The 115,343-nt window shown below is 50.8% G+C and carries 117 protein-coding genes and 2 pseudogenes (2 of these 119 cut by a window edge); 92 read left to right on the top strand and 27 right to left on the bottom strand.

Going from position 1 to position 115,343, the window contains the following annotated elements; translation table 11 throughout:
- The 17 genes from NYE69_RS30225 to NYE69_RS30145 form a co-directional block, all read left to right on the top strand.
- Positions 1-103: the 3' portion of a serine/threonine protein phosphatase gene (locus tag NYE69_RS30225; protein WP_340929719.1), read on the top strand. 2,237 nt of this gene lie to the left of the window's left edge; only the last 103 of its 2,340 coding nucleotides appear in the window; the start codon falls outside the window, past its left edge; the stop codon is at positions 101-103.
- Positions 100-1,386, top strand: coding sequence for a normocyte-binding protein (locus NYE69_RS30220; RefSeq protein WP_340929718.1), 1,287 nt, complete (start codon positions 100-102; stop codon positions 1,384-1,386). The genes NYE69_RS30225 and NYE69_RS30220 overlap by 4 nt, the downstream gene beginning before the upstream one ends.
- Complete coding sequence (locus NYE69_RS30215) at positions 1,377-2,078, top strand: iron-dependent peroxidase (protein ID WP_340929714.1); 702 nt, start codon at positions 1,377-1,379, stop codon at positions 2,076-2,078. Before NYE69_RS30220 ends, NYE69_RS30215 begins: the two co-directional genes overlap by 10 nt.
- A gap of 340 nt (positions 2,079-2,418) precedes the next feature.
- Positions 2,419-5,109, top strand: a complete 2,691-nt coding sequence (locus NYE69_RS30210) for a molecular chaperone (protein ID WP_340929712.1) — start codon at positions 2,419-2,421, stop codon at positions 5,107-5,109.
- 14 nt (positions 5,110-5,123) lie between these two features.
- The gene (locus NYE69_RS30205; RefSeq protein ID WP_124333203.1) at positions 5,124-5,675 is read left to right on the top strand and encodes a hypothetical protein; all 552 of its coding nucleotides are present in this window, start codon (positions 5,124-5,126) and stop codon (positions 5,673-5,675) included.
- A 2-nt stretch (positions 5,676-5,677) separates the two neighbouring features.
- Entirely contained in the window at positions 5,678-6,181 is a 504-nt protein-coding gene (locus NYE69_RS30200) for an RDD family protein (RefSeq protein WP_051985267.1), read from the top strand.
- Between the two features lie 102 nt (positions 6,182-6,283).
- Positions 6,284-6,802 carry an RDD family protein gene (locus tag NYE69_RS30195; protein ID WP_227877141.1) on the top strand — a complete coding sequence of 173 codons (519 nt, stop codon included), beginning with the start codon at positions 6,284-6,286 and terminating at the stop codon, positions 6,800-6,802.
- A gap of 41 nt (positions 6,803-6,843) precedes the next feature.
- Positions 6,844-7,383: an RDD family protein gene (locus NYE69_RS30190; RefSeq protein WP_328273192.1), complete on the top strand. Its 540-nt coding sequence runs from the start codon at positions 6,844-6,846 to the stop codon at positions 7,381-7,383.
- 36 nt (positions 7,384-7,419) lie between these two features.
- Positions 7,420-7,995: an RDD family protein gene (locus NYE69_RS30185; RefSeq protein ID WP_328273193.1), complete on the top strand. Its 576-nt coding sequence runs from the start codon at positions 7,420-7,422 to the stop codon at positions 7,993-7,995.
- A gap of 23 nt (positions 7,996-8,018) precedes the next feature.
- Complete coding sequence (locus NYE69_RS30180) at positions 8,019-8,792, top strand: DNA and RNA helicase (RefSeq protein WP_316560586.1); 774 nt, start codon at positions 8,019-8,021, stop codon at positions 8,790-8,792.
- 51 nt (positions 8,793-8,843) lie between these two features.
- Positions 8,844-10,385, top strand: coding sequence for a contractile injection system protein, VgrG/Pvc8 family (locus NYE69_RS30175; RefSeq protein WP_340929706.1), 1,542 nt, complete (start codon positions 8,844-8,846; stop codon positions 10,383-10,385).
- 22 nt (positions 10,386-10,407) lie between these two features.
- Positions 10,408-11,547 carry a pentapeptide repeat-containing protein gene (locus tag NYE69_RS30170; protein WP_328270891.1) on the top strand — a complete coding sequence of 380 codons (1,140 nt, stop codon included), beginning with the start codon at positions 10,408-10,410 and terminating at the stop codon, positions 11,545-11,547.
- Between the two features lie 25 nt (positions 11,548-11,572).
- Positions 11,573-12,088 carry a hypothetical protein gene (locus NYE69_RS30165; RefSeq protein ID WP_328270892.1) on the top strand — a complete coding sequence of 172 codons (516 nt, stop codon included), beginning with the start codon at positions 11,573-11,575 and terminating at the stop codon, positions 12,086-12,088.
- Entirely contained in the window at positions 12,088-12,732 is a 645-nt protein-coding gene (locus NYE69_RS30160; protein ID WP_036619887.1) for a DUF4280 domain-containing protein, read from the top strand. The genes NYE69_RS30165 and NYE69_RS30160 overlap by 1 nt, the downstream gene beginning before the upstream one ends.
- An 18-nt stretch (positions 12,733-12,750) precedes the next feature.
- On the top strand, positions 12,751-15,939 hold the full coding sequence (locus NYE69_RS30155; RefSeq protein ID WP_340929701.1) for an RNase A-like domain-containing protein: 3,189 nt from the start codon (positions 12,751-12,753) through the stop codon (positions 15,937-15,939).
- Between the two features lie 209 nt (positions 15,940-16,148).
- Positions 16,149-16,439: a hypothetical protein gene (locus NYE69_RS30150; protein WP_340929699.1), complete on the top strand. Its 291-nt coding sequence runs from the start codon at positions 16,149-16,151 to the stop codon at positions 16,437-16,439.
- Positions 16,440-16,582: 143 nt separating this feature from the next.
- Complete coding sequence (locus NYE69_RS30145) at positions 16,583-16,738, top strand: hypothetical protein (protein WP_340929696.1); 156 nt, start codon at positions 16,583-16,585, stop codon at positions 16,736-16,738.
- A 385-nt stretch (positions 16,739-17,123) separates the two neighbouring features.
- Here NYE69_RS30145 and NYE69_RS30140 read toward each other — a convergent pair.
- Positions 17,124-17,654 (bottom strand): annotated as a pseudogene (locus NYE69_RS30140) (transposase); the annotation flags it as partial.
- 52 nt (positions 17,655-17,706) lie between these two features.
- Here NYE69_RS30140 and NYE69_RS30135 point away from each other — a divergent pair.
- The 6 genes from NYE69_RS30135 to NYE69_RS30110 all read left to right on the top strand — a co-directional run bounded on the left by NYE69_RS30135 (position 17,707) and on the right by NYE69_RS30110 (position 20,707).
- Positions 17,707-18,861 (top strand): restriction endonuclease fold toxin, encoded by a 1,155-nt coding sequence (locus tag NYE69_RS30135; RefSeq protein WP_340929694.1) that lies wholly within the window; start codon positions 17,707-17,709, stop codon positions 18,859-18,861.
- Between the two features lie 14 nt (positions 18,862-18,875).
- Entirely contained in the window at positions 18,876-19,280 is a 405-nt protein-coding gene (locus tag NYE69_RS30130) for an Imm7 family immunity protein (protein WP_340929692.1), read from the top strand.
- A gap of 185 nt (positions 19,281-19,465) precedes the next feature.
- Positions 19,466-19,609 (top strand): hypothetical protein, encoded by a 144-nt coding sequence (locus NYE69_RS30125; protein ID WP_340929690.1) that lies wholly within the window; start codon positions 19,466-19,468, stop codon positions 19,607-19,609.
- Between the two features lie 21 nt (positions 19,610-19,630).
- Positions 19,631-19,804: a hypothetical protein gene (locus NYE69_RS30120; protein ID WP_340929686.1), complete on the top strand. Its 174-nt coding sequence runs from the start codon at positions 19,631-19,633 to the stop codon at positions 19,802-19,804.
- 48 nt (positions 19,805-19,852) lie between these two features.
- Positions 19,853-20,083, top strand: coding sequence for a hypothetical protein (locus NYE69_RS30115; RefSeq protein WP_340929683.1), 231 nt, complete (start codon positions 19,853-19,855; stop codon positions 20,081-20,083).
- Positions 20,084-20,224: 141 nt separating this feature from the next.
- Positions 20,225-20,707, top strand: coding sequence for a hypothetical protein (locus tag NYE69_RS30110; RefSeq protein WP_340929682.1), 483 nt, complete (start codon positions 20,225-20,227; stop codon positions 20,705-20,707).
- 300 nt (positions 20,708-21,007) lie between these two features.
- Here the strand turns inward: NYE69_RS30110 and NYE69_RS30105 are convergent, their stop codons facing one another.
- Positions 21,008-21,214: a helix-turn-helix domain-containing protein gene (locus tag NYE69_RS30105; RefSeq protein WP_340930583.1), complete on the bottom strand. Its 207-nt coding sequence runs from the start codon at positions 21,212-21,214 to the stop codon at positions 21,008-21,010.
- 206 nt (positions 21,215-21,420) lie between these two features.
- On the opposite strand from NYE69_RS30105, the gene NYE69_RS30100 reads away from it, so the two are divergent.
- Both NYE69_RS30100 and NYE69_RS30095 read left to right on the top strand, forming a co-directional pair.
- On the top strand, positions 21,421-21,714 hold the full coding sequence (locus NYE69_RS30100; RefSeq protein WP_340929680.1) for a DUF6809 family protein: 294 nt from the start codon (positions 21,421-21,423) through the stop codon (positions 21,712-21,714).
- Positions 21,715-21,921: 207 nt separating this feature from the next.
- A complete protein-coding gene (locus tag NYE69_RS30095; protein WP_340929679.1) occupies positions 21,922-22,629 on the top strand; it encodes a GntR family transcriptional regulator in 708 nt (235 codons plus the stop codon).
- 78 nt (positions 22,630-22,707) lie between these two features.
- Here NYE69_RS30095 and NYE69_RS30090 read toward each other — a convergent pair whose 3' ends face one another.
- Together NYE69_RS30090 and NYE69_RS30085 are read right to left on the bottom strand one after the other, a co-directional pair.
- Complete coding sequence (locus tag NYE69_RS30090) at positions 22,708-25,665, bottom strand: S-layer homology domain-containing protein (RefSeq protein ID WP_340929677.1); 2,958 nt, start codon at positions 25,663-25,665, stop codon at positions 22,708-22,710.
- 246 nt (positions 25,666-25,911) lie between these two features.
- On the bottom strand, positions 25,912-26,613 hold the full coding sequence (locus tag NYE69_RS30085) for a hypothetical protein (protein ID WP_340929676.1): 702 nt from the start codon (positions 26,611-26,613) through the stop codon (positions 25,912-25,914).
- A gap of 404 nt (positions 26,614-27,017) precedes the next feature.
- Between NYE69_RS30085 and NYE69_RS30080 the strand changes: the two genes are divergently transcribed.
- From NYE69_RS30080 to NYE69_RS30060, 5 genes and pseudogenes are all read left to right on the top strand, one after another.
- A complete protein-coding gene (locus NYE69_RS30080; RefSeq protein WP_328270252.1) occupies positions 27,018-28,289 on the top strand; it encodes an MFS transporter in 1,272 nt (423 codons plus the stop codon).
- Positions 28,290-28,324: 35 nt separating this feature from the next.
- Positions 28,325-29,350 (top strand): zinc-binding alcohol dehydrogenase family protein, encoded by a 1,026-nt coding sequence (locus NYE69_RS30075; RefSeq protein ID WP_445744803.1) that lies wholly within the window; start codon positions 28,325-28,327, stop codon positions 29,348-29,350.
- A gap of 222 nt (positions 29,351-29,572) precedes the next feature.
- Positions 29,573-30,583 (top strand): YiiG family protein, encoded by a 1,011-nt coding sequence (locus NYE69_RS30070; RefSeq protein ID WP_196427465.1) that lies wholly within the window; start codon positions 29,573-29,575, stop codon positions 30,581-30,583.
- A gap of 4 nt (positions 30,584-30,587) precedes the next feature.
- Positions 30,588-31,619 (top strand): DUF3829 domain-containing protein, encoded by a 1,032-nt coding sequence (locus NYE69_RS30065; protein WP_155619558.1) that lies wholly within the window; start codon positions 30,588-30,590, stop codon positions 31,617-31,619.
- Positions 31,620-31,656: 37 nt separating this feature from the next.
- A pseudogene (locus NYE69_RS30060) lies at positions 31,657-31,887 on the top strand (hypothetical protein); the annotation flags it as partial.
- A gap of 77 nt (positions 31,888-31,964) precedes the next feature.
- Here the strand turns inward: NYE69_RS30060 and NYE69_RS30055 are convergent.
- Positions 31,965-32,090, bottom strand: coding sequence for a helix-turn-helix domain-containing protein (locus NYE69_RS30055; protein WP_330164872.1), 126 nt, complete (start codon positions 32,088-32,090; stop codon positions 31,965-31,967).
- A 392-nt stretch (positions 32,091-32,482) separates the two neighbouring features.
- Between NYE69_RS30055 and NYE69_RS30050 the strand changes: the two genes are divergently transcribed.
- From NYE69_RS30050 to NYE69_RS30005, 10 genes are all read left to right on the top strand, one after another.
- Positions 32,483-33,220, top strand: a complete 738-nt coding sequence (locus NYE69_RS30050; protein ID WP_340929671.1) for a tRNA(His) guanylyltransferase Thg1 family protein — start codon at positions 32,483-32,485, stop codon at positions 33,218-33,220.
- 2 nt (positions 33,221-33,222) lie between these two features.
- Positions 33,223-33,666 carry an ATP-binding protein gene (locus tag NYE69_RS30045; protein ID WP_155619560.1) on the top strand — a complete coding sequence of 148 codons (444 nt, stop codon included), beginning with the start codon at positions 33,223-33,225 and terminating at the stop codon, positions 33,664-33,666.
- Positions 33,663-34,148 (top strand): hypothetical protein, encoded by a 486-nt coding sequence (locus NYE69_RS30040; protein ID WP_230876998.1) that lies wholly within the window; start codon positions 33,663-33,665, stop codon positions 34,146-34,148. Before NYE69_RS30045 ends, NYE69_RS30040 begins: the two co-directional genes overlap by 4 nt.
- 42 nt (positions 34,149-34,190) lie before the next feature.
- On the top strand, positions 34,191-34,523 hold the full coding sequence (locus tag NYE69_RS30035) for an MmcQ/YjbR family DNA-binding protein (RefSeq protein ID WP_155619561.1): 333 nt from the start codon (positions 34,191-34,193) through the stop codon (positions 34,521-34,523).
- Between the two features lie 107 nt (positions 34,524-34,630).
- Positions 34,631-34,891: a hypothetical protein gene (locus tag NYE69_RS30030; protein ID WP_155619562.1), complete on the top strand. Its 261-nt coding sequence runs from the start codon at positions 34,631-34,633 to the stop codon at positions 34,889-34,891.
- 61 nt (positions 34,892-34,952) lie between these two features.
- Positions 34,953-35,927, top strand: a complete 975-nt coding sequence (locus tag NYE69_RS30025; RefSeq protein ID WP_155619563.1) for a hypothetical protein — start codon at positions 34,953-34,955, stop codon at positions 35,925-35,927.
- A 42-nt stretch (positions 35,928-35,969) separates the two neighbouring features.
- A complete protein-coding gene (locus tag NYE69_RS30020) occupies positions 35,970-36,443 on the top strand; it encodes a DUF6630 family protein (RefSeq protein ID WP_155619564.1) in 474 nt (157 codons plus the stop codon).
- A 143-nt stretch (positions 36,444-36,586) separates the two neighbouring features.
- Complete coding sequence (locus NYE69_RS30015; protein ID WP_155619565.1) at positions 36,587-37,087, top strand: hypothetical protein; 501 nt, start codon at positions 36,587-36,589, stop codon at positions 37,085-37,087.
- Positions 37,077-37,289 carry a suppressor of fused domain protein gene (locus tag NYE69_RS30010; protein ID WP_230876999.1) on the top strand — a complete coding sequence of 71 codons (213 nt, stop codon included), beginning with the start codon at positions 37,077-37,079 and terminating at the stop codon, positions 37,287-37,289. Before NYE69_RS30015 ends, NYE69_RS30010 begins: the two co-directional genes overlap by 11 nt.
- A 12-nt stretch (positions 37,290-37,301) precedes the next feature.
- A complete protein-coding gene (locus NYE69_RS30005; RefSeq protein ID WP_340929664.1) occupies positions 37,302-37,889 on the top strand; it encodes a hypothetical protein in 588 nt (195 codons plus the stop codon).
- A 21-nt stretch (positions 37,890-37,910) separates the two neighbouring features.
- Here the strand turns inward: NYE69_RS30005 and NYE69_RS30000 are convergent, their stop codons facing one another.
- From NYE69_RS30000 to NYE69_RS29965, 8 genes are all read right to left on the bottom strand, one after another.
- Positions 37,911-38,909, bottom strand: a complete 999-nt coding sequence (locus NYE69_RS30000) for a UDP-N-acetylmuramate dehydrogenase (RefSeq protein WP_340930581.1) — start codon at positions 38,907-38,909, stop codon at positions 37,911-37,913.
- Positions 38,910-39,009: 100 nt separating this feature from the next.
- The gene (locus NYE69_RS29995; protein ID WP_340929662.1) at positions 39,010-39,654 is read right to left on the bottom strand and encodes a hypothetical protein; all 645 of its coding nucleotides are present in this window, start codon (positions 39,652-39,654) and stop codon (positions 39,010-39,012) included.
- Positions 39,593-40,741 (bottom strand): hypothetical protein, encoded by a 1,149-nt coding sequence (locus tag NYE69_RS29990; RefSeq protein WP_340929660.1) that lies wholly within the window; start codon positions 40,739-40,741, stop codon positions 39,593-39,595. Before NYE69_RS29990 ends, NYE69_RS29995 begins: the two co-directional genes overlap by 62 nt.
- Positions 40,722-41,630 carry an ABC transporter ATP-binding protein gene (locus tag NYE69_RS29985; protein ID WP_340930579.1) on the bottom strand — a complete coding sequence of 303 codons (909 nt, stop codon included), beginning with the start codon at positions 41,628-41,630 and terminating at the stop codon, positions 40,722-40,724. Before NYE69_RS29985 ends, NYE69_RS29990 begins: the two co-directional genes overlap by 20 nt.
- A 69-nt stretch (positions 41,631-41,699) precedes the next feature.
- Positions 41,700-42,905: a HAMP domain-containing sensor histidine kinase gene (locus tag NYE69_RS29980; RefSeq protein ID WP_340929658.1), complete on the bottom strand. Its 1,206-nt coding sequence runs from the start codon at positions 42,903-42,905 to the stop codon at positions 41,700-41,702.
- Complete coding sequence (locus NYE69_RS29975) at positions 42,893-43,567, bottom strand: response regulator transcription factor (protein WP_340929657.1); 675 nt, start codon at positions 43,565-43,567, stop codon at positions 42,893-42,895. The genes NYE69_RS29980 and NYE69_RS29975 overlap by 13 nt, the downstream gene beginning before the upstream one ends.
- Positions 43,568-43,613: 46 nt before the next feature.
- Positions 43,614-43,994 (bottom strand): hypothetical protein, encoded by a 381-nt coding sequence (locus tag NYE69_RS29970; RefSeq protein ID WP_340929655.1) that lies wholly within the window; start codon positions 43,992-43,994, stop codon positions 43,614-43,616.
- Between the two features lie 70 nt (positions 43,995-44,064).
- Positions 44,065-44,379 (bottom strand): hypothetical protein, encoded by a 315-nt coding sequence (locus tag NYE69_RS29965; protein ID WP_340929653.1) that lies wholly within the window; start codon positions 44,377-44,379, stop codon positions 44,065-44,067.
- 1,159 nt (positions 44,380-45,538) lie between these two features.
- On the opposite strand from NYE69_RS29965, the gene NYE69_RS29960 reads away from it, so the two are divergent.
- The 20 genes from NYE69_RS29960 to NYE69_RS29865 all read left to right on the top strand — a co-directional run bounded on the left by NYE69_RS29960 (position 45,539) and on the right by NYE69_RS29865 (position 64,047).
- On the top strand, positions 45,539-47,659 hold the full coding sequence (locus NYE69_RS29960) for a BglG family transcription antiterminator (RefSeq protein ID WP_340930577.1): 2,121 nt from the start codon (positions 45,539-45,541) through the stop codon (positions 47,657-47,659).
- 28 nt (positions 47,660-47,687) lie between these two features.
- On the top strand, positions 47,688-48,119 hold the full coding sequence (locus NYE69_RS29955; RefSeq protein WP_340929651.1) for a PTS sugar transporter subunit IIA: 432 nt from the start codon (positions 47,688-47,690) through the stop codon (positions 48,117-48,119).
- Positions 48,120-48,171: 52 nt separating this feature from the next.
- Positions 48,172-48,435: a PTS sugar transporter subunit IIB gene (locus NYE69_RS29950; RefSeq protein WP_340929649.1), complete on the top strand. Its 264-nt coding sequence runs from the start codon at positions 48,172-48,174 to the stop codon at positions 48,433-48,435.
- Positions 48,436-48,518: 83 nt separating this feature from the next.
- The gene (locus NYE69_RS29945; protein ID WP_316561478.1) at positions 48,519-49,817 is read left to right on the top strand and encodes a PTS ascorbate transporter subunit IIC; all 1,299 of its coding nucleotides are present in this window, start codon (positions 48,519-48,521) and stop codon (positions 49,815-49,817) included.
- Positions 49,818-49,848: 31 nt separating this feature from the next.
- A complete protein-coding gene (locus NYE69_RS29940; RefSeq protein ID WP_340929645.1) occupies positions 49,849-50,841 on the top strand; it encodes a phosphotriesterase family protein in 993 nt (330 codons plus the stop codon).
- Positions 50,842-50,855: 14 nt separating this feature from the next.
- Positions 50,856-51,602, top strand: coding sequence for a creatininase family protein (locus tag NYE69_RS29935; protein ID WP_340929643.1), 747 nt, complete (start codon positions 50,856-50,858; stop codon positions 51,600-51,602).
- A gap of 6 nt (positions 51,603-51,608) precedes the next feature.
- Positions 51,609-52,343, top strand: a complete 735-nt coding sequence (locus tag NYE69_RS29930; RefSeq protein WP_340929641.1) for an SIS domain-containing protein — start codon at positions 51,609-51,611, stop codon at positions 52,341-52,343.
- Between the two features lie 335 nt (positions 52,344-52,678).
- Entirely contained in the window at positions 52,679-53,575 is an 897-nt protein-coding gene (locus tag NYE69_RS29925; RefSeq protein ID WP_124333171.1) for a class I SAM-dependent methyltransferase, read from the top strand.
- Positions 53,529-54,194, top strand: coding sequence for a class I SAM-dependent DNA methyltransferase (locus tag NYE69_RS29920; protein ID WP_036699687.1), 666 nt, complete (start codon positions 53,529-53,531; stop codon positions 54,192-54,194). The genes NYE69_RS29925 and NYE69_RS29920 overlap by 47 nt, the downstream gene beginning before the upstream one ends.
- A 1-nt stretch (position 54,195) precedes the next feature.
- Positions 54,196-54,435: a hypothetical protein gene (locus NYE69_RS29915; protein ID WP_340929637.1), complete on the top strand. Its 240-nt coding sequence runs from the start codon at positions 54,196-54,198 to the stop codon at positions 54,433-54,435.
- Positions 54,428-54,736, top strand: a complete 309-nt coding sequence (locus NYE69_RS29910; protein WP_028538447.1) for a hypothetical protein — start codon at positions 54,428-54,430, stop codon at positions 54,734-54,736. The genes NYE69_RS29915 and NYE69_RS29910 overlap by 8 nt, the downstream gene beginning before the upstream one ends.
- Positions 54,737-54,744: 8 nt before the next feature.
- A complete protein-coding gene (locus tag NYE69_RS29905) occupies positions 54,745-55,296 on the top strand; it encodes a TIGR00725 family protein (RefSeq protein WP_124333170.1) in 552 nt (183 codons plus the stop codon).
- Positions 55,297-55,336: 40 nt separating this feature from the next.
- On the top strand, positions 55,337-56,566 hold the full coding sequence (locus NYE69_RS29900) for a hypothetical protein (protein ID WP_124333169.1): 1,230 nt from the start codon (positions 55,337-55,339) through the stop codon (positions 56,564-56,566).
- Positions 56,567-56,752: 186 nt separating this feature from the next.
- Positions 56,753-58,438, top strand: a complete 1,686-nt coding sequence (locus NYE69_RS29895) for a glycosyltransferase family A protein (protein WP_340929630.1) — start codon at positions 56,753-56,755, stop codon at positions 58,436-58,438.
- A gap of 17 nt (positions 58,439-58,455) precedes the next feature.
- Positions 58,456-59,403 carry a radical SAM protein gene (locus NYE69_RS29890; RefSeq protein WP_124333167.1) on the top strand — a complete coding sequence of 316 codons (948 nt, stop codon included), beginning with the start codon at positions 58,456-58,458 and terminating at the stop codon, positions 59,401-59,403.
- A 14-nt stretch (positions 59,404-59,417) separates the two neighbouring features.
- Positions 59,418-60,491: a glycosyltransferase family 2 protein gene (locus NYE69_RS29885; RefSeq protein WP_157688694.1), complete on the top strand. Its 1,074-nt coding sequence runs from the start codon at positions 59,418-59,420 to the stop codon at positions 60,489-60,491.
- A gap of 17 nt (positions 60,492-60,508) precedes the next feature.
- Entirely contained in the window at positions 60,509-61,444 is a 936-nt protein-coding gene (locus NYE69_RS29880) for a DUF1848 domain-containing protein (protein WP_340929623.1), read from the top strand.
- Positions 61,445-61,461: 17 nt separating this feature from the next.
- The gene (locus NYE69_RS29875) at positions 61,462-62,733 is read left to right on the top strand and encodes an MFS transporter (protein ID WP_124333165.1); all 1,272 of its coding nucleotides are present in this window, start codon (positions 61,462-61,464) and stop codon (positions 62,731-62,733) included.
- 139 nt (positions 62,734-62,872) lie between these two features.
- On the top strand, positions 62,873-63,340 hold the full coding sequence (locus NYE69_RS29870) for a DUF6985 domain-containing protein (protein ID WP_124333164.1): 468 nt from the start codon (positions 62,873-62,875) through the stop codon (positions 63,338-63,340).
- Between the two features lie 35 nt (positions 63,341-63,375).
- Positions 63,376-64,047, top strand: a complete 672-nt coding sequence (locus NYE69_RS29865) for a hypothetical protein (protein ID WP_340929619.1) — start codon at positions 63,376-63,378, stop codon at positions 64,045-64,047.
- 96 nt (positions 64,048-64,143) lie between these two features.
- Here the strand turns inward: NYE69_RS29865 and nfi are convergent, their stop codons facing one another.
- On the bottom strand, positions 64,144-64,836 hold the full coding sequence (gene nfi, locus NYE69_RS29860; protein ID WP_174719613.1) for a deoxyribonuclease V: 693 nt from the start codon (positions 64,834-64,836) through the stop codon (positions 64,144-64,146).
- A gap of 94 nt (positions 64,837-64,930) precedes the next feature.
- Between nfi and NYE69_RS29855 the strand changes: the two genes are divergently transcribed.
- Positions 64,931-65,455, top strand: a complete 525-nt coding sequence (locus tag NYE69_RS29855; protein ID WP_036619970.1) for an SMI1/KNR4 family protein — start codon at positions 64,931-64,933, stop codon at positions 65,453-65,455.
- 67 nt (positions 65,456-65,522) lie between these two features.
- Complete coding sequence (locus NYE69_RS29850) at positions 65,523-66,482, top strand: hypothetical protein (RefSeq protein ID WP_340929616.1); 960 nt, start codon at positions 65,523-65,525, stop codon at positions 66,480-66,482.
- Positions 66,483-66,528: 46 nt separating this feature from the next.
- Here NYE69_RS29850 and NYE69_RS29845 read toward each other — a convergent pair whose 3' ends face one another.
- Together NYE69_RS29845 and NYE69_RS29840 are read right to left on the bottom strand one after the other, a co-directional pair.
- Complete coding sequence (locus NYE69_RS29845) at positions 66,529-67,299, bottom strand: response regulator transcription factor (protein WP_124333161.1); 771 nt, start codon at positions 67,297-67,299, stop codon at positions 66,529-66,531.
- Positions 67,296-68,576, bottom strand: a complete 1,281-nt coding sequence (locus tag NYE69_RS29840; RefSeq protein WP_326044460.1) for a sensor histidine kinase — start codon at positions 68,574-68,576, stop codon at positions 67,296-67,298. Before NYE69_RS29840 ends, NYE69_RS29845 begins: the two co-directional genes overlap by 4 nt.
- A 244-nt stretch (positions 68,577-68,820) precedes the next feature.
- Between NYE69_RS29840 and pduA the strand changes: the two genes are divergently transcribed.
- From pduA to NYE69_RS29745, 19 genes are all read left to right on the top strand, one after another.
- Positions 68,821-69,105 (top strand): propanediol utilization microcompartment protein PduA, encoded by a 285-nt coding sequence (gene pduA, locus NYE69_RS29835; protein WP_124333160.1) that lies wholly within the window; start codon positions 68,821-68,823, stop codon positions 69,103-69,105.
- Positions 69,106-69,120: 15 nt separating this feature from the next.
- Positions 69,121-69,963, top strand: a complete 843-nt coding sequence (gene pduB, locus NYE69_RS29830) for a propanediol utilization microcompartment protein PduB (RefSeq protein ID WP_240752054.1) — start codon at positions 69,121-69,123, stop codon at positions 69,961-69,963.
- Between the two features lie 43 nt (positions 69,964-70,006).
- Entirely contained in the window at positions 70,007-70,720 is a 714-nt protein-coding gene (locus NYE69_RS29825) for a BMC domain-containing protein (protein WP_124333158.1), read from the top strand.
- Positions 70,720-71,376: a phosphate propanoyltransferase gene (locus NYE69_RS29820; protein ID WP_240534100.1), complete on the top strand. Its 657-nt coding sequence runs from the start codon at positions 70,720-70,722 to the stop codon at positions 71,374-71,376. Before NYE69_RS29825 ends, NYE69_RS29820 begins: the two co-directional genes overlap by 1 nt.
- Before the next feature lie 5 nt (positions 71,377-71,381).
- Positions 71,382-72,248, top strand: a complete 867-nt coding sequence (gene eutJ / locus NYE69_RS29815) for an ethanolamine utilization protein EutJ (protein WP_227872915.1) — start codon at positions 71,382-71,384, stop codon at positions 72,246-72,248.
- Complete coding sequence (locus tag NYE69_RS29810; RefSeq protein ID WP_124333157.1) at positions 72,227-73,006, top strand: hypothetical protein; 780 nt, start codon at positions 72,227-72,229, stop codon at positions 73,004-73,006. The genes eutJ and NYE69_RS29810 overlap by 22 nt, the downstream gene beginning before the upstream one ends.
- 36 nt (positions 73,007-73,042) lie before the next feature.
- On the top strand, positions 73,043-74,560 hold the full coding sequence (locus NYE69_RS29805) for an acetaldehyde dehydrogenase (acetylating) (protein WP_340929611.1): 1,518 nt from the start codon (positions 73,043-73,045) through the stop codon (positions 74,558-74,560).
- A gap of 15 nt (positions 74,561-74,575) precedes the next feature.
- Entirely contained in the window at positions 74,576-74,839 is a 264-nt protein-coding gene (locus NYE69_RS29800) for a EutN/CcmL family microcompartment protein (protein WP_124333155.1), read from the top strand.
- A 20-nt stretch (positions 74,840-74,859) separates the two neighbouring features.
- Complete coding sequence (locus tag NYE69_RS29795; protein ID WP_340929609.1) at positions 74,860-75,993, top strand: 1-propanol dehydrogenase PduQ; 1,134 nt, start codon at positions 74,860-74,862, stop codon at positions 75,991-75,993.
- Between the two features lie 285 nt (positions 75,994-76,278).
- Positions 76,279-77,103 carry an MIP/aquaporin family protein gene (locus NYE69_RS29790; RefSeq protein WP_340929605.1) on the top strand — a complete coding sequence of 275 codons (825 nt, stop codon included), beginning with the start codon at positions 76,279-76,281 and terminating at the stop codon, positions 77,101-77,103.
- A 63-nt stretch (positions 77,104-77,166) separates the two neighbouring features.
- Positions 77,167-79,734: a glycyl radical protein gene (locus tag NYE69_RS29785; RefSeq protein WP_340929603.1), complete on the top strand. Its 2,568-nt coding sequence runs from the start codon at positions 77,167-77,169 to the stop codon at positions 79,732-79,734.
- 23 nt (positions 79,735-79,757) lie between these two features.
- A complete protein-coding gene (locus NYE69_RS29780) occupies positions 79,758-80,678 on the top strand; it encodes a glycyl-radical enzyme activating protein (protein ID WP_340929601.1) in 921 nt (306 codons plus the stop codon).
- Between the two features lie 37 nt (positions 80,679-80,715).
- Positions 80,716-81,957 (top strand): acetate/propionate family kinase, encoded by a 1,242-nt coding sequence (locus NYE69_RS29775; RefSeq protein ID WP_340929599.1) that lies wholly within the window; start codon positions 80,716-80,718, stop codon positions 81,955-81,957.
- A 586-nt stretch (positions 81,958-82,543) separates the two neighbouring features.
- Positions 82,544-83,458 carry an IS1595 family transposase gene (locus NYE69_RS29770; protein WP_340929597.1) on the top strand — a complete coding sequence of 305 codons (915 nt, stop codon included), beginning with the start codon at positions 82,544-82,546 and terminating at the stop codon, positions 83,456-83,458.
- A 943-nt stretch (positions 83,459-84,401) separates the two neighbouring features.
- Positions 84,402-84,761 (top strand): class Ib ribonucleoside-diphosphate reductase assembly flavoprotein NrdI, encoded by a 360-nt coding sequence (nrdI, locus tag NYE69_RS29765; RefSeq protein ID WP_036619996.1) that lies wholly within the window; start codon positions 84,402-84,404, stop codon positions 84,759-84,761.
- Positions 84,748-86,832 carry a class 1b ribonucleoside-diphosphate reductase subunit alpha gene (gene nrdE, locus NYE69_RS29760; protein ID WP_340929596.1) on the top strand — a complete coding sequence of 695 codons (2,085 nt, stop codon included), beginning with the start codon at positions 84,748-84,750 and terminating at the stop codon, positions 86,830-86,832. The genes nrdI and nrdE overlap by 14 nt, the downstream gene beginning before the upstream one ends.
- A 58-nt stretch (positions 86,833-86,890) precedes the next feature.
- On the top strand, positions 86,891-87,850 hold the full coding sequence (gene nrdF, locus NYE69_RS29755) for a class 1b ribonucleoside-diphosphate reductase subunit beta (RefSeq protein ID WP_036620001.1): 960 nt from the start codon (positions 86,891-86,893) through the stop codon (positions 87,848-87,850).
- Between the two features lie 136 nt (positions 87,851-87,986).
- On the top strand, positions 87,987-89,279 hold the full coding sequence (locus NYE69_RS29750) for a J domain-containing protein (RefSeq protein ID WP_328271174.1): 1,293 nt from the start codon (positions 87,987-87,989) through the stop codon (positions 89,277-89,279).
- 20 nt (positions 89,280-89,299) lie between these two features.
- Positions 89,300-89,977, top strand: coding sequence for a DUF1266 domain-containing protein (locus tag NYE69_RS29745; protein ID WP_340929593.1), 678 nt, complete (start codon positions 89,300-89,302; stop codon positions 89,975-89,977).
- An 80-nt stretch (positions 89,978-90,057) separates the two neighbouring features.
- Here NYE69_RS29745 and NYE69_RS29740 read toward each other — a convergent pair whose 3' ends face one another.
- Both NYE69_RS29740 and NYE69_RS29735 read right to left on the bottom strand, forming a co-directional pair.
- Positions 90,058-90,819: a GNAT family N-acetyltransferase gene (locus NYE69_RS29740; protein WP_328271175.1), complete on the bottom strand. Its 762-nt coding sequence runs from the start codon at positions 90,817-90,819 to the stop codon at positions 90,058-90,060.
- A 135-nt stretch (positions 90,820-90,954) separates the two neighbouring features.
- Positions 90,955-91,071, bottom strand: coding sequence for a sporulation protein YjcZ (locus NYE69_RS29735; protein ID WP_115311385.1), 117 nt, complete (start codon positions 91,069-91,071; stop codon positions 90,955-90,957).
- Here NYE69_RS29735 and NYE69_RS29730 point away from each other — a divergent pair.
- Entirely contained in the window at positions 91,042-91,185 is a 144-nt protein-coding gene (locus NYE69_RS29730; RefSeq protein WP_340930609.1) for a hypothetical protein, read from the top strand. The genes NYE69_RS29735 and NYE69_RS29730 overlap by 30 nt on opposite strands.
- A 122-nt stretch (positions 91,186-91,307) precedes the next feature.
- Here the strand turns inward: NYE69_RS29730 and NYE69_RS29725 are convergent, their stop codons facing one another.
- Positions 91,308-92,477, bottom strand: coding sequence for an MFS transporter (locus tag NYE69_RS29725; RefSeq protein ID WP_328271176.1), 1,170 nt, complete (start codon positions 92,475-92,477; stop codon positions 91,308-91,310).
- Between the two features lie 1,077 nt (positions 92,478-93,554).
- Between NYE69_RS29725 and NYE69_RS29720 the strand changes: the two genes are divergently transcribed.
- From NYE69_RS29720 to NYE69_RS29700, 5 genes are all read left to right on the top strand, one after another.
- Complete coding sequence (locus NYE69_RS29720) at positions 93,555-93,995, top strand: hypothetical protein (RefSeq protein WP_036627611.1); 441 nt, start codon at positions 93,555-93,557, stop codon at positions 93,993-93,995.
- An 89-nt stretch (positions 93,996-94,084) separates the two neighbouring features.
- On the top strand, positions 94,085-95,233 hold the full coding sequence (locus tag NYE69_RS29715) for a transglutaminase domain-containing protein (protein ID WP_340929590.1): 1,149 nt from the start codon (positions 94,085-94,087) through the stop codon (positions 95,231-95,233).
- Between the two features lie 266 nt (positions 95,234-95,499).
- Positions 95,500-97,494 (top strand): peptidoglycan D,D-transpeptidase FtsI family protein, encoded by a 1,995-nt coding sequence (locus NYE69_RS29710; protein ID WP_340929589.1) that lies wholly within the window; start codon positions 95,500-95,502, stop codon positions 97,492-97,494.
- Positions 97,495-97,625: 131 nt separating this feature from the next.
- Positions 97,626-99,680, top strand: coding sequence for a peptidoglycan D,D-transpeptidase FtsI family protein (locus NYE69_RS29705; protein WP_328270305.1), 2,055 nt, complete (start codon positions 97,626-97,628; stop codon positions 99,678-99,680).
- A 211-nt stretch (positions 99,681-99,891) separates the two neighbouring features.
- Positions 99,892-100,698 (top strand): polysaccharide deacetylase family protein, encoded by an 807-nt coding sequence (locus tag NYE69_RS29700; RefSeq protein WP_328270306.1) that lies wholly within the window; start codon positions 99,892-99,894, stop codon positions 100,696-100,698.
- Between the two features lie 113 nt (positions 100,699-100,811).
- On the opposite strand, the gene NYE69_RS29695 is transcribed toward NYE69_RS29700, so the two are convergent.
- The 7 genes from NYE69_RS29695 to NYE69_RS29665 form a co-directional block, all read right to left on the bottom strand.
- Positions 100,812-102,023 carry an ABC transporter permease gene (locus NYE69_RS29695; protein ID WP_328270307.1) on the bottom strand — a complete coding sequence of 404 codons (1,212 nt, stop codon included), beginning with the start codon at positions 102,021-102,023 and terminating at the stop codon, positions 100,812-100,814.
- Positions 102,020-102,742, bottom strand: coding sequence for an ABC transporter ATP-binding protein (locus NYE69_RS29690; protein ID WP_328270308.1), 723 nt, complete (start codon positions 102,740-102,742; stop codon positions 102,020-102,022). Before NYE69_RS29690 ends, NYE69_RS29695 begins: the two co-directional genes overlap by 4 nt.
- The gene (locus tag NYE69_RS29685) at positions 102,739-104,196 is read right to left on the bottom strand and encodes an efflux RND transporter periplasmic adaptor subunit (RefSeq protein WP_340929584.1); all 1,458 of its coding nucleotides are present in this window, start codon (positions 104,194-104,196) and stop codon (positions 102,739-102,741) included. The genes NYE69_RS29690 and NYE69_RS29685 overlap by 4 nt, the downstream gene beginning before the upstream one ends.
- A 202-nt stretch (positions 104,197-104,398) precedes the next feature.
- Complete coding sequence (locus NYE69_RS29680) at positions 104,399-105,589, bottom strand: TolC family protein (protein ID WP_328270310.1); 1,191 nt, start codon at positions 105,587-105,589, stop codon at positions 104,399-104,401.
- A 135-nt stretch (positions 105,590-105,724) separates the two neighbouring features.
- Positions 105,725-106,879, bottom strand: coding sequence for a hypothetical protein (locus NYE69_RS29675; protein ID WP_328270311.1), 1,155 nt, complete (start codon positions 106,877-106,879; stop codon positions 105,725-105,727).
- Complete coding sequence (locus tag NYE69_RS29670) at positions 106,876-108,336, bottom strand: sensor histidine kinase (RefSeq protein ID WP_328270312.1); 1,461 nt, start codon at positions 108,334-108,336, stop codon at positions 106,876-106,878. The genes NYE69_RS29675 and NYE69_RS29670 overlap by 4 nt, the downstream gene beginning before the upstream one ends.
- Positions 108,333-109,046 carry a response regulator transcription factor gene (locus NYE69_RS29665; RefSeq protein ID WP_328270313.1) on the bottom strand — a complete coding sequence of 238 codons (714 nt, stop codon included), beginning with the start codon at positions 109,044-109,046 and terminating at the stop codon, positions 108,333-108,335. Before NYE69_RS29665 ends, NYE69_RS29670 begins: the two co-directional genes overlap by 4 nt.
- Before the next feature lie 339 nt (positions 109,047-109,385).
- On the opposite strand from NYE69_RS29665, the gene NYE69_RS29660 reads away from it, so the two are divergent.
- The 4 genes from NYE69_RS29660 (at position 109,386) to NYE69_RS29645 (ending at position 113,048) form a co-directional block, all read left to right on the top strand.
- On the top strand, positions 109,386-110,369 hold the full coding sequence (locus tag NYE69_RS29660; RefSeq protein ID WP_051985285.1) for a metal ABC transporter solute-binding protein, Zn/Mn family: 984 nt from the start codon (positions 109,386-109,388) through the stop codon (positions 110,367-110,369).
- A 75-nt stretch (positions 110,370-110,444) separates the two neighbouring features.
- Positions 110,445-111,203 (top strand): metal ABC transporter ATP-binding protein, encoded by a 759-nt coding sequence (locus tag NYE69_RS29655; RefSeq protein ID WP_036620029.1) that lies wholly within the window; start codon positions 110,445-110,447, stop codon positions 111,201-111,203.
- A 5-nt stretch (positions 111,204-111,208) separates the two neighbouring features.
- Positions 111,209-112,162 (top strand): metal ABC transporter permease, encoded by a 954-nt coding sequence (locus tag NYE69_RS29650; protein ID WP_340930574.1) that lies wholly within the window; start codon positions 111,209-111,211, stop codon positions 112,160-112,162.
- 1 nt (position 112,163) lies between these two features.
- Positions 112,164-113,048, top strand: a complete 885-nt coding sequence (locus NYE69_RS29645) for a metal ABC transporter permease (protein WP_340929580.1) — start codon at positions 112,164-112,166, stop codon at positions 113,046-113,048.
- 394 nt (positions 113,049-113,442) lie between these two features.
- On the opposite strand, the gene NYE69_RS29640 is transcribed toward NYE69_RS29645, so the two are convergent.
- A complete protein-coding gene (locus NYE69_RS29640; protein WP_340929578.1) occupies positions 113,443-114,483 on the bottom strand; it encodes a LacI family DNA-binding transcriptional regulator in 1,041 nt (346 codons plus the stop codon).
- Between the two features lie 543 nt (positions 114,484-115,026).
- Here NYE69_RS29640 and NYE69_RS29635 point away from each other — a divergent pair.
- On the top strand, positions 115,027-115,343 hold the 5' end (the start) of the coding sequence (locus NYE69_RS29635) for an ABC transporter permease (RefSeq protein ID WP_445744852.1). 568 nt of this gene lie beyond the right edge of the window; 317 of the gene's 885 nt are visible here — the first part of the coding sequence; its start codon is at positions 115,027-115,029; its stop codon lies off the right edge, out of view.

Genomic DNA, 115,343 nt, shown 5'->3' with positions numbered 1-115,343 from the left:
CACATCTAATACCGATGCGGAAGCGGTTTCGGCAAATGGCGGGGCGGCGAATGGGGCTTCCCCGGCAGGCCCGACTTCTTCCAAAGGAGGGAACGCTTCATGAAGGATATTATCATGGACCGCTTAAGCAAAATGGAGGATTTGCAGCAGCGCCGGCTGCTGCGCAATTTGATGAGCGGCGTGTTCCTGAATCTCGTGGAATACCAGGAAGAACTGAACCGGCAGCTGGAGCGCCGGGTGTTCGAGGAAGTGGGCGAATACGACGGAAAATACGACGTCTTCGTCTCCGCGTGCTCCAGAGAGGAATGGGACCCGCTGCATGAATATTTGTTCCCGATGATTCCGGAGGACACGGAAGCGGGCAAAATCGATCTGCGGACGGTGGTATCCGGCTTGCGCGGCGGTGAAGAGGTGCGGATCTGCACGCTTTTTCTGGAATGCAAGTACGCGGAAATTCAGCAGCTGCTGCTTAGCGGCCGCCGGTTCAAAGGGGAACTGGTCACGTCCCAAGGCCGCTATGCCGTGGAGTTCAAGCTGGAGCGGAATATGACATACATCCGGGAGATCGAGAAGCTGTATCATGTTTTCCTCAGCAACGGGCTGCCCTGGAAAACGGTCAATCATCCGTATGCCCATAAGTTTGTGGATGCGGTGCTGACCGAGGTGGACGGAGAACTCGGCGAGGAGGAAGAGGCGCTGGAGCTTACCGTTCATTTGGAGGAATATGAGCCGTACAAACGGGCGGATATGATTCCTTTGTGGAACATCCAGCGCCTTGAGCTGAAGACGGGTGGTTTTCCCGTGCCGGCCGCGGACCGCGTTAACTTTGAACACGTGCTGCCTTTACGGAAAACGGGCGTACAGCACGGTTACCTCGTGGACGTCGACGATGACAGCATCCGCTACGTCAAGCGCACGCCGGAAGAACTGACCGTCGTCTCGCCGCTGGAGAAGTCGGATATGTGGCGGGTGCTTATGCTGGTCGAGCCTTTTGAATCGGTGGTCAGCAGACCGGGATACGCGCTGCTCTCCAACCGGCAGAAGGAGGATTTCATCGGCAGCTACCGCCGCCGGCAGGGGCAGATCGTCCGCTCCCGGGGCGAGATTTTGCGGCTGGTGCATTCTTTTGCCGCGGCGGAGGCGCTGGAACTGACGGATGTGGAAATTCGTCCGCCGGGCGTGAGCCGGGCGATCACGTATGAGCTGAACCGGTTTATTACCGATGAAGTGCGGGTGGACAACGGGAAATGGCGAATGTGCCTGAAGTTTGGCGACCGCGGCTTCGCAAGCCGGCTTGCGTTTATGGCTGAGGATGTGATGAGTTTTCTCGTCTCGGAGGTCCAGCTTTTGTTCCCGGAATACCGCTGTGAAGGAGAATGGGCTTGAATTACATTTGGGATCTGCTCGTGCGGGCCGGAGAAGCCGGGATCGAAAAACGGCAAGTCAAGTTCCTGCCGGCCAAAGTGTATTCGCCGTATATGGAGCTGAGCCTGCACGAACTCAACGCGGGCGCGGGACAGCACGGTCTGGAGGTCGAGGTGAATCCCCATTACCGGTTCCCGGCTTTGTTCGGCGAACTGCTGGATATCAATCTGACGGAAGACCCCGAGTTCCGGAGCGTGCTGTTCGATATTTTGATGCATTTTTTGGCCGAGCTCGATTTGATGCAGGGTATGAACAAGCGGGAGTATTACATCCGGTTCGTGCTGCGCGATCTGAAGGCCGGGGCGTTCGGGGAGCGGGTAAAAGAACGCATGAGCCTGTTTGACCGCGACGAACAGGAATTTATCGCCGGCGCGATCCTGCGGATGTACGATACCGGCGAGCCGCTGCATCTGCTGAAAAGCGCGGTCGGCCGCGTGTTCCGCCGCTCCACGATCTACGTAAACAGCGAGGAGAAGGACGAAATGCTGTTCTATATCGGCCAGAAGCGGACGGAGCAGGGCCGCCTAAAGCTGGAGACGCTGATGGAGCTGTTCCTTCCGGTCCGCTACCGCACCGAGGTGTATTGGGACTGCCATGTCGGCATTATCGACGCGGAGGAGACGATGGTCCTGGACCGGATTGCGCTGTATTGATTTTCATGCTGCCCGCGAGACTCAAGCGAGAAAATAGAGGAAAAAAATACCACTATTCCGCCGCTATCCCCCATTTAAGAGAAATAGAGGAACTTTATGCCGCTATTTTTTCGAACCGCAAGGAAATGCCTGCGATCTGGACCATTCATAGGAAAATAAGGACAAAAAATTCCCCTATTGGGGATGAACAAGCCTGGCTCCGGAAAATAAGAACATTAAATTCCGCTATTTTTAAAAGGTCGAAGAATGGTCTGGGGAATTGAGGAGAAGCCGCTGCGGAAGACGCGAAAATGTTGCGGATCAACGGCGTCGTCGTCACGATACAGGAGGGAAAAAGCGCATGAGGGGATTTAAATTGTATACCGATTCCGCCGGCCGGGAGCGCGGGCGCGGACAAGCCCGTTACTCGCGGGAGGAACTCGCCGAAATGACCACGTTCCAGCTCCGGAACATCTGTTACCGGGAACGGCTTGTGGAAGGGCTAAGCCAGCGGCTGGACCGGGAAGAGACGATCCGCATCATATTGAAATATTTGGGCGTGGAGGAGCGTTTGTTGATCGGACCGCGCTGCGAGGGCGGAATCGAGCGGGTACAGACGGCGATGCGCAAGTATATGCAGGCTCCGCTGCAGGGAGACGGCGGCATTCGCGTTCCGGCCCGCATCGTTTTGTATCCCGGGATCGCCGTGGAGCGGGCGGACGGATACGAAGTGAAGGCGCCGGCGGGATATGCGGAGTCCAACGTGCTGCTCGTCAACGACCGGATGGAGCTATGCGGGATTTTCCATCTGCGCCGGGACGAGGAAAGGACGGGCGGCTATTATTTGGCCGCGCATCACGACGGCGAGTGGCGGCGTACGGCAAACCGCCAGTACAGCCTGCTGTTTCTGCGCCGGCAGGATTCGGATTATGTGTACAAGACCTATTACCAGGAGCGGGAACTTCCCCCAACCCATATCCACTATTACAAAATCCCGCTGGCCGATCTGGAAATTTGCGAGCTGCAGATAACGGACGCCGTGCTGGCAATCGATTTTGGAACCTGCAATACGACGGCGGGAGCCTACCTCTACCCCGGATATACCCAATTCCCGTCGGGTCCCGACCCGCTGAACGGGCAAATCCGGCTTGGCGAAATCAATTTCGTTAAATTCCCCGATCCGGACAGCCCGGAGCGGACGGAGGCCTTGCCGACGGCGGTTGGCGTGGCGGATTGCTCCGACCCCGGCGCGGTTAAGTATGTTTTTGGCCATGAGGCGCTGCAAAGCGGCCGGCGCAGCAGCTTCGGCAGCCGGGCCTCCGTGTTCCAGGGGCTGAAGCGCTGGGTGAACGATTACGGGAAAACGGTCGAAGTAATGGACAGCGAAGGCAATACCGCGCTCGTGACGCGGACCGAGCTGCTGCGCGCCTATCTAGAATACGTGATCCGCATGGCCGAGCATCAGTTCAAATGCAAATTCAAGCATCTGCATTTCACCGCGCCGGTGAAGATGAAGACGCCGTACCTCGATATGTTCGCGGAGCTTTTGCCGGATTACCGGATTGAACGGAAAAATGCGCTGGACGAAGGGATGGCCGTGCTGTACAACACGATTGCCGACGGGATCGAACGCAACATCTTTGACGAAGGGGCCGAATACAAGGCGCTTGTGATCGATTGCGGCGGCGGGACGACGGATTTGTCCTCGTGCGCCTTCCGGGTCGAAGACGGGCATATGTCGTACCGGATCGCCATCGAGGCGACCTATGAGAACGGGGACACCCATTTTGGCGGCAACAACATTACATACCGGATTATGCAATTTTTGAAAATCGTCTTCGCGGACTACTACACGGGCAAAAAAGGCCTGACGGATATCGACGCGCTGATCGCGTTTCCGGGCAACGATTTGTTCCGGGAGGTGGACGAACGGGGCGTCGACGCGGTTTACGCCGAGCTGGAGCGCAGGTACAAGGAGGCGGAGGCCGTGATTCCGACGGCGTTCGCGATGTACGAGAACCGCTCCCGCGAGGAGTACATGCGGGTGCGGAGCAATTTTTATTTTTTGTGGGATATTGCCGAGGAAATGAAGGAGCAGTTTTTCCGCAAAACGGGCGTGCTGATGAACCGCTTCCAGGCGGAGCATGGCGTGTCCGCTTCGGATGGACATGGGCTGCGTTACGGCGGCCGGACGGCGCTGCCGCAGGGAGATGGCGTGCTGGAGATGACCCGGGTGGAACGCTGGTTCTTGTCCGTGTTCCGGAGCGGCGATTTGAAGGACGAATATGAAATTCCCGACGTGGTGTTCAACATCCAGGAGATTACGCAGCTCATTAAGGCGGACATTTACGAGGTTGTGCGGCGGTTTCTTGAGGATTTTTACCGGGCGGGCGCGCTTGGGGAGTATTCGATCATTAAGCTGACCGGGCAGTCGTGCCGGATCGACGTGTTCCGCGAGGCGCTGAAGGAGTTTGTGCCGGGGCGCAGCATCGAGTTCCGGCAGAAGCCTGCGGAGGGGCGGGTGCCCGAGCTGAAGCTGGCCTGCCTGCGCGGGGCCATCCGTTATTTGAACGCGCGCAAAGCCGGGGAGATCGAAGCGAGCATCACGACCCGCTCGGCGGTGATCCCGTATACGGTGAGCGCGTTCACTCATAACCGCCGCGAGGTGGAGCTGATCAGCAGCCTGCGCCGCAGCGACAGCGCGCCGGGGGCGATCTCGCGTCCGTCGGACGTCGTCCAGCTGGACTTGTTCCTGCGCGGCAGCGACGGGACGCTGCGGCAGCAGTACAGCTACAACAACCGGTCGCAGGATTACAAGCCGGTGCTGTACGAGGACATTCGCGCGCAATACGGAGAGCGGATTCCGCAGGACGACACCGACTCGATCGTGAACGGGGAGACGAAGTTTTTCGTGTTCGCCGACGACAATCACTGGGGGTTCCACGTGCTGCCGGTCGCCCGCCGGGATGAAGGCCTGTTCCTGGGCCGCAAAGCGCTGTTCCCGTTTGAGACGGACAAATCGGAGCTGGATTTTTTTGATGGGATGAAATAAGGAGAGGGTCAGACATGAGGGGATTTTTTGTTCGTTTAGTGGTTCGTAATTTATTGGGAGAAACGTTTCGTCCGGCGGTGCGAGATATCTTCGGCGACATGATTTTAAAAAAATCGAAGTTTGTGTTCGTATGGTGCGTTATCGGTTTATTGGTGACATCGGCGGGTCTTGCGTTTTTACTGCTGGATGAAAGCCCGGAGATGAAGGAGTTCATGCCGATTGCTTGGCTGATCGGTTTCGCTGCGGTCTTGCTGCTGTTCCATGTCCTAAACCATCTGGTCTTCCGGGCCGAAGCCGGTGAAAATTCCATTAAGGTGCGCTCGCTGGGCGGCACTCGGACGCTTCGTTACGAGGAACTCAGGAGCGTGAGCTATAGCCGTTTCAACAGCGGGCAGTTTGTGCTGCAGGGCGCGGCCGGGACGGTTCGCATTCCGGCGGGAATCCGCGGGACGGCGGAGTTCGTCGCGCTCATTAGCGGGAAGATCGGCGAGGCCGCGTGTGCGGACGCGCTAAAGGCGCTGGACGTGCGGCGGGAAGATTTGAGGAAATGGGGCGAGGAAGCCTAAGAATGGGACAGATATACGCCGGTTTTTGGAAAAGATTCTGCGCTTATATTTTGGATTTGTTTGTCGTGAACATTATTGTCTTGGTAATAACACTTATTTTTTCGCTGATTGATAAGCTTTTCCTCCGTTTCCTCATGAGTTTTATCTCATTGGGTATAAAACAGTGGTTTTATTTTTTTGAATTCTATGAATGGATCGGATGGATCACCCGGCTGCTGCTTACTGCTTTTGGCGCATGGCTCTACTACGCAATTATGGAATCATCTAAATGGCAAGGGACTTTTGGAAAAATGGCGCTCGGAATCGTCGTGGTGAATAGGCGTTATGAGAGGATGTCTTTCCTGAGAGCCAGCGGAAGATTTTGGGGCAGATTTTTGTCGGTTCTTTCATTGTACATCGGGTTCATCATGGCCGGATTTACGGAGAAGAAGCAGGCGCTTCACGACAAAATCGCGCAAACCTATGTGGTCAATAAAAGCGCTTCAGTTGACGAAGAGCGGTTATAACGCACGGAGCCAATCTTTAGGGACTAATATTCCCGGGACCATCGGCAGTGTATAAGGTGCGTAATTAACCTGGAATGTACGAAGTGGGGGAAGTTTATGTACATGTATGACGTGTTATGGAGAAGGTACGGCGCCTGGGCCGTCGATCGGCTGATTGTCAGCATAGGCGCGTTGCTCATCAGTTTTATTTGGATTTCCCCGCGCGAGTTTTTCTCCGAATCTGCGGATACGCCGACCTTGGGGATACCGATGTTGATTACATTCGTCTGCCAATGGCTCTACTATACGATGCTGGAATCCTCCAAATATCAGGCGACTTTGGGAAAAAGACTCGTCGGCGTCGTGGTAGTTGATCGGAATCATCGAAGGTTATCCTACGGCCAGGCGAATGCTCGGTTTTGGGGGAAGCTTCTTTCAGCTCTCACTTGGGGAATTGGTTATTTGATGGCGATCTTCATGGAAAAGAAACAGGCGCTGCATGACCGAATTGCGGGCACGTATGTCGTCGATAAGGCCTTGCTCAGGGCACGGGAAATGCAAGGCGATGCGGATACGGAATTTTCTCGGCTGCATCAAGCAATTCGGGCGGACCGTTCGACAGGTTTTAATTGGCCCGATTGAGGTCGCGGTACGGGGATTATTGATTCGAAAGAGAGGGACGGATGTACGCGGGTTTTTGGAAAAGATTTTTTGCGAATCTGCTGGATTCGATCATTGTGTATTTTATTGCCTGGGTAATGATGCTTATTTCTTTGCTGTTATCTATGATTTTCGGGGTACTCGGTTACTATGTGTTGGAGAACTGGCCGGGAGTCTATCAAATTTATAATGCGTCCGGTCATATCATCGGAATACTGATCACCCCGTTAGCGGTATGGCTCTACTATGCGATTATGGAATCTTCCAAACTGCAAGGTACTGTAGGCAAAATGGCGCTGGGCATCATTGTGGTGAACGAGCGGTATGAACGGGTTTCGTTTTGGCGGGCGAGCGGCAGGTTTTGGAGCAGAATGGTTTCGCTTTTGACGATTTATATCGGTTATGTCATGGCCGGCTTTACGAAAAAGAAACAGGCGCTGCATGACAAGATTGCCAAGACCTATGTGGTCGATAAGAGGATGCTGGAGATGGCGGAGAACTATAATGCTCAAAACCCTCAGTTTCCAGGGGGCGAAAGTCCCGGAGCATTCGGCGGCGCGTAAGGGATCAAACTTGTGATGGATGAGGGGAATAAACGGATGTACGCGGGATTTTGGAAGAGGCTTGCTGCTTATCTTTTGGATTTTATCATTTCGTATTTTCTCGTTTTGGGGGTTAGACTGTTGGGCATGGCCATCCGAAGCATTTTTGGCTGGTGGCCGGCTTCCGATAGCGAGATTTCTCCATCCGATATAAATCCGGTTAATGTGCTCCTTAGCTTGGGACTCTCTTTTCTGTGGTTTTCCGTTATTAAATGGCTGTACTACGCGATTATGGAGTCTTCCAAACTGCAGGGGACGCTTGGGAAGATGGCTTTGGGCATTGCCGTGGTAGACGGGCAAAACGGGAGAGTTTCGTTCTGGCGGGCCAGCGGGAGATTTTGGGCGCAGTTCTTGTCGATTTTGACGGTGACGGTCGGTTACATGATGGCCGGATTTACGGAAAAGAAGCAAGCACTGCACGACAAGATCGCCAGGACCTATGTCGTCAACAAGAAGGCGCTTGAATACGGTCAGGGGCTAACCAGGCAGGGAAATCCAGCGGCGCACACTCACGCGAATGCCGCCGCATTGTTGGAAGCTTTTGAAGAAGTAAGACAAGCTCGTAACCGATAGAAACCGAAAGGAGGAGGATGCCTTTGTTTACCCACATCGCGCCGAAGTTTGAGAAGGGACGTATTTTGAAGACGGCGATGCTGGAGAATCTGCGGGACTTCCCGCGCGAATTCGCGGATATCTACTACCAGGATTATGCGGACGGCGTCGTGACGGGGGCGGAGGTCAAGGTTGGCCCGGACACGCTGACGATTCATCCCGGCATCGTAAAGCACAAAGGGCGTTTATACTCGCTGAGCGAACCGGCCGTGCTGGCGTATCAGACCACCGGTCGGGAGACCGCCGTCAAGGTTCGCTTCCTGGAGGGGAAGGAAGACAGCGACTGGAGTGTGTACCGGAGCGAAATTGTGCTGGACGAGCGGGTGGAAGCGGGGCCGGCGGAGCTGGAGTTGTGCCGGTTCAAACTCAAGGAAGGCGCCCGGCTGCGCCAGGATTACCAGAACTTCCGGGACCTCGCCACGGAATATAACACCGTCAACCTGCTGCATGTTCCCATCGCCGCTTACGGGCAAAGTACCGTCTCTCCGGTCGTGATGCGCTTGTTCGGCGACGAACTGCTGCGCCGGGGAAGCGCCGAACCGCAGGACCTTGCGTTTGCCATGATGTGCTTAAACGAAGGCACCCTCCACCGCGGCGTGATCCTGCACTACATCGCGGGCCGCCTCGGCATCGCGTACAAGGATTACGGCAACGCGGACATCCACAAATACCTGGCCCGCATCCTGGACAGCGCCCGCGGCGGCGGCCACCGGATGGGCATGAGCCCGGGCGGCGGGGGAAGGGTGATTGTGGATTAGGGGAAAGCAGGTTGTGAAAATAAACCCGATTGAGCAAAGGAGATGAGTTGAATGTCGTCATCATCTATTGTCGCCTACAATACACTGAAAATCGCTCCATTTGAAATCAGGCTCCACGAGGTAAAGCTGACTAAAACTATCGATGATCACGCGAGGCTAACCTTTACCGGGATTATCCCGGAAGAGAAAGAGGATCAGTATGTGAAAATGGCGGGCGAGCAGACGGATGTGGAGCTCCAATACACCGATGAAAACGGAAAGAACAAAACGCTGTTTCATGGCATGCTCTTAAAGCTGTTTGTAAGAGTGGATCGGGACGTTTATTGGCTGGAGGCCGAAGCGGTGTCTCATACCTATACGATGGATATCAAGCTGGAAAACCGCGCTTTTCAGAATAAGTCCTTGCTCATTGAGGATGTGATGAAGGAAGTCGGAGGGCGCTATGCCAAAGCCGATTTTAACAACACGTATACGGAAAAGCGCAAGCTGGGCGCATTTACGCTGCAGTATCAGGAAACCGATTGGCAGTTTCTGAAACGTTTGGCGTCACATTATCACGCCCCGCTTGTTCCGGTTTCAACTTACGATCATATTGCCGTGTACCTGGGAATACCGGAACACCGTGATGCCGGGCCAATTCAGGCCACCCACTACAAAGTATATAAGGATTTACTGGCCTATAAAAATGCCGGCGCCTCAGGGGAATCCGGACTTCACGAGTCCGACTTTATCTGTTATGAAGTCGTGCTTGATCTGGTGCTGGAGCTTGGAGATATGGTCACGTTCAACAAGCAGAAGCTGCATGTTTTTGAGGTCCATACGGAAATGACCCGCGGTGTCTTGACTCATAAATATGTCCTTTGCCGGAAAAAAGCCGGATACAAACGTAAAATGTACAATTCCAAAATCATCGGTGCGTCAATCCAAGGAAACGTCATGGCTGTAGTTCGGGACGAGGTCAAAGTGAAGCTGGACTGTGACCAGGGTTGGAGCATGGATACCGCCTGGTTATTCCCATACTCGACGATGTATGCTTCCGAAGACCAAACGGGCTGGTATGCTATGCCGGAGAAGGGCGATGATGTGCGGATTTATTTCCCCGGCTCGAACGAAGCCGAAGGCATCGCGCTTAGCAGCGTGCGCAAGAAGCTGCCGGCCGAAGCCATGGGCGGCGGAAAAAGCGGAGGCGGATCGGGCAATGTCACCACAACCGTCGTCAAACAGGAGACACTCCAGCCGATCATCCATTATGACAACGATTTAAAAAATTTAAAGGACGACTTGATGGCGGATCCGGATACCAAGTTCCTGCTTACCCCCACAGGACAGAAAATTATGTTTGAGAAAGACAAAATCACCATTGTCGGGGCGGGGGAAGGTGCCGCGATTACGTTAACGAACGACGGAACGATTATTTTGAACAGCAGCAACAAAATCACCCTTCAGACCGGGAAGCAGATTGAAATGGAGGGACAGAGCATTATGATGGTTGCCAATCAGATCGAGATGTCTACTGAAGGAGGTTTTGGCGGAATCAAGATTGACCAGGGACAGGTCGTTGTCAGGGGCGTCGAGGTTTTGATGGAAAAATAATAAACGGAAGCAGGGAAGCGGCATGAATTCACAAGAAGCGTGGGAACGGTTTGTCGAGGTAGATGCACTTCCACAGCGAACGGAAAGCCTACGGGCATTACACGATTACTTCTGTGAACATAAGGATCAGATCGCGCAGCAGTTGACGGAATGTTTTGATTCGTTTTGCCGGCATATTGCGGAGCAGCAAACGGCTGGCTCTATAGGGAAGTGCGCCAATATTCACCTCTCTCTTCTGCGAACCAGACTGCCGGAAGGCCATCTCGAGTATATGTTCGAAGCTTTTGACTCGTCGTCCGCCGATCAGATTAAGATCACGCCTTTCAGGTATCGAGCGGACTGGATCTATGAGTTTCTAAATACCTGGTCTCAATATTGTGAGGAACAGCGCAGAAAGTTTGCCATGCAAATTCCATTACCCTTGCTGGAAGCATGGATGCATGAGCAAATTCCCCTTTTCCATGAATATATGACCCATGCTATGCGTTATGCCATGGAGCGAGTCAGCGAGTTGTCCTCGTTTTGCAGCCTGCAAAAAGATGTTTCTTTTGAAGTGCGGGTAGGGGAGTTTCGAGATTCCAGGCAAACGGAATCGGTCTACCGTATCAACGAAATCCAGAGGTTATCCGTAAGCTGTAAAGGCTGGCTGGAAAGCTTAATTGAGCAGGGATATATTTACGAGCATATCCAGGGTGTGGATGTGTCAGGCGGAAATTTTGCCGGGATTAACCTGAACTATGCCCGGTTAGAACAGGTTAATTTCAGCCATTGTATCGTCCAAAACAGCTATTTGATCGGAACACGGTTCCAGCAATGCGATTGTCGAGGGTCCGATTTTCGCGGCTCCGTGATGATGGATGCGGATTTTCGTGATTGTGACCTGGAAGAAGCGTGGTTTGATCAAGTATACGCGGTTCGGGATTTAATGAATGAGGCCCGCGGCGTGATTTTCGGCGTTCACGGCGTATGTTTTCAGCGAGCTAATCTGACAAACGCCAGCTTTCGCGATGCCCAAGTGGCTGGGGACTTCACCTATGCTGAACTGGACGGCGTTGATTTTACCGGAGCGGACCTGACAGGCAGCCGTATGCTGCGGCGGGATGCTGAGCGGACAGCTTTAAGTGAAGAGCAGCGCAGCAGCATTTGTTGGGTAGAGGAATAGGTGATGGGTGAGAGGTGGTGAAGCAGTGGAGTATTTTGTCGTCGGTCATGACTCGCGTCTGGATGCGATGGGCGGGAATATTTTGTTCCCGGAGCGGGTATTAAGCGGGTTTGCGGCAGCTGAGGATTATGAAATGGCGTTTGTCCGGAAAGGGAGAAAACTGGAATACCGGAGTGTCATTGAACTTCCAGTGTTTCTCGTTTCCGCACAGGTACGCGAAATTTTGAGTCAATGTGAACCTAACTTAGCCTACAAAACCCTCGTGGTCACGGACCAGACAACCTATACCCAAGTGTATTTTTGCTTGATCGATGTCCCCAAGGTGGATTGTATCTCACAAACGCACTCGGTAATCGAGCGGGGAATGGTCAGAGAGGCCGTTTTGGAGGAGGAGAAAATAAGCGGACTTCGTATGTTTTGGGCAGCAGGATTGCCGTTCCCGGGTCTAATTGTGCGTCTGGATGTGGCGGAAGCTTTGTTAAGACATAACTTGTATGGACTAAACCTACGAAGAATATGTTCGAAAGCAGGTGAAGCGTAATGAGCGGTACTTATAATCAGGCTAAATTAATTATGTTAAGTAAAGCAAGGATTAACGAGTTGAACACAGCGTGGAGAGATACGGAAACCTATATCACAAGCGGGGCATATATGCAATGTTCTTGCGGGACACACGAAGAGGTACTTAATAGAGTCACTAATAATGGAGTATACATTAATAAAAATCCAATGATGACTGTCAGGGATTGTAAGGTATCTACATCGAGAATCAAAGAGGGGGACAAGGCATTAGAGGAACTTGAAGGAAATATTGACGGGAACTTGTATTCTTTTGGTTACTGTCGAAGTGACCGTCATCCTGCATTTATAAAAGGAGAACAAACCGCTCCCGGCGCATATAGAGGCGAAGTAGATTATGATGTTGATTCCAGGACTAATATACCAGGAAAATTTATTTATCCATGCATCCCGGAATTTGCCACAAGTCTATCTGGTCCTACTGCCGATAGCAGCATGTGTATACAACCGGAGTGGCAGAATGGCAGCAAAACCGTATCGATCGATGGTGTACCTGTCTTAACGAGCAAATCTTGCCTGACTTGTGTAAAAGGCGGGCAGATCACCTTTTTAACAAATGGAATGGACATGCCTCCTTTGGAATTTGTCAAGCATTACGTGAAGTGATGAAGGAAGGTGAAGGGGATGGAGGAATGGTTTGAGGGGGACGGCTTTCGCTTAAAGTGGCCGTATCCGATTCAAGCGGTTCGCAGCTTGCGAGTGGAGCAGAAGTTTAATGAGCATACCCGGTGTACTTTAACCGTTGCGATGACGGATGAACAAGCCGAGCGGTGCATGATCGAAGCGGGATTTGAAGATAGCCTGCTCATTTGCAAACCCGGAAACCCACAGGATGAACATTGGTTTGCCGGGGGGATCTCGAACCTGGAGATGACGATGGAGGACGGAATTCCGAGTGTCACCGTAGAGGCGCTCTCCCGATCTTACGAGATGGATGTGCGGCGGAAGAGCCGTTCGTATCAAAACAAACAAACCACATACACCCAAGTGATTAAGGGACTAACTGAAGGCTACCGGAAAGGGGATGCGCAGAACGAAGCGACGGAACCGGGGGCTGTGCTTGGCGAACTGGTTGTGCAGTACCAGGAAACAGACTGGCAGTTTATGAAGCGGCTCGCTTCCCGCCTGGGGACGGTGATTTTACCGGATACGACGATGGATGCGGCGCGGATTTATTTTGGCGTACCGGATTTTTCCTGGGGGAAGGATCTTAAAGCAACGCAGTACTCGATGGAGCAAAACCAGGAAAGCTACTTGAGGTATCGGGAACAAGCCGCGGAAAATGGGGCCAAAATTCCGTCTGAAGCAGACTGGATCAGTTACCGGGCAAGGTCGAACCAATACTTCAGAGTTGGGGAGAATGTCGGGTTCAAGCGTCAGATCTGGGTGATCGCCGGATCGGTCATTACCTACGATAAAGGAACCATTCAATATGAATACGTGCTGGTCAAGCGGCAAGCGCTTCGCCGCAAGTCCCGCTTAAACAAGGCGATCCAAGGCGTAGCGTTGGAAGGCCGCGTGTTGAAACGGGCTAACAACATGGTAAAGGTTCATCTGGACATCGATAAGGAGCACGACGAATCGGGGAACTGGTGGTTCCCGTATTCGCCGGAAGGGAATAACATCTTTCATTGCCTGCCGGATGAAGGGGCGAGGATTAAGGTTTATTTCCCAAGCGGCATTGAGAAACAAGCGATAGCCATTAACTCGGTTCGTGGCGGCAGCGAGGAAATGAAGACGCGAACGGTTTTCCAGAAACCGACGACCAAAGTCTTTCATATGCCCGGGGATGCCAAGATGGAACTGGGCGATGACGGGGTGCTGTTTGAGAAAAATACGGTAAGCCTCAAATTAGATGGTGAAAATATTCGTTTATCTGCGGAAGAGAACATTGTGCTGATCGCGGTCAATACCGTTGAGCTGACCAAGACGGAATCGGCGTCCAAATTGGAATCGATTCGGATGAAGGCCAAGAGTGTCATTACGCACATGACGAATAAGGAGCAATTCGTTGAAATCGCGGGCAACCGGGTGCTCATTCAAAACAAAAAGGTGAACTTCGAGAAGGTTGACATGAACATCTTGGACATGCTGACGGATGAAGAACTCGAGGAGACTTATATTGAATATTTGTTAGAGAATGGGGCTATGCTCGAAGCCTACGGAGAAGCATTAACGAATAACGAAATCGTATATGATGATTATGATGCCTATAAGAATTTTGGTAAGGAAACTAAAAAAGTAGACTTGTCGCGAGAAACTGTAAGAAAGAAATTAACTGAAAAGATACAAAGCGATCCCGATTCAAAGAACACCGTGCGTAATGCCCTGAAAGGTCTAAAGGAAGCCGAGGCCCAGTCATATTATCTAAAAACAAATCGCCCGCCGGCAACAGACGGCAAAGGGGAAGAGAGAACAAATGATGAGATAAAGCAGGCTCACCAGGAATACGAGGCTGCCTATAAAAACTACAACATGATGAAGCGGGTTCAATATGATCTGAAAAAAGAAGCAGAAGGGCCGCCATCCTTTATGCTGGCGGAGAAAGCTCCGCCAAAGCAACAATTTCCGGGAATATTGGATGTTACCAAGGTGGTCGAGGAGGAACAATCACCAGAATATGAAGCGCTGAAGGACGAAATGCGCAAAAAAATGAACGGGGAGACAGCAGAAAAATTGACCCCGCTCGCCCAAGCAATGAATGCGCTAGGCCAAGGCTTGGAAAATAGCGATTTCTGGCTGGAGAACGTCATTCCCAAGAAACCGGATTATTTCAGCAAAAGGGATGAAACGGTTACCTACCTCTCGCGACTGAACTTTCTAAATACGGTTACTGTTCCCCAGAAACAAGCCGCAGCGCTCGGCATATTATTCGGTGTTGTCGCCATCGTGTTGGCGCTCCCAACGATGGGGAGTTCCTTGTATATAGCAGCCATTGGAGCCGCAGAAATCGCAGTGGGTGCCATGCAGATTAAAATAAGTTCAGATAAACTACGTGATCTGAACGCAGGGAACAACTATAGCAGTCCGAAAGTATTCGGGCTGGATCAGGAAGCAGTGAATACGGCAGATATCGTGGTAAGTTTAGTTGGCTTATCCGTCTTGTTCAAACCCAACTTGAAAGCCGCCGATACATTTAAGGATAGCCAAAGACTAGCGGCCCTTAAAGAAACCGCAGGTAATAAATACGCAAACTTCAAGAATACAATGAAAGATGCTAATATTAATCTGAATCCGCGGAATTATAATCTGGAATGGGAAAAAGCACCAGCGTTGAATACCGGATATGGTTCAGTGGGTAGGGGATTTGGTAGATTCCGTCTTGATCGTGTTGCGGACGAGCCGTTTATTCAGTTTAGTAAGAGTGGCGGTGGGGGGACGGGTAGAACTGTTGATGATATTATTGAAGATGCAAGTAAGTTATCTGATCAAGATATAAAGAATATGTTGCTTTCTAAAACTGGTCACGCTTATGATCATCATATAGGTAAATCTTTTGAGGAAATAAAAAAAATTGCTGCTGATGATTCTAAGGCTTGTTCTACATTTTTTGATGAGGCTACAGCTATGAAAGCAATAAGAGAGTCGTTATCAAACCCAAGTAACGCAAAAAAAATTAAAGAGTGGCTTGAAAAAGAGAAACCAGCGAATTTGAAACTTGAGCAGTTCCATGGATATGAGTTGGGATTTGGAGTTAAGCCATCATCAATAACTAGAGTAAAGGGATTAAAAGTGTCTACTATATACTTACTAAAAGATACAACACAAAAAATTGGATTTAGAATTAACACCGCATTCCCCAAAATACAGTAAAGGATAACTACTTAGGCGCAACTCTGATATTGATCAATCAAGATATATTGCATATAGATAAAGATATAATGTTGATAAGGTTAATATTGGATTTTATATCTCTAATTGGATGTCAAATACTTCTTGATGGAACACAATATCTTGTGCAATATCCTATTTCTATATACATTGAAGTAGGTACTTGAGTAATTACAGTAAAGGAGAAAATAATGAACGAGCACGTGAGTTTGGAAACTTATAAATACTTTATTGATGCTTATTTTAATATGAGTTACAGATGGGCTGATCTTGAAATGACCATTAATGATTTTTTTGAACTTGAAAGTAAAGAAGAAGTGGAGAAATTATTGGAAGAAGTAAATTTTATAAAAAAAATGGATGATTGGGAATATTTAAGGAAAATAAATATTGAAACAACAGGAATTTACTATGATGAGGCTAGAAATAAAGAATTTATACAGATATTAATTGATAGATTAACAGAAAAATTAAAAGATTAGTGAATTGTGGTCATATCAATGGTTTAATCATTCAAGGTTTGTTCCAACTCTGTGAGTAGGAATGAGCCTTTCTTATTTGGGTTTAGAAAGGAAGAGCTAGTGTGATTAGCCCATGATTTAGGAAACAGTAGGAGGAGTTTGGTTTGGAAGAGATTAAGGAATATTGGAATCATAAATTTTTAAAATATGAGAAAAAAGAATTAGAAAAGTATGGATTTCAAGAAGATACAGTTGAGTTATTAATTATGATAATAGTTCTTTATTATTGCAGGCATATTCTGAAGATGAAATTTCTATAAATAATGAAAAAGTCTTTTTTAGTGAATGGGAAAAAGAAATGGGGGTAATAAAAGCAGTCTCTTATATCTAACTTAAGTTGATTGAATACTGAGTGCAAGATAATGCATGAATTTGTATCATAATAGTATAACGTTGAAGAGTAGATTATGGTTAGATACCACCATAATTAACCTTCTTTTGTTACAACTAGCGCTGTTATTTTTATTCTGTAATTGTACAGCTTGCCCGAACACACATTCTTGATTTTTTAAGGTTCACGTCCATTAAATAAAATAAAAAGCCGCTCAAAAGTGAGAGCCCTGCAAAAGCCTCGCTTAAATGGTAGTTAGGGCTCAAAACTGAAAAAAGATACGATGCTATGGAAAAAGCAGCTTCATCCTCACCCGAGGATATGGGCTGCTTTTGCTCTTTTAACTTCACCATCCGTTTTACGTTTACATCAAACGCGGTGAGGTAGGCTTGTACTCACATGCGGAAGAGACCATGGTAGCTGGCTGTATCCATACCGTGGAATCTCTTCATTTCCGCTTTCTTGTGTTCAATGATCGGTCTTCGCTTGATTCGTTCCTTGAATGTATCACTGAATTCGAACTCGAACTGTTCCTTATAGTGTTCAGCCATGATTCGAATCGAGTAAGTCTTGCTCTTGGCGCCCGGCTTGTAGCATCCTTCACGCAACGGACAGGTTTTTCATTTCTCGACGTCAAAGTAAAAGACGAGCGAACGGCTCTCTCCGCTGGTTTTGCTACCTTGAATCGCCTTGCGTTTACTTCGCTCTCCGGCCGGACAAACGACGAAATCGGCATCCTTGTTATATTCAACCCTTCCTGACTCTCGCCCCTTCGTGGACAGTAGGGTTTAATGGTACGACAGGCGAATGGTTTCCTTCTTCATTCTGGCCAGATTATCCTTACCGTCCTACATATTGTGTCAAGGGTACTTAACGAAACCTATCGGATGACTGATTGTGTTCGGTGTAAGCCCTGTTTTTCTAGCCAACTTGACATTTCTCTCTGTTCTTAAGTTTTCCCCGCTCGCCCAAGCAATGAATGCGCTAGGCCAAGGCTTGGAAAATAGCGATTTTTGGCTGGAGAACGTCATTCCCAAGAAACCGGATTATTTCAGCAAAAGGGATGAAACGGTTACCTATCTCTCGCGATTGAACTTTCTAAATACGGTTACTGTTCCCCAGAAACAAGCCGCAGTGCTCGGCATATTATTCGGTGTTGTCGCCATTGTGTTGGCGCTCCCAACGATGGGAAGTTCCTTGTATATAGCAGCCATTGGAGCCGCAGAAATCGCAGTGGGTGCCATGCAGATTAAAATAAGTTCAGATAAACTACGTGATCTGAACGCAGGGAACAACTATAGCAGTCCGAAAGTATTCGGGCTGGATCAGGAAGCAGTGAATACGGCAGATATCGCGGTAAGTGTAGTTGGATTATCCATCTTGTTCAAACCCAATAACTTAAAAGCCGCCGATCAATTTAAGGATAGCCAAAGACTAGCGGCCCTTAAAGAAACCGCAGGTAATAAATACGCAAACTTCAAGAATACAATGAAAGATGCTAATATTAATCTGAATCCACGGAATTATAGGGTAAGATGGAAAGAAGCACCAGCTTTGAATACCGGATATGGTTCAGTGGGTAGGGGATTTGGTAGATTCCGTCTTGATCGTGTTGCGGACGAGCCGTTTATTCAGTTTAGTAAGAGTGGCGGTGGGAGGGCACCTAGATCTCTTTCTGAGGGGACGCCAAAAGCTAATGGACAGTATTCAGGTGAATTGATAAAGGTCCCCAAGGAAGATGAAGCTGCGGACTTGTTAGCCCAAAGATTAGGTGGAGAATCCAGGGTGAAATTTAGTAATGATCCTAATGGACGAGAATTTGATACAGTTAGCAATCAGTATATTGCACAAACCAAGCCGCCACTGAAAAGTTTAGATAAGCAGTTCAGAAAACAGGCAAAAGCTACGATAGAAGCGGCTATTGAGACAGACAGGAAAGCTTATTTTCATTTTGAAGGTGTACCCGATGATAGAGTACTTCGGCAACTCAAAGAGTATGCTGAAAGATACGGAGTGGAGATAATTATTGATACCAAACCCTTAAAACCATGAGAGGACGGATAGAAATGTATGAATATCACGGATGGGTAACTATCAGAGAGAGCTCTTCATTTGAGGATGATGATCAAAAGTACTCGTTAATTATTCAAGAGATTCGGAAGTATTTCGATGAGTTAGAATGGACTTCTGGTGTTTTGGATTTAAGAGCGGTAAATGGTGATTTTCAAGTTTGGATTGCAGGTCTTAATAATCATAGGCCTGCGGGAAAACATAATCCAATTAACGTATTAAGACAGGTGGGAATATTGGCGCCAGGCTCCTATGGACTTTTATACGTAAGAGATAGTGATGACGAGGATTTTTTCAATGAGTTCAAGGTATACACATTAATTCGAGGAGAAGTAATGGAGCGTAATGATCCCTTCTTGTCTCCATTTATACCTAGAATTGAAGATGATTACGAGGATTAATACAGTCAGGGATTTTTCAACAATTAGGGTTTACAACTCCAACAGCAACCCATACAATACAAACAACAAACCAAACACTAAACAATTAACAAACACTTGATAAACTTTCAAAGCTCTTTCCCACTTGAATTAAGAGTAGGAATGAGCTTTTTTTGCATGCCCAAAATCAAAGGAGGACAAAACGAATGGTAAAAGAAGTACAGGCAGTAGCAGAGGAAACAGGATTAATTGCACAGGCTCAAGCAGAGTATGGAGCAATTAGAGTACAAATCGCGGAGCATTACCAGCAAACCAGAGAGTTAAGAAACCAAGCGGACAAGCTGAAATAGTCAGGACGAACCGATGCACAAGTGATGACAAAAGTAAATCAGTTGCTTGACCAAGTAGAACGGCTGACCTCGTTAGCAGACCAGCAATATGATCATGCTAGGCTGGAAGCGATTCGCAACATGAATGAACTTGAAATTGAAGCTTCTGTGTTGAAGGAGGAGATTGCCTATAACGAAAATATGTTGGCTCGATAACAAACGGTGGGGGGATGGGAAAAGTAAGATAAGAACCGAAGGAAAAAAATGATATATACGAATGAATTCGGTAATGACATAGGGGAAGTAGCAGTCGATGTAAAAAAAATTGGTCGTTTGCAGGGTACTGGCATACAGTTAAAAGTGCAAGATGGTACAATAGCAGGAGATATAGATGTTCTAACGGATTCTCACATTATTGAGGTTAAAAAGTCTCTAGGTGCATTAAGTAAAAAGCAAATTGATAAGTTGACTAATCTATTAAATGAAAAACTTTAATTATGATAACAGGGAAGTTATTGTTTATATTGAAGATGTTACAGTAAAAAATAAAACGCAAGCAGACCTAGTTAAGATGCTAGAGGATAAGGGAATCAAAATAATAAGTACATCAAGCGAATTATGGGAGGTATTGAGTAAGTGAGTTCTGTAATTATTCTAAAAAATATAGAAAACTATTCACCCGAACAAGCAGTGGAGGCTTCTAAGCAAGCAGCAAGAAGAGCAGGTATGTTTTGTTTTTTATTAAAGTTTAAATATAGTAACGGTAATTTTTTATCTGCAGAGGAAACGTTATCAGAAGTCGATGAAGTTACGTTTCAAAATACTGAAAATAAAGATAGTCTCAAGTATTTTACATTTAATGCAAATAACATTGAAGAAGACTCATACGATAGTTTTACATGGTTGACACAAAATAAATACTACTTTTGGGCTATAGATATAGAAAATATAAATCATGAGTACGAATTTATTTATAGTTTTGTAATAGAGTACTTTAAGGAAAACAGTGAGGATTATTTATGGTTTGATGATGATGATTGGTATTATACTGCTGATGATATACTTAAACTAAGTCACATGCCATATAACCATGAGTGGTGCAGTAAAAAAATTGTGTGAAATTTACTGGCTCTAAACCAAAAGTAGCACTTGACGATAAGTAAGGCGCAGCCCCGTAAGCGAGTTGTCATGCGTAATAATCCTTAGCTAATAGTGGATGTAATCGCAGAGTATCTATTAACGGTTTTGTGTAGATTAGGGCTTATTCCAACTTGTGAGTAGGAATAAGCCTTTTTTGCTATAACTAAGGATTATCGCTTAACTTACTTAATAATATAGGAGTTCCTTTTTGGAAATTTTGCTAATTGGACTGACGCTCCCGTTACCTTTATGCTTACGTTAGCCTATAGCTATATTTGTTTAGTCGTCTTCCATTACAAGAAGTTCGTGTAAGCTGATGTTGAGTGTTTTGCAAATCTGTTCCAGAGTGTCAAAATAGGCAGCATTGACTTTATCGGAGCAAAGATGACTAATCGTACTTGGTCGGATATTCATTCTGCGGGCGAGTTCTCGCTGACTCATTCCCCGTTCTTCTAAGATTTCTTTTAAACGAAGCCGTATTGGCATTGAATAATTTCCCCCATAACGTTTTTTCGTTTCAAGTATTAATACTTTCTTCATGATATCATGAAAATCCTCTTGAGTGTAACGGCGTACCGTGATACAATAAAAATACGATACGGAACACCGTTACACTACATAATAAATCAACTACTTATTGCGTAATTCTCTCCTTCAAGTAACACCAAAATCCCCCTGAAAGGAAGATGGAAATGAAAAGCATGCTGGAAGCATTATATTGTGGTGAATTTCGCCCGGAAGAGAAGATCGTCCCGAGAGATCCCGAGTTCCGTAGAATAAGAAGAGAGATATCCGAAGCCAAAGGAATGTGGAAAGGGAAGCTGTCTGCCGATAATTTCAACCAGCTTGAAACGCTGCTCGATTTGTACAGACAGACCGAGTCGATGCAGGCTACATCTTCTTTCGTAAACGGGTTTCAGCTTGGGGCGTTAATGATGATGGAAATATACGCGGCTAAGGAAGAACTTATTTATGGTTTAAGGTAATTTGCGGTAACACTTGGCACTTCTAAAAGCTTGTTTCTACTTTTATGGTGGGAGCAAGCTTTTTTAGCTATGAGGCAAAATTGGTTTAGGCTATTTATGTTCGGTTCTTTACCAAGTATTCAATGTTACCGTAATATTAAAGTTTGATTCCAAGGCTTGCATACTAGTATAATAATCTTATCGCAGTACATTAGGTAAGGTGAGAATATGAATTTACCGAACATTTCCAAAAACAGGAACACCCTGTCCGATCATGCTTATCAGGTTATCCGGGGGGCCATTGTTACGCTGCAGTTGGAACCCGGGCAGCTCGTATTTGAATCGGAGTTAGGCAGCACATTGGGAGTAAGCCGGACACCGATCAGGGAGGCTTTCCGCCGTTTGATGACAGAAGAGTTAATCGAGATCCTGCCGCAGCGCGGCGCCCGAATCGCATATATGTCCAAGAAGAAGATTGAGGAGGCTCGCTTTGTACGCGTAAGTCTTGAGGTGAGCGCTTTTAAAGAAGCGGCCAAGAAGTGGAACGCAAACGATGCTGCCTTCGAGAAGGGGTATCAGCAGATCAAGGGGATTTTGGAAGAGCATCGAAAAATCATTGATGAACAAAACTTCGATAGGTTCCTTGAGCTTGATGAGAGCTTCCACAGTGCGGTATTGGAGCTTACGGGAAATTCCACGTTGATATCGATCATCAATCAAATGCGCGGCCATTTAAACCGCATGCGGTATTTAGAGCTGTTGGAAACGAAGCATATGAATCAGCTTGTGAGTGAACACGAGGCTATATTCGAAGCCATAACCGTTAATGATGAAGAGAAAACGGAACGACTGCTCAGAGAGCACATTACGTCGCTTGAATATTGCACACCGGATTTGGTTAAGAAGTACTCGCATTATTTTCAAAGCGTAGAATGAAAAAAAGAACCGAAAGCGATAGGCGCTCGGTTCTTTTTCTTTAACCTCAGGTTCCAAAGCATCTTCCGCTTCAGACTCTCACTGATAATTCACTTCTTCCGCGAAGTAAATCTCCTTCAAACGATCCTTTATGCGTTGAATTTCCTCTGCTGTTAACGGAGCCGTAGGATTTAGCTTGAAGTTCCTTCCGGTGACGTAGCTTACATCCGTGTCCTTATTCAAGTTGTAGGGTGTCTTTGGAACCGGAACGCGGGTATAGTCGGTGAAATCAATAATAGACCATGCTTCGTCTCCATCTTCCTTGGATAAAATAATCCGCTGTGAGGCGTTTTCCGTCCACAAATAGCGCAGATTGGCCGGTGAATTATTGGAGTCCATAGCCGTCTTAATGCCGGAGCCTCTGAACATGAGCGTAAATTCCGCATGATCATTATTCGATCCGGCTGATGATTCATAAATCTGTTTCAGTCCGTCCACGCCTACAATCTCAACCTCGCGGTGGGCAGGGAAGTGATTCACAAAGTTCTCCCAGATTTGCGACATGTTATGGTTGCTGGCAAGCCAGTTGATGTCCAAAATAATGGACATGTAGTTTACCGTATTTATACGTTGAAACGGATTGTCCAAATATTGTTGTGCTATATACAGTTGTGGTGCCGCATCCGTTTCATTCACATAGGGGTCGCCCGGATGGAGCGTCCAGCGTGAGGAATCTTGGGTATAGCGTGATCCAATCGGATCAATCGTAATCGAGTTCATGAATACGGTACCGCTATTATCTGTAAATCCCTGCGCGGGGACCATCGGATTGTCCTTATTGGACCAGTAAGGCATCAAAGGTGAACCCTCACCATACATGCCGTTCACATTATATTGTGTAGCCGACCACCCCATCGCGGAAGTGATCTTAAAGTGATCTTTAAGCCATTGGGTTTGCTCGGGATTCACCGTAAAGCTGGTCAATGATTTAGGCAGATACTTCCGATATTGGTCCGTATCCATGCTTTCAAACACCGAAGGCGACCCCAACGTACCGGATTGGTGCAGCTCATTGAGCGCATTATAACGATACATATACAACCACTCGTTCATCCGCAATTCCCAAAAAGGGAGCTCATACAGGTTATTCGGATACCCGTCCAAAATACCGACTTCATCACCATACTGATCGACGTATTCCAACACCTTTTTAAGCTGCGGACGATTCGTTTCCACAAAAACAAATCGATTTTCCATAGCCCAAGTTACTTTTATGTTAGGGCCAAAGCGGTCCATCAGCAATTGACGAGCCTGCTCGATTTGCTCTACCGTGGTCGTACTGCCCGGATCTTGTCCCTGCAGCATTAGCGAGACAGCAAAATATTGCTTTTGGCGTTCTCCGGGTACTACCGTTAATTCGGCATCGGATATGAAGTGAATTCCCTGGGATGGCGATTCAACTTCGATCTTGAACGGAATGACGGAGTTCACTGCAGGAATCAGATGCAGGTTGGCGATGTGCCCATCCTCGTCAAATATTCCCCTGGAATCCTCAATCCGAAGCTTCAAGTCCGACGGTAACTGACTTGCTGGTATAACCTCTCCCTTAGCATTCTGAAATACATAGGGCATACTCCAGGCTGCAGGGTCTAGAGTAGGGGACTGCGGAATGGTATACGTGGCCAAGTATACGGACTTGATTACACTCGGGTCCTCTACTGGAGGAGTTTTTCCTTTTACGATCACTTTGGTCTGTGCTGTAAGTACCTGATAGGGCTTGGCAACGATGATTTTTATCCCTACAGGAATGAAGCTGTCAGCCGCCGGAATAAGCTCGGCATGGGCGATTTTCCCTTGTTCATCAAAAACCCCTAATTCATCGCTAAATGCATAAGTAACATTTGTGACGCTGGCCGCGGGAATGCTTACCGGCCGCCCCTCCTTGTAGAGCTGAAAGGACAGCTGATACGAAGGATACGTTTCCGGTTGATTTACCAGCTCCGGCGCCTTGATGACGACCTCATCCGCCACAAAATCCACAGGAGGGTCACCTACTGGAAGCACCGGTGGTTTTGGCGGAGTTGTTGGTGGTGTCACAGGCGGTGTTACTGGTGGTTTGGGATCAGAACCTGGTGGTAACATCGGCTGTTCCGGCTTCGGTTCTGTTGGCGTTACCGGATCTGTTGGCGTTACCGGTTCTGTTGGTGTTACTGGCTCTGTTGGCGTTACCGGGCCTGCTGGAGGATCCGGTCTAGGACTGTGGCTTCTGGGCTCCGCGATTTGCGGATTCGCACGCCGGCCGCTAATTTCCGGCGCCAGATCGACCGCTGCCTTATTCGGTTCTGGCGGGCTGGCCGGCTGATTCGCCATTGCAGCTTCATTTCCCGATAAATCCAGTAAACGCTTGGCGCGATCTCTCAGATCGTCACCGCCGAGCCATACCCGATAAGCAACCAGCGTAGCGTCCTGCCGTGTCACAAAATGTTTGGGATGGAAATAATGATTCGTATCTCCCTCTATCAGCTCTAATTGCTCCATCAGCCACACGCTCGTTTGCGCATAGTCCGATATATCGGACCGGTCCACAAAGCTGGATATAACGGGGGATGAGATATCTTCAGAAACCCCGAAATACCTGGCGTACCATACGGCCATATCCTGGCGAGTCAGATTGCGCTTGGCGCCGAATAATTGGCCGCCGATTCCTTTAGTGATGCTCTCTTCCTGCAAAACCCGCACATAAGGGAGAGCCCATGGGGACACATCGCGAAAAGAAGCTAGCTCTTTGTTATTCGGTATTCGCTTTAAGGTTTTAGCGAAAATGCTTGCCCATTCCTGCCGCGAAATCAATTGCAAAGGCCGAAAGCTCCCATCCTTATAACCGGTAACGTAACCTTTGGCAGCCATGGCCTCGATCGCATCAGCCGCATAGGAATGTTCAATATCGTTAAAGGTTCTGTCCGCAAAAGCGGGAACACTATGCATACAGAACAGCCACACCGCCAGTAGACCAGCCAGGTAACGCCTAATTCGGTTTGATTTTTTTTCACACTTCATTATTTCAGATCATTGCACCTCCTCTACGAGACAATACCGAATTACTCTTCGGCTGCACCCCCATGTCAATTGTGAAAATTAGCACTTTTTTTCAAACGAGTTTTCATTTCCATTACAAAAAACACCAAACTGTATATACTTGGATTATCGGAAGAATCTCCCTGGGAGTGAATAAAACCAGTAAAAAAAGTGGTTTTAGAAACATACCTTTTAAAGCCATAATTCCCTATCACTTAACAATGGTTTTCATTGGTAATTGAGTGTTTGAGAACCCTTATAAACGTAATAATAGCCGTTTGAAATTCCATCTTGCGGATAAGCCGCAGGATCTTCGCTTGTTACTTGACCTACAAGCTCTCGATTTATAAACGCAGGTTCTCCTTCCTCGATGAACGCTTCAGCGGACATTCCACTGATCGGCCTTACCGTACTGGACCAGAACGTAACCAAATAAACATCGTCAGCATTAAACTGATATCGTCCTTCACTTGGTGTCCCCTCATAAAACAGCTCTGCCAAAGCAGCCGCTTCCGACCCTCTCATGAAAATGCGAATATCATCGGTTCCGTTCCAGCGGTGGGGGATCCCGCCCCTTGGATTGACGTATTCTACAATTTCCGGCTCCACATCGCGAATAAAATCAACAACCGTATATTTATAAACCCCGTCCGTTACACTCACGGTTGCAACCCCAGTTGTTTTCCCTGTTCTATAGCCGGTGTACCCTCCGTATACATTTGGGGTTTCGCTGATCGCGGCAAAAAACGTTTTCTGATCCATAGATCCTGCTCTTCCGGGTACTGCGGTGAGTCTATAGGTCCTGACTTCCGTGCCCTTATACTTATCCCAAGCGTATTCTGCAGCCGCATAAGATACTCCGTTATTCCAGCCCGCAGAGACCGCCATGAGAATGCCAATCATCAAAAATAATCGCCATTTTTTCAACATCTTTTTCTCTCCTTTTTTTTCTCTAAATCCACGCAAATGATCATTAGCATTATAGCGTTTCAATAATTCCACTAACAGTTAAATTTTAGAAGAAAATAGGAGTAGGGGGGGCAAAAGAACTATTTTTCGGGGAGTGACAAAATGATCACAAACTTCAACTTGTATACTAGCATAATGTATGCTAGTATTTCACTTAAGGCTGGCCTTAAGAAATCTGTACAGATGAAGCAGTTATAAGAAAGCGCTTTATGTTAATTGGAAAAAGCAATTTGTGCGGCGAAGGCGGCGATCGGCAATCTCACCCCATGGCTGGCCGTACATATTGACGGCGGATTTATGGTTTGCTCGGGCGTTTAATAAGCGAGTGGCGACAAAATTCCATCATTGAAAGGAGTCGACAGCTCATGTTTTCTAAAGGGCGTGGCATCGTTCTGGTTTTGCTGTTTTTGGCGGGAGTTATTAATTACTTGGATCGCTCGGCTTTCTCCGTCGCAGCTCCATTTATTCAGAAAAATTTTCAGCTCAATGCGGCTCAAATGGGCCTATTATTTAGCAGCTTCTTTATTGGTTACGCTCTCTTTAACTTTATAGGCGGTTTCTTGTCCGACAAGTTCGGCCCGAAAAAGGTGCTCGGTTATTCCATGACATTCTGGTCGCTTTTTGCCGGTTTAACCGCCGCTACCTTCAACTTTGTCTCTTTGTTTATTGCGCGCGTATTGTTTGGGATGGGGGAAGGTCCGCTCTCCTCCTCGCAAAGCAAAATGGTCAATAACTGGTTTCCGAAGAAATACCGGGCCAGAGCTTTATCGATCTCCATGGCCGGAACCTCGCTTGGCGGAGCCATTTCGGGTCCTATCGTCGGGATTATTGCTTTGACTTGGGGCTGGAAAGTATCCTTTGTCCTGATTACGATTATAGGTCTGATTTGGACGGCGTTCTGGCTCAAATGCGTGAAGGATGCTCCGAAGGACGTTGAAGACGATGAAGCTGATGATGAAAAAGAGGTACAGCCTGCTCCGGCCGGCAAAACCAAAACCCCGCTCTCTTTTTATTTGAAACATCCGACGGTTTTGTTTACGTCGGTAGCGTTTTTTGCCTACAACTATATCTTGTTTTTCTTCCTAACCTGGTTCCCGAGTTATTTGATTCAGGCCAGGGGCCTGGACATCAAAGAGATGAGCTTTGCCACGATGATTCCGTGGACGGTTGGGTTTCTCGGCTTTGCTTTGGGCGGCTTCATTATCGATTTTCTTTACAAAAAGACAGGCAATGCCATGTTCTCCCGCAAAGTCGTATTGGTCACATGTTTGCTTGGCGCGGCGGTCAGTATCGGCTTTGCCGGTCTGGTCAACACCACGGCTGCCGCAGTTTCATTGATGGCAGCGGCGGTATTCTTCCTGTATCTTACAGCGATTACGTACTGGGCGATTATTCAAGATACGGTTGAAAAAGAGCGGGTGGGCGGCGTCGGCGGCTTCATGCATTTTCTTGCGAATACATCCGGCATCATCGGCCCGACGGCTACCGGAATGCTCGTGCAAACGACAGGTCATTTTACAAGCGCTTTCATTCTGGCAGGCGGGCTGGCGGTGATCGGGGCGTTGTGTGTCGCTTTTTTCGTAAAGCCCATTAAGGATAAAAAAGTGAAGCTTGCCACGGAACGGACGATTGCTTAAATAAACCTAAATTATAAGGGAACGGAGTGAGTGGATTGAAAGCGATACAAGTTGTGGAACCGGGGAAAATGAGACTGATCGAAAAAGAAATGCCGCGGATTATTCACGGTAACGAGGTGCTGATTAAGGTTCGCATGGTAGGCATATGCGGCTCCGACATGCACATTTATCATGGGACTTCGCCGGTAGCCACTTACCCGCGCGTTATCGGCCACGAGATGGCAGGGGAAATCGTAGAAATCGGCGCGGATGTCAGCCGGCTGTCGCCTGGAGATAAGGTGGTGATGGAGCCGATCGAAACCTGCGGACAATGTTATGCCTGTAAAGCCGGCCGTAAAAATGTGTGCGCCAAGCTGCAGGTGTACGGAGTTCACAAGGACGGCTCTTTCCAGGATTATATCGTTCTTCCCGAGCATTTAGTGCATAAAGTGGACCATCGTTTGGCATGGGAGGAGGCGGTTTTGGTCGAACCGTTCACGATCGGCGCCCAAGCGAACTGGCGTGGCGATGTCCGGGCCGGAGATTTTGTTTTTATTATGGGAGCGGGTCCGATCGGTTTGTGTGCGCTGCAGGTCGCCAAACTCAAAGGCGCGGTGTGCATGATTTCCGACTTAAGCGATGAGAAGCTGGCATATGCTAAGGAAGTTGGCGCCGACTATACTTTGAATCCGCTTACCGATAATGTGGCCGACGAGATTAAGCGCATAACGGGCGGATTAGGTCCGAACGTAACGATTGATGCGGTTTGTACGGAAAAAACCTTCGAACAGGCGGTGGAAATGACCTCAGTGGCCGGACGGGTTGTCGTTCTCGGCTTTGGCGAGACCCCTTCGCAAATACCGCAGCTGCCCATTACTAAGAAAGAAGTAACCATCGCGGGCTCCCGTTTGCAATCGGGCAAGTTTCCTGAAGTGATAGAATGGTTTAACAGCGGAAGGATCGCGGTGAATTCTTTTGTCACGCATCGTTTTGCGTTGGAGGATTTCCGTGCAGCGATCGAGCTCATCGAAACCCATCCTAACCAAGTTCGGAAAGTAGTCCTGGAGCTCCATACGAAATAGAGATAGGATCGCCAACCACCGGGCCAAGCGGACCGAAGGCTTAGGAGAAACATCTGTCATATCCTGTTGTTATTTCTTATAACAGTGCGGGATTTACAGATGTTTTTTGTTTTTGTCCGCGTTCATGATTTTCCCATCCCCTATTCAAATCCGCCGCTTCCAGCCGATATAGATAAAGGTGCGGGGAGACTCGAGATTACGACAAAAAAGGGAGAGAACGTAGTGAAGAAAGTTGTAAATTTGTTTTTGTGTATGATGTTGATCACGATAGCGGCAACGGCATGCAGCCTGCCGGCAGCAGGGAAACTTACGGGGGCGGCCGGTGGAGACGAGGTGAAGGATACGCTTAAGTATAACGATTACATTGACCTTAGCAATCAGATTAACGGTGGGATGTATGACCTTGTTTTCACCAGGTATGTGGAGGAGTTCGGTCCGGAGAAGGAAATTTACATCGATGACAGGTTTGACGGGTACAGCACAACGCCGTTTATTCCGACCGTGATCGAGAGTGCCGGTAAAACATTGGATTTTGCCTCCGCCGAACCGTCTTATGGTGCAACGGATGAGAAAGTAAAAGAGTTAATGCCGATTATCATAGATTTGATGAAAACGAATAATGACATTCAAAACTACTACACGGCGAAAACCTATGTCGATGACGACTTTAAACAAGGCCGCGAACTACATACGCGTTTTATTTCTTTGTTTGAGAAGTACATAGAGGTGGGGCAGCAATTCAACGAAGCATTTGCGGAGATCACGAATGAGCGCAAGTATGCGGATGCGGAGAAGCTGAAGGATGAAGATATGCTGATACGCTACTACGCGATGAGCATCGTATTGCGGGCACAGGAGATTCAGGAAGCTTTTTACAATAAGGGAGTCGGGGACGAAAACGTTTTGGATTTCGATGTTAAGGAATATGAGGAATTGTATCAATTGCTGACCGAGGATATCGAGCATTATTTTGAGTATTCCAAGGATGCCGAGCGGCGGAAGAAAGAGGGATGGTCAAATCTCGAAATATTCCCGACAAGCATAGAAGGGGTAAAAGTAACGGCAACCGATATTCTCAGAATTTTGCAGGAACAGGATCCGGAGATTAACAGCGACACGGAAGGCAAAGTGACGACAGGCGGGCCTAATGCGATTTTGTCGACGTTTGACCGCAAGGTCTCAATCCTCGTGGATGCCTACAATACCACCAGCAGTTTAGCGGGCTTGAATTAATTCGATGAAAAGCGTGAGATCAAGGTGGGACGTTGTTGTATCTTTAAGCCTTCTGGCTGTACTGCTCTCGTCCTGCCAGTCGCCGCTGGAGCTGGTGAAGATCATCCGGCCGGAAGGAACAAAGCCGGCTGCCTCCACCCAGGAGGAAAATCCCGGAACGGAAGCGGCGGCACGGAAATATGCCGGCTATAGCGCCCTGGATATTTATATCCATGGCGAAATAGCCGATGTTCTGGAGCGGTACGGAGAACGGTTCGGACATAAGGAAAAATTCGCTCTGCGCAAAGAGGCTCATCTGGAGTGGGGCGTAAATCTGGAGCTTAAAGAGACCTATAAACTGGCGGAGTATACGGAATTGGCCGCTAAACAGCCTGCCTTGCCTGAGGTCGATGACGCCGTAACGAAGCTTGCTCCGAAGCTGGAGGATCTGGTCAAGACGCTTGGCGAAATCGATACCTATTACAGGTTCAAATTTTACGTCGATGACAATTTTGCGAAGGGGAAAACGCTGCATGAACAGCTACAGATTCTGCTGAAGGAATGGGAGCCGCTTGCGGAAGACTTCACGGTTAATCTGCATCAGTCGCTATTGGAGCAGCGAGAGCTAGATCTCGCCGATTTCAAGGCAAACGATCAGATGATCCGGTACCGTGCGCTTGCATCGATCATGGCAGCGGAAGCGATTGAAGACGAACTGATCAGGCAGGGCGTGACATCGGAGACATTAAACGGCCTCGATGCCGCATCCTACCGGGTTCTGTACGATCGGCTTACAGAAGAAGTAGCCCAGTATATCGCCTTGGCTGACGATCCGGAGCGGGTAAAGCAAGAAGGGCTGGAGACCTATAATTCGTATGGAAACATGCTGAAACATAAAACCATGCTGGTGAAAGCCTCCGCCACCGATTTGCTGCAGCGGGCCGAGCAATCGCGGACGTTCGATGAACACAACAAAGACGGCACGCCCAAAGACTATAAGAAGAAGCTGCAGGAGGCCATTTTGGAATATTATGTGTTTGTTATTGGACCTGAATAAGGGTTGATTCTAAGAAAGGAAGTTTTTTCATGACATAATAGATGCCCGGCTGCCGCTGGCTTTTGTGTTCATCGTGTCGGGAGTGATTGTCTGGTATATAGGAAAAGCGCTTAACGCCGATGCGGGCAAAGTGCTGGTTGATATGGAAACGGGGCAACGCTACCAAATGGGATTCCAGCATAGTCTGTTTTTTATCCCTATGCATTATTGGGGGCCGATCGGCCTAGTGATAGGATTTATTCTGATTGTTGCAACGATATTTACGTAGGGTTAACTTTGCATAACATGAGCAATTCTTTGAACACCACACTACGAGCCAGATGCTCCTATTGCGGTGTTTTTCTTTTAACGGTGAGTAGAGTCATCAGAGCGTCCTACAAGGTAATCAAGGCTTACATCAAAATAATCAGCCAGAGCGCAAGCAACTTCTAAACTAGGAGTTCGCGTCCCTCTTTCCCAATGACTTACAATAGTTCTGTCAACTCATAAGGAAGCGGCAATGTCTTGCTGTGAGATTGACTTTACAAGGCGTAAATTTTTAAAACGCTCCGCAAATATTTCTCGATTAAACATAAAACAGCTCCTTGACCCGTGACCATAAGTCACAAGTTAACATGGATTCTCAAATTTATAGGTACGGATTTACGTAGGCTCATGCTCGTATATTTTGACGAAAGATCTTAGAAATATTCTTGGCGTCATCGATTCCTCTATGATGTGTCCCATCCAAGGGTAAATCAAGCATCTTTAGCGCCCTTTCCATGCCGACTCCCTTTTCTGTGCCAATCAATTTGAGGAGGTTTCCATAATTATCTATAATGGGCCTTGGATGCATGATTAAGAAGGAGACAAAAGAACAAATAATGAAAAAAGACGACTTTGGCAACCGGATGAAGGGGTATGAGAATATTTTCAGACAAACGCTTCCTCAGCGGCTCCCCGTGATCCTTCGAATCGATGGCTCTCATTTTCACTCCTTTACGCGGGATATGAAAAAACCGTTCGATGAAGCGTTAATTCAAGCGTTTTGGGAGACCTGCAAGTACCTGGCCCAGAATATGATGGGCTGCAAGTTGATTTATCATCAAAGTGACGAGATATCGATTCTTTTGACCAATTATGATAAGCTGACAACGCAATCCTGGTTTGAAAATAATCTGCAAAAGATGGTTTCGGTTTCGGCCTCAATGGCTACCGCAAAGTTCAATGAGGTCATTAAAGAAGCCTATCCGGATAAACCTCTGGCTACTTTTGATAGCCGGGCCTGGGTGCTTCCTCATGATGAAGTCACTAATTATTTTCTCTGGAGACAACAAGACGCGACTAAAAACAGTATTTCGATGGTGGCTCAGGCCAACTTTCCTCACGAGAAGCTGCAGGGGTTGGATGGGGGAAAACTTCAGGATAAGCTGTTCTTGGAGAAAGGCATCAATTGGAACGACTTGCCCGTTTGGCAGAAACGCGGGGCATGCATTACCAAGCAGTTCTATAAAAAAGGGGAAGCGATACGCAGCAAATGGGATGTTGACCTCAATACGCCGATTTTTAGTCAGGATAGAGAGTACGTAAACCAATACGTGTATTTATCGAAGGATGAATGATTATGGAATGTGTTATTTTCATCGGAATTCAGGCTTCCGGGAAATCAACATTTTACAAGGAAAAATTTTTTAAAACCCACATGAGAATAAACCTCGACATGTTGAGGTCCAGGCATCGGGAAAATGTTTTTCTGGAAGCCTCCCTTCGCACCAGCCTGCCCTTTGTGGTGGATAATACAAATCCTACCTTGGAGGACCGAAAAAAATATATCGAATTAGCCAAAAAACATAAATTTAAAATCGTCGGTTATTATTTTGAACCCAATTATGATTTATCGTATGAGCGAAACGAACAGAGGCAAGGGAAAGAAAAGGTCGCGGAAATAGGGATCAGAAGCACATTAAAAAAATTGCAGATACCTTCATACGATGAGGGATTTGATGAACTGTATCTAGTGAGATCCCATAGCGGTAAGTTTGCGATTGAAAAGATGACAAAGGATTGAAAGTAGGGAAGACTGCTGAATATAAGTATGATTACGATGATTTATTCCATCTCGGGGTAAGTCCGCATAATGCCGATGTTATGACCAGGATTAGTGTACCGGGCCAACTTGGTGATTTTGAATTCTATGAAAAAGATCGTTTTCAAAAAACATTTATTGAAGGCGTGGCCTACATCCAAATCGGTCATTACGGATATGGGGAGTATGGGCTTTACGTCAAAGAAGGCGGGGACGAGGTTTGCGTAGACTCCGTTTTTCATCAACCCTCAATCTATACGCTTAATAAAAACCTCAGAACGTTTTTCTTGTTTCATTTAATTAGGCATGAATTGCTAATGACCATGAGACGGCAAGGTCAATATACTTCCTATAAATATGCGGGTGAGCTGCGTAAAATGTACGAGCAAATAGACCCTGTAGCTATGCGGGATGTTGAGGGTTATTGGTCACATCTGGTAGAAGACTATAAAACAGGATTATGAAACCGGCCAGAGAGAGAAGTATAATCTGAGGTGAGGCAAGCTATGAAAACTAGACAAGAAGCCATTAACTATTGCTTGAGTTTGGGCCATGCGTATGAAGATACTCCTTTTCGTGATAAGAATTGGACCGTAATGCGGCATGTGAAAAACAATAAGGTATTTGCGTGGATCTTTGAAAAAGCAGGCCATATCTGGATCAATGTAAAATGTGAACCGGGGGCCTTGGAATTCTGGCGCCAGGCATACGCTTCGGTAGTCCCGGCTTTTCATCTGAATAAAGACCATTGGAATTCCATCATTCTTGACGGTACCGTTCCGGAGGAAGAAGTACACGAAATGATAAGCCAGAGCTATGTGTTAACTAAGCAGAAATAAATAGCTACAGGGGGAGAGTGTGAAATGAAAAAGACCAACCTGCCAGATGTATTAATCATATCCATGTTTCCTTCTGTCTCTTTAAATCATGAAAGAGTAATCATGAAATGGTTGATTTATTCGGAAAAGAAGTGATCAACAGCACCCCGGTTGTTGTAAAAGACCTAAACTGGGGAGGGACCCGGTTCGATATCGTTGATAACCTTTGGGAGGCAAGCCCAGACCAACTCCTGGATTCGTGGATCAAGGCTATGGAGCATCTCCAAAGTAGTGAAATCCTAGCCACCCCAAGTTTTAATTTAGATGACAAGAGAACCGTTAATTTTAACATAAGTAATGGATGGAAAGAATTTATTGCCAGGTTATAGAAAGGTTAACTAAACGCAGGAGCCAAGGATATGGATTTGTTGGAAGAAGGAGACTAGTCGAATGCTCAATCCGAAAAAACTCAATATAGCGTACAAAAGATACCGTAAAAACTTCGTAAATGGGATTAAATTTGAAGATGTCCAAAAGCGGTATGAACAGAAGAAAAATAAAGTTATTGAAATAGTTGAATCAAATCATACAGAAAAGGATCATATTTTGCTGATCGATTTAGACTCCATAGCTTCCTATTACCTGTCCCAATGGAAAAACGATGTATTGATTACCGGCGGGAAGCGGCCGGAAGGTTTAAAGCACATGCAAATGGTCGTTTTCTATCAATGCATGGCCCAGGATCTTTATAAGGTCCGGTATCCAAAGATGATGCTGGAGTATACGTTTAGAGAAGTTATCGCCGCGTTAATTCATTTTACAATGTTTGGGTGGGAGAAAGAAGAAAGTATACTCTTTGATTTCATAGTAAACCGTCTGGGCGGGAACATTCTGGACGCCGATGATCCGAACACACACGTGTGGTTTTTGATGGAGTTGTATTTGCAATATAGAAAAAAGACCGTCGCAGGAACCGATCAACACGTACATACCGTTGTGAATCAAAAGTTGAAGGAGGCCGGACTGCCGTACGATTCGATACCGGATGACCTGGAGGTGTATCGGCACGTATTGGATCGATGGTCGACATCCGACCCAACGGAGATCGTGCAATTGATCGGCAGCATGTCATTATTCCATTCGGTGCAGGCTTCTGAAATAGGGAATTTTCATGAGTTTGGCGATTATCGATACGGATTTTATCCCTATGAAATCTTGTTCCTGCTCCATGTGCGGAGAATGCAAGGCTTGCCGATTCCCGAGCACTTTGAAGATTTTTTAATGAACAACCCGGAAGCCAAAATGGAGATCAGCAACCCTGAACCTTACCCGGAGTGGGACCCGATGCTGCGTCTGATCGATCATTTCTACCGCAAGAATTACCCCGAGTATATCCCTAACCAACATGGGGAGCTGTTTCGATAATTATAGTAATCATCCTACATAACCCACCAGGAGGACTTCAAAATGTCAGAAGAAGCGCTCATCCCCCTTATTTTCGAAGAAGATCAAGACTTGTTAAATAACCCGGAGATACTGGACAAGTACTCGGATTTAGTGGATTACGGATTTGCTACGAAGCGATTTCTCTATCTCGATCATCGAGGCGAAGAGAATCAAGAGATTGTGAACTATATTTTGGATTATGAATTCGCTCATGACCTCGAATTGGCTTCCGAGGAGGAGCTTGAGCAACTAGGGGAATTTGAGTATGAATATGTGCCTGAAAAGATCAAAGAAGTCAACAAGCTCATTTCGCCAAAAGGCTATGGTCTATTCTATTATCCAACCGGCGGCGACTTCTGCGCCCTGTTTATATCTAAATTGGAGCATAAATCCAAATTGCTGGAAGTTGAAATCGTGGACGATGAATGGACGCCTATCCAGGAAAGATATATTCAGTATTTTGAATATGTTTTGGACGGCAGAAGGTCTGAATAGATTTTGAGCAGAGCTTTTGAACTGTATCTATTATTATGAGGATCGGAATAAAGAGTTTATCCAAATATTGATCGACAAATTGTCAGAAAAACTAAAGTCTGTTTAGGTTGTACGATTGAGTCTTTTAAGGAGAAGAGAACCAGATGAAAGAAGTTGTCGTGCGCGAAGAAAATTTAAATCGTTTTGTGAATATCCCCTGGTTTGTGAACTGTGGTAAAAGATCGAACATTGAATTATTGTGTTTGGTTCAGTTTGTAGAGAGCTGGGAAGAAGCGGAAGCGTTGGATGAGAAGGAAGACTGGGAGAATGTAATCTCCAGCGGCCGGGAGAACCTGGCCGAATTTGTCTGGAAATTAGGTTACAGTGTGAGGGACTTCAACTCCGTCGTGGCTGCGGTAAGAGATTCAGCTCAGTATACATCGGCAGTTTCAGAAATGTATGAAGCCATCGAAGAGCAGAACATCAAAGAGGGGTTCGGCGATACTATAGGCTGGCTAATGCTTAATGCGGGCATAGAGGAAGTATTTAAGGATTACAAAGGCTGTCCGAAATTTTTCAGGGAAATGCTGGAGGTTCTTAAATATGGGCACTGTCCTTGCGGTTGGTATGGAAGATGGCCGAAAGGCACGCTTTATGTGTATTAATCCGGAAGCGAAAGAAGGCAGAGCGTTTTTTGAGTTGCAGATTTCACCGGGCAATAATATTCGATTTTTGGTAGCCGCCCCTTTTTACAACGAGGAAGTTAGCTTTTTACACCGTTATGGGTTCAATGATTTTCTGGACAAGCTGGATCAGGCTGGTTTCAGCGATGTATTGGATTTAGAGCGAGAAAACATGTGCCGATAGGAGCGTCAAACCATGGAGCATAAAGCATTTCTATTTAATACAAAAGGTTTTGAGCAGGAGCTTTGCCGCCTCATCATCGCTTGCGGCGAAAAAAACGACCCCGAGCCACTACGCGAGTTCATTACGAACCGCATGGGGCGGGTTCGCTCGGTATATACGGGGGAACTGCTGGATCATGATTGGGAAGATGAATTAGAGGTCGGAAATGTGCAGGAACTCGCCGACTTTTCGATGACTTGTTTTTACGACCCGGAAGAGGACCACGGACTTGCGTATGCCTGGGACGATTTACTGGAGAACTTAAAAGAACTTCCTGCAAGCTTCGACCATGAGTACGTTCTGCTTGGCCGCCCGGTTGGGGCGGGAACGTTTCAACTGGATCCGGGAGGCATGGGCATGGGATTTGTTCAGGCGGATGATGTTCCATCATTACTCAAGGGCCTGATTGAATGCAGAAGCACTTTTGCGGAAAAAGGGATGTCTTCGGATGGAGCTTTGAATATGTCCGGCTTTTCCGAGTTGATTGAAGCTTACGACGAGTTAATTCTTTTGTATAAAAAAGCGGCGGAGCACCAGTTCGGACTACTGTTTACTTTTTGAAAAGTTTACCTGCGTGCGTGACTATACAATCACCACTTCCGGCTCGGGGACAAAATCGTAGTGTTTATAAATTTCCTCCTGCACCAGTTTTATCAGGTCCAATACATCCTGTGCCTTCGCGCCTCCGCGGTTTTGAATGACGTTGCCGTGGGTGGGGGAAATGATTGCTTTGCCGCGTTCCGTTCCTTTGAGGCCCAGACTTTCCACGAGTTTGCCGATCGGCTGCCCGATGGTGTAATTGTTTTTGAAGACCGAACCGCAGGATGGAAAAGAAAAGTGATGTTTTCCCGTCCGATCCGCGATGATTCCTTTTAACGCGGCTGAAGCCGTGGCGGAAGGGTTCGGTTTCTGTGCAAATTGCCGGATAAAATAAGCCGAGAATTCCGCCAGGCTTGAAATGCTCAGCGACGGTGCGGCCAGTTGCTTGCGGCAAGCGGCGATAGTGGCGGGGGCGACCGGGCGGGAGGTCATTAAATCGGCGCCGACAATCACCCAGGGATGACGCTGAAAAATCGATTTTTTGTAGGCAAACTCGCAGTCTTGCCCCGCAATCGCCTGAATTCCCCGGCCAATCGCCGTCAGGTCGATGTAGTATACCGTATCCAGGACATCGCAGATCTGGCGGTCAAAATACTTGGCATTCATGTAGATTCCGCCTCCCAGCGTGCCGGGCAGCAAAAAAGTAAACTCGAAATCTGGAATCCCTGCGTGCAATCCCAGCAACGCCAAAAGTGACATCGGCGTACCGGCGGAAACATACAGCCGTTCTCCTTTTATATGGAAATCCACCTGCTCCCGCAGGGAAATAAATAACATTTCTTTGCTTGGCTGGTCCGGAAAGAGCAGATTGGAGCCCATGCCGAACAAAAACGGCAACAAACCGCTGGCCGAAGCTTGCTCTAAAGCGGTCAGCACTTCTTCGGCCGTCTTCGGAGCGGCCAACCAGCGGGCGTCACCGCCGATATCATAAGTCGAGAAGGAAGCCAAATTTATATTTGAAACAAACAGTTCCGATTTCATTTGCACGTGAAGATTTCTCCTTTGGGTCAACAATAAAGAATCGCATACCATTATATTACGGCCCGCCCCAGGATTAAAGCATTTAACGAGAAATTTTCCGCTACCTAAGCCGCCTGATGGCTGCTCTAATGAAACAAGTCGCCGCAAGGAGGAGAGCGGCCGCTCCGAATAGCGCGTATTTTTGGCCGAAGCTGCCCTGGGACATGGAGAACAGATACAGTTTACCGGCATATTTGTCCCCCGCCGTGTTCAAAACGTAAAAAATAAGCGGAATCATATAGCCAATCACGGGAACATAGCTGATTCCATAAGCGAACAGACCAAGCGCCCCGAGAAACAGCGCGCCGCAGAACGTGCCGGCAACATAGCGGACCAAAGGAAACTCGCTGCCGCTTAAAGCCATGGCGCAAGCAAAGCCGGCGATGATCCCCAGCATGAGCAGGACGGCGGTCAACAGCCGGACGAGTAAAATGCCGGTTTGCGAGACGGGCTTCGTCTCCGTCAGATCCCGGATGTCCTTGTCCTGTTCCGGTGCAAAAATCGGGACAAGCAGTACGATGCCGATCAACGCGATGAATCGCTCCAGCCGGATCGCGGCCGCCGCCGCGTCCAGATACGAAATGCCGAACAGGGCAGGCGCGAGCGCCGGAACGAGCAGGGCGATGAGCAGATGGGGCAGCACGTTACGCTTCAGATTGGACCTTGCGATGTACGAATAGGTTTGCCGGACCGAAGTTTTTTCCATGCAGCTTCCCCTTTCTTTTGAGCTCGTAGATTCGGCTTGCTGCCGCGACCAGCGCAAGCGCCAACAGCGTATAACCGATCCGGTTGACCACCAAGACGCCGATATTCGCCAAGAAAACCTCCGTATTGCCGATCGTATTATGGCGAATCATTAGGTCGGCCCCGTATCCGCCTTCCATATGCGTTAGTCCGCTGTTAAGCGCGATTATCCACCACAGCGCTTGTACGGCGATCGCGACGGGCGAGTCCGTCAGCTCGGTCAGCAAAACGCCGACGGCGGCCGCCACCATCAAGGTCGGCAGCAACCAGCCGAGGCTGTATTTGATGAAGGCGAGCCGATCGATGGCGTATCCGGCGTAATCGCCCGCCGTCAGCACCGTGGCGTATCCGGCAAGGGCGAGCACAGGCAGGAACATCACCGCCACCATTGCCGCATAACGGACGAACACAATCGCCATGGAAGAAGTTCGTCTCGAATAGACGAGTTCCCGCATACGGGCCCGGCGGTCCTGCATGCCCAGCGCAACCGCCACGAAAACGGGGAAAAACGCCAGCACGATGCCGAGATAATCGGAGAACAGCCGCGCGAGCGCGCCGGTTATCCGGTCTTTTTCCATGATGACGTTGAACTCGGCCAGCGCATCTTCATATGTTTTGCTCGTTTGGCCGAACTGGATTAAGTCCAATACAGCGTATTTCGAGCCGCCGCCGATAAGCTTGTCCGCCTTTTTCATCAGCTCTTTAAACCGCTCGTAGGTCGGCTGGCCGTCCGTCAATTGCGAAACAATCGCCTTCATTTCCGCTTGTTTGGCGTCCCCGAGTTTCACGTTCTTATAAAAACGGAAAGGAGGAGGATACGCAATATACGCGTTCGCCGCGAATTCCCCGGTCAAGGAAGCGGCCGCGCCGTCCATGATCAGCCCCGGGTCGTCGACGTATTTCATGCCGTAGCTTTCGCGCCCCGGCTGGGGCGGCTCGATTTTGGCCAGCTCCGTGCCAAGCTGCGTATATCCAAACAAGAGCAGTACCGCGACATAGATCCAGAACGTCCAAGTTTTCAACGTCTTTTTACATTCCTTCCTGAACATAAGCCGTCCCTCCCTGATCCGTTTGGGCCCCGTGGTCGCGCATGAGCAGCATGTAGCCGTCCTCCAGGTCCGGCTCGCACGCCACCGCGTTCGCGGTCGGCTTCCGGTCGGCCAACAGCCGGACGCTGGTCTGTCCATCGAACATAGACATGCCCGTGACGACGAACGTTTCCCTTAGCCGCTCCAGTTCCGGCCGTGGTACTACCGCATTGTACACTTTGCCCGCCGCGCTGCCTGCGAGCGCCTTCACCGTTCCCCGGTACAGCAGCTGGCCGGCTTCCAGGACGGCGATCTCCTCGCAAGCCGCTTCGATGTCGCCGATGATATGCGTCGACAGCAGGATGATCCTCTCCCCGGCCAGCTCGCTCAGCAGATTGCGGAAGCGGATGCGCTCTTCCGGATCGAGCCCGGCCGTCGGCTCGTCGACGATCAGCACCTTCGGCTCGTGCAAAATCGCCTGGGCGATGCCCAGCCGTCTTTTCATGCCGCCGGACAGCGCCTTTACTTTCGTATGGCAGATGTTAATCAAATTCACCCGCTCCAGCAGCAGCGGGATTCTCTTTTTACGGGTTTCGCGGGTTAGCCCCGATAAAACGCCGAGATAATCCATTGCCTCGTACACGCTCATATTCCCGTACATGGAAAAATCCTGCGGCAAATAGCCGATAATGCGGCGGATTTCCTTGGCGTTTTCAAGCGGGATGCCGCATACCGTCACCTCTCCGCTCTTTTTGCGAAGGAGCGTAGCCAGTGTCTTCATCAGCGTTGTTTTGCCTGCGCCGTTGCGGCCGAGCAGACCGAACATGCCTTGTCCGATTGTCAGGCTTATATTTTGCAGCGCCTGTTTTTGGCCATAATCCTTGTTCAAATTGTGAATTTCGATGGTCATTTTCTCCACAAAAAAACTCTCCTTCCATTAGCTTCAAGGAGAGTATATAAAATGCGTATCAACTTTTTATCAACTTTCGTTAGCGGTGAGAAAACTGGCTGTCACCCTGCTTCCCCCTTGCGCTCCGTTGCACCAGACTAGCTGGCCTCCGTGTCTTTCGCACAGCGTTTTGCAAATATAAAGGCCAAGGCCGAAATGGACGCGACCGGGCTCCACCGCCCCTTCCCGGTAATACGGCCTGGCCGCTTCCCGCAGCGCCTCCGGCGTAAAGCCATCCCCGTCGTCGGCAACCTCAATGATGAGGTTGCCACTTTCCAGGCTTAGTACGATTTCCACCCTTTGGCGGGCAAAACGGAGGGCATTGGCCAGCAAATTTTCCACCACCCGGAGAACGACCTGGGCATCCGCGCAGACATACTCCACGCTTGTCCGGTTCACGACGCTGATCTCAACGGCGGACTGGGCCTTTAGCGCTTCAGCCGTGGAAGCGATCTGCCCGGTCAGATCGGAGACGCGGATCTTCTTCGCCCTAATCTCCACATCCTCCAATTTGTTCGTCTCGCTCATCGTTTGAACATAGTTTTCCAGCCGCTGCGTATGCCTTGAGATGGAGGATAACGTGGCAAGAAGCTTCTCCTGCCCGACTTTTCCTTCGGGAACGTATTGGCAGAGGAAATCCGCATAACCCCGCAGCACGGTAAGGGGCGTGCGCAAATCGTGGGCAAAGGCGGCGTTCAGGCGCTTGCGCTCCTCCATCATCCGCCACATGCTGCGATTGTTCTCCTCCAGCGCCTGACGCATCGTTTCCAGCGAAGCGCACAGCTTGCCCATTTCGTCTTTTGAGTCGTAACGCAGGGAGAAATCCAGATCGGACTCCGCTATTTTGCGCGCTGACCGGTTAATTAGCGCGATCGGCTTTTTCAGTTTGTTGCGGTAAAACAAAAACGCGGCCAAAAGAATGCCGCCCCCGAAATATACGGGGATGGTTGCGATTTGGGCAATGTGAACGACCACTAGTTTGGCCTGATCTTGCAGGGTATATTCTTCGACCAGATCGGGGACGCCGATGGACATCGGTACTTCTCTGCCGGCATCGTCTCTGAACACGGTGTATTCGGTTTTATCGTAGCGGCGGGTAATGTCACCCTCCGTTTTAGACAGGAGTCCCAATGTTACAGCAGTCAAGAACGTAGCCAGCAGCATAAAAAAAATCGTATAGATGACCAGCACTGTCCGGATCGAAAGGTTATTCCAGAAACGTTTTACCCGATCCATTTGTATCCGACCCCCCATACCGTTTCGATGCAGCCGGGACATTCGGCCGAAGCCAGCTTAGCGCGGATTCTGCGGATATGCTCGGCGACCACGGCGCTGTCTCCCTCGCTGTCGAAGCCCCACAGACGCTCATAGATCCGCTCCTTATCGAACACCTGACCGGCATGTTGGGATAAAAAAGCGACGATTTCAAATTCTTTTTTGGCCAACGGAACCGGTTTATTGCGGTAAAAAACGGCTCGTTCGCCATAGTCGATCACAAGATCGCCCGCGAACTTCGCCTTGGAACGGGAGTGGCTCCGCTCCTCCCGCCGCAGATGCGCGGCGACTCTGGCCCCAAGCTCCTCGATGGAGAACGGTTTGACGATGTAATCGTCTCCACCCGTGCGAAATCCGATGATCTTATCGGCATCTTCCGCCTTCGCCGTTAAAAACAGGATCGGACAAGCGGCGAACCGGCGGATTTTTGCGCATACCGCAAGCCCGTCCATTCCCGGCATGTTGATGTCCAGCAGCACCAGATCGGGGGATTTTTCCATTTGTTTTAACGCCTCGCCACCGTTGCCCGCGGTCAGTACGGAATAACCGCCCAATTCAAAATAATCCTTCAGCAGTTCGACGATATCCGCTTCATCGTCAACGATTAGCAGTGTATGGCTCATCTTGTCCACCTCGCACCATTAAGCATACCACCAATTCATCAACTTTTTATCCATTCACGGGAGCGGTCTTCTTTCTTTTCATCAATTTGTGGTAGGCAAACGTGCCTTGAATGCCTTGCCAATAGGCAACTAAGAAAATGAAGCTAAACACGAGCGTCCTGGTAGCTTCCTCTGGGCTTGCCAAAAATATAACCAATTTAGAGAATAGGAAAAAACAGCATAATGAAATGGCGCATACCCTGCTTTTTCTGTAGATACCAAAGGTTAGAGCAAGGCCAATCAAGATATCCGCATAAGTCCATATATCCATCGCGTCATAGCCCAGAAACATAAAGTTAAATGCAAGGGTCATTATACAGGAAATAAGGCCGGCTGCTACGCAACGTGTGATTTTAGCCTCGGCCTGTTTAAGATCATGGTTAAACAATTTTGTGCTCCCCTCTTATTTTAATTTCTAGGATAAAGCGATTCTCTCAAATTCGGCTTCGTTAAGTTCATCAGACCGATCGGCTTCGATAAAAATAACGGTTTGGTCCAAAAAGATGTAGCAGTATTGTTACCTCTAATTCCGAATAGTAATTTCGCTGCGAATTCATCTTGTCCAGGAATTTCTGCCGCTCTTCGGCCAGAACGGTCCTTTGAAGGTTCGTAACCCCTTCGCCCGCGGGAACGGGGAACACGCCCCCCTTGTTGTAAAGTTCCATGACGCCAACTTGTTTCGCCAGCTTCCAGCCCGTCGGCAAATCCAGCGAATAGTAGGTATCCGCCTCGGAAGAGTTGCTCGCCCATTGGAACGAGGTCAACATGTTCAATATTTCACTTTCAATGAGATTAAATTGTTCCTCCGGGGCGGCGGCCTGAATTTGTCCATCTTTTCAACATTTTGGTATCGGATTAGAGAGATACTTCTTCAATATCGGAAAGTAGAGTTCAGGTTTTGATAGGATTTGATTTTCTAGGAGGCTGCCACCCACAAACGAATCCCTGTGTACGTAAAGGGGGGAGGGCTGATTGGGTAGTGTACAGTTTTCCGTCGAAGAAAGCGATGAGATCAAGGGCCTTTTCCCAGCATAGTACCCAAATAGACACTAGCGTTGCATTAACTTCTTTTGCTCAAGATTTCCCGTAAAAGCTGCCCGAAAATCTAACGGTTGTAACAGCGGCTATTTTCCGAAAAAAGCCCTTTTCTAAATTCTAACGGTTGTAAGCGCCGTTATTTGCCTGAATCTAAGCAAAAATAGCCCGGTTTAAGTGAAATAAGCCCCATGGCAACCGTTAGAATTTGAAATCAACCATATTGGAACAAATAGCGCTTGTGGCAACCGTTAGAATAGTTGTGTGGTTAGAAAATGTATCTTGTCAGATTTGATGTAACACTAGTGCTGAATAGCAGCTTAAACTACCTCTATTTCCGGCGGAGGGGGGGATTTTGCACAACTCGCGGCCGATATTCTAGGCACAATAAGCTCAATATGCTACCCATTTGCCTAACTCCCGCTTTTCCTTAGTTCAACCTATGTGTTACTGGCCCGCTCACCGTATAATTTTGCAAATAGCCTGGGGACAATAATTGCGCTGTTTTATGCAAAACGCCTTGCGTATAATGATCTGCAAAGAGAGAGACTTTCTATAGCTAGAGTGAACTACATCTATAAGTTCGAGGTTCAAAAAGTCAGGTTTTCAGCACCGAGAAGGTTGGATGAAGCTAGGGACGAAAGGAGCGGAGCGTACGTTTTGGGTACGTGAGCAACGGAAGGTCCGGCTGAATTCAAGATTCGACGCCCGATCCACTGCATGACCCTGCTTCGTGATAAGAAAAATATTTATCGATGTACCTTCTCGGAAGCCAGACCGCCTAAAGGGTAATTTATTCTTGCGATATAAGGAAGCCGACACTGAGATGTTACTTCTTTCTTATATCTTCAAAAGATGACTTTTTGAACAACCTCATAGGAAAGCGGGTGGTGAAGCATACTTGACGAACGCAGTTCTTCGATCCTTGCCTTGCTTCAGAAGACCAAAGCGTATATGCCGGTTCAAGAATTGATGGATAAATTCCATGTCTCCAAGCGTACCGTTTACTACGATATGGATAAAATCAACGACTGGCTGCGCGAAAGCGGGCTGGCCCCCGTAGAATACGTTCGCGGAACGGGGTTTCTGCTACCCGACGCGTCGCGGTCGCAGCTTCCGGCCAAAGCGCAAACCGTGCAGCCGCAGCAATACTATTTGTCCCGCAGCGAACGCAAAGCCTTGCTTTGTTTGCAGCTGATTTACCGGAGCGGGCCGATGTTTCTGCACGATATGGAAGAATTGCTGAAGGTTAGTCGGGGCACCGCCCATGCCGAACTGAAACGGCTAAAAGCCGAACTTGCCGGATACGGGCTGACCCTCGAATTTGACCGCAAGCAGGGCTACTTGATCCAAGGCAATGAAAAAGACCTCAGAGCCGCTATGTCTCATTTTCTGTTTGAGCTGCTGCCGTATGGCGACTGGAATAACCTCTCCGCGACCATTGACGGATTGATCCACGCGGACCTGTTCAAAAGACATTTCCCGGCATTCCGGGAAGAGCAGATGGCTTCGGTATACGGCACGATCGTTTCCGGCGAACAATTGATCGGTATGGAGCTGACGGATGAGACGATCCTCCACCTGACGATCCGGCTCTGGCTTTCCGCCACCAGGCTCACGCAAGGCAACGCGGTCAAGATGGACAAAGAAGAAAAAGCGGCTCTGCAGGAAACGCTTCAATACAAAGCAGCCGCGCAAATTGCCGAAAAGCTTGGGGAGATTTTCCGCGTCGGCATTCCCGAAGATGAAATCTGCTACATTACCGTGTACCTGCTCGCCGCCAAGGTGAACCGGGTGGAGGTGGAGTCCGACACGCTGGAGGCCAAGCGGTTGCGCCAGGCGACAGAGGAGATGATCGGCCTTTTCGAAACAAACGGCTGCGTTTACTTCCAAGACCGGGAAGCGCTCAAGAAGCAATTGTTTCTGCATGTCAAATCGGTTTTTTATCGGACCAAATACGGACTGAACATCGAGAATCCGCTGACGGAGACGATGATGAAAGAGTACCGGGAAGTGTACGAGTTAACCCAAAAATCGATTCAGCCGTTGGAAAAGGTATTCGAAAAACCGATCAGCCGGCACGAGATAGCTTACTTGTCGATGCACTTCGGCGGGTGGCTGCGGCGGGAGCAGGCCGAGCCCGTTCCGCGGAAAAGGGCGGCGGTCGTTTGCGTCAGCGGGATTTCGGCATCACGGATGCTAAAAAATCAGCTGGAGCAGCTGTTCCCCTCGATCGACCTAACCGCCGTTCTTTCGCTCCGCGAATATGAGAAGTTCAAGGGCAAGGTTGATTTTCTGTTTTCCACCGTGCCGCTGCCCGGGAGCCCGGTTCCGGTGTTTATCTTGAACGCGATTATGAGCGATGCGGAGAAAGCGCATCTGCTGGGGCAAGTTGCCCCTTACCTTGAGCACAGAGCCGGGCAGCAGCCAGGGCTTTCCGCGCAAGCGATCGTCGAACTGGTTGGCAAACACGCAAAAATTACCGATAAGGAAGCATTGCTTGAGGATATACAACGTTATTTGACGGCGGCCAAAGGACCGCCGGCGCCGAAAGAATTCAAGCCAGCGCTGGGCGAGCTGTTGACTCCTGCGCGGATCACGATCCGGGAAGAAGTTTCCCACTGGCGGCTGGCGATCCGGGTGGCGGCCAAGCCCTTGCTGCAGGACGGCTCGATCACCGACAGGTACGTGCAGGCCATGATCGACAAGATGAATCAATACGGCCCTTATATCGTCGCCGCGCCCGGTGTGGCCATCGCCCACGCTAGGCCGGAGGACGGGGCCGCCAGAGCTTCCATGGCGTTGCTGACCATCCGCAAAGGGGTGGCGTTCAGCAGCCAGGCCAGGCATCTCGTGAAACTGCTGGTCGTCGTTGTCGGGATGGATGGGGAATCCCATCTGAAGGCACTTTCGCAGCTGGTAAACATGCTCGTTGACGAACAGAACAGGCAGGTATTGGGGAATACTGATAAAAAAGCGGAAATCACCCGGATGATTTTACAATATTCCGCGACTTGATGGATAACCTAAGGAGGAGTTTTTGAACATGCATTTTATGGAAAAGGGCCTCATATCGCTTGATATCGAGGCAGAGGACGCGGAGCAGGCGATCCGCGCGGCCGGGCAGCTGCTGGTTGACAGCGGCGCCGCGGAAGGCAGCTACGTTGAGGCGATGGTGTCGGCATACCGCAATAACGGCCCGTATATCGTCATTGCGCCGCATATCGCTTTACCGCATGCCAAGGCGGAAAACGGCGTCCGGGAAGCTTCGGTTTCCTTCGTCCGGCTGCGGCGCCCGGTTGTGTTCGGGCATCCCGAGAACGATCCGGTGGAGCTTGTGTTCGCGCTCGGCTCTTCTTCCAGCTCGGACCACATTGCCTTGCTGCGCAGACTGACCACCCTGCTCAATGATCCGGCTAACGTAGAAGCGCTTAAAGAAGCCAAAACCGCCGAGGAAATCGAGTCTATCATCCAATGATAACGACCGGAAGTCCGGCAGCGGAAGAAACTATATTACGGGAGGAATCAGCATGAAAATTTTATGTGTTTGCGGGTTAGGGCAAGGAACGAGTTTGATTTTGCGGATGAACGTGGAGTCGGTTTTAAAAGAGATGGGCGTCCAGGCGGATGTGGAGCATACCGACGTATCCACCGCTTCCGGCATGCCGGCCGATTACATTATCACCAGCAATGAGCTGGCGCAAAGCCTGCAGGGGCACGCGGCCAAAATCGTGATCGTCAACAATTACTTTGATTTGAAGGAAATTGAACAAAACTTGAAAGAAGCCATGTAAAAATGAGCCTATGCTTCCGAAGCGGGTTTTGTCCGAAGTTTGTAAGGAAGTAACGCTCACAAAACTTTTAGGGGGATGGCTCCATGAACGTTATTTTTTGGATAGCCAACAATATTTTCGGAACGCCGGCGATTCTTCTTGGATTCATCGTGCTGATCGGTCTGCTGCTGCAGAAAAAAACGACCAGCCAGGTAATCAGCGGCACGTTTAAAGCGGTGATCGGCTTTCTGATCATTTCGGCCGGCTCCGGCGTCATCGTCGGCGCGCTAAACGTGTTTGAACCGATGTGGAAGGAAGTTTTCGGTCTGCAATCGGTCAGTCTCGGGCAATTTCTCGGCCAGGAGGCGTTTAACGCCAAATTCGGCAGCTCCGTGACCATGGCGATGCTGCTCGGTTTTCTGATTAACGTGCTGCTGGCCCGGTTCACCAGATTCAAGTACATTTACCTGACCGGGCACATGATGTTCTGGACCGCCACCATTTTTGCCGGGATCGTCGTCCATACGGCGGGAGGAGCGGTTCCTCAATGGAAGCTCGTGCTTTTTCTGGCGGTTATCCTGGGGCTCTACTGGACGTTCCAACCGGCGCTGACGCAGCCGTTTATGCGCAAAATCACCGGCAACGACAATATCGCCCTCGGTCACACCTCGGCTTCGGTTGCATTGCTGGGCGCCTTGTTCGGCAAATGGTTCGGCAACAGAGAGAACGATTCGGAAAAAATCAAAGTGCCGAAAGGGCTTGAATTTCTGCGCGATTCCAACGTCATTACGGCGCTTAGCATGGGTGTCCTGTTCTTTATCGGCGCGATCATCATCTCCATAAAAGGGACGCCCGGGGCCCAGGAATTGATCGCCAAGGCGGGAGAACAAAACTTCATCATGTACTCGATCATTCAGTCGCTCACGTTTGCCGGCGGGATTGCGATCGTGCTGCTGGGGGTACGGATGTTCATCGGGGAACTGGTTCCGGCGTTTAACGGGATCGCGACCAAAATCGTACCCGGCGCCAAACCGGCGCTCGATTCTCCCGTCACCTATCCTTATGCGCCCAACGCGGTCATTCTCGGCTTTATCGGAGCTTTTGCCGGCGCGTTGATCTGGCTCGTTGTGCTTGGCAATACCGTGGCTTATATTTTCGTGCCGACGATGATCGTTCTGTTCTTCCACGGCGCCACCGCGGGCGTGTTCGGCAACTCGACCGGCGGGGTGCGCGGCGCGCTGATGGCCGGATTTATCACGGCGACCATCGTCGCCTGGGGCCAATTCATCATGGTCCGCTATCTGATCTCCTCGACCGTACCGGATACGGCGATGTGGGCGGCCGATTCCGACATGTTCATTCTTGGACCGATCATTCGGCTGTTGGCCGGGCTGCTGTTCTAAAGATTACACATAAATTGGGAGGAACATCACCATGACTTTCGTACGAACGCTTGACGCGGACATCGCCCCGGAACAGATGGGGTTCACCTATTCCCACGAGCATATCGTGTGCCGCCCGGCCCATTGGTCGGAGCGCGGCGAGGACGACTTATTGCTGGAAGATCCGGAAAAATCCAAACTCGATGTGCTCGATTTTAAAAAACACGGCGGCCAGACGATCGTCGACGCGACGGCGGTCGATTACGGCCGGGATGTGCCGGCGGTCCACCATATTATGAAGGAAACCGGGGTGCGCATCATCGGCACCGCCGGCTTCAACAAAAGCTTTCTCTGGGACGCGAAGGTCAAAGACGAACTGAAGCCGATCATCGGTAACTATGAGACCTACTATGAATGGATCGAAGCCAAGAGCATCAACGAGCTTACCGATTTTGTCGTCCGCGAGGTGGAGGAAGGGCTCGAGGGCACGCCGTTCAAAGCCGGCCAGGTCAAATTCGGCACGGGTTACAACCGGATTACACCGCTGGAGGAAAAAACGCTGCGCGCCGTCGCCCGCGCCCACCACGAGACCAAGGCGCCGATCCATTCGCATACCGAGGTCGGGACGATGGGGCTGGAGCAAATCGAGCTTTTGCGCAGCGAAAACATAAACTTAAGCTACCTTAGCCTGGGCCATATGGACCGCAATCCGGATCCGTACTACCATGAACAAATTGCCAAAACCGGCGCCTTCCTGTCCTTCGACGGCATCGCCAAAATCAAATACGCGCCCGAAAGCACGCGGATCAGCCTGATTCTCGAGCTCGTCAAAAAAGGTTATGAGGACCAGATTCTGGTCAGCGGGGACACGGCCCGCAAAACCTACTACAAGCATTACGACTACGGGCCGGGGCTGGAATATATTATCGCCAAGTGGGTGCCGCGGTTTATTGATGAAGCCGACCGGGCCGGCTTTGACGGGCAGCAGCTGATCCATAAGTTTTTCGTGGCGAATCCGGCAAGATGTTTTGCCTTTAAAAAGTAGGGGGGCGCGACAGGATGATTTTTCAAGACGAAAACGCCTTCGACATCGCGGAAAAAATCAAGCGCATGCCCTGCGCCATCCTGCCGATCGGGGCGGTAGAGGCGCATGGCCCCCATCTGCCTTTGGGCACGGACAATCTGCTGGCCGAGCGGCTCGCTCGCCGGCTGGCGGAGCGGACGGAGAGCTTCGTGCTCCCTACGCTTCCTTACGGCCAGGTATGGAGCCTGCAAAATTTTCCCGGCAGCATCAACGTCTCCAACGAAGCGCTGATCCGGATGCTGTATGACATCGGGGAAAGCCTGTACCGCCAGGGCCTGCGCATTTACGTGATGCTGAACGGGCATCTCGGCAACGCGGTGGCGCTGAAGGAGGCGGCCCGTCTGCTCTACAAAGATTACCCGGAGCTGAAAGTGTATTATTTCTTTTATCCTGGGTCAAAGCAGGCGATCGAGCGGGTGCGGGAAACCCCGTCTTCACATGCTTCCTATTTTCACGCCTGCGAGCTGGAAACTTCGTATATGCTTTATTTGGCCGGCGAGTATGTGAACATGGACAAGGCGCTGAACGACGTTCCGAACATCGGGATCGAGGCCGATTGCACCCCGACGCCATGGGAGGAATTCACCGCGACGGCCGTGCTCGGCAACGCGGCGATCGCCACCAAGGAAAAAGGCGAAGCGGTCATTGAAGCGACTTTGAACACGATGACGGCTATGATCGAGGGCGCCAAGCAGCGATTACAAAGCGGGAAGGAGCAGTGATTGCCGATGCTGCATACTTATTTTGACCATATCCGCCGCATTTTGCAGCAAGTCGAGGAGCGCGAAGCGGAGCAAATCAACCAGGCAGCCCGCAGGACCGCGGAAACGATTATGGACGGCGGCATCATCCATCTGTTTGGCTGCGGGCATTCGCATATTTTGACCGAGGAAGTGTTCTACCGGGCCGGCGGGCTGGTGCCGATTCACCCGATTTTCGTGGAAAAGCTGATGCTGCATGAGGGAGCGGTCCGTTCCTCCGAGCTGGAGCGTCAGAACGGGCTGGCCGAGGAGTTTATGCACGGGCAGGATATCCGGCCGGGCGAGGTGATGTTCGTGCTGTCGACCTCCGGCCGCAATCCGGTTCCGGTCGACGCGGCGCAAATCGCCAAGCAGAAGGGCGCGTTCACGATTGGCATCACCTCGCTGGAATATTCGCAAAGCCAGCCGTCCCGGCACGTGAGCGGCAAGCATTTGTTCAATTCCGTCGATCTCGTCATCGACAATTATTCGGCCAAAGGCGACGCGGTGCTGACCCACCCGGACTTGGCGACGCCGTTCACGCCGACGTCGACGGTGATCGGAGCGGCGATCCTCAACGGCATCTTCGCCGAGGCGATTCCATATATGATCGAGCGGGGCTACGAGCCGCCCGTTTATTTAAGCGGCAATATCGACGGCGCCGACGATCACAACCGGCGGCTGATCGAGCGCTACCGGGACAGAATCCCGCTGCTTTCCTAAGCGGGGATACACAGGACGCAAAATATCCTTTACCAAAGGGCTTGTTTCTACTTGATAGTTAAGTAGGCAAGCCTTTTCCTATCGGGCTGCTGCAGCAAGGTTCGTGTTTTTTTGGTAGTTGTTGATATATATTTACAATTATGCTATATATTATTTATGACACTCCCAAATTCTACTCTATTGACCTCCCAACCGTAATTTTCAAAACAAACTTCTACCTTACTTGCTAAATCTACTCCCGCAAACGGCATTAACGGCATCATGTTCTCGATTTAACGTCTTTCATCATCGGATTAAATGTGATATGTTTCACAAATTTAGATGAGGTGACGAAAATGAGTGTACAGAGCCTAAAGGTTGGAAACGTATTCAGTAAGGAATTGGCGAAAGAATGGGAAAAGAAAGGGAACCACATCAAGGAAGTGCAAGGCTGCGACAACCCGATGATGAAAGAACTGGAATTCGAATTAGGCAATGGAAAGGAGATTTTGGAGATTGGGTGCGGATCGGGCAAACTGCTCGAACATATCGCTGCGCATTATGACCGCTGCCGCATCGTCGGACTTGACATCAGCAAGGATATGATCGAGGCCGCCAAGGCAAAAATAGACCGGCTGGGTAATCATAACAATATCGTTCAATACGTTGTAGGGGATATAGAGGACGGTATTTTTAGACAAGCCAGTTTTGATGTCATTATCCTAAAGCAGGTACTGCATCATTTGCATGACCCCGTCTTTGTATTAAGAAAGATTAGGGAATACCTGAAACCCGAGGGAATCGTCATTTTAATGGTGCCTGGAGGACAATACCAAAGCGAAATATTTCCATTCCATGAGAATGGGAAAGATGTGCTGGGGCGGTTTTCGCTGGATGGTTTGGAAGAGGTCCTAAGCGAAGGAGGTCTTTTTCCCTATCGTATTTGGAAGGAACGTTTTATTTTTAAATTTGCGAATTTCTACGATTATATCACCTTCATGAAAGATATAGGCGGACTGCAAAAACTGTTTGATTACAACCAGGAAAAATATTCCGAGGCCTTCGCTCTGCTGAAACTGTACGAGAAAATGTTGGTTTTTACGCGTAATTTCGACGTTTCCGGGGAATATGTCGTGGCCGTATGCCAAAGGCGGGAAGTATGGGGGAAGTATAGCTCCTTAATCGAACGGAGGGAGGATGCTTATCATGATTCGGAAGTATTACATGAAACGGGTTTACAAAGCGTTCAATAGCTGGGCGCCGCAATATGAAAATGAAGTTGTGCCCAAATTGATTAAAAGAGGTTACTCTTACCCGGAGCTGGCGGAGTTAATCGTCAATACCCTTGAGTTGCGGGAAGGCCGGAGGGCCATAGAATTGGGGGTTGGTACCGGCGTGCTCGGAAAAGAGGTCAGGAATAGATCCAACGCCAGCTTGATCGGCGTGGACATTTCGCGTGAAATGTTAAACATCGCCGCCCAAAAGAACGTATATGATTATTTGATCAATTCTTCCGCCGAGGAAATTCATTTGGACGGGCAGTGCGTTGATGCGATCTTTTCCGCTTTTATGTTTCATAGCGTCTATAACCAGAAGCAAGCTTTATATGAAATTGGTAGATTGTTAAGCAAGAAGGGAAAAGCGGTGATTGTCGATTTGTTTCCGTCGGACCATTCCCCCGCGCTCCAAAAATTGTTCCGCGGATATTTTCATTCCATCAAATACGAGTATGGGGCGCCGGCGAACTATAAATCCATTGAGAGCGTACACAAAATGCTGAAGCGTTCAGGTTTCTCCATATTGGCTCATGGTCAGCTTGGAGAGGATAAAAATTATATTCACTATTATTTTTCTATTGAAAGAGGGGATTAGTATGGGAGTTAGTACAAAAAGCAAAAACCTGTTCGATTTGGTTGTATGCAAAAACGGCCATTCCGAAATGGAGTTCAGGGAAGCAGGGCCAGATGTTCAGGGCGGATTGCTGAAATGCAGTGTTTGCGGGAACGAGTATCTGGTATTGAATAACGTTATTTTGACGAGTGAAGAACTGATGAGCGAAGAGGATAAGCAGATCCTGCGGCAGTTGAGAAAGGAGGGAGCGGACTTTGAATGATCTATTGGAAGCTGTACGGGAACTTCATGAGCGGCATAATTTTAAAAACAATGGGGGAGAGGACGCTCTGTTTCGCATGAATTTGATTATGGAGGAAGTAGGCGAAATCTGTTCCTGCCTCACAAAACATAAAGGGAATTTAGCGGAGGAACATGCCGATTTGCTCATTTTGCTGCTTGGCAACTGCGTTGCCTTTAATATCGACATCGAAACTGAATTTTGGAAAAAGATGGACAAGCTTAAATCCTATTCGACGATTGCCGCGAATGGGCATACGAGAATTACTTCTAAAGGGGAGTAGAAGCTGGTATGGTCAAGAACATATGCGTGATCGGCAAATGGAAGGATGAAACCCCGGAAACCTTGAGGCTTGCGGAGCAAGTAGGAGAAATGATCGCCGCAAGGGGATCGCGCCTGGTCACCGGCGGAGGGCCGGGAGTGATGGAGGCGGCATGCAAGGGAGCTAAACGCCACAACGGATTAACGATCGGATTTCTGGCTACGCGGGATATTGAACAGGAAGCCAATCCCTATTTGGATATCATTATTCCCACGGGGATGGGGTACGATGTCAGAAGCTCGCTCGCCATCAGATCCAGCGACGCCGTGATTATGGTGGGAGGAGGAAACGGAACATTGGGGGAAGCCTCGGTGGCTTACTTGGAACAGGTACCCCTCATTGTGCTTTTGGGTACGGGAGGTTGGGCGGATAAGCTGCCTGGCTTTTTGTACGAAGGCAAATATTTTGACGAACGCAGGAATATGGAAGTTAAGTTTGCTTCTTCGCCTGCGGAAGCCGCCGAATTGGCGATGGCGGCGGAGCGTGTAAAGGCAAGCGAACCGGCCAAGTACGCCATTTGATTTCATCATTGCGATCATCGCGGATAAGGTTGTGATACCTGTGAAAAAAATGAAAATTTTAACGGGCGCCGGCGCTTGGGGATACGGGCCTTGCGCTACCTTGCGTTTGCTGCTTCGGGAAATCGGAGTTTTTGCCGAAGTGGATTTTGTCGGGGAGTCCGTTGCGCTTGATTTTGCTTTACGGCATAAGACGCAATTTCATCGGGTGTTCGATAGCTATCCTACCATACAAGAAAACTATGACCTGGTGATCAGCGTGATGGAGCCTGATATTTTGTTATGGGCTTATAAGCAGGATATTCCCTCCGTCAGCATAGACAATTTGTATTGGATGTGGGAGTGGGAAGAACCGTTGCTGCAATCTTCGGTTTCGGTGATCGACAAAGAGGAGAGCTTCGGCGAGATTCGCAATAAACTCCAACATTTCGGCGAGTATTTTGATTACAGCGTGATGTATACCCTTGCTCAAAAAGTGTTTCTTCAGCAGTTTGATCAGGGGCTTCCCGCTAGTCTGGAAGGTTTTGCGGACAAAATTCAGTTCGTGGATCCCATGGTGGATTTATCTTATCGGAAGGCTTTGCCGCATAGGAACACGATTTTAATTTCATTTTCCGGCATGATCAATCCCTATGTGACCGAATTGGATTTGATCGTTTATCTCTTTGTCGTTCGTTCCATTTTAAGAGAAGGGCTGGACCGATATGGAACTGGGCATGAGATCGTTTACGCCGTGCATGAGTCGCTGGCCGATACGGTAAAAAAAGTATTCCGGACGGAGAACGTCTACGCCTTGACTCATCCGGAGTTTTTGCAGCGGCTTGATGATTGTCTGCTGGTCATTGCACCCGCGGGGATGGCGACGATGTTTGAATGTCTGGCCTATGAAGTTCCGCTCTTGGTGCTCCCCGAACAGCATGACGGCAATTATACCAACTATATGACCTTATATCGCAACGGAGTATCCGACGCGGCCGATTGGGAGGCGTTCCCCGAGCTGATGTTATCCACCAGAGTTCCGGAGGCCCGGCAATTTAAGATCGAAGATTTTTACCGGCGATACATGGACGAGCTGACCGGAGCAGCTTCGCCCCTTCTGCGTGAGCTTTCAGCGCTTGCGGGCAAAACTTTAGGGGAGATCGCGACGGCTGACGCCAGCCGGGATTTCGCCCGGGCCCAAACCGCGAAATTGTCCCATGTCGTAGGTGAATTTAAAGGCGTGCAGCAGATTGCCGAAGCCATAAAAGGGCTTGTGCAAAAGTCAGGTTTTTAGCACCGAAGCGTATGCTTACGATGTGCGTTTTTTCAAAACGCTTTAGGTCGGATGAAGCTAGGGACTGAGTAGCGGAGCGTAGGTGAGTCTATGTGAGCAACGGAAGGCCCGGCTGAATTCAAGATTCGACGTCGAATCCACTTTCGTGACCTGCTTCGTGATAAAAAGATGACAGGGGTGTTAGCAGTGTTGAAACTAACTATCTACCCGCCAACGAGCCGCATGATCAATGACTTTTTTATAGAACAGCTGGAAGAAGAGGCGGAATGGACTGATTTGCAGCAATCCGATGTGGTTTTGCTAATCGTGGACCATCACACCGCAGAGGTATTCCAACAAAATTATTGTTCCTTCTACGGCAAAAAAGTCGTCGCTTACGTCGTTGAGTTAAACTATCAAACCATCCCGCTCATTAAATTGGCGGATTACGTTATTTACCAGAATGAACAACAGCGGCGGTTGGTTGAACTCACTATGGGGTATGAGATACCGTCCGATATTCTGCCGATACCGCGGTTTGAGTTTTCGGAGTGCAACCTGGATCATAGCTGGAGCTCCCATGCGGTCATTTATTCGGATTATTTGCTGAATGAAGATGTGGTTATCGAACATTTGCAAAAGTCGGGTTATCCGCTTATTCCATCAGAAATGAACATTCTGTTTGTCTCTCTGTCTCCGCAAAAACCAAAGGTTAACCCCGCTTCGCTGGAGTATGCGGATATGAGCGCGATGCGGCCGGACGAACTTCCCCGCGAAGCCCGGTTTATGGTTCTGGACGATGCGTTTAAAAGCGAAGATTTGAGTAGACGGGCGAGCCGCGGGGATAAGACGGGGCTGTTCTATTCCAGCAATGGATGTTCGGTTGAGATCTTGCGTTACTTCATGGTTCGCAGGGCCAATCCCTTGATTGGGAATCAGCCTACGATGAATATGTTCCGGCAGCGGTTAGAACAAGTGCTAAACCAGGTTTCCCGCATCATTAAGACGCCTGTTATCCCCGACTCGCTGAACCAACTAAACGTAATTGCCGGTAAACCTCTGATGAATCGGTTCGTCTTCACCATTTGCTGCAGAAATCAGCGGCATAAGCTGCTGCGGTGCGTCGCTTCGATCTGCGAGCAGAACGGACGGCACGATATTGGGGTGGCGGTTATTGACGATGCTTCGGAATATGACGTCCTGGATGAAGTGGAATCGATTCTGCACAAGCACAAGGTGGACTACTGCTTGGTTAAAAACTTGTCCAGAAAATATGCGGCCAGAAACTTCTATAACATGATTCATCTGCTGGTGCCAAACAACGATTCATTTCTGATCGAGCTCGACGGTGACGATTACCTGTTTGACAAAGACGCGCTGAATATTTTAAGTTCCGCGATAGAGCAGGGGGCGCTTAAAACGAGGGGCAATCTGGTGGTCGATACGGGAAGTGAAATTAAACGGAACGTGTTTTTGCAAGAGAAAGAAAACTGTAATGCTGGATATCCGCGAAACATGACGAAATGTTCCGGGTGGTATCACTTAAGAATGACGCAAAGAGTTGTTTTAAACCGAGTAGAAATTGAACATTTTTTAGAAAAAGGAAATAATTGGCTCATTTCTACTCACGATCTTTCAGTTCATTCGCGAGCGTTTGAACTTGCCCGCTCCCGCATTACCCAGATTGATGCCGAAATATATGCCTATGATTTGTCCGGAGACCAGCATGATTCGATTATTTTGGATGAGGGTGAGATGCCGGATTCATGGGAATACGGGACCTATCTGTTACAGGATGATTACTTGTTTAAAATGTATATTCCTTTATTTGAAGAGCCGCGCTTTGTTCCGTCCGCGCGGATTGGAGAAGGTTTGATCCAGGAAATATTTTAAAGGGGGGCAACAGCCTGATGACTTACGATGTTCCGTATCTTCAAATCGAGCCGACAACCAAATGCAACTTTACCTGCGGTTTTTGTGTAGGAAGAACCATGGATCAAGGGATCATGCCGCTAGACACATTTCATAAAATTATAACCAGTGTGTCCAACGTTAAGCATATTCAGCTTCAAGGCGAGGGTGAACCCTTTACCCACCCCGACTTATTCGCCATGCTCGACCTTATCGCACAATACCATCCCGCAGCGAAAGTTTCGATTACAACCAACGGTACCTTCCTCACTTCCCAAAATGCGGACAGATTATTAGACAATCCTAATGTATACAGTATTTTAGTTTCGATAGAGTCGCCAAATCCCGATAGATTCAGGTCTATCCGCGGCGGGAATCTGCCGAAAATCATCGATAATATGCTGGGGTTTATGGATAAAAAACAAAAGAGAGGAAGGGCTCGCCCCGTATTGGGTTTTGCCGTTACCTTGCTGAATTCAACATTTCACGAATTTAAGGATATCGTCCGTTTATATCGGCAATTATCGCTTGACGGCGAGTTTACGATTCAATATTTGCAGAATATGGACACCTATACCGAAGCTTACAACGATGGCATGATGAAAGAGATACCTTCGGTCGAAACGATCAAGCAATTTCAGTCGGGATTGGAAAAGGACGCCGAGATTCAAGAGCTTCTTAACGGGATCAAGGTTAGAGGTTTTTTTGACGAACTGTACGATAAGGATTGCGAAGCTAAATGCACATGGCTCAAACAAGGGATTTTTATCAATCACCGGGGTTTTGCCTCGGGATGCTCCTATATAAAAAAAACGGATTATGCTTTTGGGAATGTCGGGCAACAATCCATGGATTATATATTAAACCAGCGAAACGGAGTACTGGAGAAACTTGATCAGGAGACACCGGCCTCTTGTGCGAATTGTCCCGATCTGATGTTATCTTAAGGAGCGCTGCGACCGTGAAAACCAAACCGCTTATAAGCGTCATCATCCCGAGCTATAATCGGGCGCTTTTGTTGCCGAGAGCTATACAATCCGTTTTGAATCAAACGTATTCAAATTGGGAAATGATCATTTCAGATGATGGCAGCAGCGATAATACCTCCGAAATCGTATCGCGTTTTATGGAAATGGACAAGAGAATCAAATTTACAGCTTCTTCCGAGAATTTAGGGGTGAGTTCGGCAAGAAATCGAGGGATTGCCCAAGCCGAAGGAGAGTATATTGCATTCCTGGATTCTGACGATGAGTGGTTAAGCCATCATCTTGAAGAATGCGCCGCGATTTTAACGGAAAATAAGGTCGGGGCGGTTTTGTCTCTGTGGTACGAGGAAAGGCAAAACAAGCGGTTAAAAGTTGACGAACCTTATGAAGGGGAAGATTATTTTCAAAACGCTGTCGATGAGTTGAAGCCGGAGATTCAAGGGAATCGCTACTTCTTTCGGCAACGTTTCTATGAGTATTCTTTGCTGGAATACTTTTATTTCTACCATATTAACACCGCCGTAATTCGAAAAAGTGTAGTTGTACAGGTCGGCGGTTTTAACGAAAGCTTGATGGCTTGTGAGGATACGGAGTTTTTACTGAAGGTGTTTCAAAACAGCGATATTTGCTTTATCAAAGATTACCATTTTATATATCATCATGGTGAAGATAATCTGTACGCTTTTCTTGATCGGCAAAAACTCGACTTGGAACAGCTTGCTCTAAACCGTGAGTTGTTGGATAAATGGACGAAAATTGAATTGTGTAAAATAAGAGTTCGTAATAAAGAGAAGAAAAAGAAGTTCTGGAATAAGAAGGATCCATTTCATCGGCAATGCCTTGACGCGTTAGGGGCAAATATTGCGGAGAAATATTTTACGTTGGGTTACGCAAATAGGTACTTGCATAAACTTAGAGCGCTGAAGTTTTATATTCGCTCCCTGGAATCCGGGCAAAGGGCAGCCAAACTGGTTTATATGGGGAAAATTGTTTTTCCTGGATTATTTGATAAAATTAAAGTTGAACAGCCTAACTTAAATATATGGTGAACCGCAGGTGAGCGAAGTTGATTATTAGCGCCAGCAGAAGAACGGATATCCCGGCCTTTTTCGGAGATTGGTTTATGCGCAGAATTGCCGAAGGGTATTTTCACCGGGTGAATCCGTTTAATTACAAGCAGGTAACGGCCTTTAGCTTATTGCCCGAAGATGTGGACGGCATGGTGTTTTGGACTAAAAATCCCAAGCCGTTCATGAGGCACTTGTCACAATTGGACGATAAAGGCTACATGTACTATTTTCAATACACACTAAATGATTACCCGGAAATTTTTGAGCCTAATTTGCCCCTCGCTGCGAGCCGCGTGGACTATTTCCGTGAGTTAAGCGAGCGGCTTGGGGCAAACCGGGTTATCTGGAGGTACGATCCGATCATCATCAGCAATATCACCCCGGTGGGGTACCATCTTGAACGTATGGAACGTTTAGCCGCCCAACTTGAGGGGTACACCTATCGATTGGTGATAAGTTTTATGGATTATTACGGGAAAACGGTGGCGAGATTCAAGAAACTGCAGCAAAACCATGCGGTGTTATGTACCGATATTACTTTGCCCGATTATAGAGAACAACTGGACGAATTTGCCGCGAACATAAGCCGCATTGGAGCCGCTCGCGGTATTTCAGTAGAGACTTGCTCGGAAGCCGCCGATTTGGATCACTGCGGAATTCGTCACGGCAGCTGTATTGACGCCCGGCTCCTTTCAAGCATCATCGGGCGGGATCTGGCCTATGCCAAAGATAAGAATCAGCGGGATACCTGTCTTTGCACCGCAGCGGTAGACGTGGGCGTGTACAATACGTGCAGGTTTAACTGCCAGTACTGTTACGCGGTTCAAAGCGAAAATACCGTAGCCAAAACTTTGCAAAATCATATCATAGACAGCCCGTCTTTAATTTATAAATACAGTGGGGATTTAAAAATTCATAAGAAAAAGAATTAGGCAAAGAAGGTTCCGGCATGTATCATAAATCCTTTTATTATTTATGGAGTACGCAAACCGTCTCCAACATGGCCGATTTGTTATATACGCTAGCTTTAACGATATTGGTGTTGGATACTAGCGGCTCGATTATTGTGACTACGTTAATCCCGTTTATCACGGTCATTTCGCGTCTGATCAGCGGTTTTTTTGCCCCGCTTTTGATCAACCGATTCAGGTTGCCTGCTTTGTTGTTCATCTCGCAAATGGGGCAGTTTGTTCTTTTCGCTTGCCTGACGGTATATCTATGGTTTGATCAATCCAGTGGACCGAACCTGATTTTTATCCTCATTATTGTTTTGCTTTTATCATTTCTTGACGGCTGGTCAACACCGTCACGCAATGCTTTGGTTCCCCGGTTGGTGGATGACAGCGGGTTGATGAAGGCGAATACGCTGATTTCCACATCCGATCAAGTCGTCCAGTTTGCCGGTTGGGCCTTTGGCGGAATTCTGCTGTCCTTTGTCGGACCGCTCACCGTTATTGGAATCGTAGCGGTTTGTTATGGATTAGCTATGATATTCACTATTTTTGTTACGGATCCAACCGAGACTTTGCGAACGTCCGTATGGAGCATGAGAAGCGGGCGGAAGCATAACGTTGCCGAGTCCTCGGATTGGCGGGCGCTGAAGGAAGGTTGGGTGCTCCTTTGGGAATCGAGAAGGCTCCGCTCACTGCTGATTATGGATGCCACCGAACAATTTGGAGGGGCGGTCTGGGCCGGTTCCTTTATGCTCGTCTTCGTGATCGATGTCTTAAAACAAGGCGAACGGTGGTGGGGTTATATCAACGCGAGTTATTTTGGCGGGTCGGTACTAGGCGGCATTGTCCTAATCATGTTGGTAAAACGGTTGGAAAATAAAATAGTTGCAGCCTTGCTTTTTGGAACTTTCGGTTACGCGGCAATTACAGCATTATACGCCGTTAATACCGTGCCTATCATAGCTCTGCTCATTATGTTTCTGACCGGCCCGATGACAGAGATGTCCAATATCTGCAGAAGAACGTTGGCGCAAAGGAGTGTTGACCCGCTGTTGTTGCCCAAAGTGTTCAGCGCGCAGTACACGGTTTTAAGTTTAATTTACGGAATCTCCTTAATGGCGATGAGTATCGTTGCGGATCTCTTTGGCGTGGCGTCGATATATCTATTGGCGGCTGCGGTTAGCGCAATTGCTGTTGTTGTGGGGTGGACGAATCGCAAAGCGTTTGAACCCGCACCAGTGGCGGAGAATGTCCCATTGTCCAATTAATGACCCCAAAAAATCCAATAATGCGATGGAGAAATTGCCACAGCCTTTTCGCTTCCCGTATGGGGCGGAAGGGCTGTTATTTTTGCTGGAGTCCGTATTGGTCATATACAATATAAAAATACAGAAAGGAGATTTTGAAGTGATCATAGACGACCCGATTTTTGGCGAGCTCGAATTTAATTATATTTGGTCAAAAGACATGACTATTGATTTTTTGGGGAAACAAACCGAAATAGCCCTTATAGTTGATGGAGATGAGGATGGTAAGTTTGGGGAAGAACAATATGAGGTCTATACCTTGCTTATGCGTGACTGGGAGAACATACAACACCGCGTGTTGCAGCCGATTTTGGACTATTACATAGAAAGAAGACAAGAGCTTGGTTATGATGTTGGATTTAATGAAGATTACCCTTTACTAGAAACAACTGATCAACTTCTTGAGAAAATAACTTTAGATGGAATTATCGTTAAATACCCCGAACTATTTGAATTCTACGAAATCGGACTAACGTTTAATTGTACTTGGGATGAAGAAAATGGGGTAGGTGTGCGGCTCATGAAAGGAAATGTCATTGAAGTGGGATTTCAGGATGTAGTGATGTGAAAATTAGCATATATTAAGAAAGAGGTTTAAACCGGATGAAATACAAATTAATATGCGGTTTGTTTTTGCTAATATTGTTGATTGCATGTGATGCAGACCGAAGCAAAGAAAATATGGTTGTTGAGCCCAAAGCTCCGGCAAAAATAGAATTGCAAAATTATCAGGGATCATGGACGGATAAAGATTTTAATCAATATACGTGCAGTGATTGTCTAAATAGCATTGATATATCCATGAATGAAAATCGCGAAAATGAAGGGACTATTAGTATATTCTTATATAATCCTGGCAGAGTGACGGATTCAACGGCTGATTTTCAGTTGGTGGACAACAAGGCTGATTTTATATTTGATGATGACGCGGGAAAGGGGAAGGGAACCGTTACATTTTTAGAAAATGAAATACATATTCGGCTAAGCTTGGAGCAAGCGATTGATGAGTTGAATGAAGTATATGATAAGGAGAGAATACTCGTTAGGGATCCTTATCAGGGATTAAAACGATACGATCCTCTCGAGCTTACCAAGGATTATTTGCATTTGAAGGATACGAGACTTCTAGAGCTTAACAGCAGTGCGGAATGGAACGAAGAACTAGCAGCCGGCCCGGAAGTCGAGATCGTGAATAGAAAAGACGAAGCGGGTAAGGTAATAGAAATGTACCAAGTGAATACGTTGAATAAAAAAATTGAAGAGCTAGGGATGTGAATTTTTGTGCAGGAAGCCGGTGGCCCCCGGCTCTTTTAGCATATCGCACCGCATACCTCAATTATACGAACAAAAATAAGCAGTCTTAATGGAGATTTATTCCGCCATCGTCTTTTTCACTAGTTGATCGGCCAACCGGGTCGTTTCCGGCAAACGGTATTTGGGCGCCAGCTTTAAGATCCACTCGCAAGCTGTACTTAAGGATATCCGGTGGCCAACCGATACGAAGATCGGTTTGATATTGCGCTGCGTTCTGAGGACATGTCCGATCACTTCACGCCCGTCCGTGAGCGGGGAGAAGGCGCCTCTGTGCAATTCCGGCTCCGTATAATCGCCGCAAAGTCTGGTCTTCCCGCATCCGATCGCGGGGAGATCGTACAGCACGCCTAAATGGCAGGCCAATCCGAACCGTCTGGGGTGGGCCAACCCCTGGCCGTCGCATACGACTAGCTGCGGGGGAGTGACGATCCGCTCAAATGCCTTGATGATTGGTGGAAGCTCCCGGAAGGAAAACAGCCCCGGCACATAAGGAAAGTGAACGGTATCTTCAACGACTGCAGATTCCACAGGCTTCAGAGTATCTGCTTCCAAAATGACAACCGCAGCGATTAAGCGGTCGTTTTGTTCGCTATAAGCTACGTCTACACCGGCAATGTAACGGATTGGTTCAGAAAATGCATCCTGCCGTATTACTTTTGCGGCCAGTTCCCGCTGCAGTTGAATGGCTTCCGTTTCCGTCAAATCCCAGCGATGTTCCCGAAGTATTTTCAATTTCGACTCCCCTATCATTTCTCTGTATACTAAACTTATTGTAGCAGATTCTAGTTTGATTTCGACATTGGCGCCGGTATATATTGGTATATCTGAAAGGGAGGGCTTCGACTTGTTAAAACAAGCAGAACGGTTATGGAGTTTGATTATTGAAAAGGGAACGGCTAAGGATGCCGGTTTTCAGGAAGCGCTAAAGCTGCGGCCCGGGGCCGGCGAAGCGGAGTTCGAGAATGCCGAGAAGGCGCTTGGTTTGAAGCTTCCCGAAGAAATGAAAGCTTTCTATCTAGTACATAATGGGCAGGGCTGGGATCTGGAATCTGAACCGTTCGTGAGGAATTTGACGCTCAGCCCGCTTGAGGAAATTGTGGAAAATTGGAACTTCCTGCGGGAAGAGTTTGATCCGGATGAAATGGAGCCGGACATTGGGCAAGAAATCAAGCCGCTGTTATGGAATGACAAGTGGATTCCGATCGCGTCGAACGGCGGCGGGGACTATCTGTGCCTGGACATGGACCCGGCGGAAGCGGGCCGTCCTGGACAGGTGCTCTACTTCTGGCATGATTGGGGGAACCGTTCCGTGGAAGCGGACAGTCTGTTTTCTTTTATCCAAAGCTGTCTGGAAGAAGAGGACGAGTAGACGAGCGGTACAGCACGCGGCCGGGCCGCTTATTCTAATAAATCGCAATTCTGAAAGGAGAACGATGATGTCCGAAGAGAAGCCGATGGAAGGGAAGCTGCAGGCTTTTGCCGCAGCGAGCCAGGAGCAGCGCCAAGAGCGGAAAGAGAGGCTGGTTGAAGAGATGCTCGCGTCCGGCGAAGCGCAAGGCGCGGTTCTCTGGATCGCGGATCGTTTGGCAGGGGCCGGGCAGATCGATGGAAGCTCGGGTTTTATCGCCGAATTAAAGGACTCCGAGCTTACGGCCGACCTGTTGGAAGTGGCTTATGAAAGCTTGCGGGCGGACGGCGTTGCTTTCGTGGCGTATATTGTCCCTGCGGCGCGTCTCATGCATATCGCGAAAAAGGCAGCCGACAAAACGGACACCGAACTTTATGTTCAGTTCCGGGCCGCCGCGCTCGTGGATGAACTGCTCGCTATAGGCGTTGCTTTGCCTGAGGAAGCGCTGAAGCTGATACTGTCCCAATTTTACAGCGATACGCAAACGGAAGAACTGAAATGCCGCATCTGGTGGAGGTTGGCGGAGCGGGGGATCGACATTTCCGGACGAATCAACGCGCTGCTGACGATTTTTCATAATTATAAAACCCCCGAACTGGCCGGCAACAGTTTGCTGGCTTTATGGGCGGCCTTGCGAAAGGGCTTTTTTGACTCCCCGATCCCGGACAGCGACAAAACCTGCCGGATCTGGCTGTGGCATTTAGTGACGGACCTTGTGTTCAAGCTGAAACCGAAATATGACGAAAATACTCGTTTAGGGAGCGTCGGCTGCCTGCTTGAGGCCGCAAGCATGTACCCGCAGACGCAGCGGCTGATTCTGGAGTGCATGGAAAACTGGGGGATCAAGGAGCCGAAACGGCCGCGCGGCGATTTTCAGCTGGATCTTAAGGAGCTTTACGGCCGCTGCCGCAATCATCTTGGTACCACCTGCCTGCCCGATAATTACGTGATTACGAAAAAAGGAATTATGATGACGGCGCGCCAGTAAATAAACTTGGAAACAGCGGTTCTCCAATCACGGGGGAATTGCTGCTTTACTGTCTTCTTGTGCGCTCGCGCAGAGTCCGCTCGGCCTGCTTCTTGAACTGCAGCGGAGTCTGCTGTTCATATTTGAAGAAGACACGCGAGAAATAGGCCGCGTCCGAGAACCCCAGATCAATCGCCACCCGGTAGACCGGCAGGTTGCTGTTTAGCAGCATATCCTTGGCCCGGTTGATCTTCTGCACGGAGACGTATTCGGTAAAGGTGACCCCGGTGCGGCTTTTGAACAGGCGGCTGAAATATTGCGGATTCAGGTGAATGAAGGCGGCAACCTCAGACAAAGTCAGTTCGCTGGTAATGTGCCGTTCAATATATCGCAGTGCCGTCTTAATCAGATCTTCGTCCGGCTTGGGAGCGGCAGGGATAGTCTCTGCGTCCATAGCTTCGCCCTGATTCAAGGACAGGATCGCCTTATCGAGCGCAGATTTGAGCTGGTGGGGCGGCACTGGCTTCAGGAGATAGTCAATAACCCCACACTGCAGTGCTTCGCGGGCATATTGGAAATCGCTGTAGGCCGTCAGAATAATCGTCTTCGTCTGTGGGAATCTGTGGATAATCTGCTGCTGGGCCTCCAGCCCGTTTTTCTCGGGCATGCGGATATCCATCAGCAGAATTTGCGGCCCCAACAGCTGTACCTTGTGGACCGCCTCCTCGCCGTTGAGCGCATCCTCCACCACCTCCAGGTCCAGCGGCAGCCTTTGAATGATTTTGCGCAGCGCCATTCGCTCCAGTGGCTCATCCTCAACAATCATCAGTTTAATCACAAATGTTCATCCTCCATTCGGATCGGCAGATGTTCCCTCAAGCAGGGCAGGGTGATATGGACCAAGGTGCTGACATCCGGCTCGCTGCGGATACTTAGGCCGTACGATTTGCCGAAATAGCCGCGCAGCCGTTCATGCGTGTTGAACAGTCCGATCCCCGTATGTGTGCCTTTGTCCTTATCCCAGTTGGCGAACGCACGCAGAATATCCGGATTAAAGCCTCTCCCGTTATCCGCAACGGTGATGACAATCCGGTTATCCGGCGTTCGGCAGCCGCTGATCCGCACGGTGCCGCCGTCGCGCTTCTGCTCCAGTCCGTGTATGAAGGCATTCTCCACCAAAGGCTGCAGCACCATCGACGGGATGCGGTAATCCATAATCTCAGGATCGACTTTAATCTCATATTGAATCCGGTCGCTGTAGCGCAGGGTCTGAATGTAGAGATATTTTTTAATCGACTCGATTTCCGCGCGGATCTTGGGGAATTCCTCCACATTCTTCAGATTGTAGTGCAGCAGGTCGCAGAGGTTGTAGATCAGTTCTTCGGTTTCCGGGGCATTTTCGATCAGGGCCATACGGGCGATCGTGTTCAGTGTGTTGAACAGAAAATGCGGATTAATCTGTGCCTGAAGCTGCTTCAACTCCATCGTTTTGGCTTTCCGCTCCAGCAGCAGATTCTCGCGGCTTTCCTTGAGAAATTGCTCCTGCACCATTTTTTTCATACTGATCTCGGCTATATAGTTTGCAACAAAGGTGTCGAAATTGACCGAATCCTCCAGGTATTGGCGGCTGACGAGCGGAATCTGCCCAATCGCCTCCCGTACCTTCTGCAGCGGCAGCCCGAATTCAACGGAGATGCGCTCGGCGTCAATTTTCGCACGGTCCGCTTCATCCGTCAGCACTTGCCCGCCCAGCACCGCCCCCAGAAAATAACCTTCGGCAATGATCGGCGCCACACAGTCCTGCAAACCCAGATGACAGCGGTAGATTTGCGGTTTGCGGTGTTTCATCGCCAGCTTCCCTGCCTCATAGTCGCAGCTGATACATCTCCGCTCTCCTTCGCTGGAAGAACGCACCAGCTTGCAGAACGGGGAGAAATTGCTCCACGCGCCCATCGGATTACCTTCTGCATCGATCGTAATAACGGGAAACATCACGATTTTGGCCAGCTTCTCCTGTATGCTCTTGAATGCTTCCACTTCGATAATGTCGGCAAGTTGAATCACTTCGGACATGGTATCGCCATTCCTTTCAAAGGTTTGAACACGCGCTTTCACCGAACCTGCTCCTCCGGCAAGGGGGCAGCTATCAAGATAGTGGGATTATGCCACAGCTTATTTGTAAGCGCAATCAATTATTGCATATTAACTACATGTAATTTTTTGCCATGTCATTAAAGTACAAAGCAGCGAGTCGTAATAATCCTGTTTCGCGTGGTTAAAGTCAAATATTTGCGGCCCCGTTCTTCGTACAATGGAGATGAAAACGCAAGTTCAAATATCTATGGAGGTGCGCAAAATTATGCGGCAGGAAGCACTCGGACTTATTGAAACAAAAGGGCTGGTCAGCGCAATCGAAGCAGCCGATTCAATGGTAAAGGCTGCGAATGTGACCTTGATCGGCTATGAAAAAATCGGCTCCGGTCTGGTAACCGTTATGGTCAGAGGAGATGTAGGCGCTGTCAAGGCGGCAACGGATGCGGGAGTAGCTTCCGCGAAACGGGTAGGCGAGGTCATTTCGGTACATGTGATTCCAAGACCGCATATGGACGTTGAGAAAATTTTGCCAAAGCTGTCTGAACAATAAAATCGGGGTGAGCGTATGGATGAAGCGATTCTGAAGCAGGTGATTGAAGCGGTCGCCCAGGCAAGCCCCGGGGGTGTGCCTTCCGCCCCGGCAGCCGGTGCTGCCGCAGGCCTTCCGCTGAACAACCAACAGTATACGGAAAAGAGGGAACAAGACGTGACAAGCCAGTATAACGCGATAACGGAATATGTCGGCTCAGCCATGGGGGATACCGTGGGCCTGGTGATCGCCAATCTGGACCGCCATCTGCATGAGAGCATGGGCCTGGACCCGAGATACCGTTCTATCGGCATCATCAGCTCGCGCACCGGGGCAGGCCCGCAAATTATGGCTGCCGACGAAGCGGTGAAGGCGACCAACACGGAAGTGGTCTCGATTGAGTTGGCGCGGGACACCAAGGGCGGGGCCGGACACGGCTGCACCATTATTTTTGCCTCGGAGGATGTCTCCGACTCCCGCCGGGCGGTGGAAGTGGCGCTCAAAGAGCTGCCGCGCACCTTCGGCGATGTCTACCCTTGCGATGCCGGGCATGTGGAGCTCCATTATACAGCACGTGCGAGTCTGGCGTTGGAGAAAGCTTTTGGCGCACCGGCGGGCAAATCCTTCGGCATTCTGGTTGGTGCTCCGGCTGCGATCGGCCTGCTGATGGCCGACACCGCGCTCAAAACAGCCAATGTGGAGATTGTAACCTATGCCAGCCCGGATAAAGGCACAGCCCGCTCGAATGAAATTATCGCCACGATTACAGGCGATTCCGGCGCGGTCCGCCAAGCGGTGATCTCCGCCCGCGATGTGGGCGTAAGCGTACTGAGATCGATGGGCCACAATCCGGTATCGATGACACAGTCCAATCTGTAGGGCAGCACAAGCATACATGTAAAACGTTGAAGGAGTGGCTACTGTGAATGGGAATGCCCTTGGTCTGATTGAGGTGGTCGGTTATCCGGCGGCGCTGGAGGCTGCCGATACCTGTGTGAAATCGTCCCATGTCAAGCTGCTGGGCTACGAGAAAGCGCGGGACGGGCGGATCGTGGTCAAAATTACCGGAGATGTGGGTGCGGTCAAAGCTGCGGTCGAGGGAGCGAAGAGCAGCGCCGGCAAGCTGGGGGCGGTTATAGCGGCGATGGTCATTGCCCGCCCGGCGGAAGGGATCAGCCGGCTGGTCCATTCTCCTGAAACCGTATTCACCGAGCCGGGAGCGGAACAGAAGCCTGTAGAGCCGCTGGAGGAAACGGCGTGCGGGGAGAAAGAGACAGCAGAGTCTGCTGCCGGTCGGCGTGACAGCCCTGTTGCAGAGGAAGAAGTAACCAAATTTAACGAGTCTGATGCTGAAGAACCCAATGCGGATGAGTCTGCAGGCGGGGAAACTGTAGCGAATCCGGAAACGGAACAGGCGCCATGGGGCGAAGCTGCGGATCGGGAGTTGCAGCAGGAACCGCAGTCAGAGCCGCCAGTACCACAGCAAGAGCAGCAAGCGGAGCGATTAGAGCGGACTGCGGTCAGCTGCAATCTGTGCGGCGATCCGCTATGCGGGAGAATGAAAGGCCAGCCGGCCGCTCTCTGTCTGCACCACCGGCCGCGCCCAGTCAAAAGAAACAAGGATGGTCAACCATAATGGACATGAATAATCAGCTGGTACAAAGTCTTGCGGCGGAAATCGCGAGTACGCTTAAAGTAAAGGACCGCAGCTATAGCATTCCGGTTGGAATCTCCGCCCGCCATATCCATCTGGACCGCCAGGATATGGAGGTGCTGTTTGGAGCCGGCCACGAGCTGACGGTCAAAAGCAATCTGAAGCAGCCCGGTCAATTCGCCGCTTCGGAAACTGTCTGTATCGCCGGACCCAAAGGTTGCTTTCCGTGCGTTCGTGTGCTGGGGCCGCTGCGGCCGTCCAGCCAGATCGAAATCTCGCGCAGCGATGCTTTTGCGCTCGGAATCAACCCTCCTGTCCGCGACTCGGGAGATACGGCAGGCTCTGCGAGCTTGTGTGTGATAGGACCCAAAGGCATGCTGGTGATGAACAGTAAGACGATCTGCGCCAAACGCCATATTCATATGAGCGAAGAGGATGCAGCCCGGTTTGGGGTGAAGAACGGCGATTCAGTCACTGTAGAGTCGGCGGACTCAGGCAAGAAAATTATGTTTCATGATGTACGTATCCGCGCGGGCCGCGAGTTCGTGCTGGAGATGCATATCGATACCGACGAGGCAAATGCGGCGGAGGTGAAGAACGGAGACACCGTTCGGATCACCGCAGTGCGGCAAGGGTGAAGCCTATGGGCGCTGAGCACGGCATGGAGCGGGTCAATCTACTGGTTCGTGAAATGGAGCTGGCGATGGACGGTTCACGGCCTTTTGAAGATAAAGTTTTTAAGCTGCCCTATAAGGTCGGCGTAGACCTGGGCACCTCGAATGTCGTGATAACGGTGCTTGACCAGGAAGACCGGCCGGTAGGCGGGGCTTTGGAGAAAGCCCATGTGGTGAGAGATGGAATTGTGGTTGAATACGTTCGTGCGGTTACGCTGCTGCAAGAAATGAAGAAGCGTCTGGAGCGGCGCCTCGGCACGGTGCTGCACGAAGCGGCTACGGCTATTCCGCCGGGAATATCGCCCGGCAACGTGAAGGTGATTACGAATGTGGTCGAGGCTGCCGGCTTCCGGTTGATTCAAGTGATTGATGAGCCTGAGGCGGCAGCGAAGGTGCTGCGGGTAAGAAGTGGCGCAGTGGTGGACATCGGGGGCGGCACAACCGGCATCTCCATTATCAGGAACGGCGAGGTAGCGGCTTCCGCCGATGAACCCACAGGCGGCGTGCATATGACGCTGGTGATCTCCGGGAACCTGAATGTGGATTTCGCCACGGCGGAGCAGTTGAAGCATGACCCTGAGCAGCACCGCATGCTCTCCCCCATCGTGCAGCCGGTGATTGAGAAAATGGCCAATATTGCGATGAGCTACATTCCGCAGGATATCGAAACGGTCTATCTGGCAGGAGGCAGCTGCTGCCTGCAGGGGATCGAGAAGGTTTTCGCCAAATACACCTCACTCAGCGTAAGGAAGCCGGACAATCCGCTGCTGGTTACCCCGATCGGCATCGCCATGAGTGCGAAAGGAGACGGCCTATGTTGCCCGCCGAAGCCTTAATCCGCCGGATGCTGGAGTCGCTGCTGCCCGCACTGAGCAGGAGAGTCGTTGTGTTCCTCAGCGGAGGCACAGTGAACGAAGGTTGTGTAGCCAGGATACTGGCGGATTATCCGCTGTACCGCTACAGTCTCGTCATCGATGACAGCCCCGGCCTGCCCCCGCTGGATGAGACGCTGCTGTCCCGGTTGTCCGCGCGCAGATTAAGCGGGCTGGCCGAAATCGAGCAAGCCTTGCGCGAGGCGGAGCTGGTGCTGATTCCGCTCGCCACCCGGGGCACATTAAGCAAGATCGCGCTTGGCATCGCCGACAGCCCGCTTACCGCCGGCATCGCCGCGGCGATCATGCAGCGCAAGGAGATCGTCGCGGTCCGTGACGGCTATGATCCGCTACATACCGTGCAGGCCGCTGCTGGGCTGGGCGGAAACGGGGCGTACAACAGGATGCTGCTGGGTTATGAGCGTACATTGCAGGACTTTGGCGTCAAGGTAGTCACACTCGCGGAGTTCCGTGAAACGCTGATCACGCATGGACTGCAGTCGGAGGGAGCCCCTGCAGCCGGCATTTCGCCAGGCAGCGGAAGGCCAGCCGATCTGAATCCGCCGAACGCCATCCATCTGCCGGATTCGGTCATTACTCTGGCCGATGTGCAACATATTCCAGGGGGGACGCTGAGCGCACGGGAGGATGCTATCATCACACCGCTGGCCCGTGAGCTGCTGGAAGCTCGCAGGATAGAGCTCCGTTTTCTGAAAAAGTAAGTGAGCAACAAGCATAAGAAGCAGGAGGAAACGGCAATGAAGATTCTGGATCATGATCTACAATCCATACAGGAGGTTCGCGTCATTCTCGCAGCCGCCAAGCAAGCCCAGAAGGTTCTGCAAAGCTACAGTCAGGAGCAAATTGATCACATTGTAGCGCAGGTGGCCGCGGCTGCGGAACAGTCCGCCGTCAAGCTCGCCCAAATGGCCCACGAGGAGACCGGATTTGGCCGCTGGGAAGACAAGGTCATTAAGAATACATTCGCCAGCAGACAGCTGTACCGGCATATTAAGGACATGAAGACCGTCGGTGTAATTGCCATCCATGAAACCGATCAGATCGTGGATATCGCCGTACCGGTCGGTGTGATCGCCGGGCTGATTCCATCGACCAATCCAACTTCGACGGTGATTTACAAAAGCTTGCTGGCACTGAAGACAGGCAACGCTATCGTCTTTTCGCCTCATCCGTCCGCACGCCGCTGCATTAGCGAGACGGTGGCCCTTCTCTCCTCTGCGGCGGTGCAGGCGGGAGCGCCTGAAGGCATTCTGGGCTGCCTGTCTATTCTCAGCATGCCGGGCACCAACGAGCTGATGAAGCACCGCGACACCTCGCTTATCCTGGCCACCGGCGGGGAAGCGATGGTGAAGGCGGCTTACAGCTCCGGCACGCCTGCCATCGGTGTCGGCCCGGGCAATGGCCCGGCCTTCATAGAGCGGTCGGCGGATATCCCGCGCGCGGTTAAGCAGATTATCGACAGCAAGACGTTTGATTACGGGGTTATCTGCGCTTCCGAGCAATCGATTGTGGTGGAGAAGGAGAGCAGACAGCAGGTTGTACAAGAACTGCTGCGGCAAGGAGCCTACTTCCTGAACAGCGAGCAATCGGCCCAGTTGGGCTCCTTCCTGCTGCGGGGCAATGGCACGATTAATCCGCAGGCGGTCGGCAAGTCGCCGGAGAGGCTGGCGGCGATGGCCGGCTTTAGCATTCCGGCCGGAAGCCGGGTGCTGATCTCGGAACAGACGACCGTTTCCCGCAGCAATCCTTATTCCCGTGAGAAACTGGCGCCTGTGCTGGCTTTTTATGAGGCAGAAGATTGGAAATCGGCCTGCGAGCGCTGCATGGAGCTGTTGGAAGGGGAGGGCAAAGGCCATACCATGACGATTCATTCGCGCAATGAAGCCGTGATCCAGGAGTTTGCGCTCCACAAGCAGGTGTCACGCCTGCTTGTTAATACTCCGGCAGCGCTGGGCGGCATTGGAGCAACCACGAATCTTCCTCCGGCCATGACATTGGGTTGCGGTGCGGTTGGCGGCAGCTCCACATCGGATAACATTGGCCCAATGAACCTGCTGAACATCCGCCGCTTAGCCTATGGTGTGCGCGAGATGGAGGATTTGCGGGAGCCTGTGCCGGTGTGCGCGGCAAAGCAGGTGACGGCTGAGGCAGCGGCGGTATCGGCAGCACCGGCGGCGCCGACAGCGCCGACAGCAATGAATGAGGCCCAACTGGAAGCGATCGTACAACAGCTGCTGCGGCAACTGATGGGATAAGGGAGGAATCACGGCATGCATCTGGCTACAGTCATCGGCAAGATCGTCTCTACCCAGAAATGCGAGAAGCTGGTCGGCGCCAAGCTGCTTATGATCAAATCAGTGGACGAAAAGCGCAGAATTACTAGTGATGATGTGTTCGTCGCCATTGATATGGTTGGCGCGGGAATCGGTGACCTGGTACTGATTGACTGGGGCAGTTCCATGTATGAGGACATCCGCTTATCCGCAGATATGTCCATTGTCGGGATTGTGGACGATTTGCAGACCGATGAATGACGTGGAACGGAGGCAGAGGAATGAACCGTTTTTGTGTAAAGACGGAAGTCTATTTTGATTCAGGCGCGCTTGAATATTTAACGCTGCTCGATAACCGCCGGGCGCTGGTCATTACCGATCCTTTTATGGTGCAGGCCGGGTTCGCGGATACAGTAATTCATATTCTGAAGACCAGTGTGGAGGATTACCGGCTCTTCACCGGCGTACAGCCTGATCCGCCTGTTGAGGTGGTGGCCGCCGGAGTGAAGGAATACCAGGCCTTCCGTCCCGACCTGATTATTGCCCTAGGCGGAGGTTCTACCATTGACGCGGCCAAAAGCATTCTGCTGTTCGCCCGCACGTTTGCCGGAAATGCGGATGACGGCGGCAAGCCGTTGTTCATCGCCATTCCGACGACAAGCGGCACCGGATCGGAAGTGACCTCCTATTCGGTCATGACGCTCGGCGACACGAAGATTCCGCTCGTCTCACAGGATATCATCCCGGATGTGGCGATCCTGGACGCCGCCTTTCTGAGAACCGTGCCGCCGCAGATTACCGCCGATACCGCCATCGATGCGCTCACGCATGCCATCGAAGCTTATGTATCGAGCGAGCATTCCGATTATACGGATGCGCTCTGCGAGAAGACCGTCGAGCTGATCTTTGATTATCTGCTGCGCGCCTATCGCAGCGGCGACGATCTGGAGGCGCGGGAGCGCCTGCACAATGCCTCCTGTTTGGCAGGCATGGCGTTTACGAACGCGGCGCTGGGCATTACCCACAGCATGGCACATACGCTGGGCGGGCTTTTTCATCTGCCGCATGGACGGGCGAACGCCGTGCTGCTGCCCTACATTATCGAATATAACGCTGACCTGGAGAGCGGCGGTGAGAGCCGGACGGCGGCGCGCTATTGCAAGCTGGCCCATCGCCTGCACCTCCCGGCGGCAACGGTGGCGGAGGGAGTGGCCAGCCTGATTTCGGCGGTGCGGGCGCTGCAGAAGCTGACCGGCACACCGGCGTCGCTGGAAGCGGCCGGCATCGACCGGGACGCTTATGAAGCGCTCCTGCCCGCGCTGATCCAGACGGCGCTGAAGGATAAATGCACCGCGACCAATCCGCGCGAGGTCAATGTTCAGCAACTGGAGCAACTGTTTCGTACAGTGTATTAGCGCTTAGTAAGGCGAGTTTTACCGAAGTCTGTTCAATGAGAGTTTTGCCATAGTGATGATAAGAAGTGATGCTAACAAAACTTGTATACAATGAAGGTTCAAAAAGTCAGGTTTGGAGCACCGAGAAGGTTGGATGAAGCTAGGGACTGAGTAGCGGAGCTACGTTATGGGTACGTGAGCAACGGAAGGCCCGGCTGAATTCAAGATTCGACGCCGGATAAGCTCCCTTGTTACTGCTTCGTGATCGAAAGATGACTTTTTGAACGACCTATAGGAGAGTGAGCCATGAAAAAGACGCTGCTCGGCGAATGCCTCGCGGAGTTCATTGGAACCTTCATCTTTCTGTTTATCGGCCTCGCGGCTGTGGTCTCGCTGGTTGCCGGGGGTTCGGACATCACCTGGGCGGAACTGACGCTAACCTGGGGGTTCGCGGTCATGCTCGGTGTTTATATCGCCGGTCATATCTCGGGTGCGCACCTCAATCCGGCGGTGACGATCAGTCTGGCCGTCTGGAGCGGATTTCGGCGCAGCAAAGTGATTCCTTATATTGCGGCGCAGATCCTCGGCGCATTTGCCGGGGCAGCGACTGTGTATGCGATCTACCGCAATATGATCCTTGCTTATGAGCAGGGGGCGGGGATTGTTCGTAGTACGGCCAGCGGCCGGGCCACGGCCGGTATGTTCAGTACCTTCCCGCAAAGCGGGCTGTCCCTGCTGCAAGCCGGTCTGATCGAACTCATCATTACCGCCGTTCTTATGCTGGTGATCCTGGCCGTAACCGACGGCCGCAATAGCGCCGCACCCCGGGCGGGACTGGCCGCTGTGTCCATCGGGCTGACTGTGGCCGTTCTGGGTATCGGCTTCGGGCACCTCACCGGCTTCGCGATGAACCCGGCGCGTGACCTGGGTCCGCGCTTGTTGCTGCTGCTCTCCGGCTGGGGAACGAACGCCCTCGGTTCGAATCTTTACGGACTGATCGTGCCGGTATTTGGCCCGATTGCGGGCGCACTGGCCGGCGGGGCGGTGTATCATAAGCTGATCGCGCCCTTTTATCCGGCGATGCCGGCCGTGGTGCTGTCAGCGAAGGATCAGGACCAGCCGGCATCCTAACCGGGTGTTTCATGAACAGCTTATCAAGCATTATGAAAGCAAACTGAAGGGGGAAGCTATACGATGACAAAAGTGTATGATATGCCCAAATCAGCACCAGTGACCGGCCGGATCGGCCATCTGATCGACAACCTGATGTCCGGCACGCCGGAGATCGAAGCCGAAAGAGCGGTCCTGATAACGGAATCTTTTAAGCAAACCGAGCACCTTCCGATGATTATCCGCCGCGCCAAAGCGCTGGAGCATATTTTGCGGAACATGACGCTGGTGATCCGGGACAAAGAGCTGATCGTGGGCAATTTGACCGTCAAACCAAGAGGCTGCCAGATCTTTCCCGAATTTTCGAACCGTTGGCTGCTGAGCGAATTCGACACGGTGGCCCGCAGAACGGGCGACGTGTTTACGATCTCGGATGATACGGTCGGCAAGCTGAAGCAATCCTTTGAATATTGGAACGGCCGCACGGTGCAGGAACTGGCAACCTCCTTCATGTCTCCCGAAGCGCTGACGGCGTTGGATGCGGAAGTTTTTACGGTAGGCAATTATTATAATAACGGCGTTGGCCATATTTCTGTGGATTATGGAAAGGTGCTGTCCAAGGGCTTCAAGGGCATCATCGAGGAGGCGCAGCAGGCCAAAGCGGAGGCGGACCGTTCGTTGCCGGATTATATCAAAAAAGAACAGTTTCTGAACGCGGTGATCATCTCGGCGGAAGCGGCCATCCAGTTCGGTAAACGGTTCGCGGAGCTGGCCAAGAATCAGGCCGCAGCCTGCAGCGACGGTGTCCGCCAGCGGGAACTGCTGCAGATTGCCCGCAATTGTGAGCGGGTTCCGGCGAATCCGGCATCCAGCTTCAGCGAAGCGGTACAGTGCTTCTGGTTCGTGCACATGCTGATCCAGGTGGAATCCAACGGGCACTCCGTGTCTCCGATGCGTTTTGACCAATACATGTATCCGTATTACAAACAGGATATCGAGCGCGGTACCCTTCGCCATGAAGAAGCCCAGGAACTGCTGGACTGCCTGTGGGTGAAGCTGAACGAGGTTAACAAAATCCGCGACGAAGCCTCAAGCAAAGCTTTTGGCGGATACCCGATGTTTCAGAATCTGGTGGTCGGCGGTCAGAATGAGGAGGGGCTGGACGCCACCAACGAGCTGTCCTTCGCCTGCTTGGAGGCGACGGCCCATGTGAGGCTGCCGCAGCCTTCCGTCTCGATCCGCGTCTGGAACCGCACGCCGGATGAGCTGCTGCTGAAGGCAGCGGAGGTCAGCCGTCTGGGGCTTGGACTCCCGGCTTATTACAACGATGAGGTCATCATCCCCGCGCTGGTCAGCCGTTCCGTAAGTCTGGCGGATGCGCGCGACTACGGCCTTATCGGCTGCGTCGAGCCGCAAAAGGGCGGAAAAACCGAAGGCTGGCATGACGCCGCATTTTTCAATCTGCCGAAGGTGATGGAGTTTGTCATCGGCAACGGTACCGTCAATGGCAAAAAAGCCGGGATCACCACCGGAGACTTCACCTCCTTCACCTCCCTGGATGAGATTATGGAGGCTTACCGCAAGCAGATGGAACATTTCGTCAATCTATTGGCTCAAGCGGATAACGCGGTGGACTATGCTCATGCGGAAAGAGCGCCGCTGCCGTTCCTGTCCTCCATGGTGTATGACTGCATCGGCAGAGGCAAATCGCTGCAGGAAGGCGGCGCCTTTTATAACTTCACCGGACCGCAGGGCGTAGGTATTGCCAATGTAGCAGATGCCATGTACGCCATCCAGAAGGTGGTTTTCGAAGAGCGCAAAACAACGTTGTCGGAGCTGAAGGCAGCGCTTGAACGCAATTTTGGCCTGGCCCGGCCGGCGGCTGCTACAGCCCCCGCTCCCGTCTCGCCGGATACGTTGACCCAGGAGCATATTGTTGAACTGATCAAAAAGTTCCTCCTGGAAGGCAACCAAATATCGTTAGCCCAGTTGGGCGCGCAAGCGGATGTAAAGGTGGATCTCGGCAACAGCCGGAGCCAGGGCCAAGGCAATGACGCCCGCCTGCGCGAGTGGCTGATCGCCGCGCCGAAATACGGCAACGACATTGAAGAGGTCGATGAATTGGCCCGCCAGGTAGGACTTGTCTACTGCCGTGAAGTGCAGAAGCATGTCAATCCGCGCGGCGGCACCTTCCAGCCCGGACTGTATCCGGCCTCGGCCAATGTGCCGCTGGGAGCCGCTACCGGTGCAACGGCGGACGGACGGCTGGCGGGCGAACCGCTGGCCGATGGCGTATCGCCGGTATCCGGCCGGGATACCAGCGGACCTACGGCTTCGGCCAACTCGGTGGCGAAGTTGGATCATCACATCGCCTCCAACGGTACGCTGTTCAATCAGAAGTTCCATCCGTCCGCGCTGAGCGGGCCGGCGGGACTGGAGAAGCTGGCGGCGTTGGTCAGAGGATTTTTTGACCAGAAGGGAATGCATGTGCAGTTTAATGTGATCAGCCGCGATACACTGCTGGAGGCTCAGCGCAATCCCGAGAAATACAAGAACCTCGTCGTCCGTGTGGCTGGCTATAGCGCCCATTTCACCACACTCGACAAGAAACTGCAGGATGACATTATTAACCGGACGGAGCAGACGATGTAACTATATAGATCAGGAGGCCCACCATGAATGAAGTCATTTGGGAAGCCAGGGGGATGGTCAGCGAAATCCAGCGCTTCTCGCTCCATGACGGTCCAGGTATCCGCACAATCGTATTTCTGAAGGGCTGCCCGCTGCGCTGCAACTGGTGCAGCAATCCCGAAACCCAGGCTCCCGGCAGCCAGTTGATGGTGCAGGAGGACAACTGCGTCAGCTGCGGACGCTGCGCCAATGTCTGTCCAGCGGGGGCCATCAGCTATCAGCCGAAGGTGACGGTTAACCGCCTAAGCTGCGTATCCTGCGGACTTTGCAGCGCCGAATGCGGCAGCGGGGCGCTGACTATGAACGGCAAAGAGATGAGCACCTCTGAGATTGTGTCCATTCTGCGCAAGGACGAGGCTTATTACCGGCGTTCCGGCGGGGGGATTACCCTCTCCGGCGGTGAACCGCTCTATCAGAGCGACTTTGCTCTGAACCTGCTGCGCGCCTGCAAGGATCAAGGCTGGAACACAGCGATTGAAACCACGGCCTTCTGTAATCCGGCCGTGCTGGATAACGTGCTGCCGCTGCTCGATACGGTTTTGCTGGACATCAAGCACGTGGAGAACAGCAAACATTATGAATATGTGCAGCAGTCCAACTCGCTGATTCTGGAGAACGCCCGGCGGATTGCCGGGCAGGGGGCGCAGATGATCATTCGCGTTCCCGTCGTTCCGGGCTTCAACGACACCATCCATGAGATCGCCGCCATCGCCTCGTTCGCCGCGGAACTGCCGGGGGTGCGGGAACTGCATCTGCTGCCTTTTCACCGGCTGGGCGAGAATAAATACACCTATCTGGGTACGGAATACCATATGAAGCATCAGACGCCACCTCCAAGCGACGAGATGGAGAGTCTGCGCCATGTGGCGGAAGGCTATGGCTTGCGCTGCCAAATCGGAGGTTGAATTAAAAAAGAAGTACGTATGAAAGGAAGAGCCGTTTATGAAGGTGCTGGTCATTAACAGCGGCAGCTCGTCCTTGAAATATCAGCTGTTTGATATGAAGGATGAATCGGTGCTTGCGAAGGGAATTATTGAAGAGATTGGAACGGAGCAGGCGATTCATCGTCAGGATAATACACCGTCGCTGCCTCCGCAGACCGATCTGCGGGTCCTGGAGCATAAGGAGGCCATCACCCATATGCTTGCGGCGCTGACGGATCCGGGCAACGGGTGCATCGCCTCGGTGCGGGAAATCGCGGCAGTAGGGCACCGGATTGCCCATGGCGGCGAATTCTTTTCGGATTCGGCACTGGTGGACGATGAGGTGCTGCAGGCGGTGAGGCGCAATATCGAGCTGGCGCCGCTGCACAATCCGGCCAATCAGAAGGGGATCGAAGCGTTCCGCCAGCTGCTGGGCGAGGAGACGCCGATGGTGTGCGTGTTCGATACCGCTTTTCACCAGACGATGCCGCAGGAGAGCTACATGTATCCACTGCCAAGAGTCTTGTATGACCGCCATAAAATCAGAAGATACGGGTTCCACGGAACCTCGCATAAATATGTCAGCTTGCGCCTTGGCGAAATTACCGACCGCCCCCTCCAGGGAACCCGTGTAATCTCCTGCCATATCGGCAACGGAGCCAGCATTACCGCCATTCGGGACGGGAAGTCTGTAGATACCAGTATGGGCATGACCCCGCTGGAAGGTCTGATGATGGGAACCCGCTGCGGCGATATCGACCCGGCGATCATTCCCTTTGTGATGGCCAAAGAGAATCTGGGTCTTGGTGAGATCAACTCGCTGCTGAACAAGCATAGCGGGCTGGCCGGCGTCTCCGGCCAGGGCTCCGATTTGCGCGAGATCATCCGCTGCGCCGATGAAGGCCATGAGGAGGCCAGGCTGGCGCTGAATATGTATGTACAGCGCATTCGCAAATACATCGGCTCCTACTGCGCCGTGCTGAACGGTCTGGATACGCTGATCTTTACCGGCGGGGTCGGCGAGAATTCCGATTATATTCGGGCTAAGGTGTGCGAGAGTCTGACCTATCTGGGGCTGGAGCTGGACCCGGAACTGAACCGGTCCCGCTCGCCCGGCGAGCGCAAGATCAGCACCCCCGCCTCCCGTGTGGCGGTGCATATCATCCCCACCAACGAAGAGCTGATGATTGCGCGCGATACACAGCGGCTCGTCCAACTGCGTGCTGCTTCTGCGGCAGTGCACCGGTCTGTTCCAATGTGATGCGGCCATTGTCAAAAAACCTTGTCATAACGGTTGTTTGCCGGTATGACAAGGTTTTTTGGATACTAGAATTTATAACTTAACTTTCGCAGCAAAAAATCGCAGACAAGCCTTGATGTAGCAGGGTAAAGCAGGGAATCCATTGCCGGAGTTGACGCTGAATCAGAGGCGGACAGTGTCTTCCCGGCTTTTGGGGCTGCTTCGTTGAGGAAGCGTCAACGATGTAGAGGCGTCACGATCCGGCGGGGGCGGTGTATCTACCTTTTGCTCCGTAGCCGTTTCGAACAGTGCCACAAATCGACGGCAGGCGAGGGGTCTGTCTAAAGGGTTCGTGTGTTGGTGTTCGTGTCTTGGTGCCCCTGCCTGGCTGGCTGCCTTTGCACGATTATCCCCTTCGTTCAGGAGCAGGGAGCAGGGGGGGCTAGAGCAAGGGTTCCAAAAAAAAGAGAGAAAAAAAACAAAAAAGATGAGGAAAAAATGAGGCGGTTCAGGTGAGATTTTCGGCTTGATAAGAGAACGTACGTTTGGTATAATGAAGTAAATGGAACCTATGTTCGTATATTCTTGATTCGGGGGGCGAGCGAATATGGAAGTCAATACGGGAACGGAACTTCAACCATTCAGCAGCCGTTTTAACAGCGAGCAGGACTGCATGGAGGCGCTGATCGCGATGAAGTGGCCAAACGGCTTTGTCTGCCCGCGCTGCGCTCACACCCGGTGCAGCCGTTTGACCTCCCGGCATATCCCCTTGTTCGAGTGCGGAAAGTGTAAGCATCAAACATCGCCTTTGGTCGGTACGATTTTTGAAGGAACGCATCTCCCCTTGCTCAAGTGGTTCAAGGCCCTGGATTTGTTCCTGCTTGAGGACGGCATCTCGGCGCTGCGGCTGAGCAAGGTGATCCGGGTCACCTACAAGACCGCGTGGTCGATACTGCAAAAAATACGTCATGCCGTGGGGGAGTTCGATGCCCGGGAGCTGCTCTCCGGAGATGTGAAGGTGAACAGCGATCAGTATGGGCGTAATCCGTCCCGGTGTCAGGTTTCGCATCCGTACGCCTCGGCGGTCGTAGTCGGCTGCACGGTCACGGAGTCGGGCGAGCCGGAGCAGGTCAAAATCCGCCTGGTGCCGCATAAGCGGGGAAGCGAAAAGAGGGCAAACCGTCACGATCTAACCGCGTTCATCAATGAGCATGTGGATGTCCGTACATCGGCGGTGCAGTCCTTCCCTCAGGCTTTTCGGCTGTATGCGCCCTTGCGGAAAGTGGTGAGAGAGGCGTGGGAATCGCTGAAGAGTACGTATGGAGCCTTAGGACTAAAACATCTACAGGCGTACCTGAACGAGTACACCGGACGCCGCTGGCTGCACCTACCCGGAGGACTGCCCGGAGCGGAAGAAACGATGCGGCAGAAGTTGCTGCAAATGTGTGTGGCGATTCCGGCGATCCCTTACCGCCGGCTGATCGCGCGCCAACCGAACCAGCCCCTTGCGGCTGCGGCCTGATCGAGAGCTGGAAACGGTGGGGGGAGTTTGATGCAGATCAACTTAATGGGTCCTTGATCTCCTGCCTTGATCTCTTGTCCGGTCTATTTCACCTACCCTAAACCTGATTTCTTCTCCTAAGCCGTCTAAATTATCTCGAACCTATCTGCTTCTCCGCCAAATATTTTTTTCTCCCGAGCTCGTCTTTCTCTCTGCTACCTGATCAAACGGGATAATCGTGCAAAGTCCCCGGACAGCTTGTGTTGATCTGCCGCCCCTCCCCTCTACTTCCCTATCCTCAAGCTTTCAACGTCCTTCCGTGTTTCTTGCCGCGATCGGTTTTCGACTTGACTGGCAAGCAAGGATTATAAGGTTGAGTCAGACACCTCTTCTGTCCGCCTATCTTAATTCCTTGAACACCTTCAGCTCAAGGGCTCAAGCTGATTTTTGCTCTGCGAAAGTTGAGTTGTAGATTTTGCGGCGGGGCAAAGGACGATGCCCAGGTAGAGCGGGGAAGAGAAGAGGAATCTGGAGTTTAAGGGACACCAGAGCCGTTATTTGCGGAAAAACGAAGGTTAGCAGAATGTAAACACGAGGGACGGACACAGCTGCCCTTATTTACCTCAAATCGGCCCAGATGAACACGTTTAGAGCGAACATTTTTCCGGAACCGTTTACCTGCCCGCAACCCGCAATCTATCTTTTTTGATAGAAAAATTTTTTAAAAATTTTTATCAACAACTTGTCCCCCGTCGGGCCCTGGTATGATGCGGGATTGCATCGATTTTCCACATTATCCACAGGGGATTCGGGTGCGGTTTGGGACGTTTACCAGGTTGACAACACAATATATAGGTATTAAATTAAACAAGTACACCAATATGTTGTTGTGAAGCGAATTTTGGTGTTTATCTCATTATATCAAATACTTACCGGGTAATAGAAGAAAAGTGGGGGAGTAACAATGCTGATTGCCTATGATTCCAAAACCGGAAACGTGAAACGGTTCATCCAGAAGCTCGATTTGCCCGCCGTGCAAATTGACGAGAATATGACGCTGGAGGAGCCGTTTGTGCTGATTACATATACGACGGGGTTTGGACAGGTGCCGGCAAAGGTCTCCGCTTTTCTCGAGCATAACCATCAGCGGCTGCTCGGTGTAGCGGCCAGCGGAAACCGCAACTGGGGCGAGCGTTTTGCCCTGAGCGCCGATTTGATCGCCCAGCGCTACCATGTTCCCGTGGTGGCCAAATTCGAGCTGTCGGGCACGAAACAGGATGCGGAAAGATTTAAGCAGGAGGTGAGCCGGGTTGCGGCATATTGAACTGAACAACATGTTGATGAAGCGGGACGAGAGCGGGTTCTTCCAACTGGAGAAGGACCGGGAAGCCGTCGCCGAATTTATGCAAGAAGTCGAACGCAAAAGCGTGACCTTTTCGAGTACGACCGATAAAGTGCGGTACATGATCGAAAACGATTATTACGAGAACGTGTACGAGAAGTATACGGAAGCCGAGGTCGAATGCGTATATGCCATTACCCACGGCTATCATTTTGAGTTTCCGTCTTATATGGCGGCGTCGAAGTTTTATACCGACTACGCGCTGAAGACGAACGATAAGTCCAAGTATCTGGAGCATTATCCGGACCGGGTAGCGGCGGTGGCGCTGCACCTCGGCCGCGGCAACGCGGAGACCGCCAGCCTGCTGGCCCGTTCCATGATGGAGCAGCGGCTGCAGCCGGCGACGCCGACGTTCCTGAACGCGGGCAAAAGCCGGCGCGGCGAGATGGTGTCCTGCTTCCTGCTGGAAATGGACGACTCGCTAAACTCGATCAACTACGTGCTGAACACCTGCATGCAGCTGTCCAAAATCGGCGGCGGCGTAGCGGTAAACCTGTCGAAGCTGCGCGGACGCGGCGAGCCGATCAAAGGCGTGGAAGGCGCGGCCAAGGGCATTATGCCGGTGCTGAAGCTGATGGAGGACGCTTTTTCCTATGCCGACCAGATGGGGCAGCGCAAAGGATCGGGCGCGGGGTATTACAACATTTTCGGCTGGGACGTCGCGGAGTTTCTGGACAGCAAAAAAATCAACGCCGACGAACGGATTCGCTTGAAAACCTTGTCGATCGGGCTGATCGTGCCGAACCGTTTTTATCAACTGGCCAAGGACAACGAACCGCTTTACGTGTTCGGTCCTTACAGTGTATATAAAGCTTACGGCACCCATTTGGACGACATGGATCTGGACGTGATGTACGACAAACTGCTCGCCGACGAGCGGGTTAAGAAAAGAAAGCTGATGAGCGCGCGCGACATGTTGACCAAGATCGCCACGGTCCAGCTGGAATCCGGTTACCCGTACATCATGAACAAGAGCAACGCCAACAACCAGCATGCGCTGAACAAGGTCGGGAAGATCAAAATGTCCAATCTGTGCACGGAAATCTTCCAATTGCAGGAGACGTCGGAAATCGCCGATTACGGGCAAGCGGATGCGATTCGCCGCGACATCAGCTGCAACCTGGCTTCCCTGAACATCGTGAACGTGATGGAGCGGAAGATGATCCGTGAATCCGTGCACGAAGGCATGGTGGCGCTCACTTCCGTCAGCGATATGACCAACATTTCCAACGCTCCCGGCGTTGCCAAAGCGAACCGGGAAATGCATTCCGTCGGGCTCGGCGTGATGAATCTGCACGGATTTTTCGCCAAGAACAAAATCGCCTACGAAAGCGAAGAGGCGCGCGATTTTGCCCGTACGTTCTTTATGATGATGAACTATTATTCCCTGGAAAAGAGCATGGAGATCGCCGTTCAAACCGGAGAAACCTTCGCCGGATTCGAACAATCCGACTACGCTACAGGGGAGTATTTCGAACGGTATCTGAATACGGACTACCGTCCGCGCACCGGCAAAGCGGCCGCTCTGTTCGAAGGCATGCACATCCCGTCCCCGCAGGACTGGGCCGAACTGAAGCAGCAGGTGATGAAAAACGGTTTGTACCATGCTTACCGTCTGGCGATTGCGCCGACCGCCAGCATTTCGTACATTCAGAACGCCACCTCGAGCGTGATGCCGGTCGTGGAGCAAATCGAAACCCGGACCTACGCGAACTCGACGACGTATTATCCGATGCCGTATCTTAGCCGGGAAAATATTTTCTTCTATAAATCCGCTTATCAGATGGACCAGTTCAAGGTGATCGACCTGATCGCGGAAATCGTGCCGCATGTCGACCAGGGCATCTCGACGATCCTTCACGTCAACAGCAACGTGACGACCCGCCAGCTGGCGCGTTACTATTTGTACGCCGCGCATAAAGGGCTGAAGTCGCTGTATTATACCCGGACGAAGAAGCTGTCCGTGGAAGAATGCCTGACCTGCTCGGTATAAGAGGTCTTTTTGAACTTGCACTATAACGAAAGACTTAGAAAGGGATGAAGGATCGGCGATGTGCGCATTACGAGCTGTAAACTGGAACCGTCCGGACGACGATTTTACGATGATGTTCTGGAACCAGAACATCATGCAGTTCTGGACGGACGACGAAATCCCGTTGTCCGACGACAAAATGTCCTGGATGACGTTAAACGATGATGAAAAAGACGCATATATGAAGGTCCTCGGCGGTTTGACGCTGCTTGATACGGTACAGGGCGGCGTCGGCATGCCGCAGATCATGGAGCATGTGGAGGGCCTGCAGCGCAAAGCCGTGCTCGGCTTTATGGGCATGATGGAACAGATCCATGCCAAATCGTACAGCAGCATTTTCACTACGCTCGCTTCCAATGAGGAGATTGACGAGATCTTCCGCTGGGTGGAGCAGAACCCGATGCTGCAGACGAAAGCGGAGACGATCCGCCAGTACTACACCAACATCCGCTCCCCGAGAGAGCTGTATTTGGCGATGGCGGCCTCCGTCCTGCTGGAGAGCTACTTGTTCTATAGCGGATTCTTCTACCCGCTGTATTTGGCCGGTCAGGGCAAAATGACCTGCAGCGGCGAAATCATCGACCTGATTCTGCGCGATGAGAGCATTCACGGCGTGTACGTGGGCGTGCTGGCCCAGGAAATCTACGCGCAAATGAGCGAAGACGAGCAAAAAGACGTATACGAAACGCTGGAAGGGCTGCTGCACTACCTGCACGCCAACGAAGAGCGGTATACGGAGCAGATTTACACGAAAATCGGACTGGTGGACGAAGTGAAAGTCTTCCTGCGGTATAACGCCAACAAGGCGTTTATGAACCTCGGCTTTGAGCCGCCGTTCGAGGAGGAAGAGGTTAACCCGATCGTGTTCAACGGGATCCGTACCGACACGAAGCAGCACGACTTTTTCTCCAAAAAAGGCAACGGCTACGTACGGGCGCTGAACGTCGAGCCGCTGACCGACGAAGATTTCAATTTCTAAGCCGACCGGCTTTTTAAATAAGAACAGGGTGTTTGCTCCCGGAAACGATCTTACAGCGGGAGACGCCCTGTTTTTTGCTTGCAAGCGTAAGCTGTCTGAAAGTTAAGCTACCTGACTTGAGGAGTGAAAGTTACTTTTGACAACGATTTGGAGTATATTGGGCATCGAACCGACGCAAGACAAGCAGCAGATCAAGAAGGCCTATGCCAAGAAACTGCGGACGGCTCACCCGGAGGACGACCCAAGAGGCTATCAGCGGCTCAGGGAGGCTTTTGACGCGGCCATGAAGCAGGCCGGCATGCCGGAGGAGCATGATTTTCCCGGATACGGCCGGGACCTGGAGACCGGAGTCGCGATCGAGATGAAGCAGGAGGGGGAACCGGCCCCCGATTCGTTGGCGCTTTTTGAACAACACCTGCATGAACTTTACACGGATTTCAAGCGCCGCGTCGATCCGCAGGAATGGAAAATGCTAGCTAACCAGGATTACATATGGGACGTAGGAGCGCAAGGAGAGCGATTCGACGCGCTGATCCGGTTTCTGGGCGAACATCGGCATATGCCGGCGAGCGTGTGGAAAGTATTGGATGAATTGTTTTTGATCAGAGAAAATTTTGAGCACGGGTATGACTACTTTGACGATGAATTGATGGAATTTGTGACCGGACAGATTAGCGGAGGCCTGGCGATGGGCTACGAATGCTTCCTGAACCGGGAGCTGGCGATCGACTTGGAGGAATATCTCGGCTTAAGACAAGAGGCGCAGCTCAGTCTGACGGATGGCCGGCTGGAAGACGCCGGGCGGGAGCTTGCCGCCGCCCATGCGCTGTTCCGGGAGGACCCGGACCTGGAGTTAATGCGGGCCAAGCATGCTATTATGGCCGGGGATTCCGGCGCAGCGCTGGCTGTTCTCCATCAGGTCGTCCGTTTGAACCCGGAGGCGCGGGAAGCTTATCTGCTGCGCGGGAGATTGTTATTTGATCGGCGGCAGTACCGTGAAGCGCTGCAGGATGCGGAGTATTTGCTGCAGTTTTCTCCCACGCCGCAGGATGCGTACTGCTTGGCTTTGGAATGCCGGGAGGTTCTCGGTCAGGTTGAACAGGCCTGGGAGGACGGCAGGAAGCGCTGGGAGTTTGAGCGGAACTCTATACACTATCGTTTCTATGCGGTGTGGTCGCGTTTTAAAAACCGGCATCTATTCCCCCAAAAATATAGCAGGCTGCCGTTCAAGGTTCGGCTGCGGATGTGGCAGTTTGAACTCCTAATGATGCTGTTTCTGTTCCTGGGGCTGAATTGGCTGTACATTCTGCTCTATCTCGTCTGCCGGTTTACGTTTGGCGCCGGTTCCGCTATCGCCGCGATTTGGCTGGCAGTCATGTTGTGGAACACCTGGAAGACGGCCAAAATCGCCTGGATGCGGCGCAACTGACCGAAGGAGGGCGTTTTTAGATGTTATCCAAGTACAGTTTTTTTAGGCGCAGACGGCTGAATCAGTACTTTCGCTGTCTGTCGGCTAATTGCTTTGATGGGATTATGGCAGATTATTTTAATTTTTATGAATTCACCTGGCTTAACCGCTGGTTACGTAAAGGTGAGATAACCCTATCTCTCAAAAAAAATGAGGTTGCCAATGCGGAACAGTTGAAGGACAGGATTCGTTCGCTGCTGGATGCGGATGCCGACCTTTACCGGGAATACCGCCGGATTCATAGAATCCTGTTCGTTTTACCGGAGGCGGCGCGCAGCAAATATATCGAAGCCCGGCAAGGCGGCGGCGATCATGCCAAGCTGGTGCTGGTGAATAACTGTCTGCACCAACTGCCCTCGGGCAACATTTCCGGGTATGGAGCCGCCTGGGCGGTCGCCTTAAGCCGAATCGGCCGGGCCAAAGGCTGGCTGACGGCTGAGGAAGCCTGGCAGTACAAGCTCGCGGCGGCCCGCTTTGCCCAAAGCTGCTACGATAGCTGGGGAGAGTTCTTTATCGCTCACTCCATCGGTGCTCTCTTTTCTCAGCCTAATCCGAAGCTTAAAGAAACATTGCTGGTGACAGGCATGGTTTCTCTGATGGAGGGAAGCTCGCTGCTTTACAGGAAGGCCAAGTGGGATATGAACCTGGAGCCGGATTGAGCGGGCGGTTCATCCTCCGTCTTAATATGCATTCCGCCGTTATTGTAGCGCCGGGGTGTTCCTGTCGGATCGAAAGTCCGTTAAGCCGGAAGCAACCGGTCCAGCAGTTTATCGAATTTATTGACGCTCAAGATTTCATGCGTGACGAACTTCCCGTCATAGTACAGGGCAAAGGTTGTCCAAACCGCGGGGGACTGCTGGGCCTGTTCTTTGGACGTAATGCGGTAGGCCCGAAACGGGACGCCTTTGGCGCGGGCCGCTTCCCGCAGCTCCTCAAGCATGCCGGTCGCAAACGGGCATTGGACCGTGTAATAGATCGAAATTCCTTCTTCCGGAACGGATGCCTGCTTGACGTGCGGTTTGAACGCAGGAGAAGCGGCGGTTTCGTTCCAGGTTAAAGCCAGCAACTGAAAATAAGGCTCGGCCTCATCCGCCACTATAAACCCCATATGCTCAAAAAAAGCCTTGTCGCTCAGATAAGGCAGCTTTTTGCTTCCGGCGATATGCACAATGCCGTCCATGCCCCGGGCCGCCGCGTCCTCCTTGCACCGCTCCAGCAGCTTTGCGGCATGCCCCTGCCCCTTATGCCTGCCCGACACCCAAAGACAATTGATGAACATATAATTGGGAGCATCGATGGGGACCCAGGCCTGATCGGCCGGCAAATATTCGATGAAAACTTTGGCCCGGTCGTCCAGACGGTAAAAAACGAGGCCCTCGTCCATTCGTTCCTTCAGCCAGTGCTTTTTCTCATTGACGGCCGCTTCATACTGCTTGGCGCCCAATGCGCAGCAAATGTGTTGTTCGTCGATATTTTGCTTCGTAATTTGCAAATATGCCAAGTGGACCAGCCCTTTCCGCGGATATCTTGTCTGGTTTTTTCTATCCAGTATAAGCTTTGCCGTTCGTTAAATCTATGAAAAAAAACAGCCTGCCGCACGGCAGACTGTTTGGCTTGCGGTTATTGGCAAAGCCCATTAATGAAAAGTAGAGCGAAGAATGATCACCAGCAAAATGTACAATACGAGAATCGTGCCTGTTGACGTCCAGAAGCCGTAAAGGCCATGAACAGGTGCAACATGGACCGGTGCAATATGGACGGGCGCGACATTAACAGGCGCAACATTGACGGGTCCAACATTAGCGGGACCGATATTAGCGGGACCAATATTGGCGGGTCCAACCGCGCCGGGCCAAACATTGTTTAAGGAGCTCATTTTTGGTTCACCTCGATATATTTGGTTATCAGCTGATTTCACGTTATCTTATGTCGGGCGTTCGTCTCTGTCCTGTGCGGCGGCCCAGAGGGCGAAAAAACTATAAAATGGGCTTACGGCCGGCCGGCTTCGGCGCCGATCGGCGGCGTAAATACGCCGGGATGTTTTCTCGGCGGCGCCAAAATGAGCGCCAGCATCAGCAGGAAAAAGGCCAGGAAGTAGGGAGAATACGACCCGTGCATCGCCCCGGCGGCGATCGGCCCGATAAAGGAACCTAGCGACGTCGCGATCGACTGAAGGGAAAATACGGTGCCAAGCCTTTGCCCCCCGCTCAGGTCGATAAACAGGGAAGAGAGCGCCGGAAAAACGATGCCTTTGGCCATGCCCAGGACGAACAGAATCGCCGGCAGCGGGATGAAATCGAGCGCGGCCAGCGCAAAAAAACAGAGCGCAACACCCAGGATGCCGAAGCTTGCCCGTTTGTAAGGCGACAGTTTGCTAAGAAACAGCATTGAAAGGGTGACAAGCGCCCCCAGGCTGATGATCGAAAAATAGAGGCCGGTGTGCATGATTTCGGAAGCCCCGCCGGTTTGCAGCGGCAGTTCGAAAAACAGAATACCCTGGGAGCAGGCGACGGCCAGCGACAGAAGGTAGTAGCGGAGCGGAATGACGTTGAGCTTGAGCGGGATGCCGGAGGGTGCTGCTTTCGGCTCCAGAGCGGCTGGTTTGCTCGTTTTCGCGGGCTCGTGAATAGTGATCATGGCGATGACGCTTGTTGTGATGAGCAGCCAGCCCAGCATTTGAAACGCGAGCGAGAAGCCCGACTGGGCCACAAGGAAGGCACCGACCGCCGGCGAGACGACGGAAGCGATCGTGTGCATCACCCCGTGGCCGGCCATCAGTTTCCCCTGCTGCACCGGATTATTGGACAACGAAGCAAGCATCGCCAGGCAGGCCGGCGACAAAAAGGCCAGCACAAAGCCGCTGATCGAGCGTATGACGAGCAGCTGCCACGGCTCCGTCACATGCGCCTGAAGCAGTAACAGCACACCGGCGGTAAGCAAGCTGAAAATCATGTATCTCCGGCTGCCGTGCCGGTCTACGCCTTGGCCGGCGATCAGGTTGCCGGGCAAATGCGTCAAGGAGTAGATCCCCATCATCCAGCCGATAAACGTCGGCGCCGCGCCGAGGGACAACGCAAACGGGGTCAGAATCGGATACTGGGCGTGCAGGTCGAAGAACGCGAGAAACATAAAGAAATACAGCCAGAACGCGATTTTCATGCGTTAGCCCTCCTCTCATGGATAGTAACGATGCTCTACTTGTACTACTTGTACGCCTGAAGGGATGAAGTTATGTCTAAATGGCGGAAAGCCCCCTGACTTTGACAGCGGCTTTATGAATCAGTTTCAGCAGCAGCTCGTTTTTCATGGGAAGAAGGACGGCTCGATGGATCAAATGCAAAAGTACATCTGAATTTCTGCAAATTTCTGCTTTTGAGCGGCTGAAGTGCAAAAATACATCTCATTTGCGACTATTGGATAAAAAAGTAGCTTATTATCGGAAATGAACTGCATATTTGCAGTTGAACCACCCATTTCGAGGAATTTCGACGAAAATCGCATGCACTTTTGCATTTCGTGGGACTTTCCCCCTCTTCTTTTTTTCAAGCCCCGCATTCCATCGCTGTCAGCGGAGCCGAGCAATTCTATAATCGCAAGAAAAACTACCGCTAAACGCGGTCTGGCTTCCCAGATTGTACGTCGATAGACGTTTTTCTTATGTTCGTTAGCTGCCCGGAAACGGGATAAGGTTATAAGCCGAAGGATAGAATTACCGGAACGACCAACCGGAACGACGAACCGTCGTCCTTCAAATAACGGCACTTTATGTACTTAATATCCGGAGCCAGGCATGTTCATCCCCATTAACGGCATTTTTGGTCCTTATTTTCTTATGATGGGTCCGGAACGCGGGCATTTCCTTGCGACGGGGGAAAATAGCTGCATAAAATGCCTCTATTTCTCTCAAATGGATGGATATCGCCGGAATAACGACATTTTTTGTTCTTATGTTTTTCGCTGGAGTTCCTCCTCATTCGTCCTGCCAGCGTGTTGGCAGGACGAACGGGTTAGGAGGTAGATGTACGCCTGATTGTTCTCCCTGTATAAACATGTACGGCCCCACAGGGACTAAAGGCACGTCTTCTTCAGCCCCTGTATTATGATGGCAAAGGGGTTAAGCTGACACCGGCCTGGGCCATCATGTATAATGGTAAGGCAACCGTGTTGTTGCCGAAATAACCGGGCCGGCTAGGGAAGAACTCCGCCGGCAAAAACGTGTAGGAGTGTTTGCAAATGATGGACGTGCAAGTATGGACCGAATTTTTGAAAGAGAACTGGCTGGTCATCGTCGTGGCCCTGGTCATTCTTTTTCTGGTGCTGAATTTCGTCAGAACCGTCGTCAAATGGGCGCTTGTATTGGTGATCGCGGCTTTTATCATTATTTACAGCGGCATTTCCCTTAAGGACATCGGCAACGCGGTAGCCACTGTGAAGGAACAGGCCGTGAATATCAGCCAAAGCGAAGTTTTGAATATGATGAAAAAAGAAGCCAAGGAAGCCAAGCTGACGCAAAACTCGGACGGATCGTTTACGATTTCCACGCCGAATTTGGAAGTGACTGGCACCGAGGGGAGCGATAAAGTGAAGGTTTCGTTCCACGGCGTGTCCATGGGAGAATGGTCGGTGAACGATACGCTGAAGGCGTTTATTCAAGAGGCGCAGCGCAATTCCAAGTAAGCGGCGGTTCGAATTGCATCTGCATTTTTCGGAAAATTTATCGTTAATATATATGCCGCGCCGGCAAATCATCAGGATCGGGGGGTGACATGATGGAGGATTTGCTGCAAAGTGTGCGGGAATACAACTTCATATCGTTGCTGCTGCTGTTCATCCTGCTGGGATCGATACTTCAGGGCCTGCTGCGCGGGGCATCGCGGTCGGCCGGCCGCTTGTTTTCGCTGCTCAGCGGGGGCGTGCTGTCGCTGCTCGGGATTGCCGCCGCCATCCCGCTTACGTTGTGGATTTCTCCCAAGGTGCAGGAGTGGCTGTCTATGCTGGCGATACCGCAGCGTGAGCTGGCGCTTTGGGAGCAGGTGTTTTATACGTTCATCATGGCGGTAAGGGACTTTCCGCTGATGCGGTTTGCTGTCGTGTTCATCCTGATGTATTGGCTGATCCGGACGATTGCCGGGCTGGCTGCCGTGTTTTTCGGCGGGGGCTCCTGGTTCGGGCGGCTGTTCTCGGGCGAAGACCGCCCTGCTTCGCTGCTGAGCCGTTTGGCCGGAGCTTGCATCGGCGGCGTGATCGGGGCGGCGCGCTGCCTGATGGTTATCGCCGTGCTTTTTATCGCCGTGACGCTGTTTCCGAACAGCAGCTTCAGCCGTTACGTCGAGGCATCGCCGGTATACCAGCAGGGAGCCCGCACTATCATCGAACCGCTGACCGGCAGCCTGATCAAGGAGAAGCTGCCGGTGTTCACCCGCAGCGTGGAAGCGGAGCTCAGCGGTATTTTGCAGCAAAAATACGAGCTGATCGACGCCCATATCCCGCAGGATATCGAGCTGGCGGCGGCCGAGATTACGAAAGGCGCGGATAGCGACGAGGAGAAGGCCCGCCGGTTGTACGACTGGATCGGCACGAGAGTCAGCTACGATTACGATAAAGTGAAGGACTATGAGGAGAAGGGGATCTGGCACGAACAGACGCCGCAAATGACGTTTGAGACGAAAAAAGGCGTCTGCATCGATTACGCCCGCCTGTACGCGGTGATGGCGAGGTCGCAGGGCCTGGACGTCAAGGTCATCACCGGGCTCGGTTATGACGGGCAGGGCGGATACGGCCCGCATGCCTGGAACGAGGTGTTTTTGTCTGCGCAAAACGCCTGGATTCCGCTCGACGCGACCTGGGCCCAAAGCGGGGACTGGTTTAATCCTCCGGCCTTCAGCGAAACCCATATCCCAGATAAATTAATCTAATAGGAAGAACGCATCTAAAATGTTTCAAGAGGCGGGCGAAAAAAGTTGGAACCGGGCCGTAACTTCGCCGGGCCCTATTTCGTTAAAGTTATATAATAATAAGTTTCCGGCGGAGCCAAACAATTCTATAATCGTGGAGAAAAACTACCGTTAAACGCGGTCTGCCTTCCCAGAAAATACATCGATAGACGTTTTTCTTATGCAAGTATAGAAGACTGTAGACTTATCGATCCGATTTTTGAAAGGAAGAAGGTAGGGGAAACGCAATGAAAAGTGTCTACATGGACGATCCGCGCAAGCAAGAAGCGGCGATGCAGAGACATTTTAATATTCGCCTAAACCTGTTTTTCTTTAGCGCTTTTGCGATTTTTACCGTGATTATCGTTCGCCTGGCGATTCTGCAGTTCGTGGAAGGCCCGACGTTGTCCAGGCAGGAAAGCAATCTGCGGGTAAAGGATGTGCCAATGCCTCCGATGAGAGGTTCTATATTGGCTGCCGGTGGAGAAAAGCTGGCTTATTCGACACCGGTTCAATCTTTGTATTTGACTTTGCAAAAGAGCAGCTACAGCCAGGACAGTGAATCGGGAAAGAAAAATTACGAGGAAGCGGTGGCTTTAGCCCGGAAATTGAAAAATGCGTTTGCCAGATACGGAGCCCCGGACAAGGCCATGTCCGAAGAGGACATCCTTAAAGCGATGGACCTTAATTTCCAGACCAATAACGGTTTTGTTCCAAGGCGAATCAAAGTGGAATTGACCCCTAAAGAAGTAGCGTACTTTATTGAACGCAAAAGCGAATTTTCGGGAATTGACATCGTCGAGGAGAGCATCCGCCACTACGACAAGGACAGAGTAGCCGTGCAAACGATCGGTTATCTTAAAAAGTTTCAATCAACAAGGGATTTGGATTGGTATGACCCGATCAGGGAAGCGAAAAATGAGGATCCTTCCCTGCAGTATACGGAGGAAGAGCTTGTCGGTTTCGACGGCTTGGAATTGTACTATCAAAATGAATTGCGGGGCAAAAACGGATTTAAGAGCGTCCCGATCGATCCGCGCAATATGGCAAACGGGATTCCGGAGCATACAACGATCAATAAAAATGTACAACTCGCCGCCCAGCAAGCCATCATGGACCAAATCAAATGGGTACACACGCACACGGTTTCCGGAAAAGTGCATCCCCATGCCAAAACCGGTTATGCCGTAGCGATGGAAGTGGATACCGGCAATGTGGTGGCGATGGCCAGCATGCCGGATTACGATACGAACTTATGGCAGTCGGGCGGGGTTTCGACGGAAGATTGGAACAAAATTATGGATAATTACAGAAACGGGACGATAACGCCAAACAGTTCGGGACGTTCGGGACATAATTTCGACTCCACCGTTTATCTTGGTTCGACGATCAAACCTTTGTCCGTGTTAGTTGGCTTAAACGAAGGCCTGTTTACGACGAGTGATCGATACAACGATACGGGGATTGCCTATTTCGGGAGAAATGATTCGTCAAGCGTGCGAAATTCCTCAAGACACGTGTACGGCCGAATTACCCCTAGAGAGGCGATCATTAAATCCTCCAATACGTTTATGGTCGATATGGTGGGAGAAAAGCTGTGGAAGAAATACCACGACAAAGGAATTGGCATTTGGGACGGCTATATGAAGCAGTTTGGCCTTGGCGTACCCACGGGCGTGGATCTGCCTGATGAATTCCGGGGCAGGCTGGATTATACCGACGAGTCGGAAACCTCCTTGGCGCGGTTGGTGTATTCTTCCTTTGGGCAGCAAGCCAAATACACCACATTGCAGCTTGCCCAGTATACGACCACGCTTGCCACCCGGGGGAAGCGGATGGAGCCGCACCTGGTCAGCAAAATTACCGATTCCGAAGGAAATGTCGTCAAGGAGATCAAACCGAAGGTGCTAAACGAGGTGAAATTTAATGATGCATACTGGAAAGAAGTTATTGCCGGGATGAGCACCAACGTGTCGTCCGCTTTTTCCGGCTTCCCGTATGACTTTGCCCGTAAAACGGGGACCTCGGAGCAAGTGGGGGGCAAAGAAAAGAGAGATAACGGCGTATTCATTGCCTTTGCCCCGCGCGAAAATCCGAAGCTTGCCGTCGCCGTCGTCATTCCGGAAGGCGGTTTTGGCGCAAACAGCGCCGCGCCGGTGGCCCGCAAAATTTTCGACGCTTACGATCGGGAATACGGCCTCGACGGGGTGCCGAAGAAAGCGGAAAATCAAACAAGCAAATAAGAGCTGGTAAAAAAGAAATCATGCTGTAACTTCGCTACGATTCTTGCGTTATGTTAATATAGATAAGGCTAACGGTTGCCTCGATCATGCCGATAAACGACTCATCAGGGGAAGAAAGTAGGGGAATCGCAGTGAAACGCGTCTACAGTGAAGATCCGCGCGAACAAGAAGCGTCGATGCAGAGACATTTTAATATACGGCTGAACATGTTTTTCTTCAGCGCATTTGCCATTTTTACCGTCATTATTGTGCGGCTGGCGATTTTGCAGTTTGTGGAAGGCCCAACCCTGTCCAAGCAGGAAAGCAGCCTGCGGGTGAAGGATGTGCCGCTGGCGCCCACGCGGGGCACGATCTATGCGGCCGGCGGGGAGAAGCTGGCGTATTCCACGCCCGTCCAGTCTCTCTATATTACTTTGCAGAAGGATTACAGCAATACGACGGACAAGGGGAAAAAGAACCGTCCGGAAGCGCTGGCCTTGGCGGATAAATTAAAAGAAGTGTTCGACAAGTACGGCAAAGCGGATTCCAAGATGACGAAGGACGCCATCATCGAAGCCATGGACCTGGATTACCGGAAGCAAAACGGATTTTCGCCGCGCCGGATCAAAATGGATTTGACCAAGGAAGAGGTCGCTTATTTTCTGGAGCGGAAGGATCAGTTCCCGGGGATTGATATCGTCGAAGAGAGCATCCGGCATTACGATCCGGATACGGTAGCCGTGCAGACGATCGGGTATATCCGGAAGTACTCCAATGCCTCGACGAACCTTGATTTTTATAAACAGATCCGCGCGCAAAAAGATACGCCGCCGGATATGCAGTACACGGAAAACGAGGACGTCGGTTACGACGGGCTGGAATTGTATTATCAGAGCGAGCTGCGCGGCAAAAACGGGTACAAAAGCGTCCCGATCGATCCGCGGAACATGGCCACGGGCATTCCGGAGATCACGCCGCCGGTGAAAGGAAACGACCTGCACACGACCATCAACAAAAACATTCAGCTTGTGGCCGAACAAGCGATTTTGGACCAAATTGCGTGGGTGCATACGCACCCGGTGTCCGGTGAAGTTCATCCCAACGCCAAAACCGGGTATGCCGTAGCTATGGAAGTGGATACCGGAAACGTGGTGGCGATGGCCAGCATGCCGGATTACGATACGAACGTCTGGCAGTCGGGCGGTGTTTCGCCTGATGATTGGAAGAAGATTTCAAGCAATTATATGAATGGGACAATTACCCCATTTAGTTCGGGACGGTCGGGACATGATTTCGAATCTACCGTCTTGCTTGGATCCACGATTAAACCGTTGTCCGTGTTGATCGGCTTAAACGAAGGCTTGTTTACGACGAGTGATCGATACAACGATACGGGGATTGCCTATTTCGGGAAAAACAATTCGTCGAGCGTCAAAAATTCACATAGAAGCGCATACGGCTTAATTGATCCGCGAGCGGCAATCAAGCATTCCTCCAACACTTTTATGGTCAACATGGTTGGGGAGAGACTTTACAATAAGTACCGCGCCAAAGGAATCGATGTTTGGGACAGCTATATGAAGCAGTTTGGCCTTGGCGTATCCACGGGCGTGGATCTTCCGCAGGAGTATCTGGGCAAGCTGGAGTATATGAACGATAAGGAAACCGCCTTGTCCCGGCTGGCGTATGCTTCCTTTGGGCAGCAGGGGAAATATACCACGCTGCAGCTGGCGCAGTATACGGCGACGCTTGCCACCAGAGGCAAGCGGATGGAACCCCATCTGGTCAGTAAAATTACCGATTCCGCAGGAAATGTTGTTCAGGAATTTGCACCGAAAGTACTCAACGAAGTTAAATTTAATAATGCATATTGGAAAGAAGTTATCGCTGGGATGAGCACTGACGTGAATTTCGCATTTTCCGGCTTCCCGTATGACTTTGCCAGAAAAACAGGAACCTCGGAGCAATGGGGTGCCGGAAGAAATAGAGATAACGGCGTATTTATCGCCTTTGCGCCGCGCGAAAATCCGAAGCTTGCTGTCGCTGTAGTGATACCGGAAGGCGGCTTTGGCGCTTACAGCGCCGCGCCGGTGGCCCGTAAAATTTTCGATGCCTACGATCAGGAATATGGCCTCGACGGCGTGCCGAAGAAGGCGAAAAACCAGCAAACGAACGGCCAGGCCGCTGAGAATAACAAGGCGGAGTAAGAACCCTAAAATTGAACAATACATGGATCAGCGATCTTTTCACAACATCGTTTGGGAGCAGGTCGCTGATTTTTTTTGCATGCTTAGGAGTGTATCCGGAAGATGGATCAATATTCTTAGAATTTACAATCTCGATACAAGTCTTCTGAAATCCGAAACAAGATCCCTCTATAATAAATCCAACGAAACAAAAAGCGTTGAGGAGAAAATCATGCGTAGAAATCATCTTTTGTTTAGACTCCTAGTTTTGGCCGGATTTGTAATTGCTCTGATCTATGCGGCTATTCCCGCCCACTTGTCCGGCAAATCAACAGTAGAAACTGCCGTTCCTTCTTTAGTGGCCAATCCTATAGAACAAAAACAACCTGTTTACCTGCCGGTTCCTGCTCCTGCTTCGGCTCCCAAATCCAAAAAAGTAGTGGCCTTGACCTTTGATGACGGACCGGACGGAAAATATACCGGAAAAGTACTTGATATTTTAAGAGAACAAAAAGTAAAAGGTACATTTTTTGTTATAGGTGAAAGAGTCGAGCAATATCCTGAGGTCTTAGAGCGCATCGTTAGTGAAGGGCATGCCCTGGGCAACCATTCCTGGAGTCACCGGAATTTAGCCAAGATCAGTGAAAAAGAAATGCGTGAGGAAATTACAAAAACGGATGAAGCCATTCATGAGGTTGTCGGATTTGTACCGGTGCTTATGCGCCCTCCTTATGGAGCCAAGTCGGATCGAGTAGAGGAGGAGATCGCCCTATTGGGGCATGCCATGGCCTTATGGAATGTCGATCCGCGTGATTGGGACGGCGCCTCCGCCTCTGACATACTTGAGACCGTCAAGTCCGGTCCTGAGGGGGAGGTCACTATCCTGATGCATTCTTCAGGGGGGAGAGGCGGAGACCTGAGTAACACGATCAAGGCGCTTCCAGAGATTATCGATTACTATAAATCAAATGGCTATATCTTTGTCACTGTGCCCGAACTAAAGGGCTTGGAGAGTCAGGCGATTAGAAAGAACGAGTAATGCTATGGACATTCAAGATATATTTCATAGCTATCTACAATTATAAGTACCCGTCAAAAACCTTGATTTTACAAGGCTTTTGACGGGTTTTAGTTTCCGTTCCGCTACAAATCTTATTCATAACGCAGGGCATCAATCGGTTTGAGCTTGGAGGCCTTCAGTGCCGGATATACTCCAAAGACTATCCCGACCAGCACACTGCTGGTGAAGGAATAGATAATCGGCTCATAGGAGAATTCTATCGGCATACCCGCGAACTTCTCCAGCAGTTTGGCTCCGCCGATTCCAACGAAAATGCCGATGATTCCGCCAATCAGACTGATGAATACCGATTCGGTCAGGAATTGGGTCAAAATATTGCTGCGCTGAGCGCCAATCGCTTTGCGGATTCCAATCTCCCGCGTCCGTTCGGTTACCGAGACGAGCATAATGTTCATAATGCCGACCCCGCCGATGATGAGAGAAATTATGGCAACCCCGAGCAGGAGCAGATTCATAGTATCATTCACTCCGGTGGACATTTGCATAATCTCGGATTGGGTCATGATTTGGAAATCATCCTGATCCGCGGGTTTCAGCTTGTGACTGCTGCGCAGAAGCTGCTGAATCCCCGCCCGAGCCTGATCTATTTTATCAAATGTTACGGCAGACGCGTTTATTTCCTGAATATTCATTTGCCCGAACATATTCATCCCCGTCGTGATCGGGATATAAATCTGTTTGTTCGTGTAGCTGCGCATCGCATCCGCGGGACTCATAATCCCTATGACCTTAAACGGGATATCCTTGATTTGGATGGTCTCTCCTATGGTCTTGGCCGATGACTGGCCAAAAAGAGTTTGAGCCGCATCGGAGCCGAGAATGGCCACGTTAACACGGTTGTCTTCCTCATAAGATGTGAAAGTACGCCCATAGGCCAGCGATTGCTTTTTGACGCGGTAAAAGGCTCCCGAGGTCCCCTCAATCTGTGCATTGAGCACCTGCCGATTCCACGTGGCTTTCGCTGAACTCATGGCACTGGGTGCTACATCGGCGACAGAGGGGAGCTTCTTCATGGCTTTCACGTCCTCCAGCGTGAAATCCTTCGGCTGGGCCATCGTCATCCAATTGTCCTCATCATAAGGTATATATGGGTAAATCATGAGCAGGTTACTGCCCAAGCCGTTAATTTCTTTCGTGATGCTGGCGGTCGTTCCGCTGCCAATCGCCATAATAGAAATGACGGCCCCAATCCCGATGATAATCCCTAGCATCGTCAGGATCGTACGGAGCAGATTGCCGCGCAGACTGCTCAGCGCTACACGAATCGTCTCCAGCATATTCATTCCTCCGCCACTTCCCTTCGCGCGATTCTCCGGTTCTCCACCGGATGATCCTGTTCTATTTGGCCGTCGCGAAAGTGAATCAGCCGCTTGGCGTACTCCGACACCTCAATATCATGGGTAACCAGTACGATCGTCTTGCCGTTGTCATTCAGATCCTGAAAGATCTCCATAATTTCTTGGCTGGTCCGCGAGTCCAGCGCCCCTGTCGGTTCATCCGCCAGCAGGATCACGGGATTGGTGACAAGCGCTCTGGCAATAGAAACACGCTGCTGCTGTCCGCCTGACAGCTCGTTTGGCTTATTGTACATCCGCTCTGCCAATCCGACATTCACCAGCGCCTCCATCGCACGTTCACGCCGCTCCCGGGCTGGCACGCCCGCATAGAGCATGGGTAATTCTACATTAGCGAGCGCCGTAGATCGCGGGAGCAGATGGAATTTTTGGAATACGAAGCCGATCTTCTCATTGCGGATGTAGGCCAGCTCACTTTCACGAGCGTCCAGAATGGAGTATCCGTCCAGATAGAACTCGCCGGAGGTAGGCGAATCCAGGCAGCCCATCACATTCATCATGCTGGATTTGCCTGAACCCGACGGACCCATGACAGCGACGAATTCTCCTTCCGTAATGGACAGACTAACGTCCCGGAGCGCATGAATTTCCTGATCGCCTACATGATAGATCTTTTTCAGATTTTTAATCTCCATTACATAATTCATGGGAAGACAGCTCCTCCCGAGGCATTCATCATTCCGGCGCCTCCCGGAGCAGGGATGACAACGGTGTCGCCCTCATTGACCCCCGACTTCAGCTCTACGCGGTCTGTAGTGTAGAGTCCCAGCTCGACAGGCTTAAATTCAAAGACAGACGTATTGGAAGGATCGGCGGCGACATAGACTCCGTCTGCTCCCCCGTCCGATTGGATGGCGGTCACGGGGACAAACAAGACATTTTCACGCTTGCTGAGCTCGATGGCGATATTCATAATCATTCCCGTCTTCAGCTTGTTGTCCAAATTAGAGATTGATATCTCCGCCGGATAGGCATTTACACCCTCCTCTGTAGCGACTTCGGGAGAGATGAAGGTGACGGTGCCCGCGAATTCCTCGCCAGGATAAGCCGTAGTAGTCAGAATGGCTTTCTGTCCGGTTTTCACCTTAACAATGTCACTCTGGTTGATCTTGGTCGCAATCTTCAGGTCATTGGAATTGGAGTTGTTCATTACGATGAACGGAGCCGTGGGGCTTGTCCCCACGTCGCCATTGACCTTGAGGATGACTCCATCCCAGGGAGCTGTAATCTGAAGTTTGTTCAGCTCACTGCGCTTTTGCTCCAGATCGGTCTCAGCCCGGCTAATGTCGATGCGCAGATTCTCCAGTGTATCCGCCTCCGGCGGGGCCTTGAGCTTTTTAAGCTCTAATTGGGCGCTACGGTAGGACAACTCTGCATCCTCAATGCTGCTCTCGATCTGATCGCGGGTCTTGCGTACTTGCAGCTCCGTAGCGTCATAACTGGCTTGCGCCTTCTCCCACGCTTGCTCCGCTTCCGCCATCTCCTTGGTGGAGACGGCCCCGGACTCGTTTAGGAATTTTTGATCTTCATAGGTTTTCCTTGCCAGTTCCAGATCGCTTTTGGCCGTCTTGAGCCGCTCCTCGGCCTCCTGAAGATCATAGCTTTTCTTGGCATTTTCCAGTGCTTTCGCGGCCTTTTGTACATTCAATTCCTGCAGTTCCACCTCGGTTTCCTTTGGTCCTTTGGTCGCCTCGGCCAACTTGGAACGGGCCATACGCAGCGTGTCCTCGGCATTCTGAATTTGCAGCTTTGCTTCCGTATCGTTCAACCGGGCCAGGAGTTGTCCCTTTTTCACCTGATCTCCGACCTTGACATTCACCTCGGCCAGCTTGTCCGTGCTGGTGCTGTTGAAGTTCAGATTCACCTCTTTGGAGGCTTTGACTGTTCCGGTGACGGACAGCGTCTCGGTGATGTCCCCGCGCTTCACGACGATCGCTTCGTTAGGGATCGCTGCCATCTCTGGCGCGGATTTATGCATTGAGCTATATACGGCAGCTCCGCCGCCACCGAGCGCGAGCAGCACGACGAGGCTGATTATCCATTTTTTGCGGCGTTTCTTGCGTAATTGCTGTAGCGCGTTGTTCATTTGGTTCTGCGACATGTAACTTCCTCCTGAAAGTTTTGTGAGCGTTGCTTCCTGAATGGGCTTCGTACAAAACTCGCATCGGAAGCATAGACTTAGTTTTGTGAGCGTTGCTTCCTGAATGGGCTTCGTACAAAACTCGCATCGGAAGCATAGACTCAGTTTTGTGAGCGTTGCTTCCTGAATGGGCTTCGTACAAAACTCGCTTCGGAAGCATTGGCTAACTGCTCCAAGGTTTGTTCAAGGTATAATTGGACTGGATCAGTCTCGTGGCCAGCTCGCTAATTTGCTGCTTCAATTGATCGACGCTCAGGCGAGCTTTGATCAACTCTAGTTCTACGATCAGGCCGCGTTCCCACTTCTTCTGAGCCAGTTCTAGGTCAGCCTGGGCGATCTTCAGATCTTCGTGCAGTTGTACGTATTTTTTCTGTTCTTCTTGCAGCGCGGTATAGAGAGATCTTACCGATTCGGCAAATTCGTCCTTGCCGTTGGTCAGCGCCTCATTGGCATTTTTCAAATCCAGCTTGACCATTTCATAATCTTCGGATGTTCCTTGGAAATTATAATAATGCAGACTGATCTTTGCATTTTTGACAGCGTCCTGCAGCTGCCAGATGGTTGGATTGTTTTGGAGCAAGCCTGTAATATGCGCCTCGATATTCATGGGCTCGGGCTCCTGGTAAACCGGGTAATCCACAAGCTGAAAGACCGTCCCCTTCGGCTTGTTCATCAAGGTGTTCAGCTCGTCCCTGGCCTGTTGCAGATCGGTTTTGCGTTCCTCCAATGTCCGCTCGGCATCCGAGCGCGCCTTCGTGCTTTCGATCTTGCCCTTCTCCGAGATGAGTCCCCGGGATAGCTTGGCGATCGCAATGCGCTCCTCCAGCTTGGCGATTTGAGCGGACTCCTGAGCGACATTGACCTGATTCTCGGCTGTGATAATGGCGTAATAGGCTTTCATGGTCTGAAAATAAACCTTATCTTTGGCAAATTCAGTCTGCTTCTTGGCGGACAGGTAGGACAGGTTAGCGGAGGTGTAGTCTCTCCAAGCAGCGTTGCTGGCTGTGGAATCCGATTCTTCCAGATTAGATGGAAGTTGTAAGGCTCCCAGGGCATTGGTGCTCTTTTTTAGCTCCAGATCTTTGCGTTCGAGGTCCTGAGCGGCTGTCTTCAAGGTGTAGCTGTTGGCCTGAGCCCATGCGTTGGCTTGGTCGAGAGTAAGCTCCTGCTGCTGAGCGCTGTTGCTTATATTGGCTGCCTGTGCTATATCTTCTGGCGCAGCAACCTTGGCATCCGACGGTGTCGCCCGATCAGTTGCCGAACCGCCCGGAACGGTAGACGCAGCAGCTGACGGCGCACTAAAGACAGCGGACAACGACAGAAACAGCACGGCTGCGGCTGCTTGATGTTTCATGGAGATGCTCCTTTCAAAATGGAGAAGTATAAGAGGTTGAACTTGCATTATAACCTAAAATATTATAATTGGCAGTTGTATCCGTCTCGGTCACAATTGTATCCAAGTTGTAAAATATGAGTATGTTATGCCGTGTTACCAGGCGCGGAACGTGAAGCGGTAAATCTCGCTTTTTTCCATAGAGCTGCTCACAACAAAGAGATTGTCGCCGTTCCATTTCAGATTGACAAAATTATCGATATTACGATACACCACCGTGTCCGACAATAACTTGTCGCCGTCAAGATAAGCCATGTGCAGCTCATTTTTTTGGTTTTCAAGCGCCTTAAAATAAGCAATCCGGGATTCATCTTCATTTAGATCGAAGCTCCAGATGTTGCCTTTCATCAGAAGATCGAACCGCTTTGAGGCGGCTTGGTATATGAATAGCCCCGGCACCTTGTTCACAGTGCCCTGAACCAGTATATCGCCGTTCTTGAGCACTCTGAATTGCTGTATTTCCTCCGCGGGGGTGCACGCAACTGGATTGTTCCGCCCATTCACGGGAAAGCGGTATACTATGGTCGTGTTATTCCAGCCGACAAGAGTATAAAAGTACTGCAAATCCCGGCTGAACTCAATATTGAAGAGAATCCACACGTCATCCGGATTCGGGATATGATTCTCCTTGGCAACCAGCTTTATGATTTCTTCATCGCTGTATATTAAGCGTTTCTTGTCTGAATTTAAATCGATCATTTTGAATACGAGATTATCGTGCCCGATGTATGCGTCGTTGCCGATATACTCCCGGTAAAAGGAATTGTCATCAGCCAGTTTCCGCCGCTGCCCGGATTTCATATCGTACTCATAGGTTGTTTGCTGTGCCTGCGGTGAGCGATATTCGGAAAAGATCATCTTCTTCCGATCGGGGCTCAAGACTACGCCGTAACCGGTGTTCGTCGCAAGATCCCTCACATGGTTGTCATCCAGTTTAAGCATGGAAATTTTGATGCCGGTATAAGAGTTTTCCGGCCGGTTCAGGATCAAGGTGTTTTGATCAGCGACTTCAAAATCGTAGATGGCAAAATCATTGGGCAGCTTGATCGCGGCCTCAATCTGAACCGTACTGTTTGGCGGAGGGGCGAGACGGCTGCTGAATTGCGCTTCCGGGAGAATGACCGTCCTCAGTTTGGAACCGTTCATGTCGAACAAAGCTCCGACCCCGAATATGCCGCCGACAAAGGCGGCCAGCAAAATGGTCAATAGGAGCACATCGCGATGTTTTGTCCAGAATTCCCGGTTCTTCATGCCGGCCATTCTCCCGGAAGATGGATGTGTACCTGTGTCCCTAGGTTCACTGCACTTAACATTTGGATGGTTCCTCCATGCTGTTCTATTGTATTTTTTACGATGGACAAGCCGAGGCCGGCGCTTCCTCTCTCTTTTCTGTTCACCCCGTTCACCCGGTAAAACGGCTCAAGCACATGTTTCAGCGCCTCTTCACTGATGCCTTCCCCCTGATCGCTGATCACGATATAAGCCGAATTGCCCGACCGGAACGACCGGACTTCGATCATCGAATTAACATATCCGTACTTAACCGAGTTATCGAGCACATTTAGGAACGCTTCCTTGAGCTTATGACGATCGCCCCGGATATGGAGGTTCTCCTCCAGTTCATAATGGATGGCGATATTATATTTGCCCGCCTTGATCGCCATGTCCTCGCAGGCCTCCCGAACGACCTTCGACACATCGATCCGTTCGAACCGATAGGCCTGCATCGCGGCGGACGCTACGGAAAATTCCAAAATATCCGCAACCATCACGTTCAGGCGCCTGCTTTCATTAATAATGTAGTCCAAGCCCTTGTCGAAAAACGCTTTGTCCGTAAATCCATTATCCCGCAATATTTGGGCATACCCCAGAATGGTGGTCAACGGCGTTTTTAATTCATGGGTCACATTGTCAAAAAATAATTTGCTGCGCGCCTGCACCTGTTTTACCTCATCTCGTTCACGTTCAATCACGTCGATCTGCTCCCGCACGCGGTTGATCATGACATTGAAGCTGGAAGCCAGTTCGCCGATCTCGTCTTTCGTGGAGATGTTCACGTCCGCATTCAGGTTGCCCTGCGCCACTTGTACCGAGCGTTTAGTGAGCACGCGGACCGGTCTGGTAATTTGCCGGGAAATGAAGACGGATGCGATAAATACAAATACAAAAATGACCGCCGCCAAATATTTGACCGTATTTTGAAAGCGTAAATGCCGTTTGAACAGCTCCGTATAATTTTTCTCCAATTGAATAATGCCGATGACTTGCCGGCCGGACATGACGGGAAAGGACAGGCTGGAGATGAGTTTACCTTTCTGCATCGATGTGGAGTACGCGATCTGCGAATTGGCGGCAGACTGTATATCCGGCCGTTCGGAGGCAATTACGGCAGGGCTGGAAGACGCATTATACGGAGAAGCATCCGGGTGATAAAGCGTAACCTTACCGCCCGCCGCGGCCCCGATCTGCTCCTCCAGGTCCCGGCTTCCCGCCTCCAGCGACTTTTCGTTCAATCGTTTGTTGTGAATCAGGAAATATTGATTGAGCGCAATGTCCAGATTTTTTTTGACCTGAATCATGTCTTCATGCACTTCCCGGTACATATTCTCTTCGCCCACTTTGTTTGAAAGGATGAGCAGGGAAGAGAAGCCGATAAATACGATGACCGAAAAAAGGGATACCATTTTGAACTGGATCGTCCACTTCATGTCCGCACCTGGGTGTCCAATCTGTAACCAACGCCGAACACCGTCTCGATAATGGAAGCTCCCTGACCGTCGCCGTCCAGTTTCTTGCGGATCCGCTGCACGTGTATATCCACTGTACGGGTGTCGCCGGCAAAGTCGTATCCCCATACTTTGTCCAGCAGTTCGGATCGCGTAAACACCTTGCGGTTATGGCTTGCGAGAAAGAGCAGTAAATCGTACTCCTTGTTTGTCAGTCCTGTGCGTTTTCCGTCCTTCCAAACCTCCCGCTCGTCCTTGCGAATCTCGATGTGCTTCCCCAAGCGAATAACCTCGAACGATTCAATTTCCAGCGTCTCGCTGATCAGATCGATTCGGCGGAATATCGCCCGGATACGCGCCACGACCTCCCGAATATCGAACGGTTTGGTGATGTAATCGTCTGCTCCCAGCTCCATGCCCAGCACCTTGTCCAGCATATCCGACTTGGCCGTAATCATAATGACCGGCGTTTTCGCATCGGCTGACAGATGCCTGCAAATATCGAACCCGCTCATATCGGGCAGCATCAAATCCAGCAGCACCAGGTCGGGATTGAGCCGGCTTAACATTTCAAGCCCTTCCGTCCCCGTCGCCGCTTCGTGGATCACGAACCCTTCCTTTCGCAAAGAATAAGACAATATGTCACGGATGGAATCTTCGTCCTCAATGATTAATAATTGCTTATGTCTCATATTCCTTTTAAATCTCCCCTGCTCCTGCAATTCGTCTTCTTATATATTTTGAAGCCAAGGCAAACAATTGAACAGAGGTCAGAGCAAAAATTTACAACTTCGATACAAATGCCGTGAGTTTCGAAACATCGATCCTGTATACTCAATTAATTTAGGCAGAAAACAACGATTCATTTAAACCGAAAAGCAAGAGGAAAAATCCTCTTGCTTTTTTGTATGCGCTGCGTGTAAAATTTGCACTAGGGAAACATTTTTATATTCAACTAAAAAGAAGGCATTAGATAAACAAGTGTTCACTGGGGAAACAACTAATCCAAAATAAGGAGATGAATTGGGGAAATGAGCGAAAAGGACGAATGGAAGATCAAAAAAAGCCCGTTTCAGCGGGCCAAAATGACGCTGGGGATGCTGGCTTTAATCATTCTGGCGGCATGTTCGAAAGTAGAGGGGCAAGCCGATCTGACGCATCGGCACGATGACGGGACGCCGATTCAGGTCGTGTCGACGATCGGGATGATAACCGATGTGGTTCGGGAGGTCGGCGGGGAGGAAGTGGACGCAGCCGGGCTGATGGGCCCGGGCGTCGACCCCCACTTATATAAAGCGTCGCAGGGTGACGTGAAGAAGCTGGATGAGGCGGAGATTATTTTTTACGGCGGGCTGCACCTGGAAGGGAAAATGACGGAGATTTTCGAGAAGCTGGAGCAAAAGAAGCGGACGGTCGCCGTTTCTCAAAATATCGACCCTGCGCTGCTTAGATCGGGCGAGGATGCGGGGGGCTCGCAATACGATCCGCATATCTGGTTCAACGTCCAGCACTGGATAACCGCGACTGAAACGATCCGCGACACGCTGATGGAGTACGATCCAAAGCATGCCGAGGTATACCGGCAGAACGCGGAGGCCTACATAGGGGAGCTGGAGCAGCTGGATGCCGAGGTTAAACAACGGATCGCGGAAATCCCCGAACAGGACCGGGTCCTGGTGACGGCGCACGACGCGTTCGGGTACTTCGGGGACGCTTACGGGATTAAGGTGATGGGGCTGCAGGGCATCAGCACGGCGGCGGAATACGGTTCGAGGGATGTCAGCAAGCTGCGGGATTTTTTGGTGGAGAATCAAATTAAAGCGGTGTTCGTGGAATCGAGCATTCCGACCAAATCGATGGAAGCCGTGATCGCCGGCGCCAAGGAAAAAGGGCATACGGTGAAGATCGGCGGGGAATTGTACTCCGATTCGCTGGGCGAACCCGGCGGCGAGGCGGATACGTACATCAAGATGGTCCGCCACAACGTAAACACCATCGTGGAAGCGTTGAAATAAGAAACGTCAACCGGACGGCATATTTATTTCAAATGAAGCGGCGGCAGCGCTGCCCGAAGAAACGAGGCGATTAAAATGAAAGTGGTTCCGCTTGAAGTTGATCAACTAACGATCGCTTATCAGAAGAAACCGGTGTTAAGATCGGTATCGTTTCAGATTCCCGAGGGGAAGCTGATCGGTGTGCTGGGCCCGAACGGAGCGGGCAAGTCAACCCTGCTCAAAGCGGTGCTCGGGCTTATCCCGAAAGTGCAGGGGGAAGTGAGCATTTACGGCAAACCTTACCGGGAGCAGCGGAAAATCGTAGGGTACGTGCCCCAGCGGGAATCGGTGGATTGGGATTTTCCGACGAACGCGCTGGATGTGGTGATGATGGGCCGCTATGGTCATTTGGGCTGGTTCCGCCGGCCCGGCGCGAAAGAGCGGCAGATCGCCATGGAGTGTCTGGCAAAGGTCGGCATGGCCGACTACGCCGGCCGGCAAATCAGCCAGCTGTCCGGCGGGCAGCAGCAGCGGGTGTTCCTCGCCCGGGCGCTGGCGCAAAACGCGCAGCTTTATTTTATGGATGAGCCGTTTGCCGGGGTGGACGCCACGACCGAAAAAGCGATTATCGGCCTTTTGCATGAATTAAAGGAACAGGGCAAAACCGTGCTCGTCGTGCATCATGATTTGGCCACGGTGAGGGAATATTTCGACCACGTGCTGCTGCTGAACGGCGAGCTGATCGCCGCCGGCCCGACCGCGGAGACATTCACCCCGGAAAATTTGCAAAAAACGTACGGCGGACGGATCGCCATGCTGCAGGATCTCGCGGCCGTACCGGCGGGGACGGTGTGATGAACATGCTGGTGAACCTGATCTCTTGGATCACGGATCCGAACATGCGGTGGATTTTGGCCGGATCGCTGCTGCTGGGGCTCGGGAGCGGTGTGATCGGATCGTTTGCTTATCTGCGCAAGCAAAGCCTGCTGGGCGACGCGCTGGCCCATGCCGCGCTGCCCGGCATCTGCATCGCCTTCATGCTGAGCGGCGTCAAATCGGTGGGCTTGTTCATCATCGGAGCGGCCCTGGCCGGGATGCTGGCGACGTTCGGCATCTCCGCGATCACCCGGTATTCGCGCATTAAGCAGGACGCGGCGCTCGGCATCGTGTTGTCGGTCTTTTTCGGGATCGGCATCGTCATGCTGACGAAGATCCAGCACAGCGGCAACGGCAACCAAAGCGGGCTGGATAAATATATGTTCGGCCAGGCGGCTTCCATGATGCTGTCCGATGTGTATATGATGGGGGCGGTGGCAGTGCTCTTGATCCTCGTCAGCACCTTGTTGTTCAAGGAGTTCAAGCTGGTCAGCTTCGATCCCGGCTTCGCCCGGGGGATGGGGATGAACGCGGCTTTTCTGGAACAGCTGCTGCTGTTCATGACCGTGGTGGCCGTCGTCATCGGCATCCAGGCGGTAGGCGTCGTGCTCGTGGCGGCTCTCTTGATCACCCCGGCCGTGGCCGCCAGGTATTGGACGGATGCCCTGGGCTTCATGGTAATATTGGCCGGATTGTTTGGAGCGCTGTCGGGCGTAACGGGGACGCTGATCAGCGGGGCGTTGTCCAACCTGCCGACCGGGCCGGTGACGGTGCTGGCCGCCACCTCGCTGTTTTTGGTCTCGGCGCTGTTCGCGCCAAACCGCGGGCTGCTGGCAAAATGGGTCCGGCACTGGCGGAACCGCAGCGAAGTACGGCAGCACGTGGAAGGGGCGGTTATCCGCCAAAGCGCAGGCGCTGTGGAAAGGGGGGCGGAGTAATATGGCCGATGTATGGATTATTGTGACCGGCACGCTGGTCGCCGCTGCCTGCGGCATGCTGGGATGTTTTCTGATTTTACGCAAAATGGCGATGGTGGGCGATGCGATCAGCCACTCCGTGTTGCCGGGGATCGCGATCGCGTTTCTGGTGAGCAGCTCGCGGGATTCGCTGCTGATGCTGATCGGGGCGGCCGCGCTCGGCCTGATTACCGTTTTCCTGATTCAGGCGCTTCAGCACAGCGGACTGCAGTCGGACGCCTCGATCGGCATCGTGTTTACGGCGCTGTTCGCGGTGGGCGTCATTCTCATCAGCCGCAACGCCGCCCATATCGACCTCGATCTCGACTGCGTGCTGTTTGGCGAAATCGCCTACGTGCAGTGGGACACCTGGGTCTGGAACGGCTACGACATGGGGCCGGCCGCCGTGTGGATGCTGGGCGGCACGCTGCTCGTCGTGCTGGCGGCGATCCTGCTGTTCTACAAGCAGTTCAAGCTGTGCGCGTTCGACCCGGCGCTTGCGGCCGCCGTGGGCATTCCGGTGGCGCTGTTCCATTATCTGCTGATGGGCCTGGTATCCTTGTCCACGGTCGCTTCGTTCGAAAGCGTCGGGGCGATCCTGGTCGTCGGCATGCTGATCGTCCCGGCTTCGGCGGCTTATTTGCTGACCGACCGGCTCAGCGTGATGCTGCTCCTCAGCGTGCTGATCGGCGCGGCCAGCGCCGCCGGCGGATATTACGCCGCCAAATGGCTGGACGCTTCGATCGCCGGCTGCATGGTCGCCGTGGCCGGGCTGCTGTTCGTGCTGGCGTTTCTGTGTTCGCCGTCGCACGGCCTTGCGGCCCGGCTGAGCCGGCGCCGGCGGTTGAAATCGGCCGCGGCCGCTTAGGATGGCGGCGCCCCCCGAGCTTTCGCGCGCCGTCAACGCCAACAACCACCTTCCATCTCTTTAAGAGAGAACGGAGGTGGTTGTTGGCGTTCATATTGGCGCGGGTTTGCACGGGCCACGAGATTAACGGTAAAAAAGGGTTCTATTTTGGACGCAAGCGGTATTTTGGCCTAAATAAGGGAATTTTTTACCCCTATGCTCGACAGGTGGGGGCAGATGTACACTTTTTCCAAGGCCGGCAACAAAATAAGTACATAAAATTCCGCTATTCCTCCAACGTGAGGGAGAATATCGAAGATAGCGGTAAAAATGACCGCTATCTTCGGTGAAGGCGGCGCTAACCGCGTTCTATCTCCGTTAAAGGACGCCGTCAGGCATTTTCTCCCGGCTGGACTTACCGGATGTTCGGCGTGGACTCCCGAATGACCGGTTTGGTGTAGATATGGGACACCTGGTAGGGCTGATTCGGGTCCTTGATGCGCGAAAGCAGCATTTCGGCGGCTTTGACGCCCATTTCGTTGCTGAAAATATGGACTGTCGTCAAATGCGGTTCGACGATCACGGACTCGGGGCCGTTGTCGAAACCGCAGATGACGATATCCTGGGGAATCGACAGGTTGCGGTTTTTCAGCGCTTTCATTACGCTAACGGCAATGTAATCGTTGGCGCAGACGAAAACGGAAGGAAGCTCCCGAATCGCGGCCAATCGCTCGTCCATCCACTCGGGTTCGGAGAAGAACAGCCGGTCGTCGTCGACGATGGACTGGGACAAGTCAAGGGCGATGCCGGCTTCGGACAAGGCGCGGTTAAATCCGGCCCATCTTTCGTTGAAGCTGCGGCAATGGTTGTAGTCGCCGATAAAGCCGAAGCTTTTGTAACCGCCATCAATTAATTTCTTGGTAAGCTGATAGGTGCTGTGGTCGTTCTCCATCAGCAGCACGTCGGCTTGAAATTCCGGGTAGCAAACGTAAGCCGAGCAATCGATAAAGATAGTCGGGATGCCGAGCCCGGTGATAAGCTTGCTGTATTCCAGATCAAACAGCTCGATGCAGATGATGCCGTCGACATTGGACGCGTCGAAGTTGTTCGGCAGCGACAGCGATTTTTGCTCGATGTCCCTGACGATATGAATGGACAGGTTGTAGCCTTCGGCGCTGATTCTTTTTTCCAGGCCGCTGATCAGGGTTGAACCGAAATGGGAGGTGTTCGGCAAATTCTCCGTCAGCAAAGCGATGTTGCCCGAACTTTTCGACAAAAAGCTGTCGCTGTCCATAAAGGCAAATTGCTTGTATTTCAGCTCAATGGCTTTTCTGATTACTTTATTGCGCGTTTCCGCCGGGATGCTTTCGCTTCCGTTCAGCGCTTTGGAGGCCGTGTTGCGGGAGATGCCCAAAGCGTCGGCGATATCCTGAATCGTTACTTTTTCCTTCGCCATCATTTCACCTCTATAAGATCCTCGGGTCACGATGCATAAAAAGCGAGTATTTGCAAAGATTTCCTATCTCAAATGTATAATAAATCGAGAAAAATAGCAACATCAACTTTACAAATGAACAATTGATATTTACAATTTTATATGATTACATTTGTCAAATTATTATACTAATTTGTTAATCGAATTAAAACATATGTGATCCGGAAAAATGCTGTTTTGTGCCGCTCATTTAACCGAGATTGTTTGATTCTAGAGTGTTCTGTACGGTTTGAAATAAGTTTTTGTGCAAATTTCAGAAATATTTCTTAACAAATGCACAAAAATAATTTTACAAAATATATTGACTATGAAAGTTTCGTTTGTTAAATTGTAAATGCAACAGGGTGCAGACAATAAAGGATTAGTGTTAGTGAAAGCCCTTACTTCACAAGAAATTGTAAACTCAACGGGAGAACGGAGGTAACAAAATTGCAAAGCACTATAAAAGCCGGACAAAGAGAAACGGCGCTCAGGAGATCCCATAGACAAAGCCCCTTCGAATATTTGCGGAAATACGGCTTCCTCTACCTGCTGCTTGCCCCGGCCCTGATCCTCACCTTGATCTTCAAATACGGGCCGATGTACGGGGCGGTGATTGCGTTTAAGGATTTCAGTCCGATCAAAGGCATCCTCGGCAGCGATTGGGTGGGGCTCAAAAATTTCGACAAGTTTCTGTCCTCGCCCAATTTTGAAGTCATCTTTATGAATACGCTTAAATTGAGCTTGCTTGGGCTTGTGCTCAGCTTTCCCGTGCCGATCTTGCTGGCGCTGATGCTCAATCAGATCCGCCGGGCCGGCGTGAAAAAGAACATCCAGTTGTT

This window comes from Paenibacillus sp. FSL R5-0527, assembly GCF_038008055.1.
Lineage (GTDB): Bacteria > Bacillota > Bacilli > Paenibacillales > Paenibacillaceae > Fontibacillus > Fontibacillus macerans.
The sequence above is the reverse complement of the archived record's forward strand: the minus strand, read 5'-3'. Positions and strand labels throughout refer to the sequence as shown.

What these genes read in the sequence shown, in the direction of transcription:
- NYE69_RS29995 (WP_340929662.1), bottom strand. Translation starts at nt 39,654, where the DNA reads ATGGAAAAAACTTCGGTCCGGCAAACCTATTCGTACATCGCAAGGTCC.
- NYE69_RS29935 (WP_340929643.1), top strand. Translation starts at nt 50,856, where the DNA reads ATGATTTTTCAAGACGAAAACGCCTTCGACATCGCGGAAAAAATCAAG.
- NYE69_RS30175 (WP_340929706.1), top strand. Translation starts at nt 8,844, where the DNA reads ATGTCGTCATCATCTATTGTCGCCTACAATACACTGAAAATCGCTCCA.
- NYE69_RS29875 (WP_124333165.1), top strand. Translation starts at nt 61,462, where the DNA reads ATGTATCATAAATCCTTTTATTATTTATGGAGTACGCAAACCGTCTCC.
- NYE69_RS29660 (WP_051985285.1), top strand. Translation starts at nt 109,386, where the DNA reads ATGAGCGAAAAGGACGAATGGAAGATCAAAAAAAGCCCGTTTCAGCGG.
- NYE69_RS29770 (WP_340929597.1), top strand. Translation starts at nt 82,544, where the DNA reads ATGGAAGTCAATACGGGAACGGAACTTCAACCATTCAGCAGCCGTTTT.
- NYE69_RS29940 (WP_340929645.1), top strand. Translation starts at nt 49,849, where the DNA reads ATGACTTTCGTACGAACGCTTGACGCGGACATCGCCCCGGAACAGATG.
- NYE69_RS30065 (WP_155619558.1), top strand. Translation starts at nt 30,588, where the DNA reads ATGAAAAGCGTGAGATCAAGGTGGGACGTTGTTGTATCTTTAAGCCTT.
- NYE69_RS29715 (WP_340929590.1), top strand. Translation starts at nt 94,085, where the DNA reads ATGATGGAGGATTTGCTGCAAAGTGTGCGGGAATACAACTTCATATCG.
- NYE69_RS30005 (WP_340929664.1), top strand. Translation starts at nt 37,302, where the DNA reads ATGGAGCATAAAGCATTTCTATTTAATACAAAAGGTTTTGAGCAGGAG.
- NYE69_RS30170 (WP_328270891.1), top strand. Translation starts at nt 10,408, where the DNA reads ATGAATTCACAAGAAGCGTGGGAACGGTTTGTCGAGGTAGATGCACTT.
- NYE69_RS30095 (WP_340929679.1), top strand. Translation starts at nt 21,922, where the DNA reads ATGAATTTACCGAACATTTCCAAAAACAGGAACACCCTGTCCGATCAT.
- NYE69_RS29780 (WP_340929601.1), top strand. Translation starts at nt 79,758, where the DNA reads ATGAATGAAGTCATTTGGGAAGCCAGGGGGATGGTCAGCGAAATCCAG.
- NYE69_RS30050 (WP_340929671.1), top strand. Translation starts at nt 32,483, where the DNA reads ATGAAAAAAGACGACTTTGGCAACCGGATGAAGGGGTATGAGAATATT.
- NYE69_RS29650 (WP_340930574.1), top strand. Translation starts at nt 111,209, where the DNA reads ATGCTGGTGAACCTGATCTCTTGGATCACGGATCCGAACATGCGGTGG.
- NYE69_RS30160 (WP_036619887.1), top strand. Translation starts at nt 12,088, where the DNA reads ATGAGCGGTACTTATAATCAGGCTAAATTAATTATGTTAAGTAAAGCA.
- NYE69_RS30045 (WP_155619560.1), top strand. Translation starts at nt 33,223, where the DNA reads ATGGAATGTGTTATTTTCATCGGAATTCAGGCTTCCGGGAAATCAACA.
- NYE69_RS29795 (WP_340929609.1), top strand. Translation starts at nt 74,860, where the DNA reads ATGAACCGTTTTTGTGTAAAGACGGAAGTCTATTTTGATTCAGGCGCG.
- NYE69_RS29665 (WP_328270313.1), bottom strand. Translation starts at nt 109,046, where the DNA reads ATGAGACATAAGCAATTATTAATCATTGAGGACGAAGATTCCATCCGT.
- NYE69_RS29720 (WP_036627611.1), top strand. Translation starts at nt 93,555, where the DNA reads ATGGACGTGCAAGTATGGACCGAATTTTTGAAAGAGAACTGGCTGGTC.
- NYE69_RS30035 (WP_155619561.1), top strand. Translation starts at nt 34,191, where the DNA reads ATGAAAACTAGACAAGAAGCCATTAACTATTGCTTGAGTTTGGGCCAT.
- NYE69_RS29640 (WP_340929578.1), bottom strand. Translation starts at nt 114,483, where the DNA reads ATGGCGAAGGAAAAAGTAACGATTCAGGATATCGCCGACGCTTTGGGC.
- NYE69_RS30155 (WP_340929701.1), top strand. Translation starts at nt 12,751, where the DNA reads ATGGAGGAATGGTTTGAGGGGGACGGCTTTCGCTTAAAGTGGCCGTAT.
- NYE69_RS29985 (WP_340930579.1), bottom strand. Translation starts at nt 41,630, where the DNA reads ATGACCATCGAAATTCACAATTTGAACAAGGATTATGGCCAAAAACAG.
- NYE69_RS29695 (WP_328270307.1), bottom strand. Translation starts at nt 102,023, where the DNA reads ATGAATATGCTGGAGACGATTCGTGTAGCGCTGAGCAGTCTGCGCGGC.
- NYE69_RS30115 (WP_340929683.1), top strand. Translation starts at nt 19,853, where the DNA reads ATGATATATACGAATGAATTCGGTAATGACATAGGGGAAGTAGCAGTC.
- pduB (WP_240752054.1), top strand. Translation starts at nt 69,121, where the DNA reads ATGGATGAAGCGATTCTGAAGCAGGTGATTGAAGCGGTCGCCCAGGCA.
- NYE69_RS30085 (WP_340929676.1), bottom strand. Translation starts at nt 26,613, where the DNA reads ATGTTGAAAAAATGGCGATTATTTTTGATGATTGGCATTCTCATGGCG.
- NYE69_RS29670 (WP_328270312.1), bottom strand. Translation starts at nt 108,336, where the DNA reads ATGAAGTGGACGATCCAGTTCAAAATGGTATCCCTTTTTTCGGTCATC.
- NYE69_RS29955 (WP_340929651.1), top strand. Translation starts at nt 47,688, where the DNA reads ATGCATTTTATGGAAAAGGGCCTCATATCGCTTGATATCGAGGCAGAG.
- NYE69_RS29805 (WP_340929611.1), top strand. Translation starts at nt 73,043, where the DNA reads ATGAAGATTCTGGATCATGATCTACAATCCATACAGGAGGTTCGCGTC.
- NYE69_RS30195 (WP_227877141.1), top strand. Translation starts at nt 6,284, where the DNA reads ATGTATGACGTGTTATGGAGAAGGTACGGCGCCTGGGCCGTCGATCGG.
- NYE69_RS30190 (WP_328273192.1), top strand. Translation starts at nt 6,844, where the DNA reads ATGTACGCGGGTTTTTGGAAAAGATTTTTTGCGAATCTGCTGGATTCG.
- NYE69_RS29920 (WP_036699687.1), top strand. Translation starts at nt 53,529, where the DNA reads ATGATTCGGAAGTATTACATGAAACGGGTTTACAAAGCGTTCAATAGC.
- NYE69_RS29980 (WP_340929658.1), bottom strand. Translation starts at nt 42,905, where the DNA reads ATGGATCGGGTAAAACGTTTCTGGAATAACCTTTCGATCCGGACAGTG.
- NYE69_RS30150 (WP_340929699.1), top strand. Translation starts at nt 16,149, where the DNA reads ATGAACGAGCACGTGAGTTTGGAAACTTATAAATACTTTATTGATGCT.
- NYE69_RS29725 (WP_328271176.1), bottom strand. Translation starts at nt 92,477, where the DNA reads ATGAAAATCGCGTTCTGGCTGTATTTCTTTATGTTTCTCGCGTTCTTC.
- NYE69_RS30010 (WP_230876999.1), top strand. Translation starts at nt 37,077, where the DNA reads ATGTGTATTAATCCGGAAGCGAAAGAAGGCAGAGCGTTTTTTGAGTTG.
- NYE69_RS30185 (WP_328273193.1), top strand. Translation starts at nt 7,420, where the DNA reads ATGTACGCGGGATTTTGGAAGAGGCTTGCTGCTTATCTTTTGGATTTT.
- NYE69_RS30015 (WP_155619565.1), top strand. Translation starts at nt 36,587, where the DNA reads ATGAAAGAAGTTGTCGTGCGCGAAGAAAATTTAAATCGTTTTGTGAAT.
- nfi (WP_174719613.1), bottom strand. Translation starts at nt 64,836, where the DNA reads ATGATAGGGGAGTCGAAATTGAAAATACTTCGGGAACATCGCTGGGAT.
- NYE69_RS30200 (WP_051985267.1), top strand. Translation starts at nt 5,678, where the DNA reads ATGGGACAGATATACGCCGGTTTTTGGAAAAGATTCTGCGCTTATATT.
- NYE69_RS30090 (WP_340929677.1), bottom strand. Translation starts at nt 25,665, where the DNA reads ATGAAGTGTGAAAAAAAATCAAACCGAATTAGGCGTTACCTGGCTGGT.
- NYE69_RS29990 (WP_340929660.1), bottom strand. Translation starts at nt 40,741, where the DNA reads ATGTTCAGGAAGGAATGTAAAAAGACGTTGAAAACTTGGACGTTCTGG.
- NYE69_RS30130 (WP_340929692.1), top strand. Translation starts at nt 18,876, where the DNA reads ATGTATGAATATCACGGATGGGTAACTATCAGAGAGAGCTCTTCATTT.
- NYE69_RS30020 (WP_155619564.1), top strand. Translation starts at nt 35,970, where the DNA reads ATGTCAGAAGAAGCGCTCATCCCCCTTATTTTCGAAGAAGATCAAGAC.
- NYE69_RS29800 (WP_124333155.1), top strand. Translation starts at nt 74,576, where the DNA reads ATGCATCTGGCTACAGTCATCGGCAAGATCGTCTCTACCCAGAAATGC.
- NYE69_RS29700 (WP_328270306.1), top strand. Translation starts at nt 99,892, where the DNA reads ATGCGTAGAAATCATCTTTTGTTTAGACTCCTAGTTTTGGCCGGATTT.
- NYE69_RS29675 (WP_328270311.1), bottom strand. Translation starts at nt 106,879, where the DNA reads ATGAAGAACCGGGAATTCTGGACAAAACATCGCGATGTGCTCCTATTG.
- NYE69_RS30105 (WP_340930583.1), bottom strand. Translation starts at nt 21,214, where the DNA reads ATGCCAATACGGCTTCGTTTAAAAGAAATCTTAGAAGAACGGGGAATG.
- NYE69_RS30030 (WP_155619562.1), top strand. Translation starts at nt 34,631, where the DNA reads ATGGTTGATTTATTCGGAAAAGAAGTGATCAACAGCACCCCGGTTGTT.
- NYE69_RS29810 (WP_124333157.1), top strand. Translation starts at nt 72,227, where the DNA reads ATGTTGCCCGCCGAAGCCTTAATCCGCCGGATGCTGGAGTCGCTGCTG.
- NYE69_RS29820 (WP_240534100.1), top strand. Translation starts at nt 70,720, where the DNA reads ATGGACATGAATAATCAGCTGGTACAAAGTCTTGCGGCGGAAATCGCG.
- NYE69_RS30215 (WP_340929714.1), top strand. Translation starts at nt 1,377, where the DNA reads ATGGGCTTGAATTACATTTGGGATCTGCTCGTGCGGGCCGGAGAAGCC.
- NYE69_RS29865 (WP_340929619.1), top strand. Translation starts at nt 63,376, where the DNA reads ATGAAATACAAATTAATATGCGGTTTGTTTTTGCTAATATTGTTGATT.
- NYE69_RS29790 (WP_340929605.1), top strand. Translation starts at nt 76,279, where the DNA reads ATGAAAAAGACGCTGCTCGGCGAATGCCTCGCGGAGTTCATTGGAACC.
- NYE69_RS29685 (WP_340929584.1), bottom strand. Translation starts at nt 104,196, where the DNA reads ATGTCGCAGAACCAAATGAACAACGCGCTACAGCAATTACGCAAGAAA.
- NYE69_RS30220 (WP_340929718.1), top strand. Translation starts at nt 100, where the DNA reads ATGAAGGATATTATCATGGACCGCTTAAGCAAAATGGAGGATTTGCAG.
- NYE69_RS29930 (WP_340929641.1), top strand. Translation starts at nt 51,609, where the DNA reads ATGCTGCATACTTATTTTGACCATATCCGCCGCATTTTGCAGCAAGTC.
- NYE69_RS29905 (WP_124333170.1), top strand. Translation starts at nt 54,745, where the DNA reads ATGGTCAAGAACATATGCGTGATCGGCAAATGGAAGGATGAAACCCCG.
- NYE69_RS29775 (WP_340929599.1), top strand. Translation starts at nt 80,716, where the DNA reads ATGAAGGTGCTGGTCATTAACAGCGGCAGCTCGTCCTTGAAATATCAG.
- NYE69_RS29975 (WP_340929657.1), bottom strand. Translation starts at nt 43,567, where the DNA reads ATGAGCCATACACTGCTAATCGTTGACGATGAAGCGGATATCGTCGAA.
- NYE69_RS30100 (WP_340929680.1), top strand. Translation starts at nt 21,421, where the DNA reads ATGAAAAGCATGCTGGAAGCATTATATTGTGGTGAATTTCGCCCGGAA.
- NYE69_RS29645 (WP_340929580.1), top strand. Translation starts at nt 112,164, where the DNA reads ATGGCCGATGTATGGATTATTGTGACCGGCACGCTGGTCGCCGCTGCC.
- NYE69_RS29925 (WP_124333171.1), top strand. Translation starts at nt 52,679, where the DNA reads ATGAGTGTACAGAGCCTAAAGGTTGGAAACGTATTCAGTAAGGAATTG.
- NYE69_RS29680 (WP_328270310.1), bottom strand. Translation starts at nt 105,589, where the DNA reads ATGAAACATCAAGCAGCCGCAGCCGTGCTGTTTCTGTCGTTGTCCGCT.
- NYE69_RS29890 (WP_124333167.1), top strand. Translation starts at nt 58,456, where the DNA reads ATGACTTACGATGTTCCGTATCTTCAAATCGAGCCGACAACCAAATGC.
- NYE69_RS29730 (WP_340930609.1), top strand. Translation starts at nt 91,042, where the DNA reads ATGAACAGGTGCAACATGGACCGGTGCAATATGGACGGGCGCGACATT.
- NYE69_RS29745 (WP_340929593.1), top strand. Translation starts at nt 89,300, where the DNA reads ATGTTATCCAAGTACAGTTTTTTTAGGCGCAGACGGCTGAATCAGTAC.
- NYE69_RS29950 (WP_340929649.1), top strand. Translation starts at nt 48,172, where the DNA reads ATGAAAATTTTATGTGTTTGCGGGTTAGGGCAAGGAACGAGTTTGATT.
- nrdF (WP_036620001.1), top strand. Translation starts at nt 86,891, where the DNA reads ATGTGCGCATTACGAGCTGTAAACTGGAACCGTCCGGACGACGATTTT.
- NYE69_RS29710 (WP_340929589.1), top strand. Translation starts at nt 95,500, where the DNA reads ATGAAAAGTGTCTACATGGACGATCCGCGCAAGCAAGAAGCGGCGATG.
- NYE69_RS30125 (WP_340929690.1), top strand. Translation starts at nt 19,466, where the DNA reads ATGGTAAAAGAAGTACAGGCAGTAGCAGAGGAAACAGGATTAATTGCA.
- NYE69_RS29915 (WP_340929637.1), top strand. Translation starts at nt 54,196, where the DNA reads ATGGGAGTTAGTACAAAAAGCAAAAACCTGTTCGATTTGGTTGTATGC.
- NYE69_RS30080 (WP_328270252.1), top strand. Translation starts at nt 27,018, where the DNA reads ATGTTTTCTAAAGGGCGTGGCATCGTTCTGGTTTTGCTGTTTTTGGCG.
- nrdI (WP_036619996.1), top strand. Translation starts at nt 84,402, where the DNA reads ATGCTGATTGCCTATGATTCCAAAACCGGAAACGTGAAACGGTTCATC.
- NYE69_RS30205 (WP_124333203.1), top strand. Translation starts at nt 5,124, where the DNA reads ATGAGGGGATTTTTTGTTCGTTTAGTGGTTCGTAATTTATTGGGAGAA.
- NYE69_RS30025 (WP_155619563.1), top strand. Translation starts at nt 34,953, where the DNA reads ATGCTCAATCCGAAAAAACTCAATATAGCGTACAAAAGATACCGTAAA.
- NYE69_RS29785 (WP_340929603.1), top strand. Translation starts at nt 77,167, where the DNA reads ATGACAAAAGTGTATGATATGCCCAAATCAGCACCAGTGACCGGCCGG.
- NYE69_RS30210 (WP_340929712.1), top strand. Translation starts at nt 2,419, where the DNA reads ATGAGGGGATTTAAATTGTATACCGATTCCGCCGGCCGGGAGCGCGGG.
- NYE69_RS30000 (WP_340930581.1), bottom strand. Translation starts at nt 38,909, where the DNA reads ATGAAATCGGAACTGTTTGTTTCAAATATAAATTTGGCTTCCTTCTCG.
- NYE69_RS29945 (WP_316561478.1), top strand. Translation starts at nt 48,519, where the DNA reads ATGAACGTTATTTTTTGGATAGCCAACAATATTTTCGGAACGCCGGCG.
- NYE69_RS29850 (WP_340929616.1), top strand. Translation starts at nt 65,523, where the DNA reads ATGTCCGAAGAGAAGCCGATGGAAGGGAAGCTGCAGGCTTTTGCCGCA.
- eutJ (WP_227872915.1), top strand. Translation starts at nt 71,382, where the DNA reads ATGGGCGCTGAGCACGGCATGGAGCGGGTCAATCTACTGGTTCGTGAA.
- NYE69_RS29690 (WP_328270308.1), bottom strand. Translation starts at nt 102,742, where the DNA reads ATGAATTATGTAATGGAGATTAAAAATCTGAAAAAGATCTATCATGTA.
- NYE69_RS29655 (WP_036620029.1), top strand. Translation starts at nt 110,445, where the DNA reads ATGAAAGTGGTTCCGCTTGAAGTTGATCAACTAACGATCGCTTATCAG.
- pduA (WP_124333160.1), top strand. Translation starts at nt 68,821, where the DNA reads ATGCGGCAGGAAGCACTCGGACTTATTGAAACAAAAGGGCTGGTCAGC.